An 87554-nucleotide genomic window follows, 5' to 3' on the forward strand; every position below is an offset into this window, starting at 1 on the left:
ATACGAATGCGTCTACCTGCACGCCTGGGAGACCGGATCAGAGGCGAAGGCGGGCGTTGGGAAATGGATCGATTTTTACAACCGCAAACGCCCACACTCCGCCCTTGGCGGTAAACCCCCAGCCGTGGTCTATTGGCTGAGAAAAGATGAAACCCAAACCGATCAGCAGGAGCAAAGAGTAGCTTAAACTACGCCAAAACCTGTCCAAACATTGGGGAGTAGTTCATTCTTGTCGTAGCCACGATAGGCAGAGACTTGCATTCCAACCATCGCAATCGCTTCGATAGGTATAGAACAATGGATTGTGGACTAGAGTTTGTTGGTTTTTTGAGGTGCCTGTTCAGAAACTTCGATTTGCGGCTTCGTAGAGCAGGATTAAATAACCCTATGATGGCAGACCTCATGGGAGGTACATGTGTGTCCGCTTTGTCCTGCGGCATGTGAATTAGGCAGGCAAATCTCGCTGCACGAGACACGAAAGACCAGTTTCCCCGCCGCATGACAGCACACAAAACGGTACATAAGCAGCAACTTTTGCGCTGCGTGCGCGCGCAGCAGGAAATCAGGATGACCGGGTTGGGCTCTCAACAGACCTTAGCCGCAGCGTCAATGAATGGCGGCTATCGTTATTGGGTCAGAAATGCTTGACGTTTGGGTCAGAATTGAATGACGCGATATACCGATTTGTTGAGGTTTTGGAAGTCGATTGAGTCAGAAATCAGTGACGTTCCACAACATTGTTGAACGTCACACGAACCTGACCCAACCGTCATGGTTGGACCAGAAACGGGGTGAACGTTCGACTTTGAAAGCCTCCCCGATGTTGGACATCAGTTGATTGACCTTTGCGTCATAAACTAACACGCCGCCCCCATTTCATACTCCCGCACCGAGTTTCGTTTGATCTGGCTTCCCTTTTGGAAAATCAGGTCTGATTTGTAGATCAGACAGCGAAGCTGGCTGTTCCTGCCGATCTTCCATGTGGCGAACGCGGGAGGGGGCGAGGCAATGCAATTCGACAGGGGTGGTGCGGCCCGCAGGCGAAGCCGAGGACACGGCCCTGACTAATAGGTCTGCCCGAGGGGGAGGGCGGCGCCCTCGCCCAGACGGCCAGGGGCGTTTGGCTTGTTCAAATCCCGCCGGTCCACGAAAGGAAAGCGGCGGAGAGGATGACCCTCCACCATTGGCGGTTGTTACATTCTGTCATACGGCAAAAGGGACAGTCGGCCCATACCGGTCAGTCGACTATGGGCCAGATTGCTGCAGCCGCTGCTCGCGTTGTGGTCAATCGTTTCGTGAGCAACAAAGAGAGCGGCTACACTCACCAATCTTGGGGTAAAGCTGAAATTGATATGAAAGATCTTCAGGGTTCGGACATGTTTTCAAGTTCTGAGCTGCGCCTTGCTATCTGGAACGGCCTAGTTGCTCATTCATGTCTGCAAATGACACCGCCCAAAAATCGGCAAGAAACGCAGAACATTCCTGTTCGGAGACCTCCGAACGGGTGCCATCCGCATCCGTGGCCTTGCCCATCGTGTATCTTAGTTCCGTGCCCGTGTCCGTTTCGGTCAGATGATATGTCTCCGGAAAGCTCACTTTCGGACGCGCAGGATCCAGAATGCGAGTTGAGAAATAATCAAACGGTTCCCAATCCGTGACGCGATAGAAGAACTGAGCCATTTCGTGCGCACAGTGATAGCCGGAGCCGGGGCCGAGCCGACCGAGCGGGTTCTCCATCCGGATTTCTCCGACCCGGTTCATCCACTTCAGTTTGTGTTCAGGACTGACCAGTGCTTCCCACACCAAGCCTATGGGCGCGTCGAAATGGTACCGCATGGTCCACACGCCATCCGCTTCTTCGAGAAAGTCGCGCTGTCGGTTGGCGCGCATATTTTCCCAGGACCTGGCCAGATCGAAGACTCTCAAGCGGACGTGACCAAAATGATCAATCTCCTGCGAATAAGGTTCCAGTATGTCACTGATGTCCATGGCCTTTGCAGCCGCTTCAGTGAAAAGGGCGTAGCTGCGAATGCCGGTATGTTCGGCTACTTCCGTTTTGGTCAATCTGTGGACAAGAATGACATCCGACCCGGAGATGTCCCGGGTGGGGCCCAGTTGCATCTCGTCGAACCGGCCATGGTGGGCAATGATCTTGAGATCGAGATCCTCAACATTGGCGCAGGCGCGGCATGGGCATGTTGTGTTGGCGATTATGTTTTGCCGCCTGAGCGTGAATGCGTTGTAGAGATTTTCGCAGATGGTGAGAAACGTCTCTCCTGAAGGAAAATCCTGACGCGTCGAATACGCCAAAACAGCATCACCTTCTGTTTTCCAGAAGTGTAGCGGATCGCCAATCTGCTCAAACAGAACCCCCAAAAGAGACTGCAGGATCGGATTGGCATGATCCATTTCAGATGACGTCAGAAACCGGGTGTAGCCGGTTATATCCGCGATCATCAGATAACCTGTGTGGTGTGCTGTCATCTACCCCCACCCAAGCTGCTTCATTGAGTGAGCATCATTCCAGATCTTGGTCATTCGGGCAATCTTGTCGCCTTCGAACTCCATGACATACGCATACTCCGCAGCAACTGTGTTACCTGTCGGCGGCACTGGCCCACCTTCGCCGGTCTGGGTCCCTTTGAAAACCGATGTGGCGACCACGATATTTCGTTCGTGGTCGGTCGAGAACGACTTGAGAACGTAGTGACCGTCTGGAACCGGCGTCAACAGTCCGGCGGTCCATGCAGTGTAACCTTCTATCGTCGAGATATCGGCCAACGCGTCCGCCTGGCAGGAAAAGGGTGCGTTGGCGTGGCAATACTCTTTGCACACCTGCCAGCCCTTGCCGGTTTCACAAGCATCAAAGAACGCCATTGCGGATTCGGAAATTGTCATTGTTCTCTCCCATGTCTGTCGCGCCGAAAACGGCTTGTCGCGCTCGCCGGGGAGGCGCATGGGGTTTTATTAAATCATTTATTTTAAAAAAGACACTTTAAAATTATCAACCCCACACCCCTATGTCTTCAGCGTTGCCATGATCATGCTGTAAAAATTTGAAATATCACGCTTTTTATTGTCATGCCGTCCATAGAGAACAGCGCCGTGGACGCAGAACACAATGAAACTCGCAAGCTGCTTGGGGTCTTTGTCAGGCCCGATTTGTCCGTCGGTCTGAGCGTTTTTCAAGGCGGTTTCAATCAATGATTCGATCTCTGCACAGAACGCGCCAACCTGTTCGGCGGCATCAGGGCTGATCGCATGTTTTTGCGCCAGATGGTTCATCATCAGGCAGCCCTTGTATTCCGTTTTGGCAGCACCCAGCATGACGTTTTTCAGGAACGTCTCTACGCCGACCATGTTGGGATTGTCGCGCAGGATTTGGTATCGTGGTCCAATCACATGGCCACGATAGTGGCTCAAAGTTTCAAGGAACAGCCCGTCCTTGTCTTTGAACTCCTTGTACATGCTGGCAGTATTCAGTCCGGTTTCATGCACTATGTCGCTGATCGACGTCGCCACGTATCCTTTCTGCCAAAACACGCCCATGGCCTTTTCGACCACGTCGTTGCGAGAGTATGACTTCGGTCTTCCCATCGCGGCATATTAAAATGATCGCTTGACAATCACAAGGCACGTTGACGTGCGCTCCCTACTGCTCGAATTCAACTCTCAGATGCGAGGTTTTGGAGAACTCGCAGTCTGGGCATCAGTTGACAATGACTATTCGTCTACTCTGCAGCTTCATCTTGTGTCACACCTGTGTGTCACACCGCTCTAGTGTTTGCCTATCATGATGAACTGCTAGGATTTGGTGGAGCCTAGGGGAGTCGAACCCCTGACCTCTTGCATGCCATGCAAGCGCTCTCCCAACTGAGCTAAGGCCCCATGCCGTACCGCCTGTGCGGTGGACGGACGTTTATGCAACGCCGGTGAAGAGTGCAAGCCAAAAATACACCGATCAGGCCAAAATCTTCGGGCGTTGACCCCGTGCGACCCAACGGTCGTGCGGGTGCGGCGCGGGGCATTGCTGCCCCGTGCGGCGGTTCAGGACTCGTCGTCCGACGACACGTCGGTGATGTCGTCCAGCGAGACGCTGTCGTCGTCATCGTCATCGTCGAGCAGATCGTCGTCGAGATCGACATCCACGGCGTCGTCATCGTCGAGAAGATCGTCATCCGATACGGCTTCGCGGGCCTTGACCGATGCGGCATCTTCGGCATCGGCGGCGATCATCCGGCTCTTGCCGGTGTCCAGTTCCACGATCTCGCCCGTATAGGGGCTGACGATCGGGTTCTTGTTCAGGTCATAAAACCGTTTGCCTGTTGTCGGGCAAACGCGCTTTACACCCCATTCTTCCTTGGGCATGTGGAATCCCCTTGATATCTGCTGAGTCGTGTTGACGATTCAGGTCACCTGCCACATGCGGTAGGGACTGTCAAAGCCTTTACGCAAAAGGGGCGCATCTTGGGACGACATGCATTGCCAGGGCATCCCGCCGTGCCGCTGACGCTGCGGCGTTCGGCGCGGGCGCGGCGTATCAGCCTTCGGATTTCCCAACTGGACGGGCGGGTTACGCTGACCCTGCCCACCGGTATCCCCGAGGCAGAGGCACTGGATTTCGCCCGCGCGAAAGAAGGCTGGATTCGCCAGCATCTTGAGAAACGCCCCGACCATGTGGCGCTGCACTACGGGCAGGACATCCCGGTCGAGGGCAGCTTGCGGCGAATCGTGCCCGCCACCGGGCGGCGGGTGGAGTTGCGGGCGAACGAAATCGCCGTTCCCGAGGGCGGGGCAGAGCGCCGCCTGTTGCGATACCTTCAGGAACTGGCCCGCGACCGGCTGACCGGGGCCTGTGACGACTATGCCGCCATGATTGGCCGGCGCTACGTGCGGCTGACATTGCGGGACACGCGCTCGCGCTGGGGATCGTGCAACTCCGAAGGGGCGCTCATGTTTTCGTGGCGGCTGATCCTCGCCCCGCCCGACGTGCTGCACTATGTTGCCGCGCACGAAGTGGCGCATCTGGCCGAGATGAATCACTCTCGCGCGTTCTGGGCCCAGGTCGAGCGGATCTTTGGCCCGTATGACGCTCCCCGAAATTGGCTGCGCGACAATGGCAGCAGCCTGCATCGTTATCGTTTCGACGCAGGTGTGAGTTGACCTTGGGCGAATTTGTGATCACATGAACGGATGTTGAGCGCACGCCAGACCGACATCCAATCCGCCACGCATGACCGGATCTACCGGGTCCTGCGGTCGCGGATCATGCATGGCGAAATCCCTCCGGGGCACGCCTTGACCCTGCGCGGGATCGGCAAGGAATTCGGTGTCTCGATGACGCCTGCGCGCGAAGCGGTGCGGCGCCTTGCCGCCGAAGGCGCGTTGTTCCTGTCCTCTTCGGGCCGGGTCTCGACGCCAGAGCTGACCAACGACCGGATCGAGGAGCTGGCCGCCCTGCGCGCCCTGCTCGAGGTGGAACTGGCCAGCCGCGCCCTGCCGCGTGCGCATATGGCGCTGATCGACCGGTTGCAGGCGATTAACATGAACGTGGCCGAAATGGTCACCAAGCGTGACGGGGTGGGTTATATCCGCGCCAATCTGGAATTTCACCGCACGCTCTATCTGCGGGCGCAGGCGCCGGCGATGCTGGCCATCGCCGAAACCGTCTGGCTACAGCTTGGCCCGACCATGCGCGCGCTTTACGGTCGGCTGCAACGTACCGATACGCCGCATTATCACCGGCTGATCATCGCCGCGCTCAAGGCAGGCGACGAACCGGGGTTGCGTTTGGCGGTCCGTTCCGACGTCACCCAGGGGTTGCGGCTGCTGGTCGCCTGACCGACAGCATTCAGGGCTTTGTGGCGATCTGGCTGACATAGGACATGAAGCCGAAAAACCTGTTGGCCTTCAGCCGCTGCCGGGCCTCCGCTTTCAGGGCCGCCGCCGTTTCCGGGAACAACAATCCGGTCTCGGCCATTCTGTCCGCGCCCCGGTCAATTACCGTCATGAAATACCCGGCCTCGCCTTCGGCCACATATCCGTGCCCTTGTCGCGTGCCTGGCTCGAACCCTGCATGCGTCAGCAGATCGCCCACCTGACGCATGATCCACAGGTTGGTGACATTCTGGTTGATCATGAACCGGACGATCTGGTCCAAAGGGTCGTAGTCCCCGATCTGGGCCGTGGCGGTGTCGTAATCCCCATCACAGATCGCCAGCACGCCGCCCGGCCTGAGGATGCGGAATGCCTCGGCAATCGCATCGCGAGGGGTGGGGACATGACATAACAGCGTGTGCATCAAGACCATGTCCACGGATGCGTCCTGCAATCCGGTGTCTCTGGCATCACCGGTCTGGAAACTCAGGTTCGGCTCGGCCGCGAACTGCGCGCGCGCCCGCTCGACCATGACCGGTGAGGGCTCGATCCCCAACGCGCTGGCGGCCCCGGCAACCTTGATCAGGTCGTGTGTCACATGGCCGGTACCCGACCCCAGCTCCACCGCAAATGCGCCGGACGGCAGTTTCATCCCGCGCAGATAAGCTTTGCGTATCGCGACCTGCGACGGGTCAAGACAACGCGCCTCCATCGCATCCGCGATCGTGGATTGAACGGTGTGGTCCTGCGCTGCGAGGTTGGAATACGGATCTGACATGGCGCTCCCCGGTCTCTTTTCTGTCCGGTCAGTGTCACTCGAATCGGCCAAATCTCCAAATTCACCCGCGCCGGTCACCTCAGCCGGCGCAGCGAATGGCGGACAGGGCTTGGATGATGTCCCTATCTGAGACATTATCCATCGAACAATAGGGGAGAGAGACCATGACACACTTCACCCGCCGCGGCGCCTTGGGATTGATGGGGGGCGCGGCGGCGCTGCCCGCCTTGGGAACTCCGGCCCTTGCCAACACCAAGATGACGGTCGGCGCGTTGCGCTTTACCAGCCATGCCGCGTCTTTTGTTGCCTACGAGCGCGGCTATTTCTCGGACGAGGGGCTGGATATCGAGTTCCGCTTTTTCGAGGCGGCGCAACCGATGGCGGTGGCGATTGCCAGTGGCGATGCGGACTATGCAGTGACGGCGATCTCGGGTGGTTTGATCAGCCTTGCCGAAAAAGGCGCAACCAGGGTGATCGGCGGCGCTCTCAGCGAAGAGCAGGGCATCGACGGCCAGATGATCCTGGCCTCGAATGCCGCTTACGAGGCCGGCTTGACCAGCCCGGCGGCGCTGGACGGCAAGAAATTCGCGGTCACGCAACCGGGATCGTCCTTTCACTACATGGGGTCCAGGATCGCGGCCGCCGAGGGTGTCTCGGTCAGCTTCACCCCGTTGCAGAAGGTCGGCGCGATCATTGGCGCGATGAAATCGGGGCAGGTGGATGCATGGTCGATCGTGCCCCACATCGCCAAGGCTCTGGCAGGTGGTGGTGCGGTTCAGGTGATCGGCAATGTTGCCGACTACATCCCCGACTATCAGGTCACGACCGTGTTCACTTCGGCAGACAATGCCGCCAACGAACGCGCCCAGACCGAGGCTTTTCTGCGCGCCTTTTCGCGCGGGGCGGATGATTTCAACGCCGCGCTGGTCGACAGCACAGCCGGTGACGAAGCCGCCGAGGATATGGTGCAGCTGATCCACAAATACGTCTACACCGACCGCCCCTATGAAAAGGCCGCACCGTCGATCCGCAACGGCGCGATGCGTATCAATCAGGGCGCGGCGCTGAACATGGCCTCGGTCGAGGACCAGTTGAGCTGGTTCAAGTCCGAAGGGCTGATCAAGCCGGAGATCACCAGCGAAGTTCTGGTTGATCCGTCATATGTCCAGATGATCTGAGCGGACCGGGCGGGGCCACCCGCCCGATTTCTTCATGGAACTGACAATCCGGAACCTGACGCACCGCTATGGTGACATGCTGGTGCTTGACGATGTCTCGCTGCACATCCCTGCGGGTGAAATCCTGTGCGTGGTCGGCCCCTCGGGCTGCGGCAAGTCCACCTTGCTGCGGATGATCGGCGGACTGGAGCAGCCGGACCAGGGGCAGGTGTTGCAATCGGGCGAGGTTCCCGACGGGTGCCTCAACCCCCTGACTTTCGTTTTTCAGGACTTTGCCCTGCTGCCGTGGCGCAGCGTGGCGGGGAACATTTCACTGGTGCTGGAGGATCACCGGCTGCCGTCGCGAGTTGTACAAAATGGCATATCGGATGTTCTGGAGCGTACAAAACTGACAGATTTCGCAAATGCACTGCCCAGACAGTTGTCCGGCGGCATGAAGCAGCGCGTCGCAATCGCTCGCGCACTGGCGGTCAACCCGGCGGTTCTGCTGCTCGATGAACCGCTGTCCGCGCTGGACGCGCAGACCCGCGAACTGTTGATGGAAGACCTGATTTCACTGTGGTCACGGCAGCCATTCACAGCCGTATATGTCACCCATAACCTGGCCGAGGCAGTGCGTCTGGGTCACCGCATCGCAGTCCTGTCGCGCCGCCCCGGACGGGTACGCGAAGTGATCGCTATCGACACGCCGCTGACCGAAAGAGAGGCCGGAGATTCCGACCTCGAAGCGCTGCAAAAGCGGCTCTGGGACCTGATGCGCGAAGAGGCGCTGGCGGCGGATCAGGAGTTGGCCGATGCCTGACGCCTCACGCCCTGTCCCGTTTCGCGGCGGTGGCTTTTCGCCGGTTTCAAAACGCGGTGCAGGAGCTGCGGTTTTCATTGTATTGCTTATACTTATCGAATGGGGAACGCGGGCTGGCTGGATCTCGAACCTGACCCTTCCGCGCCCCTCGGACGTGGGGGCCACGTTGATGGAACTGGCCCGTTCAGGCGCGTTGTGGACGCATCTGCTTCCCTCGGTGACGCGGCTTCTTGTGGGGTCGGCGATGGGTGTAAGCGCAGGGATCTGCGTTGGTGTCATGATCGGTCTGTTCTCTTACGTCCGGGCCGGGCTGGTGCCTTTGGTGGCCGCGATTTTTCCAATCCCCAAGATCGCGCTGCTGCCGCTTTTCGTGATCTGGTTCGGTATCGACGAGGGGTCTAAATACGCCCTGATCGCGCTGGGCACCTTCACGCCTACGGTGGTCTCCACCTATGGTGCGGTGGACAATGTCGACCGCAACCTGATCCGCATGGGGCAAAGCTTTGGCCTTGGCTGGAACAGCATCGTCCGCAAGATCGTCCTGCCCGGCGCACTACCCGGAATCCTGTCCGGACTGCGCGTTTCACTGGCAATCGGCATCATTCTCTTGGTCGCAGCCGAGATGCTGGGCGCCGAATTTGGCATCGGCGCCTACATCCTTCAGGCAGGCGCGCTGTATGACCTTGAGCGACTTTTTGCCGGAGTTGTCATTCTGTCGGCGCTGGGCATTCTGACGAGCTGGGCCATCGGGCTTTTGGAAAAACGCCTTCTGGCGTGGCGCAGTTGATCGCTGTATTCTGGGGCAAAGGCAAATCAGAAAAAGAGCAGGCCGGGCAATGATCAATCGACGGATGTTTTCCCTTGGAGTTGGCGCAACGCTTGTGACCGCCTGTTCGGGCGGTGGTGTGGCGCCCACACCGCAAGTCACACGGATGCGCGCGGTGCCGAATGCGGGCTGGGAGGCCTGGGTGACCAGTTTCAAGAACCGTGCGTCAGCGCAGGGTATTTCCCAATCCACGATCAACACAGCGTTTCAGGAGGCCGGCTATCTGCCCGAGGTGATCGAGCGGGACCGCAACCAGACGGAATTCAAACGCTCGCTGGAGGATTATCTGGCCATCGCTGCCTCGGACGAGCGCATCAACACCGGCCGACAGATGCTGCAACGCCACGGCAGTACCCTGTCGCAGATCGAGTCGCACTACGGCGTGGACAAGGAAGTTGTCGTTGCCATCTGGGGGCTCGAAAGCCGCTATGGCGCGCGTCGTGGTGATGTGCCGGTGGTCTCGGCACTGTCGACACTGGCCTATGACGGGCGGCGCGGCGCATTCTTTGAAAGCCAGCTGGTTGCGGCACTGAAGATCGTTCAGAACGGGGATACAGCGCCCCGGAACATGACCGGAAGTTGGGCGGGAGCGATGGGGCACACGCAATTCATCCCGACGTCTTATCTGGCCTATGCCGTCGATTTCACCGGCGACGGACGGCGCGATATCTGGTCAGAGGATCCTACCGATGCGCTGGCCTCGACGGCGGCGTATCTGGCGCGCTCAGGGTGGGTTCGGGGGCAGCCCTGGGGCGGCGAGATTGGCTCTGCCGCGGCCCGTTCGGGAACACCGATTGCCACCTTGCAGCCGCAGGTGCCCGGACCACAGATTGCGGTTTTCCAGAATTTCAGGGTTATCAAGCGATACAACAACTCGGACAGCTATGCGATTGGTGTGGGCCACCTGTCCGACCGGATCGCCGGAGGCGGACCGTTCAACGCATCCTTTGGTCCCGATGAAACCGGGTTGACGCTGGATGACCGCAAGGAGTTGCAACAACGCCTGACTGCCGCCGGGTTCGACACGCAAGGTGCGGATGGGGTGATCGGGTCGAACTCCACGACGGCAATCAGTGCCTATCAGCGCGCCAACAACCTGACGGTGACAGGCCAGCCATCTGCCGAGCTGTTACGGATGCTGCGTCGAGGCTAGCGGCGCGGCTCAGGCCGCGAGTCCCCTGGACCCGATATCCAGGAACTTCTGACGGCGGTCCTTGATCAGGGTCGCGCTGTCCTTGCCGCCCAGTTCCGTCAGCATGGTGGCAATCGCCTTGCTGACGGCCTCGATGGTGCTGTGTTTATCCCGGTGCGCGCCGCCTTTTGGTTCGGTAATGATCCGATCGATCACGCCCAGCTTGTGCAAGTCCTGCGCGGTCAGGCGCAGCGCTTCGGCGGCCTCGCGCATTTTTTCGGCATCCTTCCACAGGATCGAGGCGCAACCTTCGGGAGAGATCACCGAATAAACCGAGTGTTCCAACATCGCCACGCGGTTGGCGGTGGCGAACGCAACCGCCCCGCCCGAGCCACCCTCGCCGATGATGACCGAAACAAGCGGTACGCCGATCTTGAGGCACATCTCGGTCGAGCGGGCGATTGCTTCGGACTGGCCGCGCTCTTCGGCGCCCTTGCCGGGGTAGGCGCCAGCAGTGTCGATCAGAGTGATAACCGGCAGGCCAAATCGGCCTGCCATTTCCATCAGGCGTACGGCCTTGCGGTATCCTTCGGGCCGGGCCATGCCGAAGTTGCGTTCGATCCGCGACTTGGTGTCGCTTCCCTTTTCGTGGCCGATCACCATGACCGGTTGGTCGTCGAAACGCGCCAACCCGCCCATCACGGCAAGATCGTCGGCAAAGTTTCGGTCCCCGGCCAGGGGCGTGTATTCTGTGAACAGCGCTTTGATATAGTCCTGACAATGAGGTCGTTCCGGATGGCGTGCCACCTGGCATTTCCGCCAGGGTGTCAGATCCTTGTACAACTCGTCCATCATCTTGGCAGCCTTGGCATCCAGCGCCGCCGCTTCGTCAGCCACGTCCATTTCTTCGTTGGCCCGGGCCAGCGCGCGTAACTCTTCGGCCTTGCCTTCGATTTCAGCCAGCGGTTTCTCGAAATCCAGATACTGGGTCATGACGTCTCTCAAAGCGGAATCTCCGCGTTATATGACCCGAGGTCGCCCAAGATGCAACTCGGCAAGATTTAAGTTACCCGAATAGGATGTCGACGGTGTGTTGGGCAAGTGGCAAGAAACACCTCGGCGGTTTTGGACTTTGGTTGATCTGAGGTTCTTTGAAGCCGCCACAAGTTCCATACGGGAACCTTCTGATCTTTTTTGCGTTAGTTGCGGGGTGATTAATTTCGGCGCTTTCAAAACCTTGAATACATGTGTGCTGGAAAAGTGATCACGTCGGACTTGCCGAGTGAAAACTTGCCGAATAGGCTTTTGTTGATGGCGTTGTGAAAGACCGGGGAAAACGGCGGCGACGCACCCAACAGGGAGTTGATGATGAAATCTGTCGTTACCGGGTTGGCCGGAGTTCTTGCACTGGGAATGGTTGTCACGGCCTCGGCCGAGACCCTGACGCTTACTCCCGCAAGCCCACAGCCGTCGAATCCCAAGGCGGGGCTTGCGGTGAAATATGCCTGGGCGGGTGATCCGCCCGCGCAGATTCAGTCGATCAGTGCCGCCAAAAGCATGATTGCCGACGCCAAACCGGGCTTGCCGCTCAGCGGTCTCGACTACCGAGACACCGATGAGGGCGAGCCTGTCATGACCTTCGATCAGGCGATGAATGTTGCTGCTGACATCAAAGGGTATATCCGGTTCGACGCGCCGGGAACCTATACGCTGGAAACCTGGTCGAACGATGGAATCGATGCGAATATCGGCGGGCAGCTGGTTGGATATTTTTCCAGCCGCCAACCCTGCGAAGCCAATCAGCGCGTGGATGTCGAAGTGCCAAAAGCGGGCTGGTATGATCTGAGCATCGTCTATTTTCAGAAATACAGCACTGCGTGCCTGATGATGAAATGGGGCAAGAAGGGTGACAAGCTCAAATGGGTGCCGAACGACGTCTTTGGTCATTGACCAGCTTGAGTGATCAAAGCAAGCGGGGCCATGTGGCCCCGTTCGTCATTTTGGGGAAAGGCCAAGTGCTGCGCGCAATGCGGATTCGGGTGCGCTGAGTACCGGAATGCGGCAGTTCAGATGTGCCGTTGCCCCGGCCATAGAGGCCTGTGCCAATACGACACAAGCTGTGTCCGGGGCAATTTCCAGTGCGCGCGACAGCTGCACGGCAATGCGTTTGGCAAAGGCTTCGGTATCGCCCGAGATAAAATGCACCCAAAGATGGGCAAGCGGCAACTCACGGATGTTGGGTTCCAGTCCGATCTCGGCAAAGGCTTTGGTCAACAACCGGGTCGAAGGTTCGCGCGTGCTGTCCAGACAATAAGCCATCAGGACCGGTCCTCCGGTTGATGCGGCCTCTTGCATCATGGGCCAGTCGACGCGCAGTGCCCCGGCCCGCGCAGCGATCTCGCCGATTGTCGAACAGGTGCAAATCGCGTTTGGCGCAGTGAAGATGGCCGAGTGGATTTCCAGCGCCAGTTCGGCATTAATCCCGTGCAAGCCCCGGTCCAGCCAGTCAGGGCGCACAACATGCGTCAGCTTTGCATCCGGCGCGATCCGCGCCGAAAGAGCGTCAAAGGTGGCGCAATGCACTGCAGCGGTATGAAACAAGGTCAACTCGGTCATACTTGGAAACCTATCAGAAAAGGGCGCCCGATGGACGCCCTTTCGCAAAATCTCGATATGGGCGTCAGCCGTTTGCGGAAATCAGTTCTGCCTGGGCCACGATCACCTCGGCCTGCTTGATCGAAGCGATGTCAACCAGGCGACCCTTGTAGACGGTGGCACCTTCGCCTTTGGCCTTGGCCTGCTCCATTGCGGCAAGGATTTCGCGGGCCTCGGTCACCGCTTCGTCGGACGGGGTGAATACCTGATTGGCCAGCGCAATCTGTTTGGGGTGGATCGCCCATTTGCCGACCATTCCGAGCGTGGCTGAACGTCTGGCTTGCGCGATATAGCCTTCGTCGTCCGAGAAATCTCCGAACGGTCCGTCCACCGGCAACACCCCGTGGGTGCGGCAAGCAGCAACGATGGCGGCCTGTGCCCAGTGCCACGGGTCTGACCAGTGCTTTTCGCCATTGCGCAACATATAATAATTTTCCTGCGTGCCACCGATGCCGGTGGTCTGCATCCCCATCGAGGCGGCAAAATCAGCCGCGCCCAGGCTCATCGCCTGCAAACGGGGGGAGGAGGCTGCGATTTCCTCGACATGGGCAATGCCGGCAGAGGATTCGATGATCACTTCGAAACTGATCGGCTTGGTCCGGCCCTTGGCGCGTTCAATGGCGGTGACCAGCGCGTCGACGGCATAGACATCGGCGGCGCTACCCACCTTGGGGATCATGATCTGATCCAGCCGGTCACCCGCCTGTTCCAGCACGTCCACCACATCGCGGTACCAATAGGGTGTATCCAGCCCGTTGATGCGCACCGACATGTACTTGTTGCCCCAATCGAGGGTGTTCAGCGCCTCGATCACATTGGCGCGGGCAGTATCCTTGTCCGAAGGCGCAACCGAATCTTCAAGATCGAGGTTGATGACATCCGCTGCCGACGCCGCCATTTTTGGAAACAGCTTGGTGTTGGAGCCGGGACCGAACAACTGGCAACGATTGGGGCGCGCAGGGGCGGCGGGCTGTATGCGGAAACTCATCGGTTGACCTCATTGAGTAAGGAAATTGCGATTTTCTTGCAGAATGAGGTATTAAATTGCGCGCACTTGCGCAAGCGTCATTATGCGTGCGCAGCAATGCAATCGCAGCATCCATCAAGATCAGGCGCTGATAAGGTGATTAAAGATTAATCAGTTTGAAAACTTCGAAGATTCTTGCGTGATTATCGCAGATCGTGCAATGATCTTCGCTTTGAGTGAAGTGAGCGGGGAAATACGCGAAACGCTCGTAACCGCGCTTCAATAGGTTACGCCGGAAACAAAGGAGTGCACCGCAATGATCGAGACACCGTATCTGCTGTTTTTGGGTGATGCCCCCGACCAACTGGCCGCCAAGGTTGCCGTCGGCATCAAGGACTGGCGTCCGGAAAACGCCGTGGGTCAATTCCGTATGGACGGTTGCAAGGCCGATCTGGGTCTGAAGGACATGGATCTGGTCGAAGCGCGCGAGGCAGGGGCCAAGACGCTGGTCATTGGCGTGGCCAACCGGGGTGGTGTGATCAGCCAGGAATGGAAGAAAGTTCTGGTCATGGCGCTGGAGGAAGGGTTTGATCTGGCCTCGGGCTTGCACAACCTTTTGCGCAACGAGCCTGATCTGGTGGCCGTCGCCGAAGCTTGTGGACGGACCCTTCATGACGTGCGCGTACCTTCGGTGGATTACCCGATTGCCAACGGCATCAAGCGCAAGGGCAAGCGGTGCCTGGCGGTTGGCACCGATTGTTCAGTGGGCAAGATGTATACAGCGCTGGCAATGGACAAGGAAATGCGCGAGCGCGGCATGAAGTCGAGCTTCCGCGCTACCGGGCAGACCGGCATCCTGATCACCGGTGACGGTGTGCCACTGGATGCGGTGATCGCCGATTTCATGGCCGGATCGGTGGAATGGCTGACCCCGGACAATGACGACGATCACTGGGACCTGATCGAAGGGCAGGGCAGCCTGTTCCACGTTTCCTATTCGGGCGTCACCATGGCGCTGATTCATGGCGGTCAACCGGATGCGCTGATCTTGTGCCACGAACCCACGCGGGAGCACATGCGCGGACTTCCGACCTATCAGTTGCCGACGCTCGAAGCGCTGCGCGATACCGCGCTGAACTTGGCTCTGGTGGCTAACCCTGACTGCAAAGTGGTGGGTGTTTCGGTAAATACCCAGCACATGGGCGAAGGCGACGCCAAGGCCTATCTGGCGCAGATTGAGGCCGATATGGGGTTGCCTGCGACCGATCCATTCAGGTTTGGGTCCGACAAGCTGGTGGACGCGCTCGCCGCGATGTGATGCAAGCGGCTCGCCGGTGGCGGAGTATGGCCGCCTCCGGCGGGAGTATTTGGAAAAAGATGAAGGAGCAGGCGAGTGCAGATCGAAGTCTCTCGCGACGTGTTCCGGCTGGCGCAGGTGTTCACCATCTCACGCGGGTCGCGGACCGAAGCCAAGGTGTTGACGGTGCGGGTGACAGACGGTGCGCATCAAGGTTGGGGCGAATGCGTGCCTTATGCGCGCTACGACGAGACACTGGAAACGGTCGAAGCCGAGATTGTCGGGTTGCCTGCGGAGTTTACGCGCGAAGGGTTGATGGACCTGTTGCCTGCTGGTGCGGCGCGCAATGCGGTGGATTGCGCTTTGTGGGATCTGGAAGCCAAGCGGACAGGCAAGCGGGTTTGGGAGCTGGCAGGTCTGCCGGAGCCGGGACCGGAAATCACCGCTTACACGCTGTCTTTGGACACGCCCGAGGCGATGCAGGCGCAGGCAGCCAAAAATGCCCATCGGCCTTTGCTGAAGATCAAGCTGGGTACGCCCGACGACATGCTGCGGCTGGAAGCGGTCCGTGCGGGTGCGCCGAACGCAAAAATCATCGTTGACGCAAACGAGGGATGGACCGCCGAGGTGTATGCTGACCTCGCGCCGCATCTGGTGCGACTGGGTGTTGCATTGGTCGAACAGCCCTTGCCAGCCGGGCAGGACGAAGCGCTGATCGGGATGGATCGCCCGGTGCCGGTCTGTGCCGACGAGAGCTGTCATGACCGTGCCAGCCTGCCCTCGCTCAAGGGCAAATACGATGTGGTTAACATCAAGCTGGACAAGACCGGCGGTCTGACCGAGGCGTTGAAGCTGCGCGCAGCCGCGTTGGCCGAGGGGTACGACATCATGGTGGGGTGCATGGTGGGCAGTTCACTGGCGATGGCCCCTGCGACACTGGTGGCTCAGGGCGCGATGGTGACAGATCTTGACGGCCCGCTGTTGTTGGCCGAAGACCGCGACACCCCGTTGATTTTTGATGATGCCGGAGTGTACCCGCCCAAAGCGGCGCTCTGGGGCTGAGGAGACACAAGACATGACCCGCACCGTTTATGTGAATGGAGAATACCTGCCTGAGGACGAGGCAAAAGTCTCGATCTTTGACCGGGGGTTTCTGATGGCCGACGCGGTCTATGAGGTGACCAGCGTTCTGGGCGGCAAGCTGATCGACTTTGAGGGCCACGCGGTGCGCCTAAAGCGGTCGTTGGACGAACTGGACATGGCCGAGCCCTGCAGCAAGGACGAGTTGCTGGAAGTTCATCGCCAACTGGTGAAGCTGAACGGGATCGACGAGGGTTTGGTTTACCTGCAAGTAACCCGCGGCTCCGACGGGGATCGGGATTTCGTGTTTCCGTCGGCCGATACCAAGCCGACGATCGTTCTGTTCACCCAAAACAAGCCTGGTCTGGCCGACAGCCCGGCGGCGGTTAAAGGCAACAAGATCATTTCGATCGAGGATATCCGCTGGGGCCGTCGCGACATAAAGACGGTCCAGCTTTTGTATCCGTCGATGGGCAAGATGATGGCCAAGGCGGCGGGCTGCGACGACGCCTGGATGATCGAGGATGGGTTCGTGACCGAAGGCACCTCGAATAACGCCTATTTCGTCAAGGCCGGCAAGATCGTGACTCGGCCGCTGTCGAACGACATCCTGCACGGGATCACCCGCAAGGCGGTGCTGCGTCTGGCTGCCGAGGCGCAGATGGAGATCGAAGAACGCCTGTTCACCATCGACGAAGCGAAAGAAGCGGACGAGGCATTCACCACTTCGGCAAGCGCCTTTGTCATGCCGGTTGTCGAGATCGACGGAGTGCGACTGGGGGATGGCACACCCGGACCGATCGCCCGACGTCTGCGCGAGATTTATCTGGACGAAGCCCGCAAAGAGGCAATCTGAGTTACTGCTCAACCGAACCGATAGCTTGACGCGGTAAGCGAGCCGAAAAACTGGGTTTCGTGATACACGCGTTTTGCGGGGGCCTCTTCGGCGGCCCCCAGCGCCACAAAAAGCGGCACCAGATGGTCCTCCTGCGCGTGACAGGTGCGCGCGGACGGAGCGCTTTCCCAATTCAGCATTGCTTGCGTTCTGGCATCCGGTTCAAGTCCAAGTGCTGCGTCGAGCCAGGCGTCGAATTCCGCCGAGGGCTTTTCCCCCTCGCGTCCCATCAGGCGCAGGTTGTGATAGCTGAGGCCGGAACCGACGATCAGCACGCCATCATCGCGCAATGGGGCAAGGGCGCGGCCAAGTGCCAGATGCTCTGCCGGGTCATAGTGACTGCGCAGAGAGATCTGAAAGGTCGGCATATTCGCTTCAGGATACATCACCGCCATCGGCGCGAATGTTCCGTGATCGAACCCTTGAGTGTCGTCCAGCCGAACCGGCAGACCTGCTGCCGCCATCAGATCAGCACTGCGCCGGGCCAGATCAGGAGCACCGGGTGCCGGATAAACGATTTCATAGGTCTCTGGCGGAAAACCGAAATAGTCATACACCATGGGCGGTCGGGGGGATGACATGACAGCATATGCATCGCTGTCTTCCCAGTGTCCCGAGATCATCAGGACCGCTTTAGGCCTTTCGCCAATATCTTGTGGCATCCGTGCCAGAGACGTTTCCAGTTCCTTGAACCGTTGGCGCATGTCAGGCAGCCATGGCCATGGACCGCCACCATGCGAGATAAAATAGGTTGGCAATGGATTGGGCATGATCACCTCGGGACGCCTGATGTTTGCAGTAAGGATAAGACAGATTGTCCGCGACTGTCAGGTCGCTTTCCAAACAGTATTTGTGTGTTTCTGCGTCCTTCGGAATGAATGCGACAGCGAGTTGGCGCAAACTGCCCAGTGTACGAAATCCCTCGCCCCTAGGTTCAATGTGGGAGGGGCGGAACATGCAGCCATTCAAGGGAATACGAGTGCTTGATCTTACGCATGTCTATGCGGGACCGTTTTGTACCTTTCAACTTGGCGTTCTTGGGGCCGAGGTCATAAAGATAGAACCGTTGACGCAACCCGACATGACCCGTGCGGAGGGCGCGGATGCAGCGCTGAACGCCATTGGCATGGGGTTGGGGTTTCAAGCGCAGGGGGCTGGGAAACGCACCTTGGCGCTTGATCTGAAATCGGACGAGGGTCGGGAGATCTTTGACCGGCTGGTTCGAACCGCAGATGTCGTGGTGCAAAACTATACGGCCCGCGCGGTCGAAGCTTTGGGATTGCGATATGATCGGCTAGCGGCCTTGAAACCTGATCTGATCTATTGCGCCATCAGCGGGTTCGGTGCGACAGGGCCGAAGGCAGGCCATCCGGCCTATGACGTGGTAATACAGGCCTATACAGGGGTCATGACCGCCAATGGCGAAGTGAACGGCACCCCAATTCGTGTCGGACCGGCCATGGTAGATTACGGAACCGGGGCGCAGGCCGCGCTGGCGATTTCAGCGGCGCTTTTTGGGCGCGCGACGACAGGGCAGGGACGGAGGATCGACGTGGCAATGACCGACTGCGCGTTGATGATGATGAACTCTAACTCGATGACCGCATTGGCAACTGGAAAGGCGCCAAAACCACATGGTAACAACGACCCTTCGCTTGCCGGCTATGCGACATTCGAAACTGCGGACGGTTTGCTGATGATCGGAGCATACACCAATACTCAGATGGCGAACCTGATGCGGGCGATCGGCAAGCATGAGCTTGCCGAAGAAATCTTGCAAACGCCCCGCGCTGAAATCGGCAAACGACGAGAGGCGGATTCCGCCGCAATCGCGCAGGCCATGGCTTCGCGAACGGCTGAGGAATGGGAGCAGGTGCTCAACGCACACCACGTGCCGGCGGCTCGTGTACGGAGTTTGGAAGAAACGTTAGACGAGGCGCAGCTGGCCACGCGAAACGTCATTCAAAAGGTGGATGATCGCAGGTTTCCCGTGGCGGGCTTCACCTACGATTTCGGAGCGCCTGCATTGACCAACCCACCCCGCGCCCATGGCGCGGACAGCCGCGCCATATTGGAGGAATTTGGTGTCGACGCGGCCGCATTCGACGACCTGGCTGCGCGTGGTATAGTGTTCAGCCCTTCTTGAGGACGTTTTCCTCGAACGCGACCTTGAAGGCAGCCTGTTTCTCTTGGCTGGCTTCGGTCTGGTAGTTGGTTTTCCACTCGTCCATGGTCATGCCGTAGTAGATCTCGCGGGCCTCGTTCTTGTCCATTTCGATGCCCTTTTCGTTGGCCGCTTCCTGATACCAGCGTGCAAGGCAGTTGCGGCAGAACCCGGCAAGATTCATCAGGTCGATATTCTGTACGTCCGTGCGATCTTCCATCAGGTGTTTTTGAAGGCGGCGGAAGGCTGCGGCCTGAACTTCGATTTCGGTTTGTTGGTCCATGCGTGGGCTCCGTGTGAGTGACTTGGCCTTGAGGTAGCAACACTTGTCCGGCGATACAATAATCGGAGGCCATGAGGTGGCCACCACATCGATCACGGGATCAGGCCAGTTTCAACGCCACCCACGGCACAAGGCAGAAGACCAGCGTCAAAACCTTGTAATTGGCCAGATATCGGAAATAGGCCTTTTTGACCTCTGTCTTTTCCATACCGAACATGTTGCCATGAATGGTCGCGATCCGGTCTTGCAAGGCAACCACCATCAATGTGCTGAGGAGTAAGATACTGATATTCAAGACCGTCATCCAGCCGAAGACCGTCGCCAGGGTTGCCTGAGTCATGGTCATCTCCTTTCCTTTTCGATATGGGGGTAACTGGATGCACTCACAAGAATGCGCGGAGAGCGCCCGGCCAATCCGACCTGACGTCACAAGTGATTTTAGGCAAGGACGGGTTGATTTTGGGTGACGCCACAAAATGCCCAGCCCTTTGAGGGCAGAAAGGCGAACCGAACTGCAAAACAACTGGACGATGGTTTTGCCTTGCAGCTTATGAGTTCGCCCGGCATGTTTTTTTGCAGGCGTTCCACGGTGTCTTCGAAGGAATTCAGTGTCGGATGGGAGCAAAGGCATGTTGGGAGTGAACGGTGAGATATTTCAGACTTTTCGCAGATGAGACAGGTGAAAGCCATTGGGAGACCGTCGAGGTTGCGCTGGAGGAGAAGGTCTTTGCTCCGCCAGCCAAAAGCATTGAAATATCTGCCCCAGAACGTGCGCGACAGATGTTGTTTCTAAGACTCCGGGCGGGCTGGGATGAGCCGGTCCACGTCAGTCCGGTGCGGCAAAAGCTGATCTGTCTGGCCGGAACAGTCCGGGTCGCAGCGAGTGATGGCGAAACACGCGACATTGGCCCCGGAGACGTCTGGCACATGGAGGATCGTCACGGCAAGGGCCACCATACCTGTGTAATGGGCGAAGAAGATTTTGAAGCGGTAATCGTCCAGTTCGACTAGCGCGAGAGGCTCACACACCGCTGTCGTGAAGCGCCCCTTCGAGAATGGGGGCCAGCCTTTCGGCCCAAGCGCGTTGTCCTGCGTGATCGGCAATCAGATCATTCCTGATCTCGATCAGTGCGTTAGGGCGATTGTGTGCGGTGCAGTGCTTGTCAATCGCGTCTCCCGACAAGATCCCGCTATAGGGCTCGTTGATACCGATACACAGGTCTGGCTCTGCCTGCAGGTGATTGATCAGGGGGCGAGAAAACCTCTCATCCTCGGTATGCAGAACGCCGATATGCCATGGGCGCGGGTCCCGGCCCCGCAGTTGCCGGGTAAAGGAGTGCATCGACACAATGACAGCGTGTGGCAGTGCCGCCATCCGCCCAAGCGCGTCGTGGTAGGGGCGATAGCAAAGGTCCAACCGTTTTTCTCGTTCTTCGGCATCGGCGTGGCGGTTGCCGGGGATGATCGAGCCGTCATAGAGTTTCATCAGCAGGGTCGGATCGTCCTCGCCCCGGTTTGGATCGATTACAAGGCGAGAGAAGTTGGCGGCGATCACCGGTGCGTTCAGGATTTCACCCAAATGTTTCGACACCTCATAGGCACCCACATCATAGGCGATATGGCGCTCCATATCCTCACGCGGCAGCCCCAGATCGCCGCCGTTGATGGCGGGAGGAACCATGTTGGTTGCATGATCGCAGGTAATCAGCCAGCGGGACGGGCGGTCCTCGCCATGTATGAAAAAAGGGGTGTATGTCATCAGCCTGTCATCTTGTTTGTCGCAGGTGTAGGGCAGTTGCCTGAGAAAGGGAATTGCGCGATAAGCGAGCCGATCACTGTTTGCGATAACAGAAGCCGAATTAAGGAGAGCAAGGTCGATGCGACGCCTGAGAAATGTAAAAATCGTGGCGACGCTGGGTCCGGCGTCCGACAATTACGAGATGATCCGCGCGCTGCACGAGGCGGGCGCCGACGTATTCCGGCTGAACATGAGCCATGGAACCCATGACGAGATTCGCGAAAAACACCGGATCATCCGGCAGGTGGAAAAGGATCTGGATAGCCCGATTGCGATTTTGGCTGACCTGCAAGGGCCGAAACTGCGTGTGGGCGTGTTCGCCAAGGATGTGGTAGAATTGGAGGAAGGCGCCACATTCCGGCTGGATCTGGACCAGGCAGCAGGGGACGCAACCCGAGTTTGCCTGCCGCATCCAGAAATTTTTGAGGCTTTGGAACCCGGCGCGCATCTGTTGGTCAACGATGGTAAGATTCGACTGGTTGTGGACCGTTGTGGCCGCGAATTTGCCGATTGTACGATTGAAACCGGGGGCACAATCTCGAATCGCAAGGGCGTGAACGTGCCGGACGTAGTGCTGCCACTTGCGGCGCTGTCTGAAAAAGACCGGGCTGATCTGGAATTCGCCTGTCAGTTGGGGGTGGATTGGCTGGCGTTGAGTTTTGTTCAGCGCTCCAAGGATGTCTTCGAGGCCCGCGCACTTGCTGACGGTCGCGCCGCCATACTGTCAAAGATCGAAAAACCAGCGGCGGTCGAGGCGTTTGACGAAATCCTGGATGCCTCGGATGGGATCATGGTGGCGCGCGGTGATTTGGGGGTGGAGTTGCCGGTGTCGGCGGTGCCGCCGATTCAGAAGCGCCTGGTGCGAAAATGCAGGGCTGCGGCCAAACCGGTGATCGTGGCGACCCAGATGCTCGAAAGCATGATCGAAAGCCCGATGCCGACCCGAGCGGAGGTCTCCGATGTGGCAACCGCGATTTACGAAGGGACCGACGCCATCATGCTCAGTGCGGAATCGGCGGCCGGAAGCTATCCGATTGAGGCGGTTCAGACGATGAACAAGGTAGCGATCGAAGTCGAGGCCGATCCGACCTATTCGCAGATCATCAATGCCTCCCGCAGCGCCAAGGGAACGACCATCGCCGACGGCATTGTCGCCGCCGCGCGCGAGATTGCGGAAAAGACCGATATCAAGGCGATCTGCTGTTTCACTCAAAGCGGCACAACAGCGTTGCTGACCGCGCGCGAGCGTCCCGGCGTGCCGATCATCGCCATGACTTCGTTGGTCGGAACCGCGCGGCGCCTGTGCCTGAGCTGGGGCTGCAACTGCGTGATGACGCCCGAGTTGGAGCGGTTCAAAAGTGCCGTCGTCAACGCGGCCCGTGCCGCCCGCGCTGGCGGTTTCGCAACGGAAACCGATCAGATCGTAGTAACGGCGGGTGTGCCATTCAACGTCCCCGGTACGACCAACATCCTGCGCGTTGCCCCCTGCGATGAACGCTTGATCTATAATACCGATCCGGGCTAAGCGCGTTTTCGGAGTTTTCGCGCCTGAAAATGCGCGAAACCCCTTGCCAGTTTGCGCGGACTTGCGTAAACGGCGCCTCTGACCGCGCGACCGGCCGATGTGGCATGCCGAGTCGCGTCAAGACCGAACCCGAATGAAGGAGACGGAAATGCCCAAGATGAAGACCAAGTCGAGCGCCAAGAAGCGCTTCAAGGTGACTGCGACCGGTAAGGTCCTGACGGCCCAGGCCGGCAAGCGTCATGGCATGATCAAGCGGCACAAGAAATTCATCCGCAATGCCCGTGGCACCACCACCCTGTCCGCCCCCGACGCCAAGATCGTCAAGGGCTACATGCCCTACGACCGCTAAGAGGAGATTTGAGAGATGTCCCGCGTTAAAGGTGGAACCGTAACTCACGCCCGTCACAAGAAGGTCATCAAGGCCGCCAAAGGTTACTATGGCCGCCGCAAGAGCACCTTCAAGGTTGCCCGTCAGGCCGTCGACAAGGCCAACCAGTACGCAACCCGCGACCGCAAGAACCGCAAGCGCAACTTCCGCGCGCTGTGGATCCAGCGGATCAACGCTGCAGTGCGCAGCCATGACGAGGCTCTGACCTATTCCCGCTTCATCAACGGCCTGAACCTGGCCGGCATCGAAGTGGACCGCAAAGTCCTGGCCGACCTGGCCGTGCACGAACCGGAAGCGTTCGGCGCGATCGTCGCCAAGGCACAGGCTGCTCTGGCTGCCTGACCCTCTTTTGAGAGACAGTGAACAGGGCCGCTCCTTTGGGGGTGGCCTTTTTCGTTATTGAGCCGGGAAAGGTTCAGCGGATCAGCTCAGAAGAAACCAGAGAACTGCGGCTGCAACTGCTCCGCCGATCACAAGTGCCGTCGGGTCCGAGGTGACAGACTCCATCAGCCCCGACAGATCAAACCCTTTTGACCCGCCGCCGCCTCCGGTCGCGTTCTTTATGGCAATTCCGTATTCCAGCATTTCAGCACCGTCGCTTTCGAGCTGTCGGATGCAAGTTTGCCTGAAACGGGTGGAAATTTCACCCTGTGTCGGGCTGGCGCGTCCACTATGGCGCACCACTGAGGGTTTCGTGCATCAGGCCAGCTATGGCCAACCCGGCCCGATTTGCCGGAATGTGCCTTGCGATACCGCGCTTGTCTTGCATTCAGCGCCATTGGCCGATAGCAGGTTCTGGACCAAATTCAGGGGACCGTCATGGACGATCTTAAGGTAAAGTATCTGGGGCAGATTGCCGAGGCAGGCGACGAAACCGCGCTGGAGGCGATCCGTGTCGCTGCCGTGGGCAAGAAGGGCGAAGTGGCGCTGAAGATGCGCGAATTGGGCAAGATGACGCCCGAAGAACGTCAGGTCGCAGGCCCTGCGCTGAACACGCTGAAAGACGAAATCAACTCGGCGCTGGCCGCCAAGAAGGCAGCATTGGCGGATGCCGCACTGGATGAGCGTTTGCGTACCGAATGGCTGGACGTCACCCTGCCCACGCGCCCGCGCCGTCAGGGCACGCTGCACCCGGTCAGTCAGGCCAGTGAGGAACTGACCGCGATTTTTGCCGAGCTTGGTTTCTCGGTCGCTGAAGGGCCCCGGATCGAAACCGACTGGCACAACTTTGACGCTTTGAACATCCCCGGCCACCACCCTGCACGGGCCGAGATGGACACGTTCTATATGCACCGTGCCGAGGGTGACAACCGCCCGCCACATGTGCTGCGCACCCATACCTCACCGGTGCAGATCCGGTCGATGGAACTGCAGGGTGCGCCGATCCGCGTGATCTGTCCGGGCGGTGTGTACCGCGCCGACTATGACCAGACCCACACGCCGATGTTCCATCAGGTCGAGGGGCTGGCCATCGACAAGGACATCTCGATGGCGAACCTGAAATGGGTTCTGGAAGAGTTCGTCAAAGCCTTCTTCGAGGTCGACGATGTCGAACTGCGCTTCCGCGCCTCGCACTTCCCGTTCACCGAGCCGTCGGCCGAGGTCGATATCCGCTGTTCGTGGAATAACGGCCAGCTGAAGATCGGCGAGGGCGACGACTGGATGGAAATTCTGGGTTCCGGCATGGTCCACCCCAAGGTGATCGCCGCCGGTGGTATCGACCCCGAGGTTTATCAGGGCTTTGCCTTTGGCATCGGCATCGACCGGCTGGCGATGTTGAAATACGGTATTCCGGATTTGCGGGCGTTCTTTGATAGCGACCTGCGCTGGCTGCGCCACTATGGGTTCGCGGCGCTGGATATGCCGAACCTGCATGGTGGTTTGAGTCGGTAATGGATATTCCTTGGGCCGATCATACGATTAGCTTGTTTTCAGCCGCCGTGCTGGCGCTTCTAGCGGTTGCTCTGAACAGCTATCTACATGATCGCCAACTCAGGAAAACGAAAAGAGTAGATTTTCTTGTCCAAGCATAACGGGAAATTGAGGCCGGTTCGAACTGGCCGGTTATTCCGAATAAGCCCGCGTTCGAAAGGGCAGTGGCGGACGTATTTTTGATGGGAAGTCCGCAACAGATAGCCCTCGCAAAAGAACTTATGAGTGCGATGGGATCATTTTCCGTAGCTGATACAACTGAGTTACTTCAACAGTTAAGACATGATCTCAGATATGAACTCAAGCTGGAGCAGGTTGAGAAAGAGTTTATGTTTCTTCGCTTAGGTCGTCATAAGCATGAAGCGGACACTCCCTACGGTGACAATACTATTAGTAAAGAGCCGGATCCGCAGTAACCTTGAATGCACGGAGCAAAGGCCGATAGGCCGTCGAGCTATCGCCAGACCGCCCGGACGGGCTGGCGATTTGTCTCCGCAGGTGCCCAGTTTCAACGACACACAAAATTGACGACCATAAACTGCCCAGCTCAAGGTTTGATTGCCATCCCGCGATCTGGCGATGGCCCGGTTTGATGTTTTAACTGATGTAGGGCGGGCTTCAGCCCGCCATGTGCGATGGGTGGGTGCCGGGCTGAAGCCCGGCCTACGTTCGGACTACACCGATATGTTAAGTGACAGGGCGGATTGTCGCGTTAGGGTCGGGCACATGATCCGTCGATTGTTCTGCCTTCTCCTGCTGATGACCACGCCCGCCTTTGCCATGGGGCCCTGGAAATCCGAATGCCACGGCGATACCGCCTGTGATCTCGGTGACCGCTCGTATCACGTGCTTGAACCTGACGGCTGGGACAGGCAGACGCCTCTGCCGGTGCTGCTGCATTTCCACGGCTGGGCGCGGCAGGGCACCGTGGTGGTCAATCACCAGCGTATCGCCAGCGCCACCCGCAAGCGCGGGGTCCTGCTGGTCGCGCCCAACGGGCGGCGCAAGACCTGGGATTTCTGGACCTCTGACACCGACGATGTGGCCTTTGCCAACAGGGTTCTGGAAGATGTGGCCAAGACCTATCCCATCGACCTCGACCGCATCTATGTCTCGGGCTATTCCTTTGGCTCGGCCATGGCGTGGCGCTATGTCTGCCAGTCGGGCAATCACGTTGCCGCCCTGCTTGCCATCGCAGGCACGTTGAACCAGACCGAGGACTGCCCGCAAGGGCCAGCCGAGGTGCGCCATGTGCATGGCCTTGACGATACGGTGATGCGCTTTCCCTTTGGCCCCGGCGGCGACACGACCTATCCGGTAGCCCTTTGGCGGCAACGCAGCGGGTGTCACGAGGCAACGCCGCAGGGTGATTGGCAGGTGGTGCCGTATTTGAAACTTTCGCGCGTGGCGTGGAATGATTGCGACGGGGGGCGGGTGACGCTTGACACTCATCCCGGCGGGCATTTCATCCCGCATGGCTGGATTGCGCGGCAACTCGACGAGTTGCTGGGATTGCCATTATCCTATCCCTAGCCAATGTCGCACCTTTCACACGGCGACCTTCATAGCTCGAACAGGAGATTCGACATGAAATCCATACTGCCCACTGTTTTGCTGATCGGCGCAACGGCGTCTGGTGTCTGGGCCAAGGACACCTATCCGCCGGTGCAGCTGTTGCTGCAAACGGAAACTTCTGTTCTGGGGGAGCCTCTGCAATATCCTGAAGGAACACCGCAGATCACGGTTGCAATCGTCACCATGCAGCCGGGGCAGAAAACCGGATTGCACCGGCATGAGGCGCCTCTGACGGGCTACATGCTGGAAGGTGAGTTGACGGTGGATTACGGCGACGCCGGCATCAGAACCTACAATCAGGGCGATGCGCTGGTCGAAGCATTCGGATCGCCACACGAAGGCACCAATACGGGCGCGGATATTGCGCGCGTTCTGGTCGTGTTTTCCGGTGCGGAAGGAACGGAAAACACCGTTTCCGAATAAGCCCGGGGATGGCATCGGGTGACTTGCTGGCCTAGAACGGTTCAAACCTGGATCGGAACGGAGAAAACCGGATGGTGCCCGAATGGATTGCGGTGGATTGGGGCCAGACCCTCCAGCGGGCCTGGGCCATGCGTGGTTCGGATGTGTTGGACCGGGTTGAGCAGCAAGGTGTCGAAAAAACTGACAGAGACGCCTTGATCGATCTTGTCTTTCCTTGGTTGGGGCAGGGCACTGTTCCGGTGGTGACCTGCGGCGCGCTCGGGCCGTTGGGCCCGGCGGTTCCCTGTAGACCCTTCTCCGATGGGACTTGGGCGGTTTCTTTGGGCGACGACCGGGTGAACCTGCATATGGTGCCGGGAATACGACAGTCCACGCCGCCAGACATGATGACGGGAGACGAAACCCGCGTGGCGGGATTTCTGGCGCTCAACAAGGACTGGGACGGGGTTGTGTGTCTGACCGGACAGCAAAGTCGATGGGTGCATGTCAGTGCCGGAGAGGTTGTCAGTTTCCAGACTTTTCTCACCGGCTCTATGCTTTCGGTCCTGAAGCATGTCCCGGCCACGACTTTAGCGCTGATGACAGAGGGGTTCGATCGGCCAGCTTTCATCGCCGCGCTTGAGGATGCCATTGCCAAACCCGAACGCATTTTGGCACGCCTCTATGGCGTTCATGCCGATGGTGTCATGAACGGGTTGGAGCCCGAGGCGGCCCGCGCCCGTATTTTCGGCGCCCTGATCGGGGCTGAACTGGCCGCCGCGCGCCCTTTCTGGCTGGGTCAACAACTGGCGGTGATCGGTGACGATCCTCTGGCCAGCCTGTATGTGGAAGCTCTGACGGCACAGGGCGCGCCGGCGGCACTGGCGGATGAGGCGCGCATGACGCTGCAGGGTTTGATCGAGGCCTGGCGCTTACTTGTCGTCTGACGAGACTATTTTGCGAGGGCGACCAAGTGCCTTTCGACCAGTTCCGGCAAATGGCTGCTGTGGTCATAGCGCGCAGAATGCGGCAGTTCTTCGGCAGGACGTTTGCTATAGCCTTGGGTGAATAGAAAGAACGGCACTTCGGCGCGTAGCGCGGTCTCGGCATCCACTTCGCTGTCACCGACATAAAGGTGCGGGCCGTTGGGCAAGGCATCGAATGCGGCCCAAACGGCGGCTGGGTCGGGCTTGCGAACATTCAGGGTATCGCCTCCGACGACCACATCGAAGTATGGGGCCAACCCCAGGTCATCCAGAACCAGCCGGGCCGCGCCTTCAGGTTTGTTGGTGCAGATGCCAAGGGCGTGTCCACGGGATTTCAGCGCTTGCAAAGCGTCCCTGACGCCAGGATATAAAACGGTCATTTCGCTTGGCGCGGCTTTGTAGTGATCCAGTGTTACCTGTGTAAGCCGAGGATGAGAGGCAATATCCAAGGCGCAGTGATGGATCACCATTTTTACCAGATGAGGCAGGCCGTTCCCGGTGAAGCCAATTACCGTTGCCAGGTCAAGTGGCGCAACGCACTCTGCCTCAAGCATCCGGTTGACCGCCGCCGCGATATCCGGCGCACTGTCAATCAGGGTGCCGTCAAGGTCGAATACGATGGGTGTGGTCATGACATCTCCGGTCTTGTCGAGCCTACCAGTGACAGCGCCGCGCCAGAAAATCCACCGGAAACAGAATGTCGTCTTAGTTTTGGCTATGAGTTCAGCGGAACAAAATGATAGGCATCGCCGCTTCGATCAACATGCCCGATGCCGCCATGACTGAGATGAAACCCAATGATCCGGGTGTGCTGCGAGGCCAGCTGGTCCAGAAGTTGCACACGTGTCGCGGCGGCCATTTCCTGATCGTGGTCCGAACCGGAGTGCCAATCAGGCCGCTCGAATGCGACGTGAAAGTTAATGAGCGCATCGCCAACGATCATCAGGGATTCAGACCCACTGCGCAGTTCGAATGACATATGGCCCAGCGTATGGCCAGGGGTTGCGCGCGCAGCGACGCCAGAAAGGATCTCCTCTCCCTCATCAAAAAGCTCGATGCGGTCTTCAAGCACATCCAACCGGCGTTTTGCTCCAACTGCCATGGTCTGACGTGCGGCACCGATTTCATTGACAGTATTCGGGTTCCACCAATAGTCCCATTCGGCCTTCCCCATCATGTGTCGTGCGTTGATGAAGAATGGTTCGTCAAAGTCATCCAGAGCGCCCCACAGGTGATCGGCATGACCATGGGTGAAGATAACATCCGTGATGTCTTCGGGGGTTAGGTCGATTGCACCCAGCGCCTCTGGCAGCTTGCCGGCACCATCCTGAAATCCAGGGCCAGCGCCCACGTCAAACAGGATATTCCTGTTTCCGGTTTGGAGCAGCGTCACGTTGCAGGGGGGCTTTATCAGATCGCCGGTCAACCCGTATTTTTTTAGAATCGGGGCCAATTGATCCTGTGGCATGGCGTCGAAGAAAAACTCGGCCGGGACAGTCAGATGGCCGTCGCTGAGGCTGACGATCCGGGCCTGGCCCAGACTGATTTCCGTTGCGGCCCAGGTTGGTCTGGTACTCAAGGCGGTTGTGGCCGCGGTTGCTTTTAGAAATGTTCGGCGGGTCATGAGCATGATGGATCCTCCTGAACGCATAATTACATTCAATAACGTGAATAACAATAACATGATGAGATCCGATACTGGAAATCCCCGCTTGACTTACCTTACTAAAATAATCAGATTACCCCAAGAGCAGTAGCCACCCCGGAATTCGGGTCAGCCAGCAATGAAAATGGAAGCGAATGTTACTGGTATTGCCGCTGCGACGCGGACGCGCCAGCGGTTTTGTGGAACGCATTCGTGACCCGGACTCTGGAGATGACGCGATGAACGTTCAAAACCCGACACCCTCTCAAGGCTATGCTGTTCAGGTGCTACCTGCTCACAAAGCCGAAGATCTGACCGCAGGTGGAAACCTCGCCCATATTGCCTTGGGAGACCAGCTTTATACCTTGCGCATCACCCGCGCAGGCAAGCTGATCCTGACGAAATGAGCAACCAAATCTCGCGAGGTGCGGCCGCGGTTGGCCGGCTGTCCGATTTGGGTCCGATCGAAGCGAGGGTGGTCATGTATCTGCGCCGATGGAGCGATCGAGACCAAGCGAGGAGCGACGGTCAGAACTCGGATTTGACCATCTCAACCGGAAAGGATCAATCGGTGGCAGCGACGCTGGACCAGATTTGTATGCTCTGTGCACATTATGGTCGGCGTCCGCTGGTGCGGCATGAGATTGAATGCGAATGTCTCGGGGCGGACGAAAGCTGTTTCGCCCATATGGTCGGGGCTGCTTCGGAGGGGGCAAGGGAAGACGCCCTTATGGTCGCTTCGCTGATCGTAAGAGCCGATGTTGCACCGGCACTAGTCGCTCTGTCTGAACAACTCGGGCTGGCCTTGCGGCGTGTCGCGGACACTCACTTTGAGGGTTGCCGAAACCTGTCCTGCCAAAACAGGCATCTGCATTGATGACCGGTTCTGATCAGCAACAACCGCATCCCGCGTGATGCTGGCCGTGATCGCACGCAGGGGCCGGGGTGAAGGTTCCCACCTCATCCAGAACGACGCGTAAGGCCCAAAGGATCATGTCAACGTCATCGGCCTCGATGGTCAGCGGCGGACGGATTTTCAGGATGTTGTCTTTTGGCCCTTCGCTGCCGATCAGAATCCGATGGTCCCGCATCCGGTTCTTGACGTATTTACAGATCTCGGTGCCTTCGGACCCGTCCGGGTTGATTAATTCTACGCCAAGGAACAGGCCCATTCCCCGTACATCCCCGATACAAGCGAAGTCCGCATCAATCTGGCGTAGACCGGTCATCAGGCGCTCGCCCATGAGGCGCGCGTTTTCCTGCAAGCCTTCGTCATCGACGATGTCCAGAACCTCTTTGCCGATCAGACAGGACAGGGTAGACCCGCCAAAGGTCGAAAAGAACTCGATACCGTTGTCAAAGCTTTCGGCAATTGCCTTGGTCGTGACCAGAACACCCAGCGGGTGCCCGTTGCCGATGGGTTTGCCCAACACCACGATATCTGGCAGCGCTCCTTGATGTTCAAAACCGAAGTAGAACTTACCCAACCGGCCAAGACCGGTCTGAACCTCGTCCGCGATACATACCCCACCGGCGGCGCGGATTTTCTGGTAGACAGCGGGAAGGTATCCCTTGGGGGGAATGATCTGGCCGCCGACTGACGGGAAGGTTTCGGCGATGAACCCCGCTACGCCATGGCCCTTCTCCTGCAAGGCAGCGATGGCCGGGTCGACGAGATCCGCAAATTTCTTGGCGCGCTCGGGATCGTTCCGCTTGAATGATCCGCGATAGTCATCCGCGACTTCGACCAATTCGACCCAATCCGCTTGCCCCACGCCGCCCGGCTTGTTGAACTTGTAGGCCGAGATGTCAATCGCACCGGTCGTGTTGCCGTGATAACCGTGATTGGGCGTCACCATTCCCTTGGCGCCGGTATGCGCGCGCGCCAACCGCAAGGCCAGTTCGTTGGCTTCGGTGCCGGAATTGACGAAAAAGCAAACCTCCAGGTGGTCCGGCATTTTGGACAGAACCTTTTTTGCAAATGCTGTCTGTGCCGGATGCAGATAGCGGGTGTTCGCGTTCATCCGCCTGAGTTGGTCCGCCGCGGCCGCCTGAACGCGGGGATGCGCATGCCCTACATGGGGGACATTGTTATAGGCGTCCAGATAAGGCCGTCCCCATTCGTCGAACAAGTGGTGTTTCCAGCCACGCACCAGCATGACAGGATCGTCGTAGGTCAGTGACAGGTTGCCACCGAAATGTGCTTGCCGCTCGGCCAGAACCTGGGCCTTGTCGGTCGGGCGATAAGACACCTTGTCATCAGGCAGGTTCAGCAGCGCCGCAGGGTTCGGGCAAACCGCGTGCCACAGGTCCATCTCGTCCGGATCGCCAACGCCGGGCCAGTCGTTTTCCATTCCGGCCGTGGTCAGCGCCAGCTGGAAATGCACATGCGGCGCCCAGCCGCCATTCTGTCTGGCATCGCCGAGCTTGGCAAAGGCTGAACCCTGAGCCACCGGATCGCCCGGTTTCAAGCGGTCGCAAATCTCGGGGTCGAGGTGGCCGTATAGGGTATAGAAGGCATCGCCCTGAGGCGTTTCGTGATGCAGGATTACCACTCCGCCGTAGTCGAGGTGATGATCTCGGTTTTCAACCGCTTCGACGCGCCCGCTCATCGGCGCGTAAAGGATCGTGCCAGCCGGGGCGAAAACGTCCACCGCCAAATGCACCGTGCGCCGGTCGCTGGCTTTCCACGGCCCTTTGCGGAACGCGGTATCGGCGTAGATCAGCCGGGGTTCGTTGTAATAGCCCAGCCACATATCCGTACCAAACTCTTCGCCCACGCGGGCGGCTTCTTCCAGTGGCATGTGGAACGGGTTTTGTGGCCAAAACGAATTTTCGACGGAAAGGGACCCCATCGGCGCATGTGACAAATCCTGTCCGAACAATTCCGCGAAATCGCCCCGGTGTTCCTCAAGATAGGCATGAATGCGTTCGGCCCCATCCGTCACCGGCAAGCCGCAGGCAACGCGCAGGCGCGCGGGCATCATGCCACCATTAATGGCCGTGTTTTCCAGGAACCGCCACGCTGGGGCCTGACTGATCGTCACGTATGGATCGTCGGGGTTTTCAGCGGCCATCAGTGAGGAGTTCACCACCGAAACCGCCAGCCGTGTTCTGAGCAGCGGCCAGATCAGATCGACTTCGGCGGCGCTTAGCCGGTTCGCGGCGTGATATGCGCGAACCAATGCAGACAATGCTCGTTCTGGGTGCGGATGGTCCAGCACCACATAAGCCCCGGCAATCGCCACCTCACAAACTTTTGGCGCCGCACACATGTCGCCCAGATCGATCAGCCCCGAAATCGACCGACGTTCATGCAACTCGCCTTCGACCAGAACGTTATAGTCGTTTGCATCGTTGTGAATGGCCTGTTTCGGCAGATCGGCGAGTTTGCAGGAAGCTGCTTCAAAAGCTCTACATATTTCTAGAAGAATTGCTCGTCGGGACGGATCTCCAATTGTGTCGAGATGTTTGGAAATCCATCCGGCCTGCATGAGATCCCATTTGAAGCTTTCGCGCCGAAGCCCTTCGTGATCAAAGCTTGCAAGTGCTCGGTCCGTCGCGCCCAGCACGCGACCGAGTTTCAGGATCAGATCTTCGGGTTTGGGAGCGGATTTCGCATAACAACGGCCAGGCAATCTTTCCATCAACCAGACAAGCCGCGGTTTTCCGTCTTTGTCCGCGATTTCAGGAAGCCGGTTGTCGTCGAGCGCCGGTATGACGCCCGGAAAGGGCAGGCCGGGCGCTTGAAAACCGATATGCTCCAATGCTTTAATTTGCAGATCCACCAATTCGGCATCGCAATCCGGACGCATCACTTTCAAAACATGATCCTGCCCATTCATGCCTTCGGCCAGAAAGTTCAGGTCAAATTCGCCGTTCAGACGGGTCAGTTTTGCCTGAATGCCCCAATGCCTGTGCAGGGCCTCGGCCCAGAATGCCGTATCGCCGCTCATCGGTTCCGGTGTCCTCTCTTCAAAACCTGATGCCTTAATCCAGCGCGCGCAGGCGCTTGATCAGTGACGAGGTATCCCAACGGCCACCGCCCAGTTTTTGCACATCCTTATAGAACTGATCGACCAAAGCGGTGACCGGAAGCGATGCCCCGGTTTCGTTGGCGGTATTCAGGCAGATGCCCAAATCCTTGCGCATCCAGTCAACCGCGAAACCGTGGTCGAAATGGTCGTCCAGCATCGTCTCGTACCGGTTTGACATCTGCCAGCTCCCGGCCGCGCCCTGGCTGATCACCTCGACAACCGCACGCCCGTCCAGTCCCGCCTTTTCGGCGAAATGCAATGCCTCGCTCAGGCCTTGAACTAGCCCGGCAATGGCAATCTGGTTGCACATCTTCGTCATTTGTCCGGCCCCGCTGTCACCGATGCGGCGGCAAATCCTGGCATAGATCTGCATCACGGGCTCAGCCTGGTCAAAGGCAGCCTGATCCCCGCCGCACATGATCGACAAAACCCCGTTTTCTGCCCCGGCCTGACCACCCGAAATAGGTGCATCCACAAAGGCAATCCCTTTGGACTGACCTGCCTCGTACAGCTGGCGGGTCACTTTGGCTGATACGGTAGTGTGATCGACAAATACCGCGCCATGGGCCATGCCATGAAACGCGCCGTTCTCACCCGTGCAAACCATGCGCAGGTCGTCGTCATTGCCGACGCAGGCCATCACGAATTCGGCTCCGCGCGCGGCCTCTTCAGGCGTCGACGCCATCGCGCCGTGGTGTTGCTCAACCCAGGCCTCGGCCTTGGCCTGTGTGCGATTGTAAACGGTGACATCGTGGCCCGCGGCTTGAAGATGCCCGGCCATGGGATAGCCCATGACGCCGAGGCCAAGGAATGCAATTTTCGCCATCTGGTGATCCTCCCGATTGCCCGGTCGCGACCATAAATCGGAGCGGCCGGGGATGCTCTGCCGAGACAAAGCAAAGCCCGGCCCAAAGGGCAACCCCGTCTGGCGTTCAGGATGGGGCAAAACTCGTTTTCCGGGTTAAAGGTGGCGCGGATCGTCCAGTTCAAGTGCGAATTTGCGCGGCATCAGGCCCGCTTGGAACCATTCGATCATTGAATAGACCGAATAGACCGGAAGACCCGTACGTTTGCGGATATCCGCAGCATACGGAACCATGTTGGTGCATTCCAGCACGATCGCGCCTGCATCCGGTTCGTTTGCAATGATCTCGTCAGCGGCATCCAGCAGGTCAAGCCTGCAGGCCTCGAAGTCGATCCGGGGGGCGTCGCCCAAGATGTCGCGTGTAAAGGCCCGCCCCCCGTCAGTGCCATAGATGGGTGTGTCCAGCGGGACTCCGGCAGCTTTCAGGTGGGCATCGGTCAAAGTCGTTTTCGAAATCGTCAGGATCACCGGCTTTCTTGTTGGCGGCAACATAGCCTGCACCATCGGAACCTGTATCAGCGACGACGTTGCGACCGGCACGCCAAGTGCTTCACGCAGTTCGTCCTGCACCAGTGCAAGAAACCCGCAATTCGTGGTAATGCCATCCGCCCCGGTAGCGACCAGATCGCGGCCTGCTTGGACAAAAGCATCCAGCAGATCCTTGGGGTTCCCGCGCACGACTTTCTCGGGTGACGCGCCGCGTACCACACGGTAGTGCACAGGAAATGGCCAGGTTGCGGCGTTGCCCATGTCACCGAGGATGCGCGGAAAGCGGGTTTCCAGCATCAGGATGCCGACTGCGGCGCCAAATACGGTCTTCCCTCCGGTATGAACAGACATGTGGACCTCAGAAATCAGGGACATAGAGTTGGGCGTAAGCGTCGCGAACGGCTTGTGTTGCGCCTTCGCGTCGGCGCTCGATATGGGCGCGCATCTGGACGGTTGCCTCATTCGCGTCGCGGGTGGCTATAGCCTTCAGAATGCGGCGATGGGCCGAGATCATGGTTTTGCTGTCTGATGCCGTTTCGCGAAGCCTGCGAAGATCGATCAGACGTAGATATCGGATGCGGTCATTAAGGTTGGCAAGCATCCGGCACAGTTCGGCATTGCCCGACAGTTGGCACAACTGACCGTGAAAGCGTTCGTCCATTGCCAAGAGCTGCTCTGGATCTGCTTCAGGGGTATAGTCAGGCGCGATGTCTTCGAGTTCCTGCATCAGTGCGGTGATCGCATGATCTGTTCCGCGCTCGCAGGCCAGGCGTACCGCTTCGACTTCAACAGCGACACGGGCCTCGTACAGGTCCATCACCAGTTCGGGAGAGAGCGAGCGGCAGAAAAAGCCGCGTCCTGAATGAAAGGTCAGAAAGCCTTCGGCCACTAGCCGGTTCAAGGCTTCGCGGATTGGCGTACGCGAGGCGTTGAGTTGGGTGGCCAATGCACTTTCATTGATGCGGGCATCCGGCTTGAAGGCGAAATCCGCCGCCATGCGCCGCAACGCTTCGTACAATCGGTCAACATTGCTTTCTGCCTTGGACATATCCGCTCCTCTTGGCGCCGAGATTAGGACGGGATTGACATGTGTGCAAGATGTAATGCAATTCTGCATACAATTTTGAACACGATTCTGCAGGGGAGTGAAATGAGCAATCAGATGAACGGCGCCGAGGCGATGATGCGGATGCTTGAGGCGCAAGGCGTGCAGCATATCTTTGGCCTTTGCGGCGACACCACGCTGCCGTTCTACGACGCCATGCTGCGGCTCGATCACAACATCACTCACGTTCTGACTCGTGATGAGCGCTGCGCGATGTATATGGCCGACGGTTATTCCCGCGTGACCGGGCGTGTCGGTGTCGCCGAGGGGCCATCGGGTGGCGGGGCGACCTATATCCTGCCAGGACTGATCGAGGCGTCTGAAAGCTCTTATGCAGTGCTCGGCATCACCACGGATATCTCGGTGGCGTCTTATGGGAAATACCCACTGACCGAGGTGAATCAGGAGGCGCTGATGGCGCCGCTGACCAAGTGGAACACGGTGATCAAACGCGCAGACCACATTCCTCGCATGGTTCGCGCGGCATTTCGGGCAATGACCACCGGGCGGTCAGGCGCGGCGCATATCGGGCTGCCTTATGACGTTCAATATGACCCTGTTGATGTGTCTGACATCTGGGCCGATGCGGCTACCGCGACCTATCCTGCTTATCCTCAGGTGCCGGCACCAGGAGCGGCTCAGGCAGCAGTCGAGGCAATTGTGTCGGCCAAGAACCCTCTGATCGTTTGCGGTGGCGGTGTCGTCATTGCGCGGGCCTGGGATGAACTTGATCGCTTGGCCACCCGGCTGGACATACCGGTTGCAACCTCGATCTCGGGGCAGGGATCATTGGCCGAAACACATCCGAATTGTTTGGGTGTCGTCGGGTCCAATGGTGGCACCGACGAAACATGGGAAATGATGGAGGCGGCCGATCTGGTCGTGTTCATGGGCTGTCGTGCCGGCTCGACCACGACGGCTCGGTGGGAGGCGCCAAAACCCGGCACCCGGATCGTCCATTTCGATAACGACCCGATGGTGATGAATGCCAATTACCGAACCGAAGTCGCCGTAGTAGGCGATTTGCGGCTTGCGCTGGCCGAAGTCAACGCGGTGCTAGACAGGTTCGACCAGGGGGCCAAAACTTTTGGCGGTGCTGCCGCAATTGCAGAAAAGATAAAGCGCAAATTTGAAGTATTCGAGAAACTCGCACAGTCTTCTCAGGCGCCGATCCGACCCGAACGGGTGATCGCCGCACTGATGAAGGTGTTGCCAGAGGACGCCACCGTCGTGTCCGATCCCGGCACCAGTTGTCCCTATTTCTCGGCCTACTATCAGTTGCCGAAACCTGGGCGGCATTTCATTACCAACCGGGCACATGGTGCGTTGGGGTATTCGCTTTCGGCGGCGTTGGGTGCGTGGTACGGGCGACCAACCTCGAAAACCGTGGCGCTGATGGGCGACGGGTCGTTCGGGTTCACTTGCGGTGAGTTGGAAACCGTCTGCCGTGCGCGTGCGCCCATCACATATGTCGTGTTTTCGAACTCCAACTTCGGCTGGATCAAGGCCAGCCAGTTCGCGGACAAGGATGCACGGTATTACAACGTCGATTTCAACCAAACCGATCATGCAGCGATCGCAGCGGCCTATGGTGTCAAAAGTTGGCGGGTCGAGAACCCTGACGATCTGGAAAAGGTGCTCGCCGAGGCGGTTGCACACGATGGACCGACACTGATCGACGTTGTCTGCCAAGCGCTTGAGGAAAGCAACGCCCCGGTACGACGCTGGATGGGATGATCGCCGTCTTGAAAGGACTCTGGTAGAGCCGTTCTGCTGCGAAGTGGCGGAGTCCCGAGGGTTTCACCAGTTACTCTGTCTTTATCAGTTTCGCCAATTCGGCACGGTCTTCGTCGCTCCAGGCCGAAGGGTCTTCGCCATGTGCGACCACCGCGTGAAGCTCCATCAATTTCCAGACCTCGTCCTCGGTCGCCGCAACGACTTTTCCGGGGCAGGCCTCCATGCCGGGATAATCCTTGCAGGCGTATGAAAACGACTGTGACATCGTGTTCTCCTTTCGCGGGTTTGAGATGGGTCAGAATGTGTCGAAGGCAGGTGCGTTTGCCGGCAGGGTGATCCACGGTTGTTTATGTGAAACGAAGACATGGTTCTTTGGTGTCGCGATGGTTGGGTCATCCAGCGTCACGGCGGCGAACCAGGCGTCCCCGCTCCAGTCCTGGCCTTCGACCTCGTGACCTGCGGCATAGGTCAGGGTGGTGCCGCAATCGCCGCAAAATCCGCGCCTGACTCCGGGCGTCTTTTCACAAAACTTGATTTCCCCCTTGGTTACCGAGAACTCGCTGGACGGAACCTTGGCCCAGGTCACGAAAGCCCCTCCCAGCGCCATTTGGCACGAACGGCAATGGCAATGAGCAGAGAAATCGGGCGCCTGTTCGATCCGGTATCTGACGGCGCCGCAGTAACATCCGCCTTCGTGTTGCGTTGAGCCGGTGGCCATGTCCAACCTCCCTTCTTACCTCCCAAGGTAAAGAATGTCTTTCATACTTTAGAAGAAATCTTCGCCTTGTATGCTATGAGACTTGAGGAAATCGGCGGATCGTGCAACATAATTAATTTGAATAATTGTTAGAAATACTATCGAATGGACTGGCTGAAGCTTCCCCCTCTCAATGGATTGCGCGCCTTTTCGGCAGTAGCCGAAACCGGTAGTTTCTCTCTTGCGGCGGGGCGGTTGAACGTCACCCACGCTGCTGTCAGCCAGCAGGTTCGATTGCTGGAGGACCGGCTGGGAACGCCACTGGTCACGAGAGTTGGGCGTGGGATTGAACTGACCGAGGAAGGGATAGCGCTTGCGCGGGATCTGGAGGTTGGATTTGCCACTATCGGGCGTGGTGTCGAGCGTCTGACCGACAGCCTGGCCAACAGACCGGTTCAAATCACCATGTCGCCCGCGTTTGCCGTTGAATGGCTGCTTCCACGCATGGCCGCGTTTCAACAAAGCAATCCCGACATCACATTGATGCTAAACCCGACTGCCGATTTGGTCGAGCTGAAGCCCGGCGGAGTCGATATTGCGATCCGGTATCGTGACAAGCGCCGCCCGGTCAGCGATGTCGAGCCGTTGCTATTGTCGGACATGGTGTTGATCGGCGCGCCGGAACTGGTTGCCGGACGGGACTTGTCCGATCCGGCATCTCTGATGGACTTGCCCTGGTTGCAGGAACTTGGCACCAACGAGGCTGCAGAGTGGCTGACGTATCACGGAGTAGTGCAGGATCGCCCTTTGGTGGTCCATCAGATGCCGGGAAACCTGATCATGAATGCGGTGCGGCGTGGGGACGGGATCACATATAGCAGCCGTGCGTTCTTTCAAGAGGACATCGATGCGGGCCGTATTGTTGAGTTGTTCTCCGAAAAGCTTTTCGGTGTCTACTATGTCGAAACCCGCCCCGGGGTATTGCGGCCTGCGGTCAGAACCTTTGTGAACTGGCTGAGATTGCAGGCCGAAACAGTCACTGTGTAGTGCGGTCTCAGATCCGGCGAGCGGTTCCTGAAACCCTGATACCTTCTCCGGGTTGTTCACCAATTTCGGCACGTAGCAGCGATCTTGCGCCCATGTCTTCGCCTTGAACGATGTCAATTGCGCCGCCGTGTGGCCAGCCGATATCCCTAAGGTAACCTGCCAGCGCCGCCGCCGCCGCGCCTGTAGCCGGATCTTCCAGCACGCCGCCAACGGCAAAGGCGTTACGGCTGTGAAACCTGCGCGGGGTTTCCAGCCACAGCAGGCTAATCGTGGTGAAACCGTTCAATTCCATGAATTTTGCACCTAGGTTCAGGTCGTAGTCCATTTGTGCAAGTTTCGACCGGTCCTTCAGCGCAAGGATCAGGTGGTCGTTGCCCGCATTGGCGACGGCCGGGGACAGGGTTGGGTTCAGATCATCGTCATCCAGTGCAAACAAGGCCAACGCGGAGTCCAGGGTTTCTACGTCAACCACTCGACTATGGGTGGGCGGAGAAATCAGCGCGGCTTGTACCCGCGTCTCACTTCGCGCGCCTTCAACTGAAATCTGTGCGTCATTCAGATGCAGCGCAAAGGTGCCGTCGCCGAACCGTTCCGCCAGATTCGCGCCCAGTGCAATCGTTGCGTGGCCGCAAAATGCGACCTCCCCTGCCGGAGCGAAAAAGCGAACCCGCCAACCTTCTCCCTTAGGGGCTGCAAAAGCGGTTTCGGAATAACCGACTTCAGCAGCAATTCGCTGCATTTCGGAATCCGGAGGCAGGGCATCGGCGATGAATACACCGGCAGGATTGCCGCCTTGGGCACCATCAGCAAAAGCAGCGATGCGTTCGACATGAGTTGTCATAGGTCTAACTCCTTTGAAAACGGCTCTCCGGCAAGCCAGAGAACCACATGCCCTCAATTGATACGGGCGAGAAAATCTTTCATCTCGGTTGCGATCTCGGTCCCATATTCTTCCAGCGCGAAATGGCCGGTGTTGAGCATGTGGAACTGCAGGTCTTTTAAATCGCGCTTATAGGGATGAGCCCCTTCTTCGGGAAAAATCACGTCGTTCTTCCCCCACATCAGAAGCGCCGGCGGTTGATGCTCGCGAAACAGGGCCTGCCATTTCGGGTACTCCCCGACATTGGTGCCGTAATCCAGAAACATCTCAAGCTGCACCTCCTGATTGCCAGGGCGGTCCAGCAGATATTGCACGTGCCAGAAATTGTCGGGGCTGATGGCATCGGGATCCTGAGTTCCGTGAGTGAATTGCCATTTGGTTGCATCCATTGTCAGAAAGGCGCGCAGAGCATCGCCGTTTTCCGTAGAGGGGTCTGCCCAATAGGCTTTGATCGGTTCCCAGAACTCGCGCAACCCCTCTTCGTACGCGTTGCCGTTCTGAATGATAAAGCCCGTCACCCGTTCCGGGTCGTCCGCGAACATGCGAAAGCCGACCGGAGCCCCATAGTCCATCAGATACACTGAGTACTGGTCAACGCCTTTGGCGTTCAACAATTCGGTTACAATCCGTGCAGCGCCTTCAAAACTGTAATCGTATTCGGCGGCATCGGGCATGTCAGATGCTCCGAAACCGGGATAGTCCGGCGCGATCACATGATAATTCTCGGAAAGTTCGGGAATCAGGTTGCGGAACATGTGCGACGAGGTGGGAAAGCCATGCAGCAATAGAACCGTCGGATTCGTCGGATCTCCGGCTTCGCGATAAGCAATCTTCATTCCGCCAATTGTTTCCGTTCTAAAGACGGTCGCATTCGCGCCGGTCTGACCGGCAGTCGCAGGTAGTGCAAGCAAAGCGGTAGCGGCCACCGCCATGGCGGTGTTTGAAAGAATCCGTCTCATGGTTCAGTCCTTTGGGTTTGGGGTGATGGGCGCGACGCCCGGAAAGCGACCTCAGCCTTTTGTAGCGTCGGCCAACTCGTCTTTCAGGCGCTGGTTTTCGGCCTGAAGTTGTACCAGTTGCTGTCCCAGCGCTTTGAGATGTGGGCGTAGTTCTTCTTCGGTGAAGCGAGGTGTGATGTGACGAGGGCAATTCCAGTCCAAACCCTCGACACGAATGATCACCGCTCGTTCTGCCGTCGCATCGGCGCCTTCAGGAAAAAGGCTGGCCGCAGCGGCTTCGCCTTCGGTGAACTCGACGCGGCCCAGAATCTTGAGACGACGCTGATTGGCGTAATCCATCAGGATCATCGCAATCCTGTCATTGCCATCCAGATTGCCGCGCGAGATGTATTGTTTGTTGCCGGAAAAATCGGCGTAACCAATTGTAGTCGGCCCAAGCACTTTCAAAAAGCCGACGGGACCGCCGCGATGCTGGACATAGGGCCAACCGGTTTCGGATACGCTCGCCTGATAGAACCCGTCGCGGCCTTCGATGAATGCCTTCTCGGCGGGGCCGATCTGGTGACCCTGCTGCGGGCCACCTTCGATGAATTTTGCATAAGTTGCTGCTGATCCCATCCGCTCCTGTTGGGCGCGGACAGTGGGTGTGAAGGTTAGTTCGGAAAAGGCGCGTGGCATGACTTTCCTTTCAAAGACCCAGATCGGACAAGCCGGGATGATCGTCGGGGCGAGGGCCAAGCGGCCAGTGGAACAGGCGATCCTGCTCGGAAATCGGTAGATCGTTCAGCGATGCGTGGCGGTGTGCCATGCGGCCATCTTGAGCGAACTCCCAGTTCTCGTTCCCATAGGAGCGGAACCAATGCCGGCTGTCATTCCGCCATTCATAGGCATAGCGCACGGCGATACGGTTGTCGGAAAAGGCCCAGAGCTCCTTGATCAGACGATAGTCCAGTTCCGAATGCCATTTCCGGGCCAGAAAGGCATGGATCACATCGTGACCGGACAGGAACTCGGCTCGGTTCCGCCACTGGCTGTCGTCGGTGTAAGCTGGCGTCACGATATCCGGGTTGCGGCTGTTCCACGCGTTTTCGGCCATTCGCACCTTTTGCGCGGCGGTTTCCAGCGTGAAGGGCGGAAGAGGAGGGCGGTTCATATGAAAGGTCGCTTTCAGGCAAGAGTGGCGACGAGTATCGCCAGGGCCAGCAGAACTGGCAGATGTTGAGGGGGAAACAGACTGGCGCGGCGTCGCATGGTTTATCTCCGAGTGCGTACTGATCGGTAAACTTAAGCCCTAAAGTGTACTGATCGGTAAATGATTTCAAGTGTGAAACGGAAAAAAGTGTCTGTGCCTGAATGCTGAAGTGGTTAAGATGCAGATTTCTAAGGGTTTTGGCAGAGCATTTGCCTTCTGCGTCCTCGGGAACTATGTACTGTTCGGTACACTATGGAGCCGAATCATGCGTCCGAACAAACGGGATGAACTGGTCCGAAAAGCGCTGCAGGTCTTCTACCGCGATGGATTTCATGCCACCGGAATGGACAAGCTTGTGACGGAAACCGGAGTCTCAAAGACCTCGATGTACAAGCACTTCCGCACAAAGGAAGAGTTAATCCTTGCCGCACTGAGACTTCGGGACGAGAATTTCCGAAACTGGTTCCTGCGCCGCATCCAGGAACTGGCGGATACGCCTGCCGGACAACTTCTTGCGGGCTTTGATGCGCTGGCCGAATGGTTCGAAGAAGACGGTTATCGCGGTTGCATGTTCATCAAGGCTGGGGCCGAGTACCAGGAAAAGGATCACCCGATCCATGCGCAAGCTGCTGAACACAAGCGGCTGATTTTGAATCACATTGTTCATCTGGCCCGCCAAGCAGGTGCCCGGAATCCGGAAAAGTTGGGAAGCCAGCTTTTGTTGCTCAAGGAAGGCGCAATCGTGTCTTCAGTTTTGCTGAACACCAGTCAGCCCGCGATGGATGCCAAAGATGCGGCCGAGGTATTGTTGAAGGCCGCGCTGACGTGACGGGGGCCGAGCTATTCGCCACTCAACCTCATTTGGCGCACAGCAAGATCGCGCATGATCTCCTCCGAGCCGCCACCTATGGCCATGACCTTGACCTCACGCCAGACCCGTTCGACCGGGTTGCCTGACATATACCCGGCCCCGCCGAAAACCTGTAACGCTTCGGAGGTGACGAATTCCAGTGCTTTGCTCGCCTGCACCTTGGACTTGGCAATCTCGGCGGCCGGCATCAGGCCTTGACTAATGCCCCAGCATATCCGCTCAAGATAGGCTTCGATCATATCGATCCGGGCCGACATCTCGGCGAATTTGTGAGCTATCACCTGATGTTCAATCAGGTATTTACCGAACGTCCGACGTTGTCTCGCCCACTCAAGCGCTGATTTGTAACACAGCCGCATCATCCCCAAGCTGCCCGCAACCATGGCAAGGCGTTCGTGGTTGAAGTTGCTCATTATCGCGAGAAAGCCCTTGTTCTCGGGTCCGATCAGGGCCGGTGCCGGAACCAGGCAATTGTCGAAATTTAGCATAGCCTGCTCTGAGCAGTGCCATCCCATCTTTTCTCCCAGAGGTGTGCGGGAGAAGCCGGGTGTGTCGGCCTCGATCAGGAACAACGAGATTCCGGTCAGGCCGGACCCGCCGGTTCGGGCACCCACGACGAACCACTGTGAGTCCATGCCACCTGTTATGAACGCCTTGGCGCCGTTCAGCACCCAGCCATGCGACGTGCGCTCGGCTTTCATTTTCAGGTTTGCCACGTCCGACCCGCCGCCCGGCTCGGTGATTGCCAGTGAAGAATTCATCCGTCCGGCCACGATCTCCGGGACCACTGTCTGCTTGAATTCTTCACTGGCAAACTGAACGATCGGTCCCAGCGAAATCATGCGCCCGCCAACAGCGGCCGCCACGCCCGACGCGCCACAGCCAAACGCAAGTTCGGTATAGTCGGCGCGCATAAAGGCGTCGTCAAAACCCAACCCGCCAAATTCCTCGGGGATGCCGAAACCAAATACACCCAAAGCCCCCAGTTTTTGGTGCAACTCCAACGGGACTGCCCGTTTCGCTTCCCACTGATCGACGAAAGGTCTGACTTCGCTGTCAAAAAACCGTGCGAGATTGGCGCGATACGCCTCGCGTTCGGGCGTCACGAAGGGCGAAAGGCAGGTCAAGGTATCTTCTTCCCCGGGGTGCGGGCATGTTCCGTGGCGTCGCAATCCATCGCCGCCCGTTGACCGCTTGCGTGCATGGCGGCAACCTAAAAACACAGCGGGCGATCTGAAAAGCGCGGCCCGCGGCAAAGCTGCAAGAATGTCGCGCGACGCCGGATCGGTCGCACGTTGTCAACGGAGGGGCGCCATGGCTTTCATCAGCCGGGTTGAACGCGACAGCGAAACATTCGCCCGAAATCGGGCAGATATGCTGGCGATGGTGGATGAGTTGCGCACGCTCGAAGCCCGCGCCGTTGCCCTATCCGAACAGCGGCGCGACAGAATGGCCGAGCGCGGCCAACTGACCCCGCGAGACAGGATGGCTACTCTGCTGGATCCGGGCATGCCGTTTTTGCAGTTGCACAGTCTGGCTGGATATCTGGTGGACACGGATGATCCGACAAAATCGGTGCCCGGCGCATCGGTCATTGCCGGAATCGGTTTTGTCTCGGGGGTGCGATGCATGATCGTTGTCGATGACAGCGGCATCAAGGCAGGCGCAATGGTCGAGATGACGGCTGCGGCCTTTTTGTCGGCGCAGGAAATCGCGTTGAAACAAAAACTCCCCTTCGTGCATCTGGTGGAAAGCGCCGGGGCAAACCTGATGGAATACCGAGTCGAACTGTGGGCCAATGGCGGCAAGCTGTTCCGCAATCTGGCGCGGCTTTCGACGGCAGGTCTGCCCAATCTGGCGGTTCTGCACGGTCCTTCGACTGCGGGCGGGGCCTATATGCCTGGGCTGGCAGATTATGTGATTGGCGTCAAAAAGAACGGCATGGCGGCTCTTGCCGGAGTAGCTTTGGTGCATGCCGCGACCGGTGAAAAGGCCAATGACCGTGATCTTGGCGGCTCTGAGATGCATGCGCAGACCAGCGGTCTGGTCGAATATCTGGCCGAGGACGACGCACATGGGATCGAAATCGCGCGCGATGTCGTGCGCCGCTTGGACTGGAACAAATCTCTTCTCCAGCCACGGGCGCGCGAGATCGCGCAACCTAAATACGACATCGGCGATATAGCCGGGCTAGTGCCAATCGACTACCGTGTTCCCTATGATATGCGCGAGGTGGCGGCGCGCATCGTCGACAGCTCGGACTTTCAAGATTTCAAGCCGCGCTACGGTGCCTCGACTGTTTGTCTTCAGGCGGCGATCAACGGCATTTCGGTGGGTATCATCGGCAACAACGGTCCGATCGATCCGGCAGGTGCAACCAAGGCCGCGCAATTCATTCAGCTGTGCGGCCAGTCCGATATTCCAATCATTTTTCTGAACAACACAACCGGCTACATGGTTGGCACCGAATACGAGCAGGCGGGGATGATCAAACACGGCGCCAAGATGATACAGGCGGTAACTTCGGTCGATGTGCCGCGTATCACACTCTATATTGGGGCGAGTTTCGGTGCCGGAAATTATGGAATGTCGGGGTTTGCTTACGAGCCCGATTTCCTGTTTGCCTGGCCCAACGCCACAACCGGCGTCATGGGTGGCGAACAGGCGGCCGCCACAATGGCAATTGTGGCCCGCGCTGGAGCCAGACGCAAGGGCGAGGAAGTGGATGGAGCGCAGATGGAAAAGCAAAGCGCGCTGATTGCCGCGCATTTCGACCGTCAGGCAGGAGCATTCTATACTTCGGGGCGATGCCTTGACCATGGTGTCATTGACCCGCGCGACACCCGCCGCGTGCTGGGTTTCTGTCTGGAAACCTGCCTGGAAGGACGCGCGCGCAAGGTCAAACCCGGAGCATATGGCGTGGCGAGGTTTTGAGCATGGTTTTCGACACGATACTTGTCGCCAACCGGGGCGAGATTGCCGCGCGCGTGATCCGCGCGGCGCGTGATCTGGGTTTGCGAACCGTTGCCGTATTCACCAGCGCCGATGCCGCCTCTCCACATTTGCAACTGGCCGATCATTCCATCTGGATCGGTGAAGGGCCGGTTGCAGACAGCTATTTGTGTGCGCGAAAAATTCTGGACGCGGCAAAACGGGCCAACGCCGGGGCGATCCACCCCGGATACGGGTTTCTCTCCGAAAACGCCGAGTTCGCCGAAGCTGTGGCCAAGGCTGGGTTGACATTCATCGGCCCCGGTCCGGAAGCCATCCGGGCAATGGGCAACAAGGCCGAGGCCAAGCGCCTGATGAGAGCGGCCGGCGTGCCCTGCGTGCCCGGCTACGAAGGTGGGGATCAATCCGACGCTGCGTTTGCAAAGGCAGCGGAGGGGATAGGCTATCCACTGATGATCAAGGCGGCGGCTGGCGGTGGTGGGCGCGGCATGCGGTTGGTCAACGCTCCCGTGGAACTGGAAAATGCTCTGGCGCGGGCCAGATCCGAGGCTGCGAATGCCTTTGGCTCGCAAGAGTTGATCTTGGAAAAAGCCATTATCGCTCCGCGCCACGTCGAGTTTCAGATTTTTGCCGACGGCGATGGTAACGTTATTCACCTTGGCGAGCGCGACTGTTCGATTCAGAGGCGGCATCAGAAGATCATCGAAGAGGCCCCATGCCCGGTGATGACACCGGATCTGAGGGACCGCATGGGGGCCGCCGCCGTCGAAGCCGCGCGCGCTGTTGATTACCTGAGCGCGGGTACAGTGGAATTCCTGCTTGATGCCGAGGGTGAGTTCCATTTTCTCGAAATGAACACCCGGCTGCAGGTCGAGCATCCGGTGACCGAAATGATCACCGGCCTTGATCTGGTAGCCATGCAAATAACCGTGGCGCAGGGTGTCCCTCTGGAAATGGGTCAGAGTGATGTGACCCTGAACGGTCACGCGATCGAGGCACGTCTCTATGCCGAAGACCCCGGCAACGGGTTTCTCCCGGCAACAGGCCCGGTTCATCTGTGGCGCCCTGCAAGTGGCCCCGGGATTCGCGTGGATGCCGGGATTGCCCAAGGACAGTCGATCACTCCTCACTACGATCCGCTGTTGGCCAAGATCGTTGCCCATGGACCCACACGTGAGGTCGCGAGAGCGAGGTTGATCCGTGCCCTGCAAGATACCGTCTTATTGGGAACCGTGACAAATGCGGGATTACTGACGGACATCCTGAGCGAACCGGATTTCGTTCAGGGCAAAGCAACGACGGCCTTCTTGAACGGCAGCACTGTCGCACAGAACTCCGCCCCCCAAGCTTCCGGACAGATCGCCCTGGCCGTTGCGCTGCTACTCGAAGACGCGCGGGCACTTGCTCTTGCACGCGCCGGTTTTGTTGCGCCGGATCAATTGGGATGGTCGAACACTCGGATTCCGCCCCGCAAGCTTTCCGCACTTCTGTCCGGTGCGCTGGTAGAGTTTTCTGTAACCTCCAATCCGGGAGGCTGGAGGATTGCGGTGGATGGCCAGACCTTCGACGTGGAAATGGAATGTAACGGCCCCGAGGTCGTAGCCCGAATTAACGACGACCAGATACGGGCGGTGGCCCACGTCGCCGATGGCGAGGTGATGCTGGCGATGGGGGGTGACCGGCTTACGCTGCGCCTGCAACGGGCAGGGCATACCGAAGAGGAGGGATCAGATGGGGGAGGTATCACCGCTCCGATGCCGGGGCTAGTGCAAATTCTAAGCGTGAGTGCGGGCGCGAAAGTGCGCAAGGGACAGACGCTGGCGGTGCTTGAGGCGATGAAAATGCAGCAACAGATCCTGGCCCCGCAGGATGGTTGCGTGGTTCGGGTGCATATTGTGGCGGGACAACAAGTGTCCGCCGGTGATCTGATGTTTGAGATCGAAGAGGAAAAATGATGGAGCAGGCAGGGGATTTTCTGGAAGAAAGCGAGGTGCTGGACAAGGTTTTGACGGATGTGTCGGGCGATCAATGGGACATCGTTACCCAGTTCAAGGAATGGACGCTGAACGATGTGCTGGTTCACCTGCATTTCTGGAACGGTATGGCCGATCTATCCTTGCGGGATCAGGACGCGTTTCAGGCCCGTGTTGCCGAAACTTTGGCCGGGATCGAGACAGCGGGGTTCCGGGCCACGGAAAACGCGATGGTCCCCGAGAGAAGAGAGGAGCTGCGCGCTGCGTGGCGCACACTCTACCGCGACATGGGTGTGCGTTGGGCTGAGCTTGACCCCAAGCAGCGGTTGAAATGGGTCGGGCCCGATATGTCTGTCCGCTCTTCGATCACCGCGCGGCAGATGGAAACATGGGCGCATGGACAGGCGGTATTCGACATTCTTGGCGCCCGGCGGCAGGAAACGGACAGGATCAGGAATATCGTGATCCTTGGGGTCAACACTTTTGGTTGGGCCTATAAAGTACATGGGCACGAGGTGCCAAATGTCATGCCGCGTTTGGAACTGACCGCGCCGTCCGGCGCAGTTTGGGAATTTGGCGACAGCAGTGAGAACAGAATAACCGGCTCGGCGGTGGAGTTCTCGCAGGTCGTCACCCAAACCCGCAATATCGCGGACACCAGCCTTCGCGTCGAGGGGGCGGTTGCGCAGGAGTGGATGTGCATCGCACAGTGCTTTGCAGGCGGACCCGAAACGCCCCCGCCTCCAGGCCTGCGCCGTCGAAATACGACCTGAGCGCCAGAGACGTTGCGTTGCGACGTTCAAGACGCGGCGTCACCACAGTTGGCGGGATGCGGTCGTACGGATAGCGTGTCGGAAAACTCGGATCGGAGGAGCAGGAATGACTCTGTTTACCAGCACAGCCAGTTGGGTCACTGACGAACACCGCATGTTCGCCGAAATGGCGGGGCGGTTTCTGGACGCCGAGCTTGCGCCCAATATCGAAACCTGGGTTGACAACGGTGTAGTGGACCGTGAGTTCTGGCGGAAAGCGGGCGCTACCGGCCTGATGGCGGGCGCCATTCCCGAAGAGTATGGCGGCGTCGGCGGCGGTATGGGGTTCGATGCTGTCACCATCTATGAACAGACCTCACGCGGGGATGCGGGTTGGGGCTATGGTATCCAGTCGATCGTGACCCACTACATCACCGCCTATGGCAGTGAGGATCAGAAACAGAAATGGCTGCCCAAGCTTGCCTCGGGCGAAATGGTGGGTGCCATCGCCATGACCGAACCGGGCACAGGCTCTGATTTGCAAGCGGTTCGTACCACAGCCGATAGGGACGGAAACTCCTATCGCATCAACGGCTCCAAAATTTTCATTACAAATGGCCAGACCGCCGACCTGGTGATCGTAGTTGCCAAAACCGACAGGAACCAAGGCGCCAAGGGCGTGTCGCTGATCGCCGTCGAAACCGACGGGGCGGGTGGGTTCCGGCGTGGGCGCAATCTCAAGAAGCTGGGGATGAAGGCCAACGACACGGCCGAGCTGTTCTTTGAAGATGTCAAAGTGCCGATGACCAACCTGATCGGCCCGGAGGAGGGGCAGGGCTTTTATCAATTGATGAAGCAACTGCCGTGGGAACGCCTGACCATCGGCATCATGGCGCTGGGCGCCATCGATTTCGCCCTCGCCGAGACCGTGAAATACGTGCAGGAGCGCAAGGCCTTCGGTCAACGCGTCATGGATTTCCAGAACACCCGTTTCAAGCTGGCCGAATGCAAGACCAAGGCCGAGGTGCTACGCAGTTTCGTCAACGACTGCATCGCCAAGCTGGACCGCGGAGAGCTGGATGCCGCCACTGCCTCGATGGTGAAATACTGGGGCTCCGAGGTGCAGAACGAAATCATGCACGAATGCCTGCAGCTTTTCGGAGGCTACGGTTTCATGATGGAATATCCCATTGCGCGGCTCTACGCCGATGCGCGGGTGCAAATGATCTATGGCGGAACCAACGAGGTGATGAAGGAACTCATCGCCCGGTCGATTGACGTCTAGTCCCGACGGAGGTTGTTTAACGGAGCACCTTCAGCGCTCTCGGCTTATTCTGGATGAGGGACGCTGTCCCTCATACTCCCTGGAGAATTTATCACCAGAAAGAAGCGGGATTTCTGCCCGCACTTAGCCGTGTTTTCGGGGCAGAAGTTGAGCTTCAAGCCAGTTCCGGAATGACTTCAACGGTGCCGATGCGGCCTTGTTCTGCGGCCAGACCAGATAATAGTCACCAAGACTGACGCGGGGGGCGTCGAAGGCAGGGACCAGCCTGCCATTTTCGATGTCCTGAGCCACCAGATAGCTGGGCAGCAAGGCCACACCCAACCCGTGAATGGTTGCCTGTATCATTGTCGAAAACTGATCGAACAACATTCCCTTGAGACCGCTTGCCTTAGTGTTCTGAGCTTCGAACCAGCGCTCCCATGCGTCCGGACGCGTATCCAGATGCAGCAAGGGTGCATTCAGTAGCCAATCGGCGGTGGAGTCATCGGGCCGTAAATGAGGCGCACAGACTGGCAGGACTTCTTCACGCATGATCCTGAGGTAGCTGACCCCGGCCCAATCCTGACGCCCGAAATGAATGGCAGCATCAAATGGTTCCACCGCGAAATCGAATGGTTTCAGCCGCGTATTCAGGTTCACCGAAACTTCCGGGTGCTGCCGTGCGAAATCCTGAAGGCGAGGTGCCAACCAATGCATTCCGAACGCTGGCAGGATCGAAAGATGCAGCGAGCCACCGGTGGGGTTGGCCTTGAGCTTGAGCGAGGCTTGCGCCAGTTGATGCAGCGCGCCGCGCGCAGTTTGTACATATTCTCTTGCGGCTGGCGTCAGTTGCAGACGCATTTGATTGCGCTGGATCAGGTTGACGCCCAATTGTTCCTCTACGGCTTTCAACTGACGGCTGATAGCGCTTTGTGTCAGCGACAACTCGTCTGCGGCAGCTGACGCGCTTCCTAAACGATCCACGGCTTCCAGGGCCAAAAGCGAAGAGATCGAAGGCAAAAACCGTCGTGGTGCAATCATATGACTTTCCCTCATGCCTTTGAAATGGAATATCATTGGATTTTTGCGCTGAATAGGCGGAGAAAGGCAAGAATCGCAAGTATCGAAGGTGAATTGGCATGACTTATCAGAACAATTCTTCAGGGTTTCAGCGCGCCGGACGGCTTGATGGGATCGAACTGTCAGAAATCGTTCAGATTTCGGAACATGCCGCGCGCCTGCGGACGCAGGGCGTTGATGTGATTGCGCTGAGTACGGGGGAGCCAGACTTCCCGACACCGGCCCATGTGGTCGAAGCCGCTCATCGCGCAGCACTGGAAGGGCAGACCCGTTATCCCGCCACTGCCGGAACACCTTCGTTGCGCGCGGCCATCGCCGCAGAAGCTGAAGCCGAGGCCGCCAATGTGATTGTTTCCACTGGCGCCAAACAAGTGCTGGCGGGTGCGTTTCTGGCCACACTCGATTCAGGCGACGAGGTTATCACCACGGCACCTTTCTGGACCAGCTATGCCGATATGGTGAAATTGGCGGGCGGGATGCCGGTGGTTCTGGATTGCCCCGGTGAGCAGGGATTTAAGTTGACGCCTGAGCAGTTGGAGGCTGCGATAACCCCGCGCACCCGCTGGGTGTTGCTGAATACCCCTTCGAACCCGACCGGCGCGGTTTATTCCGAGGGAGAGTTGCAGGCGCTGGGCGCGGTGTTGGAACGGCATCCCAATGTCTGGGTGATCTCCGACGAAATCTATCAGCATCTCTCGTACGTTCCCTTCACTCCTTTCGTGCAGGCGGTGCCGTCGCTGGCTGGCCGCACGTTGACCGTGAACGGCGTGTCCAAAGCCTATTCCATGACCGGCTGGCGCATTGGCTGGGGCATCGGCCCGGCACCACTGATCAAGGCGATGGTGGCGGTGCAGGGGCAAATCACGTCGGGTGCTTGTTCGATTGCGCAGGCCGCGGCGCTGGAGGCGATCACAGGGCCACAAGAGTTGCTGACGGAACGCCGGGCCGAGATGCAGGCGCGCCGCGACCTTGTGGTTTCCGGACTGAACGCGGCCGGTCTGGCCTGTGCCAAACCGGATGGGGCGTTCTATGTCTTTCCGAAGACACCCGTCAAAATGCCTGTGGATCATGAGTTCTGCAGTTATCTTCTGGACGAGGTGGGCGTTGCGCTGGTGCCGGGGCGCGCCTTCGGGATGCCTGGGCATTTGCGCCTGTCTTTCGCCTATGCAACAGACAGCCTGACCGAAGGGCTTGCACGTATCGCCCGCGCTGTCGAAGCACTGTAACAAGACCTGAAAAAAAGACCGAGCCATGGACCGCGCCCAAATCGTTCACGACAATTTCCTGACCCGTGTTGCCGAACGCGACCTGCCTGCCGGAGCACTGCCGCAGCCGGGGCTGAACGGGACCGACGCGGTCTCGCTGTTCCGGTCTCAGGTGCTCAGCCGCGCGCTTGACCGGACTAGCCGGGCGATGCAGAAGTCGGGGCAGGGGTTTTATACCATCGGCTCGTCGGGTCATGAGGGGATGGCAGCAGTGGCTCATGCCCTGCGTCCAACAGATATCGCTTTTCTGCACTATCGCGATGCGGCCTTTCAAATTGCCCGCGCCGAGCAGGTGCCCGGCCAGCAGATCGCTTGGGACATGCTGCTGAGCTTTGCCTGTTCCAAGGAAGATCCGACCTCTGGCGGGCGGCACAAGGTACTGGGGTCAAAGGCGTTGATGATCCCGCCGCAGACCTCGACGATCGCCAGCCATCTGCCCAAGGCAGTAGGTGCCGCCTATAGTCTGGGGGCCGCGCGCAGGCATGACCCGGAACATCGTCAACTGCCCGAGGACGGGATTGCCATGTGTTCTTTCGGCGATGCCTCGGCCAACCACTCGACGGCTCAGGGGGCAATCAACACGGCCGGGTGGACCAGTGTGCAATCGACTCCGCTGCCGCTATTGTTCGTGTGCGAGGACAACGGTATCGGTATCTCGACCAGGACACCCAAGGGCTGGATTCAGGCGTCGATGGAGCATCGACCGGGGATCAGGTATTTTCAGGCCAACGGGCTCGATATTTTTGAGACCTATGCGGTTGCCCTTGAAGCCGCCAATTATGTGCGCTCGCGGCGAAAGCCGGCGTTTCTGCATCTCAAGACCGTGCGCCTTTACGGCCATGCGGGCGCAGATGTGCCGACAACTTATCTGGGCAAGGCTGAGGTCGAGGCGGACGAGGCCAATGATCCGCTGTTGCACACGGTGCGACTGCTGGATCAGGCCGGGGCGCTGTCGCCCGATCAGGCGCTGAAGATCTATGAAGAGACCTGCGCCCGTACAGATCGCATCGCTGCGGAGGCCGCCAGCCGTCCGCATCTGGCCAATGCGACCGAGGTAGTGGCCAGTTTGATCCCGCCCAAGCGCGCCTGCAAACCTACCAACGGACCCAGCGCCGAAGCCCGCGCCGCCGCATTCGGTGGCGACATGCGTGCGCTGGGCGATCCGCAGCCGATGAGCCGTCTGATCAACTGGGCGCTGACGGACCTGATGCTGGAACACGGTGAGATCGTCTGTATGGGCGAAGATGTGGGGCGCAAGGGTGGCGTTTATGGCGTCACACAGAAGCTGCAACAGCGGTTCGGTTCCGATCGGGTGATCGACACATTGCTGGATGAACAGTCCATTCTGGGGCTGGCCATCGGTATGGGGCACAACGGCTTCATTCCGATCCCGGAAATCCAGTTCCTGGCCTATCTCCACAATGCCGAGGACCAGATCCGGGGCGAGGCCGCAACATTGCCATTCTTCTCGAATGGACAATTCACCAACCCGATGGTGCTGCGCATCGCCGGGCTGGGGTATCAGAAAGGTTTTGGCGGGCATTTCCACAATGACAACTCGCTTGCCGTCCTGCGGGATATTCCCGGAGTGATCATTGCCTGCCCATCGACAGGGGCGGATGCGGCACAGATGCTGCGCGAGTGCGTACGGCTAGCGCGGGAAGAGCAGCGGGTGGTCGTTTTCCTGGAACCCATCGCGCTTTATCCGATGCGCGACCTGCACGAAGGACAGGATGGGGGGTGGATGACCACCTATCCTTCGCCCGACCAACGGATCGGATTGGGCGAGGTCGGCGTGCATGGTGACGGCACCGACCTGGCTGTCGTGACCTATGGCAACGGGCATTTCCTGTCGAAACAAGCTCTGCCCGAATTGCAGGCAGCGGGGGTGAAGACCCGGATCATCGACATGCGCTGGCTGGCGCCGATGCCGACCGACGCGCTGCGCGAGGCGACAAAGGGTTGTAAGCACGTCCTGATCGTCGACGAGTGCCGCCGCACAGGCAGCCAGTCCGAGGGGTTGATGACATTCTTCAGTGAGGAAATCGGTTCCGTTCCGACTGCTCGCGTCGTGGCTGAAGATTGTTTCATCGCGACCGGTCCGGCCTATTCTGCGCCCTTGCCGTCGAAAGACGGCATTGTTGCTGCTGCCCTGAATCTGACCGGAGCCCGCAAATGACCCGTACTGCCGTCGTGATCTGCCCCGGTCGGGGTACTTACAACAAGCCCGAGCTTGGCTATTTGCATCGCCACCACGGTGCCTGGATGGAAATGTTTCGCGGCTTCGACATCATCCGAGCAGAGGCCGGGCAAGAGGCGGTAACGGCACTGGATAGTGCCGCGCGTTACACTGTGGGCAAATACTCTCGTGGTGATGTTGCCTCACCCCTGATTTATGCGGCCTCGCTGGCAGACGCGAAGGCATTGGCCGGGGATATCGAAGTGTTGGCTGTGACCGGAAACTCGATGGGTTGGTATATTGCTCTGGCTGTCGCAGGAGCACTTAGTGCCGATGACGGGTTCCGGGTGGTCAACACCATGGGCACTTTGATGCAGGAACGCTTATTAGGCGGGCAACTGGTTTATCCTTTCAACGGAGAGGACTGGGTAAACGATCCTGAACGCAAGGCAGAGTTGCTCGCGCAGGTCTCACGCATCGACAGGGTCGGCGGGCAGGACCTGGCGCTTTCCATTGATCTGGGCGGGATGCTTGTGCTGGCAGGTAACGAGGCAGGGTTGGCGGCTTTTGAGGCCACGGTTCCGATGGTGCACGAACGGTTTCCGATGCGCCTGTCGAACCACGCGGCCTTTCACACCCGTCTGCAAGCGCCGGTCGCGGCCGAGGGGCGTAACCGCCTGGCAGCAGGTATGTTCCGCCAGCCTGACCGCCCGCTGATCGACGGGCGGGGTAAGATCTGGTGGCCGGGGGCGACCGATACCAGTGCTTTGTGGGGCTATACACTGGGCCATCAGGTGACCGAACCTTATGACTTTACGCGTGCCGTGCAGACGGCAGCGCGCGAATTCGCTCCGGATCTCTTCATCGTCACCGGGCCTGGGGCAACGCTGGGCGGGGCGGTTGCGCAGTCGCTGGTGCTGGCAAACTGGCGCGGTATGGCGGGCAAAGCGGATTTTCAGGCACGGCAGGAGGAAATCCCCATGCTGATCTCGATGGGCCGCGAGGATCAAAGGACTCTTGTCATCGACTGACTGCCGGAAAATTGTTTCGGTTGCGATATCCGAACAGATTGGAAGTGCTGATGGATTCTGAGAAAAGCCTGTGGCAGGAAACCTGCCGAGAAAAGACTGACGTGCGTGTGTTGAACGAAACGATTACCGTCGATCTTGCGGTAATCGGCGGAGGTTATACCGGCTGTTCCGCAGCGCTTCATGCGGCGCAAGTCGGGGCATCGGTCTGCCTGCTGGAAGCACATGACATCGGCCATGGTGGGTCGGGTCGTAACGTCGGACTGGCCAATGCTGGCCTTTGGTTGCCACCGGATGATATTCGTGCCCATCTTGGAACCGAGGCGGGAAACCGGCTGATCGCGCTATTGGCCGATGCACCTGCGCGGGTCTACGAGTTGATCAATTTGCACGGGATCGACTGTGATCCAGTCAGAAACGGAACTTTGCACTGCGCGCATTCCCCGTCCGGCCTCCGCAATCTGTCGCAACGCTGCGAACAACTGAACGCCTCCGGGGCGCCTGTGCAACTGTTGTCGGAGGCGGAAACCCGCAGGCGAACAGGAAGTGGTTCTTTTCACGGTGCCTTGTTCGATCCGCGCGCGGGAACAATTCAGCCGATGGCCTATGTTCGCGGGCTGGCGCGGGCGGCAACCGAGGCGGGGGCTCGGGTATTCACGCAAAGCGCGGTGCAATCACTGCGTCATGAAGGGGATATGTGGCATCTGTCGACACCATCCGGAGAGGTGCGGGCCAAAGCGCTGCTACAGTCGACAAATGCCTATCATCGTGATTTGACGCATACTGCACCGGCCTATGTACCGGTGTATTACTTCCAATATGCGACCGCGCCTTTGCCACAGGCGATGCGCGCGACCATCCTGCCCGGAGGTGAAGGATGCTGGGACACCGGGTTGATCATGACCTCTTTCAGGATGGATCAGGACGGGCGACTGGTGATCGGGGCGATGGGTGATCTGGGTAATGCGGGCAGTTTTGCCCATCGCAACTGGATCGTGCGCAAGATCGGTCAGTTATTCCCACAACTGGCGGATCAACCATTGACCGCTGGCTGGCACGGGCGCATTGCTATGACCTCTGACCATATACCGAAAATCACGCAGATCGGACCGAACGCCTTGGCCGTGCACGGCTATTCCGGTCGAGGTATCGGGCCGGGAACGGTGTTTGGCGCCATGTCCGCCCAAAGCCTGCTGTCAGGTGACCCCGAAATGCTGCCGGTTCCTGCCGTCGTGGAGCATCGCGAGAATTGGACCGGTCTGCGCCGCGCCTTTTTCGAAACCGGCGCGGTGCTGACGCACCTGGTCAAAGCAAGGTTCTGAGCGTTTCCGATCCTATCGCGGCAATCATGGTTGCAACTGAGATGCCAACGTTTCTATCCGACCACGCAACCATCGGTGCGCAGGGTCGCCGTTTGAACGTTGATGCCAGACCATGAAGATCTGCACCGGCTCGCAACGGAACGGCAGGGGCGCGCAATCGAGTGTTGCTAGCGGCCCCATTTTCATCAGTGCCGTGTCCGTCGAAATCAGGTCGCTACCGAGCAGAAAAGGTGGGATGGCGTTGAAATGGGGCAGGGTCACGGTCGGAGGGCGGATCTGGCTTTGATCGACGCCACGCATGACCACCTTGGCGCTGCGCCCGTCAGCAAAGCGAACTTCGACGTGTTCGGCGGCGCAATACTCTTCCCATGTCGCAGGTGGGGCGCGATGGCTTGCATCGAAATAGACCATTAGCGGGCTGGTCAGCAGCCGCTTCTGAAAGATATCCGGTCCGTCGGGCGGAAGCGGCGTCAGCATCAATTGGCAGCGGTCATTTCGCAAAATGGCGGCATCGGGAACGCCTGAAGGAACAAAATGCAGCCGCAGGCGCACACCGTCGGTGCGCGCGGCATTCAAAAGCCGGGGAAAGATCAGGTCTCGTTGCAGGTCGTTTGCCGCGATCTGGAAAGTCATCTCCTCAGATTGCGGATCGAATGGACGACCTTCGGTCAGGGTGTGCATTCCGTCGAGAATCTGTTGTACCGGTTCCTGCAGGGCGATGGCGCGTTCGGTGGGGGTTAGCCCCTGACCCGAACGTACAAAGAGCGGATCGCCCAGTACAATTCGCAGTTTCGACAGGGTGTGGCTGACGGCCGATTGCGTGACCCCAAGACGGTCGGCTGCCTTGGACACAGAACTCTCTTCGAGAATGGTCAGAAAGGTTCTCAGGACCTTGCCGTCGAGATCAGTGAAATCGAATTTGCTCATGCCGTATATGACTAACCATGAATGGTTTTGGTGTCCATTTCACAGTAGATGGGCGGTAAGGACAGGAGAACGCGATGGGATTCCGCTTTTTTTCCGACAAGAACCGGCCTGTGCACATGGGGCACTATCCGCTTGAACGGCTTGCGCGGGCGGCCGACCTGCCGGACCTTGCGCAGATACCAGAGATGGCGGAGTTGAGTTTTCACCGTCGGCAGACGCCAGAAAGCATTGTCAACGCGATGGGAGAGTTTCAGGCGATGCTGGATGCGATCCGCGACGGCTTCGTCAATCCGGCGGTGGCAGAGATCCCGGAAAATCCGCTTGAACGAGCCAATCATCTGAAATCATTTGGTTATTTCAATGATGCATCAATGATGGGATGCGGGCCGCTGCCGACTGAAGCGATGTTGTCCAATCCGCGCCGAAACCCCGATATCGACCGATTGGCTCATGCGCTCAGGACGCGCCAGACCAAGACTCTGGCCTCGGGCATTGACGTTATCATGGCCGACCTGAAGGACAGTATGGAGGCCGAACCGATCTCGATCGACAGCCACCGTCACGCCATCATTTTCCTGTATGAGCACAACCGAGATCCGGACCCGGATGAGTCGGGGTCTGAGTGGATTCTGGATGCACAGGATCACCGAGCCTGCCTGTTAGCTACTGAAAATGCTACAGTAATTGCCAATTACATTCGCCTTCTTGGGTTTGATGCGCGGGCGCATTCGGTGATGTCTTCGGATGTCGATCTGGGGAAATTGGCAGTTGCCGCCGGGTTGGTGACGGTCGAGGATGGTGTGTTGGTCGCCCCTTGGTTGGGCAGCCGGTTCGGGTTGGCGGCGGTGACGACCGAAATGGAGATTGCGCATGATCTGCCGTTGCGACCGATGGCCGAACAACCTTGGTTCCAAACCCAAGGCCCTGCCTGGTGGCTAGGTAAGGGATTTGCAAAAAATGCTTTCAACAGAGATCCTTACGCCAGGCGCCGCTATGTCGATGGGGCGCAGCCGTTCGAGAAGCTGAAACGGGTTGAGGAGCCGACGACCTATATCGACGAGGCTCATGTGGCGCGGGTTCCGAAACGTACAGATATGTTCGCGCGGGCGCAGTTCGGGGATATGGGCAGGGCGGTTCAGGACGGGGCCAAGGGCGGTCATTATGCGCGCAAATCCGCGCCCAGTTTCGCGCAAAGACGCGCACTTGGCGCTTTTGTACTGCTTCAGGATGGGGACTGTGCCGAAACGTACAAACCAAATGACGCCGATCGCAACGCCGCCAACCTGAAAGCGGCCAGCTATTTTCTGGGCGTCGACGCGGTCGGCCTCAGCCGCTGCCCGGACTGGGCCTGGTATTCGCATGACGCGACCGGCGAAGAGATCGTGCCGCCGCATGATCAGGCCGTCAGCATGATCATCGATCAGGGTTATGAGACGATGGAGGGCGCATCCGGCGACGACTGGATCAGCGTCGCGCAGTCGATGCGCGCCTATTTGCGGTTCTCGCTTTTGGGTGGGGTGATCGCGCAGCAGATCCGAAATCTGGGCTACAAGGCCAAGGCGCATACGGTGATGGATGGCGAGGTGTTGCAACCGCCGCTGTTGCTGCTGAGTGGTCTGGGCGAGGTCAGCCGCATTGGCGAGGTGATCCTGAACCCCTATCTGGGGCCGCGCCTGAAATCGGGCGTCGTGACCACGGACATGCCGATGGCCCATGACAAACCCATCGATTTCGGTCTGCAGAATTTCTGCGAAAGCTGCAACAAATGTGCCCGCGAGTGCCCGTCGGGCGCGATTACCGCGGGACCAAAGCGGATGTTCAACGGCTATGAAATCTGGAAATCGGATAGCCAGAAATGCGCGACCTATCGGATCACCACGCCGGGCGGGGCGATGTGCGGGCGCTGCATGAAAACCTGCCCGTGGAACCTTGAAGGGATCTTCAAGGAAAAACCGTTCCGCTGGGCCGCGATGAATATCTTGTCAGCCGCGCCTGCGCTGGCAAAGCTGGACGATGCCGTGGGTAATGGCGGGCTGAACGATGTCAAGAAATGGTGGTGGGATATCGAGTTGCAGGCGGATGGCGCCTATCGCCCTTCGGTGCATCCGTTGAACCGGCGCGGTCTGCAAAGGGAGCTGGAGCTGAAATACGAGGATCAGACGCTGGCCGTCTATCCCGCGCCGCTGGCGCCGCACCCTTGGCCCTATCCGTTTCCGATGGATCGCGAGGCCGGGATCGAGGCCTATGAGGCGATGGTCAGCGCCGAGGAACACAGGGCGCGCGTTGCTGCCGGGGATATGTCGGTTGTCCACCGCTATCGGATCGCGGGCGATGCCCCGGTGATGCGGGTGGAACTGACCCGGGTCGAGAAGATGACGGCGGATGTGACCAAGTTCGAATTCTCACCCATTGACGGCGTGCCGTTGCCGGAATGGACGGCGGGCGCACATCTGGACGTGCTGGTGGCGCCCGAGTTCCTGCGCCAGTATTCGATGTCGGGCGATCCGTCTGACCGGTCGAAATACCAGATCGGCGTGTTGCGCGAGGATCACGGGCGGGGCGGATCGGCCCTGATGCACAGAATCTTTCACGAGGGGCGCAAGGTTTTCATCTCGAAACCGATCAATCATTTCGAACTGGATGAAAGCGCGAGCAGGACATTCCTGATGGGCGGTGGCATCGGCATCACGCCGATGATCGCCTTTGCCCACCGGCTGTTTGCAATGGGCGCGGAGTTCGAGTTGCATTATTCTGCCAGCACGCAGGCCGGTGCGGGGTATCTGGACGATCTGGCGGCGATGCCCTGGGCGGACAGGGTGCGCTTGCATTTCTCGGACAAGGGCACGCGCGCCGATCTGGATGCGGTTCTGGCAGGCTACCAGCCGGGCTGGCACGTCTATACCTGTGGGCCGGATCGGTACATGGATGGCGTGATGGCGGCGGCTGAACGGCAGGGATTCCCCGAAGAGGCGCGGCATCTGGAATATTTCTCGGTTCCCGAACAGCCCGAATACGAAAATCACTCCTTTACGGTGCGGCTGGCGCGATCGGGGCGCGAATTCGTGGTGCCCGAGGACAAGGACGCCGCACAGGTTCTGAACGAGGCGGGCATTCATGTGGATGTGAAATGCGCCGACGGGATCTGCGGGGTGTGCAAATGCGGCCTGATCTCGGGCGAGGTGGAGCATCGCGATTTCGTGCTGTCGAAGAAACAGCGCGAAGGGTCGATCATCCTGTGCCAGAGCCGCGCCGCAGAACCGGACGGGGTGATCGAAATCGACCTTTGACGCCCGGGTCGCTGGCCCGGGGGTCTGGAAACGACATTTTGCTTCGAAAAAAATCGTCGTTCCTGTCATGGACGCCGGATGGGTGCTGGACTAACGTCGCCCCCGAACCAAGTGAAACCCTGATCAACAGGTGCGAGGTAAAACATGGATTATCACAGCCCCGCCAGTTTCGCCGAGGCTTCGGAACTGGCTGTGAATGCGACGGGCATTACGCGTTTCCTGGCTGGCGGAACGGACGTGCTGGTACAGTTGCGTTCGGATTTCGTGACGCCGGATACGCTGATCGACATCAAGAAAATCAAGGGGGTGCAGGACATTACCCGCCAGGATGACGGCAGCTGGACGCTGGGTGTTGCGGTCTCGGGTGCCGAGATGAGCGAGCATCCGCAGCTTGGGCGGGACTGGCCCGGGCTGGTCGAAGGGATGGATCTGATCGGGTCGACCCAGGTGCAGGGGCGCGCGACGCTGACCGGCAATCTGTGCAACGCCTCGCCCGCCGCCGATTCCGTGCCGGGCATGGTGGCGGCCGGTGTGACCGTGACGGTGACGGGCCCGAACGGGGATCGCGAGGTTGCGGTCGAAGACGTCCCGACCGGTCCAGGCAGGACGTCGCTGGCCAAGGGCGAGGTGATTTCGGCCGTGCATATCCCGGCGCGGGGGGCAAATGGCGGCGATGCCTATCTGCGGTTCATTCCGCGTACCGAGATGGATATCGCGGTGGTCGGTGTCGGCGTGAACCTGCGGCTCGATGGCGACACCGTTACCGAGGCGCGCGTTGCACTGGGCGCGGTTGCGCCGACGGTTCTGCTGGTCGAGGACTGTGCAAAGGCCATCATCGGCACCACGCTGGATGACGCCGCGCTGGAGGCGCTGGCGGCGGCGGCATCCGCGGCCTGCAATCCGATCGACGACAAGCGCGGCACCATCGCGTTCCGCACCGAGGTCGCCGGCGTGCTGGCCAAGCGCGCTGCCAAGATCGCCTATGCCCGTGCCAAGGGAGAATGAGCCATGAGCAAGATCCACGTATCAACCACCGTCAACGGCGATGCGGTCGAGTTTCTGTGCGACCCGCGTGAAACCCTGCTGGACTGTCTGCGCGACAAGCTGAACCTGACCGGCGCGAAAGAGGGTTGCGGCACCGGCGATTGCGGTGCCTGTTCGGTCACCGTCGATGGTCGGCTGGTCTGTTCCTGCCTGATGCTGGGGGCCGAGGCCGAAGGCAAGGAGATCGGCACCGTCGAAGGCATCGCCGATGGCGACGTTCTGCACCCGCTGCAGAAGAAGTTCATCGAATATGCCGCCCTGCAATGCGGCGTCTGCACGCCGGGGATTCTGGTGGCCGCGAAATCGCTGCTGGAAAAGAACCCCGACCCGACCGAGGAAGAGACGCGGTACTGGCTGGCGGGAAATCTGTGCCGGTGCACCGGCTATGACAAGATCATTCGCGCCGTGATGGATACGGCGGCCGAAATGCGGGAGGCTTCGTGATGGCGCTTGACGATCGCAAGACCGATTTCAGATTTGTGGGCACACGGCCCGACCGCCCGGACGGGCTGGACAAGGTGACGGGCCGCGCCAAGTTCGGGGCGGATGCCCAGGCGCCCGGCATGCTGCATGGCGCCATCCTGCGCTCGCCGCATGCGCATGCGCGGATTGTGAAGATCGACACGTCGAAGGCCGAGGCGCTGAAAGACGTGAAAGCGGTGGTCACGCGCGCCGATTTCTCGGACAAGCCCGAGTTCAAGCCGGGGCTTGAGGGCGAGTTCTGGAATGTGCTGGAAAACGTCATGGCGGGAGACAGGGCGCTGTATGACGGGCATGCGGTGGCGGCGGTGGCTGCGACCTCGACGCTGGCAGCGCGCGATGCGCTGAAGCTGATCGAGGTGGAATACGAGGTGCTGCCCCACGTCACCGACGTGGACAAGGCGATGGCATCCGATGCGCCGGTGATCCGCGAGGGGGCTGCCGATTACTCGGTGCCAGAGGGGATGCACCCGAACGTCGTGCGCTATCACGAAAGCGGTCACGGCGATGTCGAGGCCGGATTTGCCGAGGCGGATCTGGTGGTCGAGGACCATTTCGAAACCGAAGCGACACACCAGGGTTATATCGAGCCGCATGCCTGTCTGGCCACATTGGGCAATGACGGCAAAGGTGAGCTGTGGTGCTGCACCCAGGGGCATTGGTACGTGCAGAAATACTGTGCCGCACTGCTGGGTATCGAGACGTCGCAATTGCGCGTCACGGCCTCGGAAATCGGTGGCGGCTTTGGCGGCAAGACCACGGTGTTCATCGAACCGGTGGCGCTGGCGCTGAGCCGCAAGGCCAACCGTCCGGTCAAGCTGGTGATGAACCGGTCGGAGGTGTTCCGGGCCACCGGGCCGACCTCGTCGGCGTCGATGGACATCAAGATCGGGATGAAGAAGGACGGAACCATCACTGCCGCGCAAGGCATTTTCCGCCTGCAGGGCGGCGCCTTTCCGGGTGCGCCGGCCGAATTCACTGCGATGTGTGCCTTTGCGCCTTACAACCTGACCAATGTGCGGCAGGTGGGCTATGACGTGCTGGCCAACCGCCCGAAACAGGCGGCCTATCGCGCGCCGGGCGCGCCGATGGGGGCGTTTGCGGTTGAATCGGTGATCGACGAGCTGTGCAACAAGCTGGGTCTGGACCCGGTCGAGGTGCGCCTGAAGAACGCCGCGCACGAAGGCACCAAGGCCAGCTATGGCCCGCGCTACGACCGCATCGGGCTTGTCGAGACACTGGAAGCCGCCAAGGCGCATCCGCATTATTCGGCGCCGCTGAAGCCGGGGCAGGGGCGCGGCATCGCCTGCGGGTTCTGGTTCAACCACGGGGGCGAGACCAGCGTGTCGCTGGCGCTGAGCGAGGATGGATCGGCGCAGGTGATGGTGGGTACGCCGGATATTGGCGGGTCGCGCGCATCGATGGCGCTGATGGCGTCCGAGGTGCTGGGCATCCCTTACGAAAACGTTCGCGTGACGGTCGCAGACACCGCGACGCTGGGGTACAATGACATCAGTCACGGCAGCCGCGTGACCTATGCCTCGGGTCTGGCAACCATCAAGGCGGCGCGCAATGCCGTCGAGAAACTGTGTGAACGCGCGGCGGCCAAGTGGGGTATCCCGGTCGATGCGGTGAAATGGGAGAACGGCTGTGCCGTGCCGTCGGGGCCGAATGCTGGTGATTTCGATCCGCTGCCGCTGGCCGAAATAACCGCCGACATGGGCGCGACAGGCGGTCCGATCTCGGGCCATTTCGAGGCCACGCCCGAAGGTGCGGGGGTATCGTTCGGCACCCATATCGTCGATGCCGAGGTCGATCCCGAGACCGGCAAGACCTGTGTCACGCGCTATACGGTCATTCAGGATGCGGGCAAGGCGATCCATCCGACCTATGTCGAAGGTCAGTATCAGGGCGGCGCGGCGCAAGGTATCGGCTGGGCGCTGAACGAAGAGTATATCTATGGCCAGGACGGTCGCCTGCAGAACTCGATCTTCCTTGATTATCGTATCCCGGTGGCCAGCGACCTGCCGATGATCGACACGGTGATCGTCGAGGTGCCCAACCCCGGTCACCCGTTCGGTGTGCGGGGCGTGGGGGAAACCGGAATCGTGCCGCCGCTGGCTGCGATCGCGAATGCCGTATCGAACGCAGCGGGTGTTCGCATGCGCCGCCTGCCCATGTCGCCGCCGCGGATTCTGGCGGCGCTCAAGGGCGATGGTTGAGGTCAACCTCTGGTCTGGTCTCCGGTCTTTGACCGGGGGCCAGCAGGTGGTCGAGGTCGAGGCCTCGGACACCGGCGAGTTGCTGCGCGAACTGGTGCGCGCCTATCCTTCGCTGAAAGGCCCCATCGATGCGGGCGTGTCGGTGGCAATCAACGGTCGGATCATTGCCGGTGGCCTGACCGAGCCGATCCCGGACGGGGCCGAGGTTTACCTGATGCAACGGCTTCGGGGCGGTTAGCCCTGCGCCAGTTCCTGTGGCAAACCGCCTTTGACCGGCAGAATGGATATCGCCTGAAGATCCGGCGTCGCCACTATCAGAGGGGCACGTCGTCATAATCGCGGGACTGGCGGAACGGCGTGTCTTTGATCGTTTCTTCCGTCGCCTTGGACATCATCGTGAAAAGGCGCGCAGCCTCGTCGGTATATTGCTCCATCGCGGTCTTGAAGAACTCCGACTGGACCTTCACCAGATCCGCCGGGGTCTTGCAGGCCAGCAGAGCCTTTTGCGTTTCAAAGTCCTGTTGCAGGCGATCCGTCACGAACCGCGTGCTTTCGGACATGATGTCCATCCAGGCTTTGGCCGCGGTCTGATTGACACCCATCAAGCCAAGAGTCATCGCGGGCGCGGTTGCGTCCAGGTCTGCATCCGTATTCTTCGATTTTGCCATGGCCTTGCTCCTGTATCAGACTGAGTATCGGGTTGTTTCGTCGCCGCCTGCGCGAAACCCGATGCTTGTCCATAGCTGGTTTGAGCTTGCCGGTCCTTGATCTGGATCGTGCGGGGTCACAAAAACTGCTGGATCACCGCCAGCCTATCCTGTCAGATCTGTCCCGCAGTTGGGCGCGCACATCTTCAATCCCGTGAGGCGGGCGTTTGTTTTCAATAAGTTAGGATGGTGCTGCCGGAGAGATTTGAACTCTCGACCTCTCCCTTACCAAGGGAGTGCTCTACCCCTGAGCTACGGCAGCGCGGTGAGCGGGTGATTAGACGCAAACGAAACGCGGCGCAAGGGTGTCTGGACGGTTTTTTTTACCTCCTGTAGAGAAAGGTCATGTCAGACGAAAATTCACCAAAAAAACACGGCAAATCCGAATCTGCGCGCGAGGACAGGCTGAAGGCGGCACTGAAGGCCAACCTGGCAAGGCGCAAGGCGCAGGCGCGCGCGCGCGCGACGACGGATGACAAGGCCGGTGAGGAAAAGGAATAAGAGCAGATGGATTCGATTCTCGTTACCGGCAATGGCCCGCTGAATGGCCAGATACCCATTGCAGGGGCCAAGAATGCGTGCCTCACGCTGATGCCGGCGACGCTGCTCAGCGATGAACCGCTGACGTTGACCAATGCGCCACGGCTGAGCGACATCAAGACGATGACGACGCTGCTGCAATCGCTGGGGGCCGAGGTGTCGCTGTTGCAGGACGGGCAGGTTCTGGCGATGTCGAGCCATGATCTGACCAGTCACACGGCGGATTATGATATCGTGCGCAAGATGCGTGCGTCGAACCTTGTGCTGGGGCCGTTGCTGGCCCGGTTTGGCCAGGCCGTTGTGTCGCTGCCCGGCGGCTGCGCCATCGGTGCGCGCCCGATGGATTTGCATGTCGAGGCGCTGGAGGCGCTGGGAGCCGAGATCGAGTTGAAGGACGGGTATCTGCACGCCAGCGCGCCGGGCGGGTTGAAGGGCGCGGTGCATGAGATGCGGTTCGCTTCGGTGGGCGCGACCGAGAACATGGTGATGGCGGCCACGCTGGCGAAGGGCACTACGGTGCTGAAGAACGCCGCGCGCGAACCCGAGATCGTCGATCTGGTGCGTTGCCTGCGCAAGATGGGCGCCCAGATCGAGGGTGAGGGCACGTCGACCATCGAAATTCAGGGTGTGGAGCGGCTGCATGGCGCCACGCATCAGGTTGTCACCGACCGGATCGAGCTGGGCACCTATATGCTGGCACCCGCAATCTGCGGCGGCGAAGTCGAGCTTCTGGGCGGACGGATCGAGCTTGTGGGCTCGTTCGTCGAAAAACTGGATGCGGCTGGGATCGCGGTGGAAGAGACCGAGAAGGGCCTCAAGGTGGCGCGCCGCAACGGCAGGGTCAACGCCGTTGACGTGGTGACGGAACCTTTCCCCGGGTTTCCGACAGATCTGCAGGCGCAGATGATGGCGCTGATGTGCACCGCCGAGGGGACCTCGGTTCTGGAGGAGCGGATTTTCGAGAATCGCTTCATGCATGCGCCTGAACTGATGCGCATGGGTGCCCAGATCGACGTGCATGGCGGCACCGCGACGGTGACCGGGGTCGAACGGTTGAAAGGCGCGCCGGTGATGGCGACCGATCTGCGGGCGTCGGTCTCGCTGATTCTGGCCGGTCTGGCCGCCGAGGGAGAAACCGTGGTCAGCCGGGTCTATCATCTGGATCGCGGATATGAGCATGTGGTGCGCAAGCTGGAAGGCGTCGGCGCGCGGATAGAACGGATCAAGGGCCAATGACGGACGCAAAATTCGAAGAGGGGCGCGAAACCCCGCTGAACCTCGGAGCCGAGGATGTCGACGATCTGAAGGTGATCGCCACACTGACGCAGGACGCGGTGTTTCCTGTTACGGAACTGTCCTGGCGCCCGTCGGAACAACGCTTTGCCCTACTGCTGAACCGGTTCCGCTGGGAGGATCGCGAGGCCGCCGAACGGCGCGGGCGCGCGTTCGAGCGGGTTCAGTCGCTGCTGGTGTTCGATTCGGTATTGTCAGTGGCAAGCCAGGGGATCGACCGGTCGGACAAGGACATGATCCTGTCGCTGCTGTCGGTCGAGTTCGAGCCGTCCGGAGACGAGGCGGGGCAGATCCTGCTGACGTTGGCCGGAGACGGGGCGATACGGTTGAATGTCGAGGCGCTCGACGCCCGTCTGAAAGACGTGACCCGGCCCTATCGCGCCCCCTCGGGGCAGGCCCCGCACCACCCCGAATAGTGCAGAACAAGCGCGGCATATCGCAGGCGATGTCCCCAACTGCATCGGGGATCGCCTTGCGGCGGGCCACGGTTTTTGATGTTTTTGATATCAGCCGCATTCTGGTGCAATCGATCACCCTGCTGTGCCGCGACGATCACCGCGACGATCCCAGGGCGCTGGCTGAATGGACCTCGGGCAAGACCGCGCAGGACATTCGAAAATGGCTGGACGGCGATGCCGAGTTCTGGCTGGCGGAGTGGAACGGACAGCCCGGCGGGGTTGGCGCGATATCGTCCGGCGGCGAGGTGTTGCTGCTTTATGTTGCGCCGTCGGCGATCGGGCAGGGAATTGGCGCCGCGTTGTTGGACCGGCTTGAGGATCGCTTGCGGGATGCGGGGCACCAAACCGGATTTCTGGTCGGCACCACCACGGCCCGTGCGTTCTACGAGGCACGGGGCTGGCGTGGGGACGGGGCGGCGCAATGTGGCCCGGCGGCCTCTTGTCAGGCGATGACCAAGCAACTTTGATCACGCGGCACTGGCACAAATCGCTGCACCCCCGCGGCTGAGGCTTGAGACCGCCGCGCCGCGGCGATATGCACCCTGCAAAACGCCCGGAGGTCCAGCCATGCCCCAATTCCTCGACACCACGTCGCCCGATTTCGATGCCGCGTTTGCGGCGCTGCTGGCCGCCAAGCGCGAAGACAGCCCGGATGTGGACGAAGTGGTTGCCGCGATCATTGCAGATGTACGGGAGCGGGGCGATGCAGCGGTGATCGAACTGACCGAGCGGTTCGACCGTATCGCACTGACCCCGGAAAGCCTGCGGTTTTCCCCGCAAGAGATTGTGCGGGCGACTGGCCAGGTTACGACGGAAGAGCGCGAGGCGCTGGAACTGGCGGCCGAGCGCATCCGGGCCTATCACGAACGGCAGATGCCGCAGGATGAGGAATGGACCGATGCGGCGGGCGCGACGCTGGGCTGGCGCTGGTCGGCAGTGTCGGCGGCGGGGCTATATGTGCCGGGCGGTCTGGCCTCCTATCCGTCATCGGTGCTGATGAATGCGATTCCGGCCAAGGTGGCGGGGGTGGAACGGCTGGCGATTGCGGTGCCGACGCCGGATGGGCAGGTAAATCCGCTGGTTCTGTTGGCGGCGCAACTGTCCGGGGTGGACGAGATTTACCGGATAGGTGGGGCGCAGGCGATTGCGGCGCTGGCCTATGGGACTGATGCGGTCAGGCCGGTTGACAAGATCACCGGCCCGGGCAACGCCTTTGTCGCCGCCGCCAAGCGCCGCGTCTTTGGCAAGGTCGGCATCGACATGATCGCGGGACCGTCCGAGATTCTGGTGATTGCCGACAAGGACAATAACCCCGACTGGATCGCGCTGGACCTGCTGAGCCAGGCCGAACATGACGAGAGCGCGCAGTCGATCCTGATCACCGATGATGCGGGTTTTGGCCAAGCGGTGGCGGAAGCGGTGGGAAAACGCCTTGAGACACTGGAGCGCCGCGCCATTGCCGGGCCAAGCTGGCGGGATTTCGGAGCGGTTATCACGGTGCGCGACATGGACGAAGCTGCGGCGCTGTCCAATCGTATCGCGCCCGAGCATCTGGAATTGTGCGTGGCCGATCCGGACGCGCTGAGCCAAAAGACCATCCACGCAGGCGCCATTTTCCTGGGCCAGTACACGCCCGAAGCGATCGGCGATTATGTGGGCGGGCCGAACCATGTGCTGCCGACCGCGCGTTCGGCCCGGTTTTCCTCGGGCCTGTCGGTGATCGACTTTCTCAAGCGCAGCACCATCAGCAAGATGTCCCCCGAGGCCCTGCGCGCCATCGGCCCGGCAGCAGAGCGGCTGGCGATTTCGGAGAGCCTGGAGGCGCACGGGTTGTCGGTGCGGGCGCGGCTGGACCGTCTGAACAGTTGAGACCGAAGGACAGATCCGCGCGGTATCCTGTGGCCCATGGGAACGGGGCGACACACAGTTGCCCCCAATAGCACGTTGTTGTACCCCTGCCGGAACGCAGTTTTTTCCGAGCACCGAAAGTATGAGTCACATAAGCCATATCGAACTGGACGATCGCAACCTTCCCGCGCCGACGCCGGAGATCGAGCAGGAGCGCAAGGTGGCGATTTTCGACCTGCTTGAGGAAAACAGTTTCGACCTGCCCCAACGGGATGACCGGGTCATTCCGGATGGTCCCTATCGGTTGCAACTGTCCATTCGCGACAAGCGGCTGGTCTTTGACATCGAAACCGAAGACAACCAGAAAGCCGCCGAGTTTCATCTGTCGCTTGGCCCGTTCCGGCAGGTCGTGAAAGACTATTTCCAGATCTGCGAAAGTTATTTCAACGCAGTGAAAACGATGCCGCCCAGTCAGATCGAAACCATCGACATGGCGCGGCGCGGCATCCACAACGAAGGCAGCCGTGTGTTGCAGGAGCGGCTTGAGGGAAAAGCCGAGATCGACACCGACACCGCGCGCCGCCTGTTCACCCTGATCTGCGTTCTGCATTTTGGGGGCTGACGCGTGAAGCCGTTGCCGCACTCGGTGCTGTTTTGCTGCGACCACAACGCGGTGCGGTCACCAATGGCCGAAGGCATCATGAAGAAGTTCTACGGCACCGGCACCTATGTGCAGTCGGCCGGGGTCAAAAGTGATATGGATGTTGACGGGTTCTGCATCTCGGTCTGCCAGGAAATCGACGTCGAACTGTCGCGCCACCGTACGCGCACCTTTGACGAGATGCAGGAATGGGGCGATGATCTGGGGTCTTTTGACCTGGTCATCGCGCTGTCGCCTGCGAGTCAGCGGCGGGCGCTGGAACTCACCCGATATTATCACCTCGATGTCGATTATTGGCCAATAATGGACCCTACTGGGCTCGGCGAGACGCGGGAAGAGAAGTTACATCATTATCGTCAAACCCGCGATCAAATCATCCAGCACCTCAAGGAGCGCTGGGGAGAGCCTACGGAGATTACATGAACGACACCGTCAAACGCTATTTCGATGCCTTCAATGCCGGGGACGTCGACGGAATGCTTGCCTGCCTGTCCGATGACGTGGCCCATCACGTGAACGAAGGGCAGATCCGCGAGGGCAAGGAAAAGTTCGCCGCGTTCTGCGCCCATATGAACCGCTGCTATAAAGAAAACCTGACCGACATGGTGATTTTCGAGGCCGATGGTGGCACCCGTGCGGCGGCGGAATTCATCGTCAATGGCACCTATCTGGAGACCGATGACGGGTTGCCTGAGGCGCATGGCCAGAGCTATCGCTTGCCCGCCGGGTCGTTCTTTGACCTGCGCGACGGCAAGATCACCCGCGTCACCACTTTCTACAATCTGGCCGATTGGATGAAACAGGTCTCGAATGGGTAAGGTCACGGATGTCCGGGCGCTGACCGGCGCAGCGCTGGAAGCGGCGCTGGACGATGTGGCGCGGTTGCGCATCGCGGTATTCCGGGCTTGGCCCTATCTCTACGACGGCGATCTGGCCTATGAGCGCGATTACCTGAAGGTCTATGTCGAAAGCGAGGGCGCCATCGTGGTTGGCGCCTTTGACGGAGGCAAGCTGGTCGGCGCTTCGACCGGCATGCCGTTGGCCGATCACGCCGATGATTTCGGCGCAGCCTTTGCCGATACCGGGCTGGACATGGGGCAGATCTTTTATTGCGCCGAATCCGTGTTGATCCCGGATTACCGGGGGCAGGGGATCGGCCACAGGTTCTTTGACTTGCGCGAAGCCCACGCCCGCGAATTGGGTTATGCCAAATGCGCCTTTTGTAGCGTGCAGCGCCCTGCCGATCACCCGATGCGGCCGGAAAGCTATCGCCCGCTTGACGCATTCTGGCGCGCGCGGGGGTACGAGCCATTGCCGGGGGCCGTTGCCCAATTCCCGTGGAAGGATCTGGGCGAAGAGGAAGAAACGTCGAAGCCGTTGCAATTCTGGATCCGGGATCTCTGATCCCGGCTGCGCGCCTTTGGACGCTTGTGGCGCACCATTCAACAACCGGTGCCGGATTTGACATTCAGTGACCGCTTGCCGGGCCAGAAAATCGTAGGGTCACTTTTGGGCCGTCCAAGCCAGAAAATGCCTAAAGCCTGTCGCAGTCAGATTTGGCAGTGATAGTGGAGACAGATCAAAGCTGTGTTCAGGGGGAAAACCTGTCGTCAAATTCGCTCATACAAATATGCAAAAATGTGTTACCTTTGAGTTTTCCAAAGGGGGGAAAGTCATGAAAAGATATGTGATTGAGCGCGATTTGCCGGGGGTTGGCGGCATGTCCGGCGACGAACTGGGCGGAGCGTCCGCCAAGTCGAACGAGGCGCTGGACCAGATACCGGGGGTGCAGTGGCAGCACTCGTATGTCGCGGGCGACAAGACATTCTGTATCTATCTGGCCGAAAATGAGGACGCGATTCACAAGCACGCGGAACTCAGCGGTTTCCCGGCCAGCAAGATCACCGAGGTCGTGACCATCATCGACCCGACAACCGCCCGCTAATCGGGTCTGTACATGGCGCGGCGTCCCCGCATAAGGTCGCACGACCTTCGCAGCCGGGGACGCCGATATGAAACTTGCAACCGCCGCCTATCCGCTCGATTGGCTCGATAGCTGGGCCCAGTACGAGGACAAGCTGAACCGTTGGGTGGCCGAGGCTGCCGGAAACGGGGCCAAGCTGTTGGTGTTTCCCGAATATGGCGCGATGGAGCTTTCGACTCTGGACGGGCCGGAGGTTGCCGGAGATCTGGAGAAATCGATCCATGCAGTTTCGGATCGGATGGAGGACGCGGCTGTCCTGCACCAGAATCTCGCGCGGGAGTACGGGGTCCATATTCTTGGGACTTCGGCCCCGGTGAATGCGGGATTTGACAGGCCCGTCAACCGGGCCGAGTTCTACACCCCGACGGGTGGGCGAGACCATCAGGACAAGCAGATCATGACCCGGTTCGAACGCGAACACTGGAATGTTGTTGCGGGCGGGCCGCTCAAGCTGTTCGATACCGCGCTGGGCAAGATCGGTGTTCTGATCTGTTATGACAGCGAATTCCCGCTTTTGGGCAGGGCACTGGCCGAGGCCGATCTGATCCTGGTGCCATCCTGCACCGAGGCGCTGTCGGGCTATTGGCGTGTCCGCATCGGCGCGATGGCCCGGGCACTGGAAAATCAATGCGTTACGGTCATGGCTTCTCTGGTCGGCTGCAACGACTGGTCCGAGGCGGTGGATATGAACACCGGGACGGGCGGCATCTTTGGTCCGCCGGATATTGGGTTCCCCGAAACGGGTGTTCTGGCCGAGGGCGGGCTGAACCAGCCCGGCTGGACCTATGCCGAGGTGGACCTTGGGGCGATTGCCCATGTGCGTGCAGATGGTCGGGTGCTGAACCGGGCCCACTGGGCCGAGCAGGAACCCCGCGTCTTATCCGTCACAAACTGTGGCATCTAGGCAATTCGGCCCTTGAATTAAGGGGAAAATGCGCTCATTTAGGCGCACGTCCCGTAGATTCTGCGGGTGCAACGTATTTAAGGAGAGAACATGGCCAAGGAAGATACGCTCGAATTTCCCGGTGTCGTGAAGGAACTCCTGCCGAATGCGACGTTTCGGGTCGAGCTGGAAAACGGCCATGAGATCATCGCACATACGGCAGGCAAGATGCGCAAGAACCGCATCCGCGTTCTGGCCGGCGACAAGGTGCAGGTCGAGATGACCCCTTACGATCTGACCAAGGGTCGGATCAACTATCGTTTCAAGTAACGCCAGCCTTATGGCGTTCATCCTGGGATCGGGCAGTCCGCGACGGCTGGACCTGCTGGCTCAGCTTGGCGTGCGGCCCGACAAGATATCCCCTCCAGACATTGACGAAACGCCCCATAAAGGCGAGTTGCCGCGGCCTTATTGCGCCCGGATCGCCCGGGAAAAGGTGCAGGCGGTGCAGGCCGGGGACAGCGACGTTGTCTTGTGCGCCGACACCACCGTAGCGTTGGGGCGCCGCATTCTGGGCAAGCCGTTGGATGCGGCCGAGGCCGCCAAGTTTCTTTATGCCCTGTCGGGCCGTCGCCACCAAGTGATCACCGCCGTCGCCGTGCGGCGCGGCGATGACCTTTGGGCGCGGGAGGTGGTCAGCCAGGTCAAGGTCAAGCGGCTGTCGGATGTGGAAATCAATTCCTATCTCGCCAGCGGCGACTGGGAGGGTAAGGCCGGTGCCTATGCCATTCAGGGACCTGCGGGTGCCTTCATCCCGTGGATAAGCGGGTCGTTCACCGGTATCGTCGGCCTGCCGTTGGCGGAGACGTCGGGTTTGTTGCAGGCGGCAGGTTTGCCGCTGTATCAGGAGGTGTCATGAAAGGCCGCACAATCATTCTGGACCACATAGACGACCGCGAGGCGGCGGCGCTGATGGTGGATGGCAGGCTGGATGATTTCCTGATCGAAGGCGACGCGCCTGCGCCCGGAACTATCTATCGCGCCCGCGCGGACCGGCCCGTGAAAGGGCAGGGCGGCATGTTTTTGTCGACCCCAGACGGCCCGGCCTTTTTGCGGCAGGTCAAGGGCCTGGCGCCCGATGCGCAACTGCTGGTGCAGGTCACCGGCTATGCCGAGCCGGGCAAGGCGATCCCGGTCACGTCCCGGCTGCTGTTCAAGAGCCGCTATGCCATCGTCACGCCGGATGCGCCGGGTTTCAACATCTCGCGCAACATCCGCGACGAGGACCTGCGCGACAGGTTGCTGGAAATTGCCCATGAACACATGGGCGACAGCGCGTACGGGCTGATCCTGCGGTCGTGCTGCGACGGAGCCGAAGCGGAAGCAATCGCCGAGGATATCGCCGCCATGGCGGAATTGGCGGACAAGGTATTGAGCGACCAGGGGGATGCGCCTGAGATCCTTGCCGAAGGCGACGGCCCGCATACCCTTGCCTGGCGCGATTGGACCGAAACGGCCGAGGTGGTGACGCAACCTGGCGGGTTCGAGGTTCATGGCGTGCTGGATGCGCTGGATACGGCCCGAGCGATTGCCGAGCCGCTTGCAGGTGGCGGGCAACTGTTTATCCAGCCAACCCGCGCGCTGGTCGCCGTGGATGTGAATACCGGGTCTGACACGTCCCTGGCGGCAGGTCAGAAGGCCAATTTCGCATGCGCCAAGATCCTGCCACGCGCGCTGCGGGTGCGCGGCCTGGGCGGTCAGATCACGCTGGACCTCGCCCCCATGCCGAAGAAGGACCGGCGCGGGTTCGAGGCCGCTTTGCGCGCGGCCTTCAGGCAAGACAGCGAGGAAACGATTCTGGCTGGATGGACCCCGCTGGGCCATTTCGAGTTGCAGCGCAAACGCGGGAGAATTCCCTTGGCGGAGGTGCTGAAATGAGCTGTCCGATCTGTGGTGACAAGACGACGACAACCTACCGCCCTTTCTGCTCGAAACGCTGTGCGGATCTGGATCTGGCCAAGTGGCTGAACGGCTCATACAGCTTGCCGTCCGAACGTGAGGACGACGTGGAAGAGGCGGTCGAACCTCGCACTTCACCGTCCGAACGCCCGCATTAAAAAATGTCAAAAAGCCTCTGGACACCGCCTGTGGCAAGTCATAGAAGGCCTCCACCCAACGGCAAACACCGTTCCCGTGCCCGGGTAGCTCAGGGGTAGAGCAGTGGATTGAAAATCCTCGTGTCGGTGGTTCGATTCCGCCCCCGGGCACCATATCACTTACCCAAGAGTTTAAATTCTAACCTAATCACAAGGTTATCTGGGTTTTTTGATTTGTTGCCCACTCGAACCAACCGCAGCGAGTGGATTAAATTGTTGCCCATTCGTTGCTCAATTGAAGATTTTCAATCTGAGAAAGGATGAGCAACAAATGCCCTTAACACCTGAAATCATTGAAACATTTCAGCCTACAGAAAAGCGGTACCGTAAGTCCGACGGAAAAGGACTTTTCTTGGAGATTTCTCCAAACGGTTCAAAGACGTGGAAGCGAGAATGAAGTCAAAGCGGAAGCACATTGTACCTTTGGCTGATCAAACCAGAGAGTTGTTGAGTTGGTTGCGCCCGTACACTTGTGAAAGCGAGTGGATTTTTCCTCAACGTCATAATTTGAAACGGGCAATGTCTGATGGAACGCTCAATGCTGCTTTGAGGCGTATGGGGTATGTTTCAAGCGAACATGTGCCTCACGGATTTCGCACTACTGCTTCTACCATTCTTAATGAAAACAACTGGAATCCAGACTGGATAGAAGCGCAGCTCGCACACGTGCAAACGAGCGTGATAATGCAACTTAACCTCCTTCTGTTGTTGCTCTTTTGTTGCCCTTAGTTTTTCGGTCTCCTTAAGTGTTTGAGCCAAGGCACTAAGGCGACCCGCCCCCGGGCACCATTTAAATCGAGCAGAGTCAATTAGTTGTATTCGCTGTTAGCGAATGAGCACCCGACCCAAATCTTCTTGGGTATCATTCGGGTATCAATCTCGGCATGCCACTTGTGGAGCCTTGCGACCCGTAAGAAGCATATGCGCGTTTCCGCTTCTTTCTGGTTAAAAAATACCCCGGGGTGAATTGCCCGAAGGGCAAGAGGGGCTGCGCCCTTGCCCGTTCAGGCCGCCTTGGCTTCGGCGTCGCGTACGACCTGACCCAGGCGCTTGGTCATGAATTCCATGAAAAGGCGCGTTTTGGGATCCTGGTGACGGCGGTGCGTGTAAAGGCAAGCCATCTGCACCGGAACGGGCGGGTTATCCTGCGCAACCGGTATCAGCCGACCCGCTTTCAGATGCTCGGCGATCTCAAAGACGGGTTTCATCGCGATCCCCTGTCCTGACAGCGCCCAATCGGTCAATACGTCGCCGTCGTCGCATTCGAACCGGCCCGAAACCGCAAAGCGCCGTGGCCCGTCAGATGTCTGCAGCAACCACTGGAATTCCGTCGCCCCCGGAAAACGCAGATTCAGGCATTCGTGCTTTTCCGAGATCAGCGCGGCACCGTTTGCGGGGTTGCCGCGACGTTTGAGGTAGTCGGGTGCAGCGCACAACACCCGCTGGCAATCTGCGATCTTGCGGATGCGCAAGTTGCTGTCCTCGGGCTGGCCGATAAAAAAGGCCAGATCCAGACCTTCGGTGGTCAGATCGATTGTCCGATCCGTCAATCGCAGCCGTACATCGATCTCGGGATACTCCGACAGGAACTCCGGCACCTGTGGTGCCAGCAGTCGTCGACCGACCCCGAGAGGTGCCGCAACGAAAAGCGAGCCGCGTGGCGCTTCGGTCAGGTGCATGACCTGAGCTTCGGCCTGGTTCACCGATTCAAGGACAGCTACCGCGCCGGGATAGAAGGCCCGCCCTTGTTCGGTGGCGGTCAGGTTGCGCGTCGTGCGCTGGAAAAGACGCACGCCCAGATGATCCTCCAATTGGGAAATCCGGGCCGAGGTCACCGCCGGTGAAATGCGCAGGTCACGCCCGGCGGCGGACATGCTGCCCAGTTCATAGACCCGGACGAAAGTGCGGATATTATCGAGATAGGACATCTTTTCGGAAATTTTTGATACAGCTTGGCAATTAACAGGAATACCGAATAAATCAGCATTTGCCTAGTCTGGCGTCAACAAATCGGAGAATTTGCCATGTATGACTATGTCGCGTTCTGGGACTGGGCCGCTTTCGCAGTGCGCTGGCTGCACGTGATCACCGCCATTGCCTGGATCGGATCATCCTTTTATTTCATTGCTCTGGACCTCGGCCTGCGCAAGGCGCCCGACCTGCCGCCCGGTGCGCACGGTGAGGAGTGGCAGGTTCATGGCGGCGGTTTCTATCACATCCGAAAGTTTCTGGTGGCCCCTGAGCAGATGCCCGACCATCTGACCTGGTTCAAATGGGAAAGCTATTCCACCTGGCTCAGCGGGGCCGCGCTTTTGATGCTGGTCTATTGGGCCGGGGCCGAGCTTTATCTGATCGACACCGCCAAGGCCGATCTGGCGGTCTGGCAGGCAGTCCTGATCTCTGCCGCCTCGCTGACCATCGGCTGGCTGGTTTACGATTTCCTTTGCAAATCCGGTCTTGGCGAACGCCCGACCCTGCTGATGGTTCTGCTGTTTGTGCTGCTGGTGATCATGGGCTGGGGTTACAACCAGATCTTCACCGGCCGCGCCATGATGCTGCATCTGGGCGCATTCACTGCCACGATCATGACCGCCAACGTGTTCTTCATCATCATGCCGAACCAGCGCATCGTGGTGGACGACCTGAAAAACGGCCGCACCCCCGATCCGAAATACGGCAAAATCGCCAAGCTTCGGTCGACCCACAACAACTATCTGACCTTGCCGGTCGTGTTCCTGATGTTGTCGAACCACAATCCTTTGGCCTTCGCATCCGAGTATAACTGGATCATCGCAGCGCTCGTCTTCCTGATGGGGGTCACGATCCGGCATTACTTCAACACCACCCATGCCCGCGCAGGAAACCCCACCTGGACCTGGCTGGTCACGGCGCTGCTGTTCCTTGCCATCATGTGGCTGTCTACCGCCGCGCCCGTATACCAGCCGCTGGATGACGAAGAGGCACAGGCACTGACCCCTTACGAGCAGCGTTTTGCCGCTGCGGACGGGTTCAGCGAGGCGCATGACGTGGTGCTGGGCCGCTGTTCGATGTGCCATTCGCGCGAGCCAGTCTGGGAAGGTATCCTGTGGGCGCCCAAAGGCGTGTTGCTGGAAACCGAGGCTGACATAGCCCGAAACGCCAAGGCGATTTATCTGCAAGCGGGTCTCAGTCATGCCATGCCGCCCGCAAACGTCACCTTCATGGAACCCGAAGACCGTTCCGCCATCGTGCGCTGGTTCCGAGCCGCCGGCGGGTAATCCCGCACCCACCGCGATCAGGTGGGCATCCGGGCCCAGGCCCCGAAGGCCAGAAAGTCCACCGCGATGGTGTCGGTCCCGTCGATCTCGTCGCTGAGCCGTTGATCGAGAGTTTCAATATCAACCTCTTCTTCGGTGGCGACCCCGTATTCGATCATCTTGGGCAGCATGACCCGCGTCATCATGGCCCAGGAATACGACGACCCCGGCGTGTCGATGATCGCTTCGGCCAGAAGGTTCGGCTTCCTCAACCCGGCGGCCCGAAAGGCCGAATAGAGTTTGTACCCAATGCTGGTCTCTGCGCCTGATCGCCGGAATGTTTCCCATAACCAGCCACTGACCTTTTCACGCAACGGCAATCGGGGATGGCCCATGGCGGGAACCGACAGGTCGTGCTCGTGAAAGGCAACGATGCCGCCGGGGCGGACTTGAGGTAAAACCGCCCTGAGTGCTGCGGGAACATCCGGCTGATACATCAGGACGAGTCGCCCCACCAGCGCGTCGAATTGTGTATCGCCACCATCCACCTCACGGAAATCGGCGGCCCGAAACGTTACGTTCCCGAGTTTCATTGAATCAGCCCTGCTTCTGGCGGCGGCTATCGAGTTTTCTTCCCGATCCACGCCAAGAACCGATCCCTCGGGTCCCACAATCTCGCGTACCAGCATCGACACGTCACCCGCGCCACAGCCGATGTCCAGCACGTTCATTCCGGGACCAATCCCCGCCTGCAGAAACAGCCGTCTGGTGAACGGGTCGATGAAATCGGATTGGCTTTTCAATCGAAGATGTTCGTCCTGCGTCGCCCCAAGAACATAGTCCGGGTCGGTCTTGTTGAGTTCAGCCACGCTCCCCCCTTTCCGAGGCACTTGCAAAGCCTCGATGTGATGTCAGTCTATCACATATCGTCAGTTCCATGACCGACAGGGGCAGTCACTGGTGCTTCTTGCCATATCGCCGATGATTGTCGAACCCGGTTCATTGCGCCGTCGCGGCCAATTTCCCTTTTCATCGCTGGCTTCAAGTGCTCTAACTATCGGAAATAGAGCGGTGGGACTTCCATACCGCAAAGACTTTCTCAGGCAGGTTCGAGCGTTCGGGGGCCAGGCAATGAAGTTCAACAGACCGTGGATTGCCCTGAAATCCGGGCTGATCACGATCTGCGCTTTGGCGCTTCCCGACCTTGCTTTTGCCCTTGACACCACCCTGACCGCGCCCGGCGCCTCGAAAGAGCTGCGCAAGCGGATCGAGGAGACCTCATCGGTCCTGACCGCCGAGGCGCGCGGGCTGGATACGCCGATCGAACTGTTGTCCGCCGCGCTGTCCGACTATCGCACCCTGGTACAGATCCTTTATGACGAGGGCTTTTTCAGCCCGGTTGTCAATATCCGGCTGGATGGGCGTGAGGCGGCGGACATCGATCCGTTGAACACGCCCAATCAGGTCAACCGGATCGACATCGCGGTGCAGACCGGCCCCCCCTTCCGTTTTGGTTCCGCCGAAATCGGCCCACTTGCGGATGGCACAGTCCTGCCAGACGAGTACAAGCCGGGTGGCGCAGCTTCGACCGGCGTGATTCAAGACGCCGCCACAGGCGGAGTGCGCGCGTGGAAAAACGACGGCCACGCCAAGGCCAGCGTCGGTGGACAACGGGTCATTGCCCGCCATTCCGAGGCCCGGCTGGATTCGGATATCGAATTGCTGCCCGGACCGAAACTGACCTTTGGCCAGATGTTCATTCATGGCAAAAGCGACGTTCGCCCCGAAGCCATCGAGAAAATTGCCGGCTTTCCAACCGGCGAGGTGTTTTCACCCGCACAGGTGCAAAAGGTCGGCACCCGCCTTCGGCGCACCGGAGCCTTCAGCGTCGTATCCCTGCAGGAAAACGAAGACCCCAACCCTGACGGCACGCTTGATTTCGATGCCGCATTCGAAGACATGCCCAAACGGCGCTTCACCTTTGGGGGCGAGATATCCTCGAACCAGGGGATCGACGTCAGTACCACGTGGATGCACCGCAACCTCTTCGGCAATGCCGAACGCTTCCGGTTCGAAGCCAGCGTGCGCAACATTGGCGGAACCGAGGACATCGATGGACGCATTGGCCTGCGTCTGGATGAACCGGCGCGGCTGGGTCCGGATGACAGCACATTCTACATCGCGCAGTTGGAACGTCGGAACAGGACGCATTACAACGTGACACTGGGCCAGTTGGGCTATGGTGCGCGCCGCACCTTTTCTGACCGGCTCTATGCCGAAGCCTGGCTTGGACTGCACTATTCCGATTCCGACGACGCTTATGGCGACGGCCGCAAATTCCGCTACTTCATCCTTCCCTTCCGGTCAGAATGGGACCAGCGCGATAGCAGGGTCAGCGCCACAAAGGGGTTCTATCTGGATGCGCAGGTGATGCCTTTTGCAGGGTTTTCCGGGGCGCAATCGGGGATGCGTGTCTATGCTGATGGCCGGGGTTACTGGGATCTTGGCACCGGCGGCGCGCTGGTGCTGGCGGGCCGGGTGCAGATCGGTTCGGTGATGGGACCGTCGGCGGATGCCGTGACCCCCGACTTTCTGTTCTTTTCGGGTGGCGCGGGCACCGTGCGCGGGCAGCCTTTCGAAAGTCTCGGCATTCCGGTCGGCAACGAGGTCGCGGGCGGGCGCGCGTTCCTGGGCCTGTCCGCCGAAGTGCGCGGGCGAGTCACCGAAAACCTGTCGCTGGTCGGCTTCTATGATTTCGGCGCGGTGGACAGCAACGCCTTTGCAACCGGCAACACCAACTCTCATTCCGGAGCCGGTATTGGTGTACGCTATGACATCGGCGGTTTCGGTCCGCTCAGATTCGACCTGGCTTATCCGGTGTCCGGCGATACCGGCGAGGGGCTGCAATTCTATATCGGGATCGGACAGGCGTTTTGAAGCACACACTGGCATATCCCCTTGTCATCGCCTGTGTTTTCGGCGTGGCCTCTCCTCTTGTCCGGGCCCAGTCGCAGGATCAGGCGGAAGAGGGTGAAGGCGGTCTGTTGGCCAACTTCCTGCAGGATACGTTGTCGACCGATTCCCGTTACATCAAGGTGCGCGGGCTCGAAGGCGCGCTCAGCTCCAAGGCGACGATCCAGCAGATCACGGTATCTGATGAGGACGGCGTCTGGCTGACCATCGACAATGCGGTGCTCGACTGGAACCGACTGGCGCTATTGCGAGGCCGTTTTTCGGTCAACGAACTGACGGCGGCGGAAATCAGCGTCGCGCGCGCGCCCGAACCCGTGCCCCCCGACCCGGAACTGCCCAGCCCCGAGGCCCAGCCCTTCCAGGTGCCGGAACTGCCGGTTTCGGTCGAGATCGGAAAGATCGGCATCGACAAGCTGGCATTGGGAGAGCCGCTGCTTGGGTTGGCCGCCGACCTGTCCCTGACAGGTGCCCTATCCCTCGCGGACGGTGAGTTGGATACCGATCTCGATATCACCCGGCTTGACCGGCCCGGTGACACGGCCAGCCTGACCGCCAGTTTCCAGAACGAAAACAACACCATCGGCCTGGATCTGAAAATCGTAGAAGATCAAGGCGGCCTGATCTCGAAAGCTCTGAAAATCCCCGGCGAACCGCCGCTGCTTGTTACCGCCAAAGGCGACGGCCCGGTGACGGATTTCACCGCCGATCTTGGCCTGACCAGCGATGACACCCAACGGATCGCAGGGCAGGTCCGGTTGCGCGGTCTCGGCGCAACGGCAACGGATGACTCTTCGGGTATCCGCTTTACCGCCGATATCGGTGGTGACGTCACACCATTGTTGGCCGAGGAGTTCGACCCGTTCTTCGGCACCGAAACCCGCCTGTTCGTTGATGGACGTACCAAAGCTGAAGGCGCGTTCGACATCCCCGAGTTTGAAGTGACAACCGAAGCATTGCATTTGTCCGGCGAACTCAGCCTTGCTGCGGGCGGCAAGCTGAACAAAGCCGCACTACAGGGGCGGATCACCCCGCCCGGCACTCAACCGGTCGTCCTGCCGATTGCCGAACCACGCACCACACTGGACGCGGCACAGCTTTCCCTGCTTTACGATGCCGCCAACGGTGACCTCTGGGATCTGAGCTTGACCGCACGCGATCTGCAGACACCCGAGCTGAAACTGGGTCGCGCACGCCTTACCGCGCAAGGCACATTCTCGCAGGGCGACGTGCCCGAACTCGATGGCGACCTTCAGGCCCTGCTTGACGGCATCGCCTTCTCGGACCCCAGCCTTCAGGATGCTATCGGCAACCGCATCACGCTGGATGGCCTGTTCGGGCTGACCGGAGAGCAGAGCCTCAAGCTTTCGAATTTCGAACTGTTCGGGTCTGATTACACGCTGTCAGTGGACACGGTCATTGACGGGTTGAACTCCGGCTTCGAGATGGACGGATCGGCAGCATTGACCGCATCGGATCTGTCGCGATTCTCGGGCCTCGCAAATATGGATCTGGCGGGTGAAGTTATTGCCAGACTGGCTGGCACGGGATCACCCCTGGGCGGCAGCTTTGACGGCCAGTTGGAAATGCAAGGCCGCAACCTCGCCACGGGTCGTGCCGACATCGACCCTCTGATCATTGGCGAGACAACCATTGCTCTGGACGCAGTGCGCGATAGCCAGGGTCTGACCATCCGCAAGGCAACGCTGGCTGGCACGGCGTTAAGGGCAGAAGCGGCGGCCAAAGTCTCGCAACCCGATGGCAAACTGACCGTTGACGGGAATGCTAGGGTCAACGCTCCGGACCTGTCGGTGTTCTCGGCACTGGCCGGGTATGATCTGGGCGGCGCGGTGGACGCTTCGGTCACGGGCAAGGGTACGCCCGAAACGCTTGAATTCGATGGTAAGGCCGAAATCACCGGCCAGAACCTGAAAACCGGCCTGACCGAGATCGACCCGGTAATTGCCGGTCAGACCCTCATCTCGCTGGACGCCGCGCGAACGGGCGATCAGATCGTCGTTCGCAAGGCCGTCGTCAATGCCGACGCTCTGGACGCTGACGTGGTTGCAACCGTAACCGACCCGACCGGGGTCATGTCTGTCGAGGGTCAGGCCCAACTCGACGCGCCTGATCTTTCGGTTTTTTCAGGTCTTGCGGGGTTTGATCTGGGGGGCTCCATCACCGCCGATGCGCAGGGCAGCGCAACCGTGAAATCCCTCCTGTTCGATCTGAAACTCGACGTTAAGGCCAGCGATCTGAAAACCGGCATCGAAAAAGCGGACGCGCTGATCGAGGGCCGAACGACGCTGACCATGGACGCCTCCCGTGATGCGCAAGGTTTGGACATTCGCACCTTCGATCTGGACGGCACCGCGCTCAGCGCCAGCGCGAGGGGCGATCTGCGTGAAGAAAATGGCAGCCTCACGGTGGAGGCTGCGCTGGACAATCTCGCCCGGGTTTCTTCGACCATCACCGGCCCGCTGACCCTCAATGGGGATGTCACGCCAACCGGCAAAGGCATAAAGGGCGACATTCGCCTCACTGGCCCCGACACCTCCTTTGCCCATCTGGTCGGCACGGCGGAAACAAAGGGGGACGCAGATTTCGATTTTGACGCCCGCCTCGACCGGATCGAGCGGTTCTTGCCGGAATTTCCCGGTTCTGCCACTGCCAAGGGCAACGCCAAGCGCAAGAATGGCGTCTGGACAGTCGATGCCAGCGCCGCCGGCCCGGCCAATATCGAAACCAAGGTCGCGGGCACGTTTGACGAAGGTACCGGCCTGGCCGACATGTCGGCGACAGGCGGCGTCAATATCGGCATCGCCAACCGGTTCATCACGCCGAACAAGATCGCGGGTTCGGCCCGATACGATCTGGCCCTCAAAGGTAACCCCGGGCTTGACGCGTTGTCGGGAACGATTTCCACATCGGGCACCACATTCGCCATTCCCAATGCGGGGCAAACACTCACCAACATTGGCGGCACTGTCACACTGGCCAGCAGCCGTGCAACCCTCGCACTGAACGGTCAGGGGCGGAACGGCGGTGGCTTTTCCGTCTCGGGGCCGGTATCGCTCAATCCGCCCTTCGACGGACAGATCTCCACCTCGATCAACCAGTTTGTTCTGACAGACAAGCTGCTTTACGAAACCACCCTGAACGGTCAGATCGTGATGTCGGGGCCATTGGCCGGCAACAGCGCTCTGGCCGGGCAGATTGAGTTTGGCGAAACCAACATCAACCTCGCCGCCGCCTCGGGTGCGGTGGGTGCGGCCCCGATCCCGCCGATGCAGCATGTCGGCGAAAGCGGCCCTGTCTATGCCACGCTGGAGCGCGCCAATCTGATCAAAACCGGCAACGGACAGGACAAAAGCTCTCGCATTTCATTGGATATCAGCCTGAACGCACCAAACCGCGTGTTTGTGCGCGGGCGCGGTGTGAACGCGGAACTGGGCGGCAAACTCCATATCGGCGGCTCCACAGCCAAGGTCGTGCCATCCGGCCAAATCGAACTGATCCGCGGCACCTTTGACATTCTGGCCAGACGCCTGAACCTGACCAAGGGGCTGGTCACCCTTCAGGGCAACCTGACCCCCTATCTGGAATTCGCCTCGACCGCGACCACATCCGACGGCACCGCCACCATCGAGATTTCCGGCCCCCTGAACGCCCCCGAGATCGAAGTCTATGCAGACCCGGAACGTCCCGCCGAGGAGGCCTTGGCAATGCTACTCTTTGGTAACGAATTCTCGCAGCTGTCACCTTTTGTGATTGCCCAGATGGCGGCCTCCCTGGCGCAACTCAGCGGTGTGGGCGGCGACGCCACCAAGGGTGTCCGTGAAAAGACCGGCCTCAGCAATATCGAACTGGCCCCGGCATCCGGCGGCGGCGGCTTGCTTGGCGCAGGCGGGTATCTGGGCGAAAACCTTTATACTGATTTCACCGTCAACACCCAGGGCGAAACCGAAGTGAATCTGAATCTCGACGTTACCGACAATTTGACCGTCCGTGGCACAGTGGACGGCAACGGCGAAACAGGGATCGGCGTATTTTTTGAGCGCGACTACTGAAGTCCGGAGCTTTGTCGTCGCTGCAGAGCGGTTGCGCAACAGTCACCCGCCGTTGTTGCGAAACTCGCGTTTGAGGCTTGAAGACCCTTACCCTGCCGACGTCATGCCACGCGTTTGATTTCGGCGGTTCATGAGGGCGATGCGGATGCGGATTTCTGCGATCTGGGTCTCTTGCCGCAATGCGCTCGCCAAAGGCCTTCAGGCAGCGCGTCCTCGCCTTAAGCGGTGGCCGAAGACCGCTGGGCATTCAGCTTGACTGCTTGAAGTTCCAGAGGAGGAAGTCGTCGATTTGGTTCTTTGGATGTCCTGCTGCGATGGCTTCGAGAGTGGCCTTGAGATAGGCGAATGGTCGAGACCGCCTGGAAACCCAGGCAAACGGAAATGCGGGCAGTTTCGTGGTGTCATTCGCGGTCACCTCTGGTCGGGGCAGCGATGGTGTCGCCGAGGCATTTGTCAGGTACCTGCCAACCGGGCAGGTCGCCTGGGTCCTTCAGGATGGTGCCGACCTGGACTCGATCATGATAAAGACAGCCGACGGGCTGTTTGATCTGTTGGCCTGATGTGATGAGGGATCAGGAGATGTTCATTCCATCATATCCTCAAGATTCTGGTCTGTGGTTGAAACGCGAGCATATCCGATGATCATAACCTATCATGACAAAAACCGATCCTATGCCCCAAACGTTTTTTCACGGGTTTTTGGAACGGCTAACACCTTGATCACTCGTGCGAAGATTGAGCGTGACAAAAACGACCGTATCTGGTTACTGATAGCCTATGATATCAAACTCACATTTTAGGGTCAGGACTCATAGCCAATAGATGACGGTTGCCGCTAGGGCGATGGCTGAAAGGAAGACCTTTGGGCATCTGTAGTAACGGGTTGCGACGCGCCGCCAATCCTTCAAC

General features: G+C 59.4%; 89 protein-coding genes, 3 tRNA genes and 3 pseudogenes. 60 read left to right on the forward strand and 35 right to left on the reverse strand.

Going from position 1 to position 87554, the window contains the following annotated elements:
• Positions 1-187 (forward strand): integrase core domain-containing protein (locus ACR0LZ_RS18385; protein ID WP_480751459.1); only part of this gene is annotated, 187 nt, incomplete at its 5' end.
• 1217 nt (positions 188-1404) lie between these two features.
• Here the strand turns inward: ACR0LZ_RS18385 and ACR0LZ_RS18390 are convergent.
• The 5 genes from ACR0LZ_RS18390 to ACR0LZ_RS18410 all read right to left on the reverse strand — a co-directional run bounded on the left by ACR0LZ_RS18390 (position 1405) and on the right by ACR0LZ_RS18410 (position 4368).
• A complete protein-coding gene (locus ACR0LZ_RS18390) occupies positions 1405-2409 on the reverse strand; it encodes a DUF2652 domain-containing protein (protein WP_480751460.1) in 1005 nt (334 codons plus the stop codon).
• A 75-nt stretch (positions 2410-2484) separates the two neighbouring features.
• Positions 2485-2898: an ester cyclase gene (locus ACR0LZ_RS18395; protein ID WP_480751461.1), complete on the reverse strand. Its 414-nt coding sequence runs from the start codon at positions 2896-2898 to the stop codon at positions 2485-2487.
• 120 nt (positions 2899-3018) lie between these two features.
• Complete coding sequence (locus ACR0LZ_RS18400; protein ID WP_480751463.1) at positions 3019-3597, reverse strand: TetR/AcrR family transcriptional regulator; 579 nt, start codon at positions 3595-3597, stop codon at positions 3019-3021.
• A 215-nt stretch (positions 3598-3812) separates the two neighbouring features.
• Positions 3813-3888 (reverse strand) — tRNA-Ala (locus tag ACR0LZ_RS18405).
• Between the two features lie 159 nt (positions 3889-4047).
• Positions 4048-4368 (reverse strand): TIGR02300 family protein, encoded by a 321-nt coding sequence (locus ACR0LZ_RS18410; RefSeq protein ID WP_480751465.1) that lies wholly within the window; start codon positions 4366-4368, stop codon positions 4048-4050.
• A gap of 99 nt (positions 4369-4467) precedes the next feature.
• Here ACR0LZ_RS18410 and ACR0LZ_RS18415 point away from each other — a divergent pair, with 99 nt between their 5' ends.
• Positions 4468-5163 (forward strand): M48 family metallopeptidase, encoded by a 696-nt coding sequence (locus ACR0LZ_RS18415; protein WP_480751466.1) that lies wholly within the window; start codon positions 4468-4470, stop codon positions 5161-5163.
• A gap of 33 nt (positions 5164-5196) precedes the next feature.
• Entirely contained in the window at positions 5197-5841 is a 645-nt protein-coding gene (locus ACR0LZ_RS18420) for a GntR family transcriptional regulator (RefSeq protein ID WP_480751468.1), read from the forward strand.
• A gap of 10 nt (positions 5842-5851) precedes the next feature.
• Here the strand turns inward: ACR0LZ_RS18420 and ACR0LZ_RS18425 are convergent, their stop codons facing one another.
• A complete protein-coding gene (locus ACR0LZ_RS18425) occupies positions 5852-6655 on the reverse strand; it encodes a methyltransferase domain-containing protein (protein WP_480751470.1) in 804 nt (267 codons plus the stop codon).
• A 164-nt stretch (positions 6656-6819) separates the two neighbouring features.
• On the opposite strand from ACR0LZ_RS18425, the gene ACR0LZ_RS18430 reads away from it, so the two are divergent.
• Genes ACR0LZ_RS18430 through ACR0LZ_RS18445 form a run of 4 tightly spaced genes read left to right on the forward strand, consistent with a single transcriptional unit; the run spans position 6820 to position 10614 of the window.
• Positions 6820-7833 carry an ABC transporter substrate-binding protein gene (locus tag ACR0LZ_RS18430; RefSeq protein WP_480751472.1) on the forward strand — a complete coding sequence of 338 codons (1014 nt, stop codon included), beginning with the start codon at positions 6820-6822 and terminating at the stop codon, positions 7831-7833.
• 34 nt (positions 7834-7867) lie between these two features.
• Entirely contained in the window at positions 7868-8635 is a 768-nt protein-coding gene (locus ACR0LZ_RS18435; protein ID WP_480751474.1) for an ABC transporter ATP-binding protein, read from the forward strand.
• Positions 8628-9422 carry an ABC transporter permease gene (locus tag ACR0LZ_RS18440; RefSeq protein WP_480751475.1) on the forward strand — a complete coding sequence of 265 codons (795 nt, stop codon included), beginning with the start codon at positions 8628-8630 and terminating at the stop codon, positions 9420-9422. The genes ACR0LZ_RS18435 and ACR0LZ_RS18440 overlap by 8 nt, the downstream gene beginning before the upstream one ends.
• 49 nt (positions 9423-9471) lie before the next feature.
• Positions 9472-10614 carry a lytic murein transglycosylase gene (locus ACR0LZ_RS18445; protein ID WP_480751476.1) on the forward strand — a complete coding sequence of 381 codons (1143 nt, stop codon included), beginning with the start codon at positions 9472-9474 and terminating at the stop codon, positions 10612-10614.
• A 9-nt stretch (positions 10615-10623) separates the two neighbouring features.
• Here the strand turns inward: ACR0LZ_RS18445 and ACR0LZ_RS18450 are convergent, their stop codons facing one another.
• Positions 10624-11586 carry an acetyl-CoA carboxylase carboxyltransferase subunit alpha gene (locus ACR0LZ_RS18450; RefSeq protein ID WP_480751477.1) on the reverse strand — a complete coding sequence of 321 codons (963 nt, stop codon included), beginning with the start codon at positions 11584-11586 and terminating at the stop codon, positions 10624-10626.
• A gap of 375 nt (positions 11587-11961) precedes the next feature.
• On the opposite strand from ACR0LZ_RS18450, the gene ACR0LZ_RS18455 reads away from it, so the two are divergent.
• The gene (locus ACR0LZ_RS18455; RefSeq protein WP_480751479.1) at positions 11962-12543 is read left to right on the forward strand and encodes a PA14 domain-containing protein; all 582 of its coding nucleotides are present in this window, start codon (positions 11962-11964) and stop codon (positions 12541-12543) included.
• Positions 12544-12588: 45 nt separating this feature from the next.
• On the opposite strand, the gene ACR0LZ_RS18460 is transcribed toward ACR0LZ_RS18455, so the two are convergent.
• Positions 12589-13209, reverse strand: coding sequence for a hypothetical protein (locus ACR0LZ_RS18460; protein ID WP_480751480.1), 621 nt, complete (start codon positions 13207-13209; stop codon positions 12589-12591).
• Between the two features lie 64 nt (positions 13210-13273).
• Positions 13274-14236 (reverse strand): L-malyl-CoA/beta-methylmalyl-CoA lyase, encoded by a 963-nt coding sequence (locus ACR0LZ_RS18465; RefSeq protein ID WP_480751481.1) that lies wholly within the window; start codon positions 14234-14236, stop codon positions 13274-13276.
• Between the two features lie 295 nt (positions 14237-14531).
• On the opposite strand from ACR0LZ_RS18465, the gene dgcN reads away from it, so the two are divergent.
• From dgcN to ACR0LZ_RS18480, 3 genes are all read left to right on the forward strand, one after another.
• On the forward strand, positions 14532-15533 hold the full coding sequence (gene dgcN, locus ACR0LZ_RS18470; protein WP_480751482.1) for an N-acetyltransferase DgcN: 1002 nt from the start codon (positions 14532-14534) through the stop codon (positions 15531-15533).
• A 75-nt stretch (positions 15534-15608) separates the two neighbouring features.
• Entirely contained in the window at positions 15609-16574 is a 966-nt protein-coding gene (gene dgcA / locus ACR0LZ_RS18475; protein WP_480751484.1) for an N-acetyl-D-Glu racemase DgcA, read from the forward strand.
• 13 nt (positions 16575-16587) lie between these two features.
• Positions 16588-17448, forward strand: a complete 861-nt coding sequence (locus tag ACR0LZ_RS18480) for a D-amino-acid transaminase (protein ID WP_480751486.1) — start codon at positions 16588-16590, stop codon at positions 17446-17448.
• A gap of 8 nt (positions 17449-17456) precedes the next feature.
• Here the strand turns inward: ACR0LZ_RS18480 and ACR0LZ_RS18485 are convergent, their stop codons facing one another.
• The gene (locus ACR0LZ_RS18485) at positions 17457-18257 is read right to left on the reverse strand and encodes a DODA-type extradiol aromatic ring-opening family dioxygenase (RefSeq protein WP_480751487.1); all 801 of its coding nucleotides are present in this window, start codon (positions 18255-18257) and stop codon (positions 17457-17459) included.
• 185 nt (positions 18258-18442) lie between these two features.
• On the opposite strand from ACR0LZ_RS18485, the gene ACR0LZ_RS18490 reads away from it, so the two are divergent.
• Positions 18443-19633 carry a CaiB/BaiF CoA transferase family protein gene (locus ACR0LZ_RS18490; RefSeq protein WP_480751489.1) on the forward strand — a complete coding sequence of 397 codons (1191 nt, stop codon included), beginning with the start codon at positions 18443-18445 and terminating at the stop codon, positions 19631-19633.
• On the opposite strand, the gene ACR0LZ_RS18495 is transcribed toward ACR0LZ_RS18490, so the two are convergent.
• Both ACR0LZ_RS18495 and ACR0LZ_RS18500 read right to left on the reverse strand, forming a co-directional pair.
• Positions 19620-19934 (reverse strand): DUF1244 domain-containing protein, encoded by a 315-nt coding sequence (locus tag ACR0LZ_RS18495; protein ID WP_480751491.1) that lies wholly within the window; start codon positions 19932-19934, stop codon positions 19620-19622. The genes ACR0LZ_RS18490 and ACR0LZ_RS18495 overlap by 14 nt on opposite strands.
• A 100-nt stretch (positions 19935-20034) precedes the next feature.
• Complete coding sequence (locus ACR0LZ_RS18500; protein ID WP_480751492.1) at positions 20035-20274, reverse strand: DUF6868 family protein; 240 nt, start codon at positions 20272-20274, stop codon at positions 20035-20037.
• A gap of 305 nt (positions 20275-20579) precedes the next feature.
• Here ACR0LZ_RS18500 and ACR0LZ_RS18505 point away from each other — a divergent pair, with 305 nt between their 5' ends.
• Positions 20580-20945, forward strand: a complete 366-nt coding sequence (locus ACR0LZ_RS18505; protein ID WP_480751494.1) for a cupin domain-containing protein — start codon at positions 20580-20582, stop codon at positions 20943-20945.
• Between the two features lie 10 nt (positions 20946-20955).
• Here ACR0LZ_RS18505 and ACR0LZ_RS18510 read toward each other — a convergent pair whose 3' ends face one another.
• Positions 20956-21693: an N-formylglutamate amidohydrolase gene (locus ACR0LZ_RS18510; RefSeq protein WP_480751496.1), complete on the reverse strand. Its 738-nt coding sequence runs from the start codon at positions 21691-21693 to the stop codon at positions 20956-20958.
• 118 nt (positions 21694-21811) lie between these two features.
• Between ACR0LZ_RS18510 and pyk the strand changes: the two genes are divergently transcribed.
• The 3 genes from pyk (at position 21812) to rplT (ending at position 23987) form a co-directional block, all read left to right on the forward strand.
• On the forward strand, positions 21812-23257 hold the full coding sequence (gene pyk / locus ACR0LZ_RS18515; RefSeq protein WP_480751497.1) for a pyruvate kinase: 1446 nt from the start codon (positions 21812-21814) through the stop codon (positions 23255-23257).
• A 148-nt stretch (positions 23258-23405) separates the two neighbouring features.
• Positions 23406-23606: a 50S ribosomal protein L35 gene (gene rpmI, locus ACR0LZ_RS18520; RefSeq protein WP_480751499.1), complete on the forward strand. Its 201-nt coding sequence runs from the start codon at positions 23406-23408 to the stop codon at positions 23604-23606.
• A 15-nt stretch (positions 23607-23621) separates the two neighbouring features.
• The gene (gene rplT, locus ACR0LZ_RS18525) at positions 23622-23987 is read left to right on the forward strand and encodes a 50S ribosomal protein L20 (protein ID WP_008756009.1); all 366 of its coding nucleotides are present in this window, start codon (positions 23622-23624) and stop codon (positions 23985-23987) included.
• Between the two features lie 81 nt (positions 23988-24068).
• Here rplT and ACR0LZ_RS18530 read toward each other — a convergent pair whose 3' ends face one another.
• The gene (locus ACR0LZ_RS18530) at positions 24069-24230 is read right to left on the reverse strand and encodes a hypothetical protein (protein ID WP_480751500.1); all 162 of its coding nucleotides are present in this window, start codon (positions 24228-24230) and stop codon (positions 24069-24071) included.
• 234 nt (positions 24231-24464) lie between these two features.
• Between ACR0LZ_RS18530 and pheS the strand changes: the two genes are divergently transcribed.
• The 5 genes from pheS to ACR0LZ_RS18555 all read left to right on the forward strand — a co-directional run bounded on the left by pheS (position 24465) and on the right by ACR0LZ_RS18555 (position 28501).
• Positions 24465-25538 carry a phenylalanine--tRNA ligase subunit alpha gene (pheS, locus tag ACR0LZ_RS18535; protein WP_480751502.1) on the forward strand — a complete coding sequence of 358 codons (1074 nt, stop codon included), beginning with the start codon at positions 24465-24467 and terminating at the stop codon, positions 25536-25538.
• Between the two features lie 203 nt (positions 25539-25741).
• Positions 25742-25993: a hypothetical protein gene (locus ACR0LZ_RS18540; RefSeq protein ID WP_480751503.1), complete on the forward strand. Its 252-nt coding sequence runs from the start codon at positions 25742-25744 to the stop codon at positions 25991-25993.
• 310 nt (positions 25994-26303) lie between these two features.
• Positions 26304-27110: a CE1 family esterase gene (locus tag ACR0LZ_RS18545; protein WP_480751504.1), complete on the forward strand. Its 807-nt coding sequence runs from the start codon at positions 26304-26306 to the stop codon at positions 27108-27110.
• Positions 27111-27164: 54 nt separating this feature from the next.
• Positions 27165-27575: a cupin domain-containing protein gene (locus ACR0LZ_RS18550; RefSeq protein ID WP_480751506.1), complete on the forward strand. Its 411-nt coding sequence runs from the start codon at positions 27165-27167 to the stop codon at positions 27573-27575.
• 71 nt (positions 27576-27646) lie between these two features.
• Positions 27647-28501 (forward strand): 2-dehydro-3-deoxygalactonokinase, encoded by an 855-nt coding sequence (locus ACR0LZ_RS18555; protein ID WP_480751508.1) that lies wholly within the window; start codon positions 27647-27649, stop codon positions 28499-28501.
• 5 nt (positions 28502-28506) lie between these two features.
• On the opposite strand, the gene gph is transcribed toward ACR0LZ_RS18555, so the two are convergent.
• Together gph and ACR0LZ_RS18565 are read right to left on the reverse strand one after the other, a co-directional pair.
• Positions 28507-29172 carry a phosphoglycolate phosphatase gene (gph, locus tag ACR0LZ_RS18560; RefSeq protein WP_480751509.1) on the reverse strand — a complete coding sequence of 222 codons (666 nt, stop codon included), beginning with the start codon at positions 29170-29172 and terminating at the stop codon, positions 28507-28509.
• 83 nt (positions 29173-29255) lie between these two features.
• Positions 29256-30170 (reverse strand): MBL fold metallo-hydrolase, encoded by a 915-nt coding sequence (locus tag ACR0LZ_RS18565; protein WP_480751511.1) that lies wholly within the window; start codon positions 30168-30170, stop codon positions 29256-29258.
• A 254-nt stretch (positions 30171-30424) separates the two neighbouring features.
• Here ACR0LZ_RS18565 and hemP point away from each other — a divergent pair, with 254 nt between their 5' ends.
• Both hemP and ACR0LZ_RS18575 read left to right on the forward strand, forming a co-directional pair.
• Positions 30425-30592, forward strand: a complete 168-nt coding sequence (gene hemP / locus ACR0LZ_RS18570; protein WP_480751512.1) for a hemin uptake protein HemP — start codon at positions 30425-30427, stop codon at positions 30590-30592.
• Positions 30589-31062, forward strand: coding sequence for a hypothetical protein (locus tag ACR0LZ_RS18575; protein WP_480751513.1), 474 nt, complete (start codon positions 30589-30591; stop codon positions 31060-31062). The genes hemP and ACR0LZ_RS18575 overlap by 4 nt, the downstream gene beginning before the upstream one ends.
• Positions 31063-31075: 13 nt before the next feature.
• On the opposite strand, the gene ACR0LZ_RS18580 is transcribed toward ACR0LZ_RS18575, so the two are convergent.
• From ACR0LZ_RS18580 to ACR0LZ_RS18595, 4 genes are all read right to left on the reverse strand, one after another.
• A complete protein-coding gene (locus tag ACR0LZ_RS18580) occupies positions 31076-34141 on the reverse strand; it encodes an aminotransferase class III-fold pyridoxal phosphate-dependent enzyme (protein WP_480751515.1) in 3066 nt (1021 codons plus the stop codon).
• Between the two features lie 34 nt (positions 34142-34175).
• Positions 34176-35048, reverse strand: coding sequence for an NAD(P)-dependent oxidoreductase (locus ACR0LZ_RS18585; protein WP_480751516.1), 873 nt, complete (start codon positions 35046-35048; stop codon positions 34176-34178).
• Positions 35049-35183: 135 nt separating this feature from the next.
• A complete protein-coding gene (locus ACR0LZ_RS18590; RefSeq protein ID WP_480751518.1) occupies positions 35184-35927 on the reverse strand; it encodes an aspartate/glutamate racemase family protein in 744 nt (247 codons plus the stop codon).
• A 7-nt stretch (positions 35928-35934) separates the two neighbouring features.
• Positions 35935-36624 carry a GntR family transcriptional regulator gene (locus ACR0LZ_RS18595; protein ID WP_480751520.1) on the reverse strand — a complete coding sequence of 230 codons (690 nt, stop codon included), beginning with the start codon at positions 36622-36624 and terminating at the stop codon, positions 35935-35937.
• Positions 36625-36726: 102 nt separating this feature from the next.
• Between ACR0LZ_RS18595 and ACR0LZ_RS18600 the strand changes: the two genes are divergently transcribed.
• Positions 36727-38418, forward strand: coding sequence for a thiamine pyrophosphate-binding protein (locus ACR0LZ_RS18600; protein ID WP_480751522.1), 1692 nt, complete (start codon positions 36727-36729; stop codon positions 38416-38418).
• A 70-nt stretch (positions 38419-38488) separates the two neighbouring features.
• Here ACR0LZ_RS18600 and ACR0LZ_RS18605 read toward each other — a convergent pair whose 3' ends face one another.
• Together ACR0LZ_RS18605 and ACR0LZ_RS18610 are read right to left on the reverse strand one after the other, a co-directional pair.
• Positions 38489-38683 (reverse strand): DUF1059 domain-containing protein, encoded by a 195-nt coding sequence (locus ACR0LZ_RS18605; protein ID WP_480751523.1) that lies wholly within the window; start codon positions 38681-38683, stop codon positions 38489-38491.
• A 30-nt stretch (positions 38684-38713) separates the two neighbouring features.
• Positions 38714-39136 (reverse strand): GFA family protein, encoded by a 423-nt coding sequence (locus ACR0LZ_RS18610; RefSeq protein WP_480751525.1) that lies wholly within the window; start codon positions 39134-39136, stop codon positions 38714-38716.
• Between the two features lie 144 nt (positions 39137-39280).
• On the opposite strand from ACR0LZ_RS18610, the gene ACR0LZ_RS18615 reads away from it, so the two are divergent.
• A complete protein-coding gene (locus ACR0LZ_RS18615) occupies positions 39281-40162 on the forward strand; it encodes a LysR family transcriptional regulator (RefSeq protein ID WP_480751527.1) in 882 nt (293 codons plus the stop codon).
• A 7-nt stretch (positions 40163-40169) separates the two neighbouring features.
• Here the strand turns inward: ACR0LZ_RS18615 and ACR0LZ_RS18620 are convergent, their stop codons facing one another.
• Genes ACR0LZ_RS18620 through ACR0LZ_RS18635 form a run of 4 tightly spaced genes read right to left on the reverse strand, consistent with a single transcriptional unit; the run spans position 40170 to position 43154 of the window.
• Complete coding sequence (locus ACR0LZ_RS18620; RefSeq protein WP_480751528.1) at positions 40170-41003, reverse strand: PhzF family phenazine biosynthesis protein; 834 nt, start codon at positions 41001-41003, stop codon at positions 40170-40172.
• A 53-nt stretch (positions 41004-41056) separates the two neighbouring features.
• Entirely contained in the window at positions 41057-42001 is a 945-nt protein-coding gene (locus ACR0LZ_RS18625; protein WP_480751530.1) for an alpha/beta fold hydrolase, read from the reverse strand.
• Between the two features lie 51 nt (positions 42002-42052).
• A complete protein-coding gene (locus ACR0LZ_RS18630) occupies positions 42053-42679 on the reverse strand; it encodes a pyridoxamine 5'-phosphate oxidase family protein (RefSeq protein ID WP_480751532.1) in 627 nt (208 codons plus the stop codon).
• 10 nt (positions 42680-42689) lie between these two features.
• A complete protein-coding gene (locus ACR0LZ_RS18635) occupies positions 42690-43154 on the reverse strand; it encodes a nuclear transport factor 2 family protein (RefSeq protein WP_480751533.1) in 465 nt (154 codons plus the stop codon).
• 304 nt (positions 43155-43458) lie between these two features.
• Here ACR0LZ_RS18635 and ACR0LZ_RS18640 point away from each other — a divergent pair, with 304 nt between their 5' ends.
• Positions 43459-44022, forward strand: a complete 564-nt coding sequence (locus ACR0LZ_RS18640) for a TetR/AcrR family transcriptional regulator (RefSeq protein ID WP_480751534.1) — start codon at positions 43459-43461, stop codon at positions 44020-44022.
• Positions 44023-44033: 11 nt separating this feature from the next.
• Here the strand turns inward: ACR0LZ_RS18640 and ACR0LZ_RS18645 are convergent, their stop codons facing one another.
• Complete coding sequence (locus ACR0LZ_RS18645) at positions 44034-45191, reverse strand: acyl-CoA dehydrogenase family protein (RefSeq protein WP_480751536.1); 1158 nt, start codon at positions 45189-45191, stop codon at positions 44034-44036.
• Positions 45192-45378: 187 nt separating this feature from the next.
• On the opposite strand from ACR0LZ_RS18645, the gene ACR0LZ_RS18650 reads away from it, so the two are divergent.
• From ACR0LZ_RS18650 to ACR0LZ_RS18665, 4 genes are all read left to right on the forward strand, one after another.
• The gene (locus tag ACR0LZ_RS18650; RefSeq protein ID WP_480751538.1) at positions 45379-46998 is read left to right on the forward strand and encodes an acyl-CoA carboxylase subunit beta; all 1620 of its coding nucleotides are present in this window, start codon (positions 45379-45381) and stop codon (positions 46996-46998) included.
• Between the two features lie 2 nt (positions 46999-47000).
• Positions 47001-48971: an acetyl/propionyl/methylcrotonyl-CoA carboxylase subunit alpha gene (locus ACR0LZ_RS18655; protein WP_480751539.1), complete on the forward strand. Its 1971-nt coding sequence runs from the start codon at positions 47001-47003 to the stop codon at positions 48969-48971.
• Positions 48968-49762, forward strand: a complete 795-nt coding sequence (locus ACR0LZ_RS18660; RefSeq protein ID WP_480751540.1) for a TIGR03084 family metal-binding protein — start codon at positions 48968-48970, stop codon at positions 49760-49762. Before ACR0LZ_RS18655 ends, ACR0LZ_RS18660 begins: the two co-directional genes overlap by 4 nt.
• Positions 49763-49868: 106 nt before the next feature.
• Entirely contained in the window at positions 49869-51026 is a 1158-nt protein-coding gene (locus ACR0LZ_RS18665) for an acyl-CoA dehydrogenase family protein (RefSeq protein WP_480751542.1), read from the forward strand.
• A gap of 123 nt (positions 51027-51149) precedes the next feature.
• On the opposite strand, the gene ACR0LZ_RS18670 is transcribed toward ACR0LZ_RS18665, so the two are convergent.
• Positions 51150-52046 (reverse strand): LysR substrate-binding domain-containing protein, encoded by an 897-nt coding sequence (locus ACR0LZ_RS18670; RefSeq protein ID WP_480751543.1) that lies wholly within the window; start codon positions 52044-52046, stop codon positions 51150-51152.
• 98 nt (positions 52047-52144) lie between these two features.
• Here ACR0LZ_RS18670 and ACR0LZ_RS18675 point away from each other — a divergent pair, with 98 nt between their 5' ends.
• The 4 genes from ACR0LZ_RS18675 to ACR0LZ_RS18690 are packed head-to-tail and all read left to right on the forward strand — an operon-like array spanning position 52145 to position 57879.
• Positions 52145-53311 carry a pyridoxal phosphate-dependent aminotransferase gene (locus ACR0LZ_RS18675; RefSeq protein ID WP_480751545.1) on the forward strand — a complete coding sequence of 389 codons (1167 nt, stop codon included), beginning with the start codon at positions 52145-52147 and terminating at the stop codon, positions 53309-53311.
• 25 nt (positions 53312-53336) lie between these two features.
• On the forward strand, positions 53337-55529 hold the full coding sequence (locus ACR0LZ_RS18680; protein ID WP_480751546.1) for a dehydrogenase E1 component subunit alpha/beta: 2193 nt from the start codon (positions 53337-53339) through the stop codon (positions 55527-55529).
• Complete coding sequence (locus ACR0LZ_RS18685; RefSeq protein ID WP_480751547.1) at positions 55526-56560, forward strand: ACP S-malonyltransferase; 1035 nt, start codon at positions 55526-55528, stop codon at positions 56558-56560. Before ACR0LZ_RS18680 ends, ACR0LZ_RS18685 begins: the two co-directional genes overlap by 4 nt.
• Positions 56561-56610: 50 nt before the next feature.
• Positions 56611-57879, forward strand: a complete 1269-nt coding sequence (locus ACR0LZ_RS18690) for an NAD(P)/FAD-dependent oxidoreductase (protein ID WP_480751549.1) — start codon at positions 56611-56613, stop codon at positions 57877-57879.
• Between the two features lie 24 nt (positions 57880-57903).
• Here ACR0LZ_RS18690 and ACR0LZ_RS18695 read toward each other — a convergent pair whose 3' ends face one another.
• Complete coding sequence (locus ACR0LZ_RS18695; RefSeq protein ID WP_480751550.1) at positions 57904-58806, reverse strand: LysR family transcriptional regulator; 903 nt, start codon at positions 58804-58806, stop codon at positions 57904-57906.
• Between the two features lie 74 nt (positions 58807-58880).
• On the opposite strand from ACR0LZ_RS18695, the gene ACR0LZ_RS18700 reads away from it, so the two are divergent.
• The 5 genes from ACR0LZ_RS18700 to ACR0LZ_RS18720 all read left to right on the forward strand — a co-directional run bounded on the left by ACR0LZ_RS18700 (position 58881) and on the right by ACR0LZ_RS18720 (position 66077).
• Positions 58881-62093, forward strand: coding sequence for a reductive dehalogenase (locus ACR0LZ_RS18700; protein WP_480751551.1), 3213 nt, complete (start codon positions 58881-58883; stop codon positions 62091-62093).
• Positions 62094-62237: 144 nt separating this feature from the next.
• The gene (locus ACR0LZ_RS18705; protein WP_480751553.1) at positions 62238-63098 is read left to right on the forward strand and encodes an FAD binding domain-containing protein; all 861 of its coding nucleotides are present in this window, start codon (positions 62238-62240) and stop codon (positions 63096-63098) included.
• Between the two features lie 3 nt (positions 63099-63101).
• Complete coding sequence (locus ACR0LZ_RS18710) at positions 63102-63581, forward strand: (2Fe-2S)-binding protein (RefSeq protein ID WP_480751554.1); 480 nt, start codon at positions 63102-63104, stop codon at positions 63579-63581.
• Positions 63581-65839 (forward strand): xanthine dehydrogenase family protein molybdopterin-binding subunit, encoded by a 2259-nt coding sequence (locus tag ACR0LZ_RS18715; protein WP_480751556.1) that lies wholly within the window; start codon positions 63581-63583, stop codon positions 65837-65839. The genes ACR0LZ_RS18710 and ACR0LZ_RS18715 overlap by 1 nt, the downstream gene beginning before the upstream one ends.
• Positions 65832-66077, forward strand: a complete 246-nt coding sequence (locus ACR0LZ_RS18720; protein ID WP_480751558.1) for a MoaD/ThiS family protein — start codon at positions 65832-65834, stop codon at positions 66075-66077. Before ACR0LZ_RS18715 ends, ACR0LZ_RS18720 begins: the two co-directional genes overlap by 8 nt.
• Before the next feature lie 76 nt (positions 66078-66153).
• Here the strand turns inward: ACR0LZ_RS18720 and ACR0LZ_RS18725 are convergent, their stop codons facing one another.
• Both ACR0LZ_RS18725 and ACR0LZ_RS18730 read right to left on the reverse strand, forming a co-directional pair.
• Positions 66154-66507: a phasin family protein gene (locus tag ACR0LZ_RS18725; RefSeq protein ID WP_480751559.1), complete on the reverse strand. Its 354-nt coding sequence runs from the start codon at positions 66505-66507 to the stop codon at positions 66154-66156.
• 226 nt (positions 66508-66733) lie between these two features.
• A tRNA-Thr gene (locus ACR0LZ_RS18730) sits at positions 66734-66808 on the reverse strand.
• 83 nt (positions 66809-66891) lie between these two features.
• On the opposite strand from ACR0LZ_RS18730, the gene ACR0LZ_RS18735 reads away from it, so the two are divergent.
• The 17 genes and pseudogenes from ACR0LZ_RS18735 to ACR0LZ_RS18815 form a co-directional block, all read left to right on the forward strand.
• Entirely contained in the window at positions 66892-67047 is a 156-nt protein-coding gene (locus tag ACR0LZ_RS18735; RefSeq protein ID WP_480751561.1) for a hypothetical protein, read from the forward strand.
• Between the two features lie 6 nt (positions 67048-67053).
• Positions 67054-68322 carry a UDP-N-acetylglucosamine 1-carboxyvinyltransferase gene (gene murA / locus ACR0LZ_RS18740; RefSeq protein WP_480751562.1) on the forward strand — a complete coding sequence of 423 codons (1269 nt, stop codon included), beginning with the start codon at positions 67054-67056 and terminating at the stop codon, positions 68320-68322.
• Entirely contained in the window at positions 68319-68795 is a 477-nt protein-coding gene (locus ACR0LZ_RS18745; RefSeq protein ID WP_480751564.1) for a DUF2948 family protein, read from the forward strand. The genes murA and ACR0LZ_RS18745 overlap by 4 nt, the downstream gene beginning before the upstream one ends.
• Positions 68796-68824: 29 nt before the next feature.
• Positions 68825-69304 carry a GNAT family N-acetyltransferase gene (locus ACR0LZ_RS18750; RefSeq protein ID WP_480751565.1) on the forward strand — a complete coding sequence of 160 codons (480 nt, stop codon included), beginning with the start codon at positions 68825-68827 and terminating at the stop codon, positions 69302-69304.
• Between the two features lie 100 nt (positions 69305-69404).
• Positions 69405-70706, forward strand: a complete 1302-nt coding sequence (gene hisD / locus ACR0LZ_RS18755; RefSeq protein ID WP_480751567.1) for a histidinol dehydrogenase — start codon at positions 69405-69407, stop codon at positions 70704-70706.
• A gap of 121 nt (positions 70707-70827) precedes the next feature.
• Complete coding sequence (locus ACR0LZ_RS18760; protein WP_480751568.1) at positions 70828-71307, forward strand: UPF0262 family protein; 480 nt, start codon at positions 70828-70830, stop codon at positions 71305-71307.
• Positions 71308-71310: 3 nt separating this feature from the next.
• A complete protein-coding gene (locus ACR0LZ_RS18765) occupies positions 71311-71769 on the forward strand; it encodes an arsenate-mycothiol transferase ArsC (protein WP_480751570.1) in 459 nt (152 codons plus the stop codon).
• On the forward strand, positions 71766-72164 hold the full coding sequence (locus ACR0LZ_RS18770) for a ketosteroid isomerase-related protein (RefSeq protein WP_480751571.1): 399 nt from the start codon (positions 71766-71768) through the stop codon (positions 72162-72164). The genes ACR0LZ_RS18765 and ACR0LZ_RS18770 overlap by 4 nt, the downstream gene beginning before the upstream one ends.
• A complete protein-coding gene (locus ACR0LZ_RS18775; RefSeq protein WP_480751572.1) occupies positions 72157-72750 on the forward strand; it encodes a GNAT family N-acetyltransferase in 594 nt (197 codons plus the stop codon). The genes ACR0LZ_RS18770 and ACR0LZ_RS18775 overlap by 8 nt, the downstream gene beginning before the upstream one ends.
• Positions 72751-73021: 271 nt before the next feature.
• The gene (locus ACR0LZ_RS18780) at positions 73022-73291 is read left to right on the forward strand and encodes a DUF4242 domain-containing protein (protein ID WP_480751573.1); all 270 of its coding nucleotides are present in this window, start codon (positions 73022-73024) and stop codon (positions 73289-73291) included.
• Positions 73292-73358: 67 nt separating this feature from the next.
• The gene (locus tag ACR0LZ_RS18785; protein WP_480751575.1) at positions 73359-74234 is read left to right on the forward strand and encodes a carbon-nitrogen hydrolase family protein; all 876 of its coding nucleotides are present in this window, start codon (positions 73359-73361) and stop codon (positions 74232-74234) included.
• A gap of 90 nt (positions 74235-74324) precedes the next feature.
• Positions 74325-74543, forward strand: a complete 219-nt coding sequence (gene infA / locus ACR0LZ_RS18790) for a translation initiation factor IF-1 (RefSeq protein WP_005978431.1) — start codon at positions 74325-74327, stop codon at positions 74541-74543.
• A 10-nt stretch (positions 74544-74553) separates the two neighbouring features.
• On the forward strand, positions 74554-75132 hold the full coding sequence (locus ACR0LZ_RS18795) for a Maf family protein (protein ID WP_480751576.1): 579 nt from the start codon (positions 74554-74556) through the stop codon (positions 75130-75132).
• Positions 75129-76151 carry a ribonuclease E/G gene (locus ACR0LZ_RS18800; RefSeq protein WP_480751577.1) on the forward strand — a complete coding sequence of 341 codons (1023 nt, stop codon included), beginning with the start codon at positions 75129-75131 and terminating at the stop codon, positions 76149-76151. The genes ACR0LZ_RS18795 and ACR0LZ_RS18800 overlap by 4 nt, the downstream gene beginning before the upstream one ends.
• Complete coding sequence (locus ACR0LZ_RS18805) at positions 76148-76330, forward strand: DNA gyrase inhibitor YacG (protein WP_480751578.1); 183 nt, start codon at positions 76148-76150, stop codon at positions 76328-76330. The genes ACR0LZ_RS18800 and ACR0LZ_RS18805 overlap by 4 nt, the downstream gene beginning before the upstream one ends.
• Before the next feature lie 78 nt (positions 76331-76408).
• Positions 76409-76483 (forward strand) — tRNA-Phe (locus ACR0LZ_RS18810).
• Positions 76484-76738: 255 nt separating this feature from the next.
• Positions 76739-77098: pseudogene (locus tag ACR0LZ_RS18815) on the forward strand (tyrosine-type recombinase/integrase); the annotation flags it as partial.
• A gap of 275 nt (positions 77099-77373) precedes the next feature.
• On the opposite strand, the gene ACR0LZ_RS18820 reads toward ACR0LZ_RS18815, so the two are convergent.
• Positions 77374-78297 carry a LysR family transcriptional regulator gene (locus ACR0LZ_RS18820; RefSeq protein ID WP_480751580.1) on the reverse strand — a complete coding sequence of 308 codons (924 nt, stop codon included), beginning with the start codon at positions 78295-78297 and terminating at the stop codon, positions 77374-77376.
• Positions 78298-78393: 96 nt separating this feature from the next.
• Between ACR0LZ_RS18820 and ACR0LZ_RS18825 the strand changes: the two genes are divergently transcribed.
• Positions 78394-79626, forward strand: coding sequence for a urate hydroxylase PuuD (locus tag ACR0LZ_RS18825; protein WP_480751581.1), 1233 nt, complete (start codon positions 78394-78396; stop codon positions 79624-79626).
• 17 nt (positions 79627-79643) lie between these two features.
• Here ACR0LZ_RS18825 and ACR0LZ_RS18830 read toward each other — a convergent pair whose 3' ends face one another.
• A complete protein-coding gene (locus tag ACR0LZ_RS18830; protein WP_480751582.1) occupies positions 79644-80474 on the reverse strand; it encodes a class I SAM-dependent methyltransferase in 831 nt (276 codons plus the stop codon).
• A gap of 262 nt (positions 80475-80736) precedes the next feature.
• Here ACR0LZ_RS18830 and ACR0LZ_RS18835 point away from each other — a divergent pair, with 262 nt between their 5' ends.
• The gene (locus ACR0LZ_RS18835) at positions 80737-82542 is read left to right on the forward strand and encodes an autotransporter assembly complex protein TamA (protein ID WP_480751584.1); all 1806 of its coding nucleotides are present in this window, start codon (positions 80737-80739) and stop codon (positions 82540-82542) included.
• On the forward strand, positions 82539-86645 hold the full coding sequence (locus ACR0LZ_RS18840) for a translocation/assembly module TamB domain-containing protein (RefSeq protein ID WP_480751585.1): 4107 nt from the start codon (positions 82539-82541) through the stop codon (positions 86643-86645). Before ACR0LZ_RS18835 ends, ACR0LZ_RS18840 begins: the two co-directional genes overlap by 4 nt.
• A gap of 247 nt (positions 86646-86892) precedes the next feature.
• Here ACR0LZ_RS18840 and ACR0LZ_RS18845 read toward each other — a convergent pair.
• Positions 86893-86994, reverse strand: a pseudogene (locus ACR0LZ_RS18845) (transposase domain-containing protein); the annotation flags it as partial.
• Positions 86995-87043: 49 nt separating this feature from the next.
• Here ACR0LZ_RS18845 and ACR0LZ_RS18850 point away from each other — a divergent pair.
• On the forward strand, positions 87044-87205 hold the full coding sequence (locus ACR0LZ_RS18850) for a hypothetical protein (RefSeq protein ID WP_480751587.1): 162 nt from the start codon (positions 87044-87046) through the stop codon (positions 87203-87205).
• A gap of 249 nt (positions 87206-87454) precedes the next feature.
• Here ACR0LZ_RS18850 and ACR0LZ_RS18855 read toward each other — a convergent pair.
• A pseudogene (locus tag ACR0LZ_RS18855) lies at positions 87455-87554 on the reverse strand (IS5/IS1182 family transposase); the annotation flags it as partial.

Source organism: Ruegeria sp. CI1 (assembly GCF_056536925.1).

What these genes read in the sequence shown, in the direction of transcription:
- ACR0LZ_RS18390 (WP_480751460.1), bottom strand. Translation starts at nt 2,409, where the DNA reads ATGGATCATGCCAATCCGATCCTGCAGTCTCTTTTGGGGGTTCTGTTT.
- ACR0LZ_RS18395 (WP_480751461.1), bottom strand. Translation starts at nt 2,898, where the DNA reads ATGACAATTTCCGAATCCGCAATGGCGTTCTTTGATGCTTGTGAAACC.
- ACR0LZ_RS18400 (WP_480751463.1), bottom strand. Translation starts at nt 3,597, where the DNA reads ATGGGAAGACCGAAGTCATACTCTCGCAACGACGTGGTCGAAAAGGCC.
- ACR0LZ_RS18410 (WP_480751465.1), bottom strand. Translation starts at nt 4,368, where the DNA reads ATGCCCAAGGAAGAATGGGGTGTAAAGCGCGTTTGCCCGACAACAGGC.
- ACR0LZ_RS18425 (WP_480751470.1), bottom strand. Translation starts at nt 6,655, where the DNA reads ATGTCAGATCCGTATTCCAACCTCGCAGCGCAGGACCACACCGTTCAA.
- ACR0LZ_RS18430 (WP_480751472.1), top strand. Translation starts at nt 6,820, where the DNA reads ATGACACACTTCACCCGCCGCGGCGCCTTGGGATTGATGGGGGGCGCG.
- ACR0LZ_RS18435 (WP_480751474.1), top strand. Translation starts at nt 7,868, where the DNA reads ATGGAACTGACAATCCGGAACCTGACGCACCGCTATGGTGACATGCTG.
- ACR0LZ_RS18440 (WP_480751475.1), top strand. Translation starts at nt 8,628, where the DNA reads ATGCCTGACGCCTCACGCCCTGTCCCGTTTCGCGGCGGTGGCTTTTCG.
- ACR0LZ_RS18445 (WP_480751476.1), top strand. Translation starts at nt 9,472, where the DNA reads ATGATCAATCGACGGATGTTTTCCCTTGGAGTTGGCGCAACGCTTGTG.
- ACR0LZ_RS18450 (WP_480751477.1), bottom strand. Translation starts at nt 11,586, where the DNA reads ATGACCCAGTATCTGGATTTCGAGAAACCGCTGGCTGAAATCGAAGGC.
- ACR0LZ_RS18455 (WP_480751479.1), top strand. Translation starts at nt 11,962, where the DNA reads ATGAAATCTGTCGTTACCGGGTTGGCCGGAGTTCTTGCACTGGGAATG.
- ACR0LZ_RS18460 (WP_480751480.1), bottom strand. Translation starts at nt 13,209, where the DNA reads ATGACCGAGTTGACCTTGTTTCATACCGCTGCAGTGCATTGCGCCACC.
- ACR0LZ_RS18465 (WP_480751481.1), bottom strand. Translation starts at nt 14,236, where the DNA reads ATGAGTTTCCGCATACAGCCCGCCGCCCCTGCGCGCCCCAATCGTTGC.
- dgcN (WP_480751482.1), top strand. Translation starts at nt 14,532, where the DNA reads ATGATCGAGACACCGTATCTGCTGTTTTTGGGTGATGCCCCCGACCAA.
- ACR0LZ_RS18480 (WP_480751486.1), top strand. Translation starts at nt 16,588, where the DNA reads ATGACCCGCACCGTTTATGTGAATGGAGAATACCTGCCTGAGGACGAG.
- ACR0LZ_RS18485 (WP_480751487.1), bottom strand. Translation starts at nt 18,257, where the DNA reads ATGCCCAATCCATTGCCAACCTATTTTATCTCGCATGGTGGCGGTCCA.
- ACR0LZ_RS18490 (WP_480751489.1), top strand. Translation starts at nt 18,443, where the DNA reads ATGCAGCCATTCAAGGGAATACGAGTGCTTGATCTTACGCATGTCTAT.
- ACR0LZ_RS18495 (WP_480751491.1), bottom strand. Translation starts at nt 19,934, where the DNA reads ATGGACCAACAAACCGAAATCGAAGTTCAGGCCGCAGCCTTCCGCCGC.
- ACR0LZ_RS18500 (WP_480751492.1), bottom strand. Translation starts at nt 20,274, where the DNA reads ATGACTCAGGCAACCCTGGCGACGGTCTTCGGCTGGATGACGGTCTTG.
- ACR0LZ_RS18510 (WP_480751496.1), bottom strand. Translation starts at nt 21,693, where the DNA reads ATGACATACACCCCTTTTTTCATACATGGCGAGGACCGCCCGTCCCGC.
- pyk (WP_480751497.1), top strand. Translation starts at nt 21,812, where the DNA reads ATGCGACGCCTGAGAAATGTAAAAATCGTGGCGACGCTGGGTCCGGCG.
- rpmI (WP_480751499.1), top strand. Translation starts at nt 23,406, where the DNA reads ATGCCCAAGATGAAGACCAAGTCGAGCGCCAAGAAGCGCTTCAAGGTG.
- rplT (WP_008756009.1), top strand. Translation starts at nt 23,622, where the DNA reads ATGTCCCGCGTTAAAGGTGGAACCGTAACTCACGCCCGTCACAAGAAG.
- ACR0LZ_RS18530 (WP_480751500.1), bottom strand. Translation starts at nt 24,230, where the DNA reads ATGCTGGAATACGGAATTGCCATAAAGAACGCGACCGGAGGCGGCGGC.
- pheS (WP_480751502.1), top strand. Translation starts at nt 24,465, where the DNA reads ATGGACGATCTTAAGGTAAAGTATCTGGGGCAGATTGCCGAGGCAGGC.
- ACR0LZ_RS18545 (WP_480751504.1), top strand. Translation starts at nt 26,304, where the DNA reads ATGATCCGTCGATTGTTCTGCCTTCTCCTGCTGATGACCACGCCCGCC.
- ACR0LZ_RS18550 (WP_480751506.1), top strand. Translation starts at nt 27,165, where the DNA reads ATGAAATCCATACTGCCCACTGTTTTGCTGATCGGCGCAACGGCGTCT.
- ACR0LZ_RS18555 (WP_480751508.1), top strand. Translation starts at nt 27,647, where the DNA reads ATGGTGCCCGAATGGATTGCGGTGGATTGGGGCCAGACCCTCCAGCGG.
- gph (WP_480751509.1), bottom strand. Translation starts at nt 29,172, where the DNA reads ATGACCACACCCATCGTATTCGACCTTGACGGCACCCTGATTGACAGT.
- ACR0LZ_RS18565 (WP_480751511.1), bottom strand. Translation starts at nt 30,170, where the DNA reads ATGCTCATGACCCGCCGAACATTTCTAAAAGCAACCGCGGCCACAACC.
- hemP (WP_480751512.1), top strand. Translation starts at nt 30,425, where the DNA reads ATGAACGTTCAAAACCCGACACCCTCTCAAGGCTATGCTGTTCAGGTG.
- ACR0LZ_RS18575 (WP_480751513.1), top strand. Translation starts at nt 30,589, where the DNA reads ATGAGCAACCAAATCTCGCGAGGTGCGGCCGCGGTTGGCCGGCTGTCC.
- ACR0LZ_RS18580 (WP_480751515.1), bottom strand. Translation starts at nt 34,141, where the DNA reads ATGAGCGGCGATACGGCATTCTGGGCCGAGGCCCTGCACAGGCATTGG.
- ACR0LZ_RS18585 (WP_480751516.1), bottom strand. Translation starts at nt 35,048, where the DNA reads ATGGCGAAAATTGCATTCCTTGGCCTCGGCGTCATGGGCTATCCCATG.
- ACR0LZ_RS18590 (WP_480751518.1), bottom strand. Translation starts at nt 35,927, where the DNA reads ATGTCTGTTCATACCGGAGGGAAGACCGTATTTGGCGCCGCAGTCGGC.
- ACR0LZ_RS18595 (WP_480751520.1), bottom strand. Translation starts at nt 36,624, where the DNA reads ATGTCCAAGGCAGAAAGCAATGTTGACCGATTGTACGAAGCGTTGCGG.
- ACR0LZ_RS18600 (WP_480751522.1), top strand. Translation starts at nt 36,727, where the DNA reads ATGAGCAATCAGATGAACGGCGCCGAGGCGATGATGCGGATGCTTGAG.
- ACR0LZ_RS18605 (WP_480751523.1), bottom strand. Translation starts at nt 38,683, where the DNA reads ATGTCACAGTCGTTTTCATACGCCTGCAAGGATTATCCCGGCATGGAG.
- ACR0LZ_RS18610 (WP_480751525.1), bottom strand. Translation starts at nt 39,136, where the DNA reads ATGGCCACCGGCTCAACGCAACACGAAGGCGGATGTTACTGCGGCGCC.
- ACR0LZ_RS18615 (WP_480751527.1), top strand. Translation starts at nt 39,281, where the DNA reads ATGGACTGGCTGAAGCTTCCCCCTCTCAATGGATTGCGCGCCTTTTCG.
- ACR0LZ_RS18620 (WP_480751528.1), bottom strand. Translation starts at nt 41,003, where the DNA reads ATGACAACTCATGTCGAACGCATCGCTGCTTTTGCTGATGGTGCCCAA.
- ACR0LZ_RS18625 (WP_480751530.1), bottom strand. Translation starts at nt 42,001, where the DNA reads ATGAGACGGATTCTTTCAAACACCGCCATGGCGGTGGCCGCTACCGCT.
- ACR0LZ_RS18630 (WP_480751532.1), bottom strand. Translation starts at nt 42,679, where the DNA reads ATGCCACGCGCCTTTTCCGAACTAACCTTCACACCCACTGTCCGCGCC.
- ACR0LZ_RS18635 (WP_480751533.1), bottom strand. Translation starts at nt 43,154, where the DNA reads ATGAACCGCCCTCCTCTTCCGCCCTTCACGCTGGAAACCGCCGCGCAA.
- ACR0LZ_RS18640 (WP_480751534.1), top strand. Translation starts at nt 43,459, where the DNA reads ATGCGTCCGAACAAACGGGATGAACTGGTCCGAAAAGCGCTGCAGGTC.
- ACR0LZ_RS18650 (WP_480751538.1), top strand. Translation starts at nt 45,379, where the DNA reads ATGGCTTTCATCAGCCGGGTTGAACGCGACAGCGAAACATTCGCCCGA.
- ACR0LZ_RS18655 (WP_480751539.1), top strand. Translation starts at nt 47,001, where the DNA reads ATGGTTTTCGACACGATACTTGTCGCCAACCGGGGCGAGATTGCCGCG.
- ACR0LZ_RS18660 (WP_480751540.1), top strand. Translation starts at nt 48,968, where the DNA reads ATGATGGAGCAGGCAGGGGATTTTCTGGAAGAAAGCGAGGTGCTGGAC.
- ACR0LZ_RS18665 (WP_480751542.1), top strand. Translation starts at nt 49,869, where the DNA reads ATGACTCTGTTTACCAGCACAGCCAGTTGGGTCACTGACGAACACCGC.
- ACR0LZ_RS18670 (WP_480751543.1), bottom strand. Translation starts at nt 52,046, where the DNA reads ATGATTGCACCACGACGGTTTTTGCCTTCGATCTCTTCGCTTTTGGCC.
- ACR0LZ_RS18675 (WP_480751545.1), top strand. Translation starts at nt 52,145, where the DNA reads ATGACTTATCAGAACAATTCTTCAGGGTTTCAGCGCGCCGGACGGCTT.
- ACR0LZ_RS18680 (WP_480751546.1), top strand. Translation starts at nt 53,337, where the DNA reads ATGGACCGCGCCCAAATCGTTCACGACAATTTCCTGACCCGTGTTGCC.
- ACR0LZ_RS18685 (WP_480751547.1), top strand. Translation starts at nt 55,526, where the DNA reads ATGACCCGTACTGCCGTCGTGATCTGCCCCGGTCGGGGTACTTACAAC.
- ACR0LZ_RS18690 (WP_480751549.1), top strand. Translation starts at nt 56,611, where the DNA reads ATGGATTCTGAGAAAAGCCTGTGGCAGGAAACCTGCCGAGAAAAGACT.
- ACR0LZ_RS18695 (WP_480751550.1), bottom strand. Translation starts at nt 58,806, where the DNA reads ATGAGCAAATTCGATTTCACTGATCTCGACGGCAAGGTCCTGAGAACC.
- ACR0LZ_RS18700 (WP_480751551.1), top strand. Translation starts at nt 58,881, where the DNA reads ATGGGATTCCGCTTTTTTTCCGACAAGAACCGGCCTGTGCACATGGGG.
- ACR0LZ_RS18705 (WP_480751553.1), top strand. Translation starts at nt 62,238, where the DNA reads ATGGATTATCACAGCCCCGCCAGTTTCGCCGAGGCTTCGGAACTGGCT.
- ACR0LZ_RS18710 (WP_480751554.1), top strand. Translation starts at nt 63,102, where the DNA reads ATGAGCAAGATCCACGTATCAACCACCGTCAACGGCGATGCGGTCGAG.
- ACR0LZ_RS18715 (WP_480751556.1), top strand. Translation starts at nt 63,581, where the DNA reads ATGGCGCTTGACGATCGCAAGACCGATTTCAGATTTGTGGGCACACGG.
- ACR0LZ_RS18720 (WP_480751558.1), top strand. Translation starts at nt 65,832, where the DNA reads ATGGTTGAGGTCAACCTCTGGTCTGGTCTCCGGTCTTTGACCGGGGGC.
- ACR0LZ_RS18725 (WP_480751559.1), bottom strand. Translation starts at nt 66,507, where the DNA reads ATGGCAAAATCGAAGAATACGGATGCAGACCTGGACGCAACCGCGCCC.
- ACR0LZ_RS18735 (WP_480751561.1), top strand. Translation starts at nt 66,892, where the DNA reads ATGTCAGACGAAAATTCACCAAAAAAACACGGCAAATCCGAATCTGCG.
- murA (WP_480751562.1), top strand. Translation starts at nt 67,054, where the DNA reads ATGGATTCGATTCTCGTTACCGGCAATGGCCCGCTGAATGGCCAGATA.
- ACR0LZ_RS18745 (WP_480751564.1), top strand. Translation starts at nt 68,319, where the DNA reads ATGACGGACGCAAAATTCGAAGAGGGGCGCGAAACCCCGCTGAACCTC.
- ACR0LZ_RS18750 (WP_480751565.1), top strand. Translation starts at nt 68,825, where the DNA reads ATGTCCCCAACTGCATCGGGGATCGCCTTGCGGCGGGCCACGGTTTTT.
- hisD (WP_480751567.1), top strand. Translation starts at nt 69,405, where the DNA reads ATGCCCCAATTCCTCGACACCACGTCGCCCGATTTCGATGCCGCGTTT.
- ACR0LZ_RS18760 (WP_480751568.1), top strand. Translation starts at nt 70,828, where the DNA reads ATGAGTCACATAAGCCATATCGAACTGGACGATCGCAACCTTCCCGCG.
- ACR0LZ_RS18770 (WP_480751571.1), top strand. Translation starts at nt 71,766, where the DNA reads ATGAACGACACCGTCAAACGCTATTTCGATGCCTTCAATGCCGGGGAC.
- ACR0LZ_RS18775 (WP_480751572.1), top strand. Translation starts at nt 72,157, where the DNA reads ATGGGTAAGGTCACGGATGTCCGGGCGCTGACCGGCGCAGCGCTGGAA.
- ACR0LZ_RS18780 (WP_480751573.1), top strand. Translation starts at nt 73,022, where the DNA reads ATGAAAAGATATGTGATTGAGCGCGATTTGCCGGGGGTTGGCGGCATG.
- ACR0LZ_RS18785 (WP_480751575.1), top strand. Translation starts at nt 73,359, where the DNA reads ATGAAACTTGCAACCGCCGCCTATCCGCTCGATTGGCTCGATAGCTGG.
- infA (WP_005978431.1), top strand. Translation starts at nt 74,325, where the DNA reads ATGGCCAAGGAAGATACGCTCGAATTTCCCGGTGTCGTGAAGGAACTC.
- ACR0LZ_RS18795 (WP_480751576.1), top strand. Translation starts at nt 74,554, where the DNA reads ATGGCGTTCATCCTGGGATCGGGCAGTCCGCGACGGCTGGACCTGCTG.
- ACR0LZ_RS18800 (WP_480751577.1), top strand. Translation starts at nt 75,129, where the DNA reads ATGAAAGGCCGCACAATCATTCTGGACCACATAGACGACCGCGAGGCG.
- ACR0LZ_RS18805 (WP_480751578.1), top strand. Translation starts at nt 76,148, where the DNA reads ATGAGCTGTCCGATCTGTGGTGACAAGACGACGACAACCTACCGCCCT.
- ACR0LZ_RS18820 (WP_480751580.1), bottom strand. Translation starts at nt 78,297, where the DNA reads ATGTCCTATCTCGATAATATCCGCACTTTCGTCCGGGTCTATGAACTG.
- ACR0LZ_RS18825 (WP_480751581.1), top strand. Translation starts at nt 78,394, where the DNA reads ATGTATGACTATGTCGCGTTCTGGGACTGGGCCGCTTTCGCAGTGCGC.
- ACR0LZ_RS18835 (WP_480751584.1), top strand. Translation starts at nt 80,737, where the DNA reads ATGAAGTTCAACAGACCGTGGATTGCCCTGAAATCCGGGCTGATCACG.